General features: G+C 73.6%; 107 protein-coding genes, 1 tRNA gene and 1 pseudogene (1 of these 109 cut by a window edge). 59 read left to right on the forward strand and 50 right to left on the reverse strand.

Annotation, left to right across the window (positions count from 1 at the left end; translation table 11 throughout):
* Positions 1–199: 199 nt before the first annotated feature.
* Together ACGFI2_RS21865 and ACGFI2_RS21870 are read left to right on the forward strand one after the other, a co-directional pair.
* Complete coding sequence (locus ACGFI2_RS21865) at positions 200–1117, forward strand: tetratricopeptide repeat protein (protein WP_393520006.1); 918 nt, start codon at positions 200–202, stop codon at positions 1115–1117.
* 65 nt (positions 1118–1182) lie between these two features.
* The gene (locus ACGFI2_RS21870; RefSeq protein WP_393520009.1) at positions 1183–2415 is read left to right on the forward strand and encodes an arginase family protein; all 1233 of its coding nucleotides are present in this window, start codon (positions 1183–1185) and stop codon (positions 2413–2415) included.
* 322 nt (positions 2416–2737) lie between these two features.
* Here ACGFI2_RS21870 and ACGFI2_RS21875 read toward each other — a convergent pair whose 3' ends face one another.
* Both ACGFI2_RS21875 and ACGFI2_RS21880 read right to left on the reverse strand, forming a co-directional pair.
* Positions 2738–3160, reverse strand: coding sequence for a hypothetical protein (locus tag ACGFI2_RS21875; protein WP_393520011.1), 423 nt, complete (start codon positions 3158–3160; stop codon positions 2738–2740).
* A gap of 318 nt (positions 3161–3478) precedes the next feature.
* Positions 3479–5440 carry a penicillin-binding transpeptidase domain-containing protein gene (locus ACGFI2_RS21880; RefSeq protein WP_393520014.1) on the reverse strand — a complete coding sequence of 654 codons (1962 nt, stop codon included), beginning with the start codon at positions 5438–5440 and terminating at the stop codon, positions 3479–3481.
* A gap of 288 nt (positions 5441–5728) precedes the next feature.
* Here ACGFI2_RS21880 and ACGFI2_RS21885 point away from each other — a divergent pair, with 288 nt between their 5' ends.
* On the forward strand, positions 5729–10792 hold the full coding sequence (locus ACGFI2_RS21885; RefSeq protein ID WP_393520017.1) for an NAD-glutamate dehydrogenase: 5064 nt from the start codon (positions 5729–5731) through the stop codon (positions 10790–10792).
* 81 nt (positions 10793–10873) lie between these two features.
* Here ACGFI2_RS21885 and ACGFI2_RS21890 read toward each other — a convergent pair whose 3' ends face one another.
* Both ACGFI2_RS21890 and ACGFI2_RS21895 read right to left on the reverse strand, forming a co-directional pair.
* Positions 10874–11740 (reverse strand): class F sortase, encoded by an 867-nt coding sequence (locus ACGFI2_RS21890; protein WP_393520020.1) that lies wholly within the window; start codon positions 11738–11740, stop codon positions 10874–10876.
* A complete protein-coding gene (locus ACGFI2_RS21895; RefSeq protein WP_393520023.1) occupies positions 11727–12962 on the reverse strand; it encodes a hypothetical protein in 1236 nt (411 codons plus the stop codon). The genes ACGFI2_RS21890 and ACGFI2_RS21895 overlap by 14 nt, the downstream gene beginning before the upstream one ends.
* 502 nt (positions 12963–13464) lie before the next feature.
* Here ACGFI2_RS21895 and ACGFI2_RS21900 point away from each other — a divergent pair.
* Positions 13465–15267 carry a glycoside hydrolase family 6 protein gene (locus ACGFI2_RS21900; protein ID WP_393520026.1) on the forward strand — a complete coding sequence of 601 codons (1803 nt, stop codon included), beginning with the start codon at positions 13465–13467 and terminating at the stop codon, positions 15265–15267.
* A gap of 107 nt (positions 15268–15374) precedes the next feature.
* On the opposite strand, the gene ACGFI2_RS21905 is transcribed toward ACGFI2_RS21900, so the two are convergent.
* The 5 genes from ACGFI2_RS21905 to ACGFI2_RS21925 all read right to left on the reverse strand — a co-directional run bounded on the left by ACGFI2_RS21905 (position 15375) and on the right by ACGFI2_RS21925 (position 19761).
* Positions 15375–15752 carry a hypothetical protein gene (locus ACGFI2_RS21905; protein ID WP_393520029.1) on the reverse strand — a complete coding sequence of 126 codons (378 nt, stop codon included), beginning with the start codon at positions 15750–15752 and terminating at the stop codon, positions 15375–15377.
* Between the two features lie 84 nt (positions 15753–15836).
* Positions 15837–16157 (reverse strand): hypothetical protein, encoded by a 321-nt coding sequence (locus tag ACGFI2_RS21910; RefSeq protein ID WP_393520032.1) that lies wholly within the window; start codon positions 16155–16157, stop codon positions 15837–15839.
* Positions 16158–16173: 16 nt separating this feature from the next.
* Positions 16174–17829 (reverse strand): sodium:solute symporter family protein, encoded by a 1656-nt coding sequence (locus ACGFI2_RS21915; protein WP_393520035.1) that lies wholly within the window; start codon positions 17827–17829, stop codon positions 16174–16176.
* 183 nt (positions 17830–18012) lie between these two features.
* On the reverse strand, positions 18013–19155 hold the full coding sequence (locus ACGFI2_RS21920) for a hypothetical protein (protein ID WP_393520038.1): 1143 nt from the start codon (positions 19153–19155) through the stop codon (positions 18013–18015).
* Between the two features lie 12 nt (positions 19156–19167).
* The gene (locus ACGFI2_RS21925) at positions 19168–19761 is read right to left on the reverse strand and encodes a hypothetical protein (protein WP_393520040.1); all 594 of its coding nucleotides are present in this window, start codon (positions 19759–19761) and stop codon (positions 19168–19170) included.
* A gap of 304 nt (positions 19762–20065) precedes the next feature.
* Here ACGFI2_RS21925 and ACGFI2_RS21930 point away from each other — a divergent pair, with 304 nt between their 5' ends.
* From ACGFI2_RS21930 to ACGFI2_RS21960, 7 genes are all read left to right on the forward strand, one after another.
* Positions 20066–22438, forward strand: a complete 2373-nt coding sequence (locus tag ACGFI2_RS21930) for a nitrate- and nitrite sensing domain-containing protein (RefSeq protein WP_393520346.1) — start codon at positions 20066–20068, stop codon at positions 22436–22438.
* Positions 22438–22860 (forward strand): roadblock/LC7 domain-containing protein, encoded by a 423-nt coding sequence (locus tag ACGFI2_RS21935; protein ID WP_393520043.1) that lies wholly within the window; start codon positions 22438–22440, stop codon positions 22858–22860. The genes ACGFI2_RS21930 and ACGFI2_RS21935 overlap by 1 nt, the downstream gene beginning before the upstream one ends.
* Positions 22850–23239, forward strand: a complete 390-nt coding sequence (locus tag ACGFI2_RS21940; protein WP_393520046.1) for a DUF742 domain-containing protein — start codon at positions 22850–22852, stop codon at positions 23237–23239. The genes ACGFI2_RS21935 and ACGFI2_RS21940 overlap by 11 nt, the downstream gene beginning before the upstream one ends.
* On the forward strand, positions 23220–23822 hold the full coding sequence (locus tag ACGFI2_RS21945) for an ATP/GTP-binding protein (RefSeq protein WP_393520049.1): 603 nt from the start codon (positions 23220–23222) through the stop codon (positions 23820–23822). Before ACGFI2_RS21940 ends, ACGFI2_RS21945 begins: the two co-directional genes overlap by 20 nt.
* 101 nt (positions 23823–23923) lie before the next feature.
* A complete protein-coding gene (locus ACGFI2_RS21950; RefSeq protein ID WP_393520052.1) occupies positions 23924–24958 on the forward strand; it encodes a lactonase family protein in 1035 nt (344 codons plus the stop codon).
* A gap of 177 nt (positions 24959–25135) precedes the next feature.
* The gene (locus ACGFI2_RS21955) at positions 25136–26890 is read left to right on the forward strand and encodes a substrate-binding domain-containing protein (RefSeq protein WP_393520055.1); all 1755 of its coding nucleotides are present in this window, start codon (positions 25136–25138) and stop codon (positions 26888–26890) included.
* Between the two features lie 213 nt (positions 26891–27103).
* Positions 27104–28585 carry a sugar transferase gene (locus tag ACGFI2_RS21960; protein ID WP_393520058.1) on the forward strand — a complete coding sequence of 494 codons (1482 nt, stop codon included), beginning with the start codon at positions 27104–27106 and terminating at the stop codon, positions 28583–28585.
* Here the strand turns inward: ACGFI2_RS21960 and ACGFI2_RS21965 are convergent.
* Positions 28579–29727 (reverse strand): PP2C family protein-serine/threonine phosphatase, encoded by a 1149-nt coding sequence (locus ACGFI2_RS21965; protein ID WP_393520061.1) that lies wholly within the window; start codon positions 29725–29727, stop codon positions 28579–28581. The two genes, ACGFI2_RS21960 and ACGFI2_RS21965, sit on opposite strands and share 7 nt — an antisense overlap.
* A gap of 95 nt (positions 29728–29822) precedes the next feature.
* On the opposite strand from ACGFI2_RS21965, the gene ACGFI2_RS21970 reads away from it, so the two are divergent.
* On the forward strand, positions 29823–30401 hold the full coding sequence (locus ACGFI2_RS21970) for a MarR family winged helix-turn-helix transcriptional regulator (RefSeq protein WP_393520064.1): 579 nt from the start codon (positions 29823–29825) through the stop codon (positions 30399–30401).
* Between the two features lie 72 nt (positions 30402–30473).
* Here the strand turns inward: ACGFI2_RS21970 and ACGFI2_RS21975 are convergent, their stop codons facing one another.
* Together ACGFI2_RS21975 and ACGFI2_RS21980 are read right to left on the reverse strand one after the other, a co-directional pair.
* Positions 30474–32063 carry a SpoIIE family protein phosphatase gene (locus ACGFI2_RS21975; protein ID WP_393520067.1) on the reverse strand — a complete coding sequence of 530 codons (1590 nt, stop codon included), beginning with the start codon at positions 32061–32063 and terminating at the stop codon, positions 30474–30476.
* A 209-nt stretch (positions 32064–32272) separates the two neighbouring features.
* Positions 32273–33532, reverse strand: a complete 1260-nt coding sequence (locus tag ACGFI2_RS21980) for an ROK family protein (RefSeq protein ID WP_393520070.1) — start codon at positions 33530–33532, stop codon at positions 32273–32275.
* A gap of 53 nt (positions 33533–33585) precedes the next feature.
* Between ACGFI2_RS21980 and xylA the strand changes: the two genes are divergently transcribed.
* The 3 genes from xylA to ACGFI2_RS21995 all read left to right on the forward strand — a co-directional run bounded on the left by xylA (position 33586) and on the right by ACGFI2_RS21995 (position 37776).
* The gene (xylA, locus tag ACGFI2_RS21985; protein ID WP_393520073.1) at positions 33586–34773 is read left to right on the forward strand and encodes a xylose isomerase; all 1188 of its coding nucleotides are present in this window, start codon (positions 33586–33588) and stop codon (positions 34771–34773) included.
* An 11-nt stretch (positions 34774–34784) separates the two neighbouring features.
* Positions 34785–36227, forward strand: coding sequence for a xylulokinase (gene xylB, locus ACGFI2_RS21990; protein WP_393520076.1), 1443 nt, complete (start codon positions 34785–34787; stop codon positions 36225–36227).
* Positions 36228–36339: 112 nt separating this feature from the next.
* Positions 36340–37776, forward strand: a complete 1437-nt coding sequence (locus ACGFI2_RS21995; RefSeq protein ID WP_393520079.1) for an MFS transporter — start codon at positions 36340–36342, stop codon at positions 37774–37776.
* Positions 37777–37828: 52 nt separating this feature from the next.
* Here the strand turns inward: ACGFI2_RS21995 and ACGFI2_RS22000 are convergent, their stop codons facing one another.
* From ACGFI2_RS22000 to ACGFI2_RS22020, 5 genes are all read right to left on the reverse strand, one after another.
* Complete coding sequence (locus ACGFI2_RS22000) at positions 37829–39472, reverse strand: glycoside hydrolase family 13 protein (RefSeq protein WP_393520348.1); 1644 nt, start codon at positions 39470–39472, stop codon at positions 37829–37831.
* 40 nt (positions 39473–39512) lie between these two features.
* The gene (locus ACGFI2_RS22005) at positions 39513–40583 is read right to left on the reverse strand and encodes a LacI family DNA-binding transcriptional regulator (protein ID WP_393520082.1); all 1071 of its coding nucleotides are present in this window, start codon (positions 40581–40583) and stop codon (positions 39513–39515) included.
* A 65-nt stretch (positions 40584–40648) separates the two neighbouring features.
* Positions 40649–41608 (reverse strand): carbohydrate ABC transporter permease, encoded by a 960-nt coding sequence (locus ACGFI2_RS22010; RefSeq protein ID WP_393520085.1) that lies wholly within the window; start codon positions 41606–41608, stop codon positions 40649–40651.
* Position 41609: 1 nt separating this feature from the next.
* Positions 41610–42659 carry a carbohydrate ABC transporter permease gene (locus tag ACGFI2_RS22015; protein WP_393520088.1) on the reverse strand — a complete coding sequence of 350 codons (1050 nt, stop codon included), beginning with the start codon at positions 42657–42659 and terminating at the stop codon, positions 41610–41612.
* A 72-nt stretch (positions 42660–42731) separates the two neighbouring features.
* Positions 42732–44063 (reverse strand): ABC transporter substrate-binding protein, encoded by a 1332-nt coding sequence (locus ACGFI2_RS22020; RefSeq protein WP_393520091.1) that lies wholly within the window; start codon positions 44061–44063, stop codon positions 42732–42734.
* Between the two features lie 237 nt (positions 44064–44300).
* Here ACGFI2_RS22020 and ACGFI2_RS22025 point away from each other — a divergent pair, with 237 nt between their 5' ends.
* Entirely contained in the window at positions 44301–45077 is a 777-nt protein-coding gene (locus ACGFI2_RS22025) for a peptidoglycan DD-metalloendopeptidase family protein (RefSeq protein WP_393520093.1), read from the forward strand.
* Positions 45078–45120: 43 nt separating this feature from the next.
* On the opposite strand, the gene ACGFI2_RS22030 is transcribed toward ACGFI2_RS22025, so the two are convergent.
* The 5 genes from ACGFI2_RS22030 to ACGFI2_RS22050 form a co-directional block, all read right to left on the reverse strand.
* The gene (locus ACGFI2_RS22030) at positions 45121–45618 is read right to left on the reverse strand and encodes a TspO/MBR family protein (protein WP_393520096.1); all 498 of its coding nucleotides are present in this window, start codon (positions 45616–45618) and stop codon (positions 45121–45123) included.
* A gap of 152 nt (positions 45619–45770) precedes the next feature.
* The gene (locus tag ACGFI2_RS22035; protein WP_393520099.1) at positions 45771–45917 is read right to left on the reverse strand and encodes a GPGG-motif small membrane protein; all 147 of its coding nucleotides are present in this window, start codon (positions 45915–45917) and stop codon (positions 45771–45773) included.
* 42 nt (positions 45918–45959) lie between these two features.
* Positions 45960–46685 carry a metallophosphoesterase gene (locus tag ACGFI2_RS22040; RefSeq protein WP_393520102.1) on the reverse strand — a complete coding sequence of 242 codons (726 nt, stop codon included), beginning with the start codon at positions 46683–46685 and terminating at the stop codon, positions 45960–45962.
* Between the two features lie 10 nt (positions 46686–46695).
* Positions 46696–46905, reverse strand: a complete 210-nt coding sequence (locus ACGFI2_RS22045; RefSeq protein ID WP_393520350.1) for a hypothetical protein — start codon at positions 46903–46905, stop codon at positions 46696–46698.
* Between the two features lie 56 nt (positions 46906–46961).
* Positions 46962–47747: a nucleotidyltransferase gene (locus ACGFI2_RS22050; RefSeq protein WP_393520104.1), complete on the reverse strand. Its 786-nt coding sequence runs from the start codon at positions 47745–47747 to the stop codon at positions 46962–46964.
* On the opposite strand from ACGFI2_RS22050, the gene ACGFI2_RS22055 reads away from it, so the two are divergent.
* On the forward strand, positions 47683–48411 hold the full coding sequence (locus ACGFI2_RS22055; protein WP_393520107.1) for a dTMP kinase: 729 nt from the start codon (positions 47683–47685) through the stop codon (positions 48409–48411). The two genes, ACGFI2_RS22050 and ACGFI2_RS22055, sit on opposite strands and share 65 nt — an antisense overlap.
* On the opposite strand, the gene ACGFI2_RS22060 is transcribed toward ACGFI2_RS22055, so the two are convergent.
* Positions 48396–49085 (reverse strand): SDR family NAD(P)-dependent oxidoreductase, encoded by a 690-nt coding sequence (locus ACGFI2_RS22060; RefSeq protein WP_393520110.1) that lies wholly within the window; start codon positions 49083–49085, stop codon positions 48396–48398. The two genes, ACGFI2_RS22055 and ACGFI2_RS22060, sit on opposite strands and share 16 nt — an antisense overlap.
* A gap of 226 nt (positions 49086–49311) precedes the next feature.
* Between ACGFI2_RS22060 and ACGFI2_RS22065 the strand changes: the two genes are divergently transcribed.
* The 3 genes from ACGFI2_RS22065 to ACGFI2_RS22075 all read left to right on the forward strand — a co-directional run bounded on the left by ACGFI2_RS22065 (position 49312) and on the right by ACGFI2_RS22075 (position 52615).
* On the forward strand, positions 49312–50226 hold the full coding sequence (locus ACGFI2_RS22065) for a MurR/RpiR family transcriptional regulator (RefSeq protein WP_393520113.1): 915 nt from the start codon (positions 49312–49314) through the stop codon (positions 50224–50226).
* A complete protein-coding gene (gene murQ / locus ACGFI2_RS22070; RefSeq protein WP_393520116.1) occupies positions 50223–51170 on the forward strand; it encodes an N-acetylmuramic acid 6-phosphate etherase in 948 nt (315 codons plus the stop codon). Before ACGFI2_RS22065 ends, murQ begins: the two co-directional genes overlap by 4 nt.
* A gap of 455 nt (positions 51171–51625) precedes the next feature.
* Positions 51626–52615: an RNA polymerase sigma factor RpoD/SigA gene (locus ACGFI2_RS22075; protein ID WP_393520352.1), complete on the forward strand. Its 990-nt coding sequence runs from the start codon at positions 51626–51628 to the stop codon at positions 52613–52615.
* Positions 52616–52682: 67 nt separating this feature from the next.
* Here the strand turns inward: ACGFI2_RS22075 and ACGFI2_RS22080 are convergent, their stop codons facing one another.
* Positions 52683–53648, reverse strand: coding sequence for an NlpC/P60 family protein (locus ACGFI2_RS22080; RefSeq protein ID WP_393520119.1), 966 nt, complete (start codon positions 53646–53648; stop codon positions 52683–52685).
* A 287-nt stretch (positions 53649–53935) separates the two neighbouring features.
* On the opposite strand from ACGFI2_RS22080, the gene ACGFI2_RS22085 reads away from it, so the two are divergent.
* Entirely contained in the window at positions 53936–54454 is a 519-nt protein-coding gene (locus ACGFI2_RS22085; RefSeq protein ID WP_393520122.1) for a DUF6232 family protein, read from the forward strand.
* Positions 54455–54461: 7 nt separating this feature from the next.
* On the opposite strand, the gene ACGFI2_RS22090 is transcribed toward ACGFI2_RS22085, so the two are convergent.
* Both ACGFI2_RS22090 and ACGFI2_RS22095 read right to left on the reverse strand, forming a co-directional pair.
* Positions 54462–54791: a DUF3817 domain-containing protein gene (locus tag ACGFI2_RS22090; RefSeq protein ID WP_393520125.1), complete on the reverse strand. Its 330-nt coding sequence runs from the start codon at positions 54789–54791 to the stop codon at positions 54462–54464.
* A gap of 25 nt (positions 54792–54816) precedes the next feature.
* Positions 54817–55233 (reverse strand): hypothetical protein, encoded by a 417-nt coding sequence (locus ACGFI2_RS22095; protein ID WP_393520128.1) that lies wholly within the window; start codon positions 55231–55233, stop codon positions 54817–54819.
* Between the two features lie 121 nt (positions 55234–55354).
* On the opposite strand from ACGFI2_RS22095, the gene ACGFI2_RS22100 reads away from it, so the two are divergent.
* The 3 genes from ACGFI2_RS22100 to ACGFI2_RS22110 are packed head-to-tail and all read left to right on the forward strand — an operon-like array spanning position 55355 to position 56543.
* Positions 55355–55654, forward strand: coding sequence for a DUF6158 family protein (locus ACGFI2_RS22100; protein WP_393520131.1), 300 nt, complete (start codon positions 55355–55357; stop codon positions 55652–55654).
* On the forward strand, positions 55654–55971 hold the full coding sequence (locus ACGFI2_RS22105) for a hypothetical protein (RefSeq protein ID WP_393520134.1): 318 nt from the start codon (positions 55654–55656) through the stop codon (positions 55969–55971). The genes ACGFI2_RS22100 and ACGFI2_RS22105 overlap by 1 nt, the downstream gene beginning before the upstream one ends.
* 11 nt (positions 55972–55982) lie before the next feature.
* Entirely contained in the window at positions 55983–56543 is a 561-nt protein-coding gene (locus tag ACGFI2_RS22110) for a DUF1360 domain-containing protein (protein WP_393520137.1), read from the forward strand.
* A 59-nt stretch (positions 56544–56602) separates the two neighbouring features.
* On the opposite strand, the gene ACGFI2_RS22115 is transcribed toward ACGFI2_RS22110, so the two are convergent.
* The 3 genes from ACGFI2_RS22115 to ACGFI2_RS22125 are packed head-to-tail and all read right to left on the reverse strand — an operon-like array spanning position 56603 to position 58204.
* Positions 56603–56836, reverse strand: a complete 234-nt coding sequence (locus ACGFI2_RS22115) for a hypothetical protein (RefSeq protein ID WP_393520354.1) — start codon at positions 56834–56836, stop codon at positions 56603–56605.
* Complete coding sequence (locus tag ACGFI2_RS22120; RefSeq protein WP_393520140.1) at positions 56833–57066, reverse strand: hypothetical protein; 234 nt, start codon at positions 57064–57066, stop codon at positions 56833–56835. The genes ACGFI2_RS22115 and ACGFI2_RS22120 overlap by 4 nt, the downstream gene beginning before the upstream one ends.
* A gap of 40 nt (positions 57067–57106) precedes the next feature.
* Positions 57107–58204, reverse strand: coding sequence for a 3-deoxy-7-phosphoheptulonate synthase (locus tag ACGFI2_RS22125; protein ID WP_393520356.1), 1098 nt, complete (start codon positions 58202–58204; stop codon positions 57107–57109).
* Between the two features lie 252 nt (positions 58205–58456).
* Here ACGFI2_RS22125 and ACGFI2_RS22130 point away from each other — a divergent pair, with 252 nt between their 5' ends.
* Positions 58457–58672 carry a hypothetical protein gene (locus ACGFI2_RS22130; protein ID WP_393520142.1) on the forward strand — a complete coding sequence of 72 codons (216 nt, stop codon included), beginning with the start codon at positions 58457–58459 and terminating at the stop codon, positions 58670–58672.
* On the opposite strand, the gene ACGFI2_RS22135 is transcribed toward ACGFI2_RS22130, so the two are convergent.
* Positions 58647–59357, reverse strand: coding sequence for a phosphodiesterase (locus ACGFI2_RS22135; RefSeq protein WP_393520145.1), 711 nt, complete (start codon positions 59355–59357; stop codon positions 58647–58649). The two genes, ACGFI2_RS22130 and ACGFI2_RS22135, sit on opposite strands and share 26 nt — an antisense overlap.
* Before the next feature lie 82 nt (positions 59358–59439).
* Here ACGFI2_RS22135 and ACGFI2_RS22140 point away from each other — a divergent pair, with 82 nt between their 5' ends.
* The 7 genes from ACGFI2_RS22140 to ACGFI2_RS22170 all read left to right on the forward strand — a co-directional run bounded on the left by ACGFI2_RS22140 (position 59440) and on the right by ACGFI2_RS22170 (position 67146).
* Positions 59440–60732 (forward strand): M16 family metallopeptidase, encoded by a 1293-nt coding sequence (locus tag ACGFI2_RS22140; protein WP_393520148.1) that lies wholly within the window; start codon positions 59440–59442, stop codon positions 60730–60732.
* Positions 60729–62072 (forward strand): M16 family metallopeptidase, encoded by a 1344-nt coding sequence (locus ACGFI2_RS22145; protein ID WP_393520151.1) that lies wholly within the window; start codon positions 60729–60731, stop codon positions 62070–62072. Before ACGFI2_RS22140 ends, ACGFI2_RS22145 begins: the two co-directional genes overlap by 4 nt.
* Before the next feature lie 100 nt (positions 62073–62172).
* Positions 62173–63195: an aspartate-semialdehyde dehydrogenase gene (locus ACGFI2_RS22150; protein ID WP_393520154.1), complete on the forward strand. Its 1023-nt coding sequence runs from the start codon at positions 62173–62175 to the stop codon at positions 63193–63195.
* A gap of 80 nt (positions 63196–63275) precedes the next feature.
* Complete coding sequence (locus ACGFI2_RS22155; protein ID WP_393520157.1) at positions 63276–63692, forward strand: CBS domain-containing protein; 417 nt, start codon at positions 63276–63278, stop codon at positions 63690–63692.
* A 160-nt stretch (positions 63693–63852) separates the two neighbouring features.
* Entirely contained in the window at positions 63853–64224 is a 372-nt protein-coding gene (locus tag ACGFI2_RS22160) for an SCP2 sterol-binding domain-containing protein (protein ID WP_393520160.1), read from the forward strand.
* Positions 64224–66281, forward strand: coding sequence for a glycogen debranching N-terminal domain-containing protein (locus tag ACGFI2_RS22165; RefSeq protein ID WP_393520163.1), 2058 nt, complete (start codon positions 64224–64226; stop codon positions 66279–66281). Before ACGFI2_RS22160 ends, ACGFI2_RS22165 begins: the two co-directional genes overlap by 1 nt.
* A 112-nt stretch (positions 66282–66393) precedes the next feature.
* A complete protein-coding gene (locus tag ACGFI2_RS22170) occupies positions 66394–67146 on the forward strand; it encodes a lysophospholipid acyltransferase family protein (protein ID WP_393520165.1) in 753 nt (250 codons plus the stop codon).
* A gap of 19 nt (positions 67147–67165) precedes the next feature.
* Here the strand turns inward: ACGFI2_RS22170 and ACGFI2_RS22175 are convergent, their stop codons facing one another.
* The 4 genes from ACGFI2_RS22175 to ACGFI2_RS22190 all read right to left on the reverse strand — a co-directional run bounded on the left by ACGFI2_RS22175 (position 67166) and on the right by ACGFI2_RS22190 (position 71025).
* The gene (locus ACGFI2_RS22175; RefSeq protein WP_393520168.1) at positions 67166–67909 is read right to left on the reverse strand and encodes a hypothetical protein; all 744 of its coding nucleotides are present in this window, start codon (positions 67907–67909) and stop codon (positions 67166–67168) included.
* A gap of 74 nt (positions 67910–67983) precedes the next feature.
* Positions 67984–68700, reverse strand: a complete 717-nt coding sequence (locus ACGFI2_RS22180; RefSeq protein WP_393520170.1) for a response regulator — start codon at positions 68698–68700, stop codon at positions 67984–67986.
* Positions 68670–69863 carry a hypothetical protein gene (locus tag ACGFI2_RS22185; RefSeq protein ID WP_393520173.1) on the reverse strand — a complete coding sequence of 398 codons (1194 nt, stop codon included), beginning with the start codon at positions 69861–69863 and terminating at the stop codon, positions 68670–68672. Before ACGFI2_RS22185 ends, ACGFI2_RS22180 begins: the two co-directional genes overlap by 31 nt.
* Entirely contained in the window at positions 69853–71025 is a 1173-nt protein-coding gene (locus tag ACGFI2_RS22190) for a sensor histidine kinase (RefSeq protein ID WP_393520176.1), read from the reverse strand. Before ACGFI2_RS22190 ends, ACGFI2_RS22185 begins: the two co-directional genes overlap by 11 nt.
* 486 nt (positions 71026–71511) lie before the next feature.
* On the opposite strand from ACGFI2_RS22190, the gene ACGFI2_RS22195 reads away from it, so the two are divergent.
* Genes ACGFI2_RS22195 through ACGFI2_RS22205 form a run of 3 tightly spaced genes read left to right on the forward strand, consistent with a single transcriptional unit; the run spans position 71512 to position 72668 of the window.
* Entirely contained in the window at positions 71512–71829 is a 318-nt protein-coding gene (locus ACGFI2_RS22195) for a hypothetical protein (protein WP_393520178.1), read from the forward strand.
* Positions 71826–72245 carry a hypothetical protein gene (locus ACGFI2_RS22200; RefSeq protein ID WP_393520180.1) on the forward strand — a complete coding sequence of 140 codons (420 nt, stop codon included), beginning with the start codon at positions 71826–71828 and terminating at the stop codon, positions 72243–72245. The genes ACGFI2_RS22195 and ACGFI2_RS22200 overlap by 4 nt, the downstream gene beginning before the upstream one ends.
* A gap of 12 nt (positions 72246–72257) precedes the next feature.
* Positions 72258–72668: a TIGR03618 family F420-dependent PPOX class oxidoreductase gene (locus ACGFI2_RS22205; protein ID WP_393520183.1), complete on the forward strand. Its 411-nt coding sequence runs from the start codon at positions 72258–72260 to the stop codon at positions 72666–72668.
* A 4-nt stretch (positions 72669–72672) separates the two neighbouring features.
* Here the strand turns inward: ACGFI2_RS22205 and ACGFI2_RS22210 are convergent, their stop codons facing one another.
* Positions 72673–73584 (reverse strand): phytanoyl-CoA dioxygenase family protein, encoded by a 912-nt coding sequence (locus ACGFI2_RS22210; RefSeq protein WP_393520186.1) that lies wholly within the window; start codon positions 73582–73584, stop codon positions 72673–72675.
* A gap of 90 nt (positions 73585–73674) precedes the next feature.
* Between ACGFI2_RS22210 and ACGFI2_RS22215 the strand changes: the two genes are divergently transcribed.
* On the forward strand, positions 73675–74259 hold the full coding sequence (locus ACGFI2_RS22215; RefSeq protein ID WP_393520189.1) for a hypothetical protein: 585 nt from the start codon (positions 73675–73677) through the stop codon (positions 74257–74259).
* On the opposite strand, the gene ACGFI2_RS22220 is transcribed toward ACGFI2_RS22215, so the two are convergent.
* A complete protein-coding gene (locus tag ACGFI2_RS22220) occupies positions 74226–74813 on the reverse strand; it encodes a GNAT family N-acetyltransferase (protein ID WP_393520192.1) in 588 nt (195 codons plus the stop codon). The genes ACGFI2_RS22215 and ACGFI2_RS22220 overlap by 34 nt on opposite strands.
* A 70-nt stretch (positions 74814–74883) precedes the next feature.
* Between ACGFI2_RS22220 and ACGFI2_RS22225 the strand changes: the two genes are divergently transcribed.
* Positions 74884–75135 carry a hypothetical protein gene (locus ACGFI2_RS22225; RefSeq protein WP_393520195.1) on the forward strand — a complete coding sequence of 84 codons (252 nt, stop codon included), beginning with the start codon at positions 74884–74886 and terminating at the stop codon, positions 75133–75135.
* Between the two features lie 5 nt (positions 75136–75140).
* On the opposite strand, the gene ACGFI2_RS22230 is transcribed toward ACGFI2_RS22225, so the two are convergent.
* Positions 75141–75213: transfer RNA gene (locus ACGFI2_RS22230), tRNA-Arg, on the reverse strand.
* A gap of 168 nt (positions 75214–75381) precedes the next feature.
* Here ACGFI2_RS22230 and ACGFI2_RS22235 point away from each other — a divergent pair.
* A complete protein-coding gene (locus ACGFI2_RS22235) occupies positions 75382–76116 on the forward strand; it encodes a hypothetical protein (RefSeq protein WP_393520198.1) in 735 nt (244 codons plus the stop codon).
* A 6-nt stretch (positions 76117–76122) separates the two neighbouring features.
* On the opposite strand, the gene ACGFI2_RS22240 is transcribed toward ACGFI2_RS22235, so the two are convergent.
* Positions 76123–77148, reverse strand: coding sequence for an alpha/beta hydrolase (locus tag ACGFI2_RS22240; protein WP_393520201.1), 1026 nt, complete (start codon positions 77146–77148; stop codon positions 76123–76125).
* A gap of 170 nt (positions 77149–77318) precedes the next feature.
* Positions 77319–77729, reverse strand: a complete 411-nt coding sequence (locus ACGFI2_RS22245) for an HPF/RaiA family ribosome-associated protein (protein ID WP_393520204.1) — start codon at positions 77727–77729, stop codon at positions 77319–77321.
* 285 nt (positions 77730–78014) lie between these two features.
* On the opposite strand from ACGFI2_RS22245, the gene ssb reads away from it, so the two are divergent.
* From ssb to ACGFI2_RS22270, 5 genes are all read left to right on the forward strand, one after another.
* A complete protein-coding gene (ssb, locus tag ACGFI2_RS22250) occupies positions 78015–78905 on the forward strand; it encodes a single-stranded DNA-binding protein (RefSeq protein WP_393520207.1) in 891 nt (296 codons plus the stop codon).
* Positions 78906–79406: 501 nt separating this feature from the next.
* Positions 79407–79748 (forward strand): hypothetical protein, encoded by a 342-nt coding sequence (locus ACGFI2_RS22255; RefSeq protein WP_393520210.1) that lies wholly within the window; start codon positions 79407–79409, stop codon positions 79746–79748.
* Entirely contained in the window at positions 79745–80014 is a 270-nt protein-coding gene (locus tag ACGFI2_RS22260; RefSeq protein WP_393520213.1) for a hypothetical protein, read from the forward strand. The genes ACGFI2_RS22255 and ACGFI2_RS22260 overlap by 4 nt, the downstream gene beginning before the upstream one ends.
* A gap of 51 nt (positions 80015–80065) precedes the next feature.
* Complete coding sequence (locus ACGFI2_RS22265) at positions 80066–81103, forward strand: cobalamin biosynthesis protein (RefSeq protein WP_393520216.1); 1038 nt, start codon at positions 80066–80068, stop codon at positions 81101–81103.
* Complete coding sequence (locus ACGFI2_RS22270) at positions 81100–82638, forward strand: cobyric acid synthase (protein WP_393520219.1); 1539 nt, start codon at positions 81100–81102, stop codon at positions 82636–82638. Before ACGFI2_RS22265 ends, ACGFI2_RS22270 begins: the two co-directional genes overlap by 4 nt.
* 18 nt (positions 82639–82656) lie before the next feature.
* Here ACGFI2_RS22270 and ACGFI2_RS22275 read toward each other — a convergent pair whose 3' ends face one another.
* The gene (locus ACGFI2_RS22275) at positions 82657–83058 is read right to left on the reverse strand and encodes a rhodanese-like domain-containing protein (protein ID WP_393520358.1); all 402 of its coding nucleotides are present in this window, start codon (positions 83056–83058) and stop codon (positions 82657–82659) included.
* 6 nt (positions 83059–83064) lie between these two features.
* Here ACGFI2_RS22275 and ACGFI2_RS22280 point away from each other — a divergent pair.
* From ACGFI2_RS22280 to ACGFI2_RS22295, 4 genes and pseudogenes are all read left to right on the forward strand, one after another.
* Positions 83065–83867: pseudogene (locus ACGFI2_RS22280) on the forward strand (uridine kinase); the annotation flags it as partial.
* Positions 83845–85206 (forward strand): dipeptidase, encoded by a 1362-nt coding sequence (locus ACGFI2_RS22285; protein ID WP_393520222.1) that lies wholly within the window; start codon positions 83845–83847, stop codon positions 85204–85206. The pseudogene ACGFI2_RS22280 and the gene ACGFI2_RS22285, both read left to right, overlap by 23 nt.
* A gap of 139 nt (positions 85207–85345) precedes the next feature.
* Complete coding sequence (locus ACGFI2_RS22290; RefSeq protein WP_091571646.1) at positions 85346–85552, forward strand: hypothetical protein; 207 nt, start codon at positions 85346–85348, stop codon at positions 85550–85552.
* Positions 85553–85709: 157 nt separating this feature from the next.
* The gene (locus ACGFI2_RS22295) at positions 85710–87293 is read left to right on the forward strand and encodes an ATP-dependent DNA ligase (protein WP_393520225.1); all 1584 of its coding nucleotides are present in this window, start codon (positions 85710–85712) and stop codon (positions 87291–87293) included.
* On the opposite strand, the gene ACGFI2_RS22300 is transcribed toward ACGFI2_RS22295, so the two are convergent.
* Entirely contained in the window at positions 87283–88107 is an 825-nt protein-coding gene (locus ACGFI2_RS22300) for an SURF1 family protein (RefSeq protein WP_393520228.1), read from the reverse strand. The genes ACGFI2_RS22295 and ACGFI2_RS22300 overlap by 11 nt on opposite strands.
* A 135-nt stretch (positions 88108–88242) precedes the next feature.
* Between ACGFI2_RS22300 and ACGFI2_RS22305 the strand changes: the two genes are divergently transcribed.
* Both ACGFI2_RS22305 and ACGFI2_RS22310 read left to right on the forward strand, forming a co-directional pair.
* The gene (locus ACGFI2_RS22305) at positions 88243–89613 is read left to right on the forward strand and encodes a cobyrinate a,c-diamide synthase (protein ID WP_393520231.1); all 1371 of its coding nucleotides are present in this window, start codon (positions 88243–88245) and stop codon (positions 89611–89613) included.
* The gene (locus ACGFI2_RS22310; protein WP_393520234.1) at positions 89610–90179 is read left to right on the forward strand and encodes a GNAT family N-acetyltransferase; all 570 of its coding nucleotides are present in this window, start codon (positions 89610–89612) and stop codon (positions 90177–90179) included. Before ACGFI2_RS22305 ends, ACGFI2_RS22310 begins: the two co-directional genes overlap by 4 nt.
* A 117-nt stretch (positions 90180–90296) precedes the next feature.
* Here ACGFI2_RS22310 and ACGFI2_RS22315 read toward each other — a convergent pair whose 3' ends face one another.
* The gene (locus ACGFI2_RS22315) at positions 90297–92429 is read right to left on the reverse strand and encodes a transglycosylase domain-containing protein (RefSeq protein WP_393520237.1); all 2133 of its coding nucleotides are present in this window, start codon (positions 92427–92429) and stop codon (positions 90297–90299) included.
* Positions 92430–92552: 123 nt separating this feature from the next.
* On the opposite strand from ACGFI2_RS22315, the gene cobC reads away from it, so the two are divergent.
* Genes cobC through cobA form a run of 3 tightly spaced genes read left to right on the forward strand, consistent with a single transcriptional unit; the run spans position 92553 to position 96138 of the window.
* Positions 92553–93629 (forward strand): Rv2231c family pyridoxal phosphate-dependent protein CobC, encoded by a 1077-nt coding sequence (cobC, locus tag ACGFI2_RS22320; RefSeq protein WP_393520239.1) that lies wholly within the window; start codon positions 92553–92555, stop codon positions 93627–93629.
* Positions 93629–94849: a nicotinate-nucleotide--dimethylbenzimidazole phosphoribosyltransferase gene (locus tag ACGFI2_RS22325; protein ID WP_393520360.1), complete on the forward strand. Its 1221-nt coding sequence runs from the start codon at positions 93629–93631 to the stop codon at positions 94847–94849. Before cobC ends, ACGFI2_RS22325 begins: the two co-directional genes overlap by 1 nt.
* Entirely contained in the window at positions 94846–96138 is a 1293-nt protein-coding gene (gene cobA, locus ACGFI2_RS22330; protein ID WP_393520241.1) for a uroporphyrinogen-III C-methyltransferase, read from the forward strand. The genes ACGFI2_RS22325 and cobA overlap by 4 nt, the downstream gene beginning before the upstream one ends.
* 149 nt (positions 96139–96287) lie before the next feature.
* Here the strand turns inward: cobA and otsB are convergent, their stop codons facing one another.
* Together otsB and ACGFI2_RS22340 are read right to left on the reverse strand one after the other, a co-directional pair.
* Positions 96288–98888 (reverse strand): trehalose-phosphatase, encoded by a 2601-nt coding sequence (gene otsB, locus ACGFI2_RS22335; protein WP_393520243.1) that lies wholly within the window; start codon positions 98886–98888, stop codon positions 96288–96290.
* On the reverse strand, positions 98885–100285 hold the full coding sequence (locus tag ACGFI2_RS22340) for a trehalose-6-phosphate synthase (RefSeq protein WP_091069502.1): 1401 nt from the start codon (positions 100283–100285) through the stop codon (positions 98885–98887). The genes otsB and ACGFI2_RS22340 overlap by 4 nt, the downstream gene beginning before the upstream one ends.
* A 368-nt stretch (positions 100286–100653) precedes the next feature.
* Between ACGFI2_RS22340 and ettA the strand changes: the two genes are divergently transcribed.
* From ettA to ACGFI2_RS22360, 4 genes are all read left to right on the forward strand, one after another.
* Positions 100654–102330, forward strand: a complete 1677-nt coding sequence (gene ettA / locus ACGFI2_RS22345) for an energy-dependent translational throttle protein EttA (RefSeq protein ID WP_393520245.1) — start codon at positions 100654–100656, stop codon at positions 102328–102330.
* Positions 102331–102343: 13 nt separating this feature from the next.
* The gene (locus tag ACGFI2_RS22350; protein ID WP_393520247.1) at positions 102344–102787 is read left to right on the forward strand and encodes an acyl-CoA thioesterase; all 444 of its coding nucleotides are present in this window, start codon (positions 102344–102346) and stop codon (positions 102785–102787) included.
* On the forward strand, positions 102784–103458 hold the full coding sequence (locus tag ACGFI2_RS22355; RefSeq protein ID WP_393520249.1) for a hypothetical protein: 675 nt from the start codon (positions 102784–102786) through the stop codon (positions 103456–103458). Before ACGFI2_RS22350 ends, ACGFI2_RS22355 begins: the two co-directional genes overlap by 4 nt.
* Before the next feature lie 131 nt (positions 103459–103589).
* Entirely contained in the window at positions 103590–104177 is a 588-nt protein-coding gene (locus ACGFI2_RS22360; protein WP_393520251.1) for a YbjN domain-containing protein, read from the forward strand.
* 16 nt (positions 104178–104193) lie between these two features.
* Here ACGFI2_RS22360 and ACGFI2_RS22365 read toward each other — a convergent pair whose 3' ends face one another.
* The 3 genes from ACGFI2_RS22365 to ACGFI2_RS22375 form a co-directional block, all read right to left on the reverse strand.
* Positions 104194–104580 carry a globin gene (locus ACGFI2_RS22365; protein WP_393520362.1) on the reverse strand — a complete coding sequence of 129 codons (387 nt, stop codon included), beginning with the start codon at positions 104578–104580 and terminating at the stop codon, positions 104194–104196.
* Between the two features lie 78 nt (positions 104581–104658).
* Complete coding sequence (locus tag ACGFI2_RS22370; protein WP_393520253.1) at positions 104659–106026, reverse strand: MFS transporter; 1368 nt, start codon at positions 106024–106026, stop codon at positions 104659–104661.
* Positions 106027–106258: 232 nt separating this feature from the next.
* Positions 106259–107332: a mechanosensitive ion channel family protein gene (locus tag ACGFI2_RS22375; protein WP_393520255.1), complete on the reverse strand. Its 1074-nt coding sequence runs from the start codon at positions 107330–107332 to the stop codon at positions 106259–106261.
* Between the two features lie 267 nt (positions 107333–107599).
* On the opposite strand from ACGFI2_RS22375, the gene ACGFI2_RS22380 reads away from it, so the two are divergent.
* Complete coding sequence (locus ACGFI2_RS22380) at positions 107600–108139, forward strand: HNH endonuclease (protein ID WP_393520257.1); 540 nt, start codon at positions 107600–107602, stop codon at positions 108137–108139.
* 13 nt (positions 108140–108152) lie between these two features.
* Here the strand turns inward: ACGFI2_RS22380 and ACGFI2_RS22385 are convergent, their stop codons facing one another.
* The 3 genes from ACGFI2_RS22385 to ACGFI2_RS22395 form a co-directional block, all read right to left on the reverse strand.
* On the reverse strand, positions 108153–109001 hold the full coding sequence (locus tag ACGFI2_RS22385; RefSeq protein WP_393520259.1) for a class F sortase: 849 nt from the start codon (positions 108999–109001) through the stop codon (positions 108153–108155).
* A 12-nt stretch (positions 109002–109013) separates the two neighbouring features.
* Entirely contained in the window at positions 109014–109526 is a 513-nt protein-coding gene (locus tag ACGFI2_RS22390) for a hypothetical protein (RefSeq protein ID WP_393520261.1), read from the reverse strand.
* A gap of 108 nt (positions 109527–109634) precedes the next feature.
* On the reverse strand, positions 109635–110081 hold the full coding sequence (locus ACGFI2_RS22395; protein WP_393520263.1) for an Lrp/AsnC family transcriptional regulator: 447 nt from the start codon (positions 110079–110081) through the stop codon (positions 109635–109637).
* A gap of 147 nt (positions 110082–110228) precedes the next feature.
* Between ACGFI2_RS22395 and ACGFI2_RS22400 the strand changes: the two genes are divergently transcribed.
* Both ACGFI2_RS22400 and kynU read left to right on the forward strand, forming a co-directional pair.
* Entirely contained in the window at positions 110229–111107 is an 879-nt protein-coding gene (locus ACGFI2_RS22400) for a tryptophan 2,3-dioxygenase (protein ID WP_393520265.1), read from the forward strand.
* A gap of 14 nt (positions 111108–111121) precedes the next feature.
* A protein-coding gene (kynU, locus tag ACGFI2_RS22405; protein WP_393520267.1) for a kynureninase crosses the window boundary here: on the forward strand, positions 111122–111201 show its 5' portion. Its footprint extends 1198 nt past the window's final position; 80 of the gene's 1278 nt are visible here — the first part of the coding sequence; the start codon lies at positions 111122–111124; the stop codon falls past the right edge of the window.

Genomic DNA, 111201 nt, shown 5'->3' on the forward strand with positions numbered 1-111201 from the left:
CGGCTCGGCGCCCCCGCCGCGCCCGCGCGGGGGCCGCGCCCCGCCCCGCCGCCCGCCGGGCGGCCCGCCCCCCCCCCCCCCCCCCCCCCCGCCCCCCCCCCCCCCCCCCCTCCTTGCACCTCTGAGCAGGGGTGAGAGTCGCAACGTCGCCGTTGCGGCTGAGCGGAGTTCGCGGCGGCACGTGCGAGACTAGACAACCATGAGCGACCCACGGATCACCTCGTCGATCTTCACCCGCGGCGCGGTCGACCTCAGCGCGCTGCGCACCCCCGCACCAGCCGACACCCCTCCCGCCACACCGTCCCAGGGCGGCCCGCCCGCCGGGCTGCCGGGCAGCCCCGCCGGCTCGGCCGCCGTGATCGACGTGACCGAGGCGAACATCCAGTCCGAGGTGCTCGAACGCTCGCTCAGCACACCGGTCGTGGTCTTCTTCGGCGCCGCCGGCTACCCGGAGAGCGACCAGTTCGCCCCGGTGCTGGAGCGGCTGGCCGCCGAGGGCGCCGGGGCGTGGCTCCTGGCCCGGGTCGACGTGCAGCAGCAGCCCCGGCTCGCGCAGATGTTCCAGCTCCAGGCGCTTCCCACCACCTACGCCATCGTCGGCGGCCGTCCGGTCGACGCCTTCCCGGGCCCGCTGCCCGAGTCGGAGTTGCGCAAGTGGCTCCAGGGGGTGCTCAAGTCCGCCGGGGTCACCGTGGCCGAGCCGGAGGACCCGCGGCTCGACGCGGCCGACGACGCGCTGATGAGCGGCGACCTCGACGCGGCCGAGGCCGAATATCGGAAGATCCTGGCCGAGTCACCGGCCGACGCGGCGGCCGAGGCCGGCCTGGCGCAGGTCGGGTTGGCCCGCCGGGTGGCCGGCGCGGACCCGCAGGGCGCGCTCGACGCCGCGGCGGCCGCCCCCGACGACGTGGACGCCCAGTTGCTGGCCGCCGACATCGAGGTGCTCAGCGGCCTGGCCGAGCAGGCCTACCAGCGGCTGGTCGGCGTGGTCCGCCGGACCGCCGGCGAGGAGCGGGACAAGGTACGCCAGCACCTGATCGGCCTGTTCACCATCGCCGGCCCGGACGACCCCGCCGTGGCCTCCGCCCGACGCGCACTGGCCAGCGCATTGTTCTGAACTCGACGCACGCCCGCGCGGGCCGGCGCACCGCCGGCCCGCCCGACCTCCGAGGACGGGAGCCCATGATGCGCCGGATCGCCGTCCTCGACGCGCCGACGAACCTCGGACTGCGCCCGCCCACGACCAGCTCCGTCCCCGGCTGCGGCAAGGCGCCCGGCGCGCTGCGCGACCACGGGCTGCTGGCCCGGCTGCGGGCCCGCGACGCCGGCTGCCTCACCGCACCTCGGTACGACCCGGGCGACTGGCGGCCGGGTGACGGCGTCTGCCACGCGCCGGAGATCTCCGCGTACTCGGTGGCGTTGGCCGACCGGATCGGCGCGGTCATCGACCGCGGCGAGTTCCCGCTGGTGCTCGGCGGGGACTGCTCGGTGCTGCTCGGCTCGGCGCTGGCCATGCACCGCCTCGGCGAGGCGGTCGGCGGGCGGATCGGGTTGGTCTTCGTTGACGGGCACTCCGACTTCCGGCACCCCGGCAACGCCTCGTACGTCGGAGCGGCGGCGGGGGAGGACCTGGCCCTGGTCACCGGGCGGGGGCAGCCCGACCTGGCCGCCATCGAGGGGCGGCGCCCCTACTTCCGGGACGTCGACGTGGTGGTGCTCGGCATCCGCGCGCAGGACGAGTACCGGCTCGACCTGCAGGCGGCCGGCATCGTCACCCGACCGGTGCCGGCGCTGCGCGCCGAGGGCGCCGCCCGGACCGCGCAGTGGGCGCACGAGCAGCTCGTGGACTGCGCCGGCTACTGGGTGCACATCGACGTCGACGTGCTCGACCCGGCGGTGATGCCCGCCGTCGACGCGCCCGACGCCGGTGGCATCGCCTTCGCCGAGCTGGAGATCCTGCTCGCCGGGCTGGTGGACACCCCGCACTGCCTCGGCGTCGAGCTGACCGTCTTCGACCCCGACTACGACCCGGACGGTGCGTACGCGGCGGAGATCGTGAACACGGTGGTGGCCGGGCTCGCTCCGGTCGTCGCCCCGGGCGCCCTGCCGCCCCGGTTGCTGGCGGCCGGCCCGGCCGCCCCGGCGCCCCGCACGGGCGACAACCGCCCGGATCGAGGATCGGTGACGGTTCCCGCGCCCGCTGTCGCGATCGATCCGATCGGCGCGCCAACCGCCCTTGACGAGGCCGTCGACGGTTCCCGGGTGCTGAAGCCGGCCCTGCCGTGGCCGTCGGAGCCCGACGCGGAGGAACCCATGGCGGCCGTCGGCCCCGGGCCGCTCCGCCGCGTCGCGGTGCCGGACGCGGACACCCCGCCAACCGGGGAGGAGCCACCGCCCGCCGGCGGCCCGGCCTGAGCGGCCCCGCGGAGAAGAGCGGGGACCGTTTCAGCACGTCCTGGTCCAGCAGCCGGTGGTACGGCACCGGGCCGACGCTCAGGCAGGTGAGCACCCGCAACAGATTGGCGGCCTGGGTGAGGCCACGCCGGGCGAGCAGTTCCAGTGAGATGTCGAAGACCTGCGCGGTGACGGTGTGGACGGACTTGAATGCGCGAGTCGTACTCGAAGAAGTGGGTCCGTACCGGGGGCAGGACGGGATCGTCGACCAGCAGGCGAGCCATCTGCTCCCAGGCGCGCCGGGAGGAGAAGGGGCCGTGCACGAGGACCACGTCCACGGTGTTCACCGCGCCTCGTCCCGAGAACGCGGCGCCGGTGGAGCGGGCAACGGTTCAACGGCTGGCGCGGCCTCGTCGGGGGGCTCCGGCCCGGTCGCCGCCACGACGTCCACCACCACCCGCGTGAGCAGGGTCGCCAGCGCCAGGAGCACGCAGATCGTCACCGTCACCCGCAGCGCGGGCCCCGCCGGCAGTGCCTCGGCCAGCGCCAGCAGGGCCAGACCGGTGCCGATCACGATGGTGGCCACGATGAAAAGGGAATACGCCCGTACGCGGGGTCGGGTCCAGAACAGCACTCCGCCCGGGTCGTCGCGCCGGAGCCGCCGGTTCTGCTCGCGCAGGCGGTCCAGAAAACGTGACTCCCAGATCAGCGCGAGCAGCAGGACCGGGAGCACCTGGGCGGCGGTCGCGTAGAAGTCGGGGAACACTGTTGCCCCTTCCCGCTGCGATGGAAGCCGTGTCGTCCAGCGATTCCACATTGGCAAGGATCGCACGAATGGGCAAACCCGCCGGGCACGCGGGTGAGGATGGATCGCGGATAAGTCGGCCGTGGCGACACTTACCGTGGCGGTATTGCCGGCGCAATTACCGCCGATTTCTCCGGAGAGTCACCGGAGGCGTCGACGGTCGGGCCGGCCCCGCCGGTGGGACCGAGTGGCCGGCCATTCCGCGGTGTGACGGTGCGTCAGGATCGCGCGTCCGGTCGGCCCTCGCCCTGACTACTGTCCGTGATGCTTCGCTGCCCTTCAGCGGGTGAGGCCGCGCAGGAAGCGCTCGGCGATCGGCACCGCGCTGGTCGTGCTGGAGCCGCCCTGCTCGACGAAGACGGCGAAGGCCACGTCGCCCTGCCAGCCCACGAACCACGCGTGGGTGTGCGCGGGGTTGTTGTCGTACTCGGCGGTGCCGGTCTTGCCGTGCACCGGATCGCCGGGCACGTCCGCCAGCGCGGCGCCGGTGCCGCCGGTGACCACCTGGCGCATCAGCGTCTTCAGTGCCGCCACGGACTCCGGCTTGAGCTCCGGGCCGGCCGGGGCGGGCTTGGCCGGCGCCGGATCGAGCAGCAGCTTGGGCTGCTCGAAACGACCCCGGGCCACCGCGGCGGTGGCACCGGCCATCGCCAGCGGGCTGACCACGGTGGTGCCCTGGCCGATCGCGGCGGCCGCCTGCTCGGTGGGCCCGCCGTTCGCGGAGACCTTGCCGGTGAACACGTCCACGCCGAGATCCCAGCCGGCCTCCAGGCCGAGCGCCCGGCCGGCCTGGGCGAGGCCGTCCGCGCCGAGCTTCGGTGCCAGCACCGTGAAGGCGGTGTTGCAGGACTTGGCGAAGTCGGTGGCGAACGGCACCGGGCCCAGCTCGAAGTCGTCCGAGTTCTTGAAGATCCGGCCGTCGACCTCGGAGGTCTTCGGACAGGCCACCGTGGTCTGCGGCGTCACCGCGCCCTGGTCCAGCAGGCTGAGCGCGCTGACCATCTTGAACGTGGAGCCCGGCGGCACCTGGGCGGTGAAGGCGAGGTTCTCGCCGGCCGCGCCGGGGCCGTTCGCGGCCGCCAGCACCGCGCCGTCGCCGACCCGCACGGCGACCAGGGCGGAGCGTCGGCTCTGGCCCCGCAACGCGGCGTCGGCGGCGTTCTGGGTGGCCACGTCCAGAGTGGTCTTCACCGGTTGCCCGGGCTTCGGGTCACTGCGGAACACCTCGGTGCCGGTGGGCTCGGTGGCGCCCTCGGCGGCGGGCCGCTCGGTGATCACGGTGACGCCGGGGGCGCCGCGCAGCCGTTCGTCGTACCGGCCCTGGAGGCCGCCGTGGCCGACCAGATCGCCACGGGCGTAGCGGTCGGGGTGGGCCTGGAGGTCGTCGGCCTGTGCCGGGTCGACCGAGCCGAGCAGCGCCCGGGCGAACTCCCGGGTGGGGGCGAGCATGAGCTTGTCGGTGGGGAACCGGGTGCCGGGCAGGTCGTAGATGCGGGGCTTGATCTGCCGGTAGGCCTCGTCGCGCAGGGTCACCACCTCAACGAGCGCGCCCCGGTCCGCCTCCTTGAGGCGTCTGGGCAGGTCGCTGAGGTCGACCGGCGGGTTGAGCGCGGGCCGGATCGCCTTGAACGCGGCGTCGAGCCGCCGCACCAGGCCCGGCGCGTCGCTGACCTCGCCCGCCGCGATCTGCACCCGGACCACCGGGCGGGGCGCGACGATCGGGTTGCCGGCGCCGTCCAGCACCCCGGCTCGTGCCGCCACCTCCCGGCGCAGGGCGAGGTGGTCGTCGGCCTCCAGCTTCTCGTGCACCAGGCGGGGCTCCCAGATCACCTGCCACTCGTCGCCGCCGCCCCGGAGACGGACCGGGTTCTCGTAGGCCCAGCGGGCGCCGCCCGGCAGCGGCCAGGTGACCCGGACGCGGGCGGTGGCGATGTCACCGGCGACCTCGATCTCGCCGGTGCGCTCCAGCGCGGGTGGGGTGGCGGCCAACTCGCCGGAGAGCGCCCGGAGCCGTTTCGTCACCTCGGTGGCCGGCACCCGCCCGCCGGTCGGCTCGATGAAGCCGACCGCCTGCAGGTCGCCGGAGCGCCAACCGCTCAGGAAGGCGTCGACGGTGCGCTCCGGCCCGTCGGCACCCGAGCACCCGGTCACCGCGCCGGCGGCCAGCAGGGCGGCGGCCAGCGCCGCGACCAGCCGGCGGCGGGATTGGCGGCGGTGGCGAAGGGGGTACGAGACGGGCATGAAGGGTCCCTCCGGTGCGTATTTGACCTGCACGCTAGTACGGCACGTGGCTCCCCACCGCCCCGCCACCGCCCGCGGCGAGGTGAGAAGTGCTCGTGTGGCAGTGTGATGAACATCGCCAGCCGGGGTACTCCGCGACCGGCCGACCACGCACCCGCAACAGGTGAAAGGGCAGAGTCCCGATCCGGACGTCCGGCCAGTGGTCCGCCGACCGAGGGGCACAACGGTAGGGCCTAGGCTGGGCGGCAGAGTGACCCACAACGCGGTGGGTCGAGGGGAGTGGCACCGATGGACCGGCGTCCGGCGATCAAACCGGGACCCGACCTCCGGCAGGCTGACACCAGCCGGGACGATGACAGCTTCGATTCGGCGACCGACGGGGACGGTTTCGGCCGTCTCGACACAGGCGTGACCGGGATGACCGGTTCCAGCATCGACACCCTCTACGACCTCGGTCTGCCGGCGCAGGCGCTGGCCGACGAGTCCGAGGACGCCGAGCTGGACGAGCCCGTACCCAACGCGGAGCGGCTGGTCGCCCAGGCGGTCGCGCTGGCCGGCGAGGACCACGACGCGGCCACGCTGGTGGACCGCTTCTGGCGGTTCGCGCCGGACGAGGAGCTGATCGGCTTCACCGCCGAGGAGATGCTGGAGGCGGCCCGGGCGCACCGCGACCTGGCCCAGCAGCGGGTGCCGGGCGAGTTGAAGCTGCGGATCCACGAGCCGGACGCCGAGCAGCACCACACCGTCGTCGAGATCGTCACCGACGACATGCCGTTCCTGGTCGACTCGGTCACCGCGCTGCTGAACTCCCGTCACCTCGACGTGCACCTGCTGGTGCACCCGCTGGTCGTGGTCCGGCGCGAGCCGCTGGGCCGGCTCACCGAGGTCTCCGCCGACGTGGAGCCGGACGACGCGATCGCCGGCGACCTGGTCGAGAGCTGGATGCGGATCGAGATCGACCCGGTCCGCGACCCGTCCGAGCGGGAGACGGTGCGTCGCGAGCTGCAGCGGGTGCTCACCGACGTGCGGGAGGCGGTCGAGGACTGGCCCAAGATGCGGCAGCGGGCACTGGCGCTCGCCGACGAGCTGGCCGCCGCGCGCACCTCGGACAACCGCCCACCGGTGCCGGAGAAGGACATCACGGACTCGGTGGAGCTGCTGCGCTGGCTGGCGCACGACCACTTCACCTTCCTCGGCTACCGCGAGTACCGCCTGGTCGACACGGACGGGGCGGCCGGCGGTCAGGCTCTCGAGGCGGTCCTCGGCACCGGGCTGGGCATCCTGCGGTCCGACTCGCCGGAGGCCCGGTCGCTGAACTCGATGACGCCCGAGGCGCACGAGCGGGTGCTGGAGAAGCGCCTGCTCATCATCACCAAGGCCAACTCCCGGGCCACCGTGCACCGGTCGGCCTACCTCGACTACATCGGCTTCAAGATCTTCAACGAGGCCGGCGAGGTGGTCGGGGAGCGGCGCTTCCTGGGCCTGTTCTCCACCGCCGCCTACCGGACCAGCGTGCAGGAGCTGCCGGTGGTGCGCCGCAAGGTGGCCGAGGTGCTGGACCGCTCCGGCCTGAGCCTGCGCAGCCACTCCGGCAAGGACCTGCTGCAGATCCTGGAGACCTACCCGCGCGACGAGCTGTTCCAGATCAAGACCGACGACCTCTACCACGCGGTGATCGGCGTGCTGCGGATGGCCGGCCGCCGGCAGCTGCGGGTCTTCCTGCGCCGGGACGCGTACGGGCGGTTCATCTCCTGTCTGATCTACCTGCCCCGGGACCGGTTCACCACCCAGAACCGGCTGCGCATGCAGGACATCCTGCTGCGCGAGCTGAACGGCGTCGGGGTCGACTACACCACCCGCGTCACCGAGTCGATGCTGGCCCGGGTGCACTTCATCGTCCGCACCGACCCGACCAACCCGCCCGGCGAGATCGACGCCGACCTGCTCGCCGAGGAGCTGGCCGACGCCACCCGCCTCTGGGACGACGACTACCGGCTGGTGCTGGAGCGCAAGCTCGGCGACGAGCAGGCCAAGCACCTGTTCAGCCGCTACGCCGACGCGTTCCCGGAGGGCTACAAGGACGGGCACACGCCGTACGAGGCGATGAAGGACCTGGCCAAGCTGGAGCTGCTGGAGGAGGCCGGCCAGCTGGAGATGCACCTGTTCCGCAAGCAGGCGCCGCCGCGTCCGTACGCGGGCCGCGCCGCCGACGCCGACGAGTCGATTGACGTGCGGTTCAAGGTCTACCGGTACGGCGAGCCGATGATGCTCTCCGCCGTGCTGCCGGTGCTGCACTCGCTCGGCGTGAAGGTGGTCGACGAGCACCCGTACGAGGTCGAGCGCGTCGACGGCCGGATCTGGCTCTACGACTTCGGGCTGGAGCTGCCGGAGCGGCACCAGGACCTGGCCGAGGTGCGCCCGCACGTGGAGAACGCCTTCGCCGCCGCCTGGCGGGGCGAGGCCGAGGTCGACGGCTTCAACGAGCTGGTGCTGCGCACCGGGCTCACCTGGCGTCAGGTGGTGGTGCTGCGGGCGTACGCGAAGTACCTGCGGCAGGCCGGCACCGTGTTCTCCCAGGAGTACATGGAGCAGACCTTCATCGCCTACCCGCGCATCGCCGGGCTGCTGGTGCAGCTCTTCGAGACCCGGTTCGCGCCCGGTGCGACCACGCTGGACGAGCGCCGGCAGCGCAGCGGTGAGCTGGTCGACGCGATCGGCGAGGCGCTGGAGGAGGTGGCGAGCCTCGACCAGGACCGCATCCTGCGCGCCTACCTGACGCTGATCCAGGCCACCCTGCGCACCAGCTTCTACCAGCGGCCGGTGGGCGGGCGGCCCAAGCCGTACGTGGCGCTCAAGCTGGACCCGCAGGCGATCCCGGACCTGCCGGCCCCGCGGCCGAAGTTCGAGATCTTCGTCTACTCGCCGCGGTTCGAGGGCGTGCACCTGCGGTTCGGGCCGGTGGCCCGGGGCGGGCTGCGCTGGTCCGACCGGCGCGAGGACTTCCGTACCGAGGTACTGGGCCTGGTCAAGGCGCAGATGGTGAAGAACGCCGTGATCGTGCCGGTCGGCGCCAAGGGCGGCTTCGTGCTGAAGCAGAAGCCGGGCGACCGGGACGAGGCGGTGGTCTGCTACAAGGAGTTCATCTCCGCGCTGCTCGACGTCACGGACAACATCGTCAGCGGCGAGATCGTGCCGCCCGACGACGTGGTCCGGCACGACGCCGACGACCCCTACCTGGTGGTGGCGGCGGACAAGGGCACCGCGACGTTCTCCGACATCGCCAACGAGATCTCCACCGCGCACCGCTTCTGGCTGGGCGACGCGTTCGCCTCCGGCGGCTCGGCCGGCTACGACCACAAGAAGATGGGCATCACCGCCCGTGGCGCCTGGGAGTCGGTGAAGCGGCACTTCCGGGAGCTGGGGCACGACACCCAGACCCAGGACTTCACCGTGGTCGGCGTCGGCGACATGTCCGGTGACGTGTTCGGCAACGGCATGCTCCTGTCGGAGCACATCCGGCTGGTGGCCGCCTTCGACCACCGGCACATCTTCCTGGACCCGGACCCGGACGCGGCCACCTCGTTCCGGGAGCGCAAGCGCCTGTTCGACCTGCCCCGGTCCTCGTGGGAGGACTACGACCCGGAGCTGATCTCGGCCGGCGGCGGCATCTTCCCGCGTACCGCGAAGTCGGTGCCGGTCACGCCGCAGGTGCGCGCGGTGCTCGGCCTCGACGACGACGTCACGCAGCTCAGCCCGCAGGAGCTGATGAAGGCGATCCTCACCGCGCCGGTGGACCTGTTCTGGAACGGCGGCATCGGCACCTACGTCAAGGCGTCGACGCAGACCAACGCCGAGGTCGGGGACAAGTCCAACGACGCCATCCGGGTGGACGGCAGGAGCCTGCGCTGCCGGGTGGTCGGCGAGGGCGGCAACCTGGGCTTCACCCAGCAGGGCCGGATCGAGTACGCCGCGACCGGCGGCCGCATCTACACCGACTTCATCGACAACGCGGCCGGGGTGGACTGCTCCGACCACGAGGTGAACATCAAGATCCTGCTCAACACGGCGGTCGCCGACGGCGAGCTGGACCGGCCCGAGCGCGACGAGCTGCTGGCCCAGATGACCGACGAGGTCGGCGAGCTGGTGCTGCGGGACAACTACGACCAGGCCCGGGCGCTCAACAACGCCCAGGCCCAGGCCGCCTCGCTGCTCCCGGTGCACCGGCGGATGCTCAACGAGCTGGAGCGGTCCGGCGCGCTGGACCGCGCGCTGGAGGCGCTGCCGCCGGACGAGGAACTGGCGGTCCGCGCCGAGACCGGGCTGACCGCGCCGGAGTTCGCGGTGCTGCTCGCGTACGTGAAGATCGTGCTGGAGCGGGAGATCGTCAGCGAGGGGCTGGCGGACGAGAAGTGGACGACCGACGTCCTGGTCAACTACTTCCCGACGCCGCTGCGGCAGCGCTTCGCCGACCGGATGGGCCGGCACCGGCTGCGCCGGGACATCGTCACCACGGTGCTGGTCAACGAGGCGATCAACCGGGGTGGCATCTCGTTCGTGTTCCGGGTGGTCGAGGAGACGGCCGCCTCGGCGGCGGACGTGCTGCGGGCCTACGTGGTGGTCCGCGAGGTGTTCGGTCTGGGCGACCTCTGGGACGCGGTCGAGGCGCTGGACAACAAGGTCTCGCCCGAGCTGCAGACCGCCGTCTACCTGGACACCCGGCGGCTGCTCGACCGCGCGGTGCGCTGGCTGGTCAGCAACCGGCGCTCGCCGATCGACGTGCCGGCGGAGATCGCCCGGCTCCGCGACGGCGTGGCCCGGCTCATGCCGGACCTGGAGCACCTCTTCTGGGGCACCGAGCGGGAGGGGATCGCGGCGCACATCGAGTCGCTGGTCGGCCGAGGGCTGCCGCGGGAGCTGGCCGTGCAGGCGACCCGCCTGATGTACAGCTTCGGCCTGCTCGACATCGTGGAGACGGCGCAGACGACCGGGCGGGAGGTGAGCGAGGTGGCCTCGGTCTACTTCGTGCTCTCCGACCGGTTCCGGGTGGACGCCCTGCTGTCGAAGATCTCCCTGCTGCCGAGGGAGGACCGCTGGCAGACGCTGGCCCGGATGGCGCTGCGCTACGACCTGTACGCCGCGCTGGCCGCGCTCACCGCGGAGGTGCTCACCTCCACCTCGGACAGCCAGCCGCCGGTGGAGCGGGTGCAGGAGTGGGAGCAGGCCAACGCGACCTCGATCCACCGGGCGCACCGCGCGATGGGGGAGTTCGACGAGTCGCGTGCCGACCTCTCCGCGCTGTCCGTCCTGCTGCGCCAGATCCGCACCCTGGTCCGCACGTCGGCGGCGGCCTGACCCGTCCCACCTCCCGCTGATTCGGGGAAAGAGTGCCCATCTCGCCTTCGATGGGCACTCTTTCCCCGAATGAGGACCGGGTCACGAGGTCAGCCGGGCGTAGACGATGATGTTGTCGAGGTAGCTTCCGGCGGTTCGGTCGAACACGCCGCCGCAGGTGACCACGCGCAGGCCGGGCACGGCGGACGGGCCGTAGACCTGTTCCGCCGGGAAGGCGGTCTTCGGGTACGACCGGACCTCCTCCACGGTGAACGTGGTGGTCGAGCCGTCCTGCCGGGAGACGGCGATGGTGTCGCCGGGCACCATCGCGCCCAGGTTGAAGAAGACCGCCGGGCCGAGCTTGGCGGAGTCGACGTGCCCGACCACGACGGCGTTGCCGACCTCGCCGGGGCTGGCGCCGGGGGAGTACCACCCGGCCTTCATGGCCTGGTCCAGCGGGGGCACCTGCACCGTGCCGTCCGGGTTGGTGCCGAGCGTCATGATCTCGGCGCGTACCCCGATCCGGGGGATCGCGATGGTGGTGGGCACCGATCGGGGCAGCCCCGCCGGGACGGCCCCGCGCGGCGCCGCCGGCACGGATCCGGCCGGTGCCGGCGGGGTGGGTCCGACCGGCGGCGCCGTCGGCGTCGGTCCGGTCGGAGCCCCGGGTCCGATCGAACCGGCCGCTGGTGCGGGAGTCGTCGGGGCCGGAGCGGTCGAGGGGGTCTGGTACCACGGCGTGGTGTCCTCGACGTCCGCGTCGGGAGCGCCGGCCGGGTCGGTGGTGTCCGTCGGGTATGCCTGCGCGATCGGCTGTGGCGGGGTGGGCGGCGGGACGGTGCGCACGGACGCGCCGATCAGGCCGGAGCCCACCATGGCGAGCAGGACGACGAGCGCCGCGCCGGCGGCACGCCACGGTTTCCCGCGACGGCCGCCGGCCCGGTTCGTCGTCCGGTCAGGCCAGGTCACCGGCCCGCCGCCGGCGCAGCAGCACCAGCCCGCCCAGTGCCGCGGCGCCGATCATGCCGGCGCCCCCGGTGGCGAGATCGCGGTCCAGACCGGTGGTGGCCATGCCGCCGTCACCGCCGTCGACCCCGCCACGGGGGAGGACCACCAGCTCGCCCTCGCCGCAGGAGCCCCGCAGCTCGTACCGGCCCGGGTGGGCGTCCTCGGAGACGCGGGCCTCGCCGTAGTAGACGAAGTCCTTCCCGTGCTCCCAGCCGGCCTCGTCGCCGCCGGGGCCGTACTCGTCCCCGCCCTGCCACTCGTCGCTGCCCTGCCAGGCGTCGCCGCCCTGCCACTCGTTCCCGTGTTCGTCCTTGCCGTCCTTGCCGTGTTCGTCCTTGCTGCCCTGCCAGGCGTCGCCGCCCTGCCACTCGTTCCCGTGTTCGTCCTTGCCGTCCTTGCCGTGTTCGTCCTTGCCGCCCTGCCAGGCGTCGCCGCCCTGCCACTCGTTCCCGTGTTCGTCCTTGCCGTCCTTGCCGTGTTCGTCCTTGCCGTCCTTGCCGTGCTCGTCGCCGGCCCAGTCGGAGGCGTCCCAGCCCGGCTCGGCGGCCTGGCCGTACTCCTCCGGGACCTGCCGGTCCGGGCCCTGGGCGGCGGGGTCGGCGGGCGCGCCGGCGCCCATGCCGCCCGGCTGCGGCGCGTCGGCCGGCGGCTGCGGCATCCCCGCCTCGCCGGGTCCGTGCCCGTCCTTACCCTGGTCGTCCTTGCCGTCCGGGCCCTTGCCCTGGTCGCCCTTGCCGTCCGGGCCCTTGCCGTGTTCGTCCCTGCCCTGGTCGTCCTTGCTCTCCGGGCCCTTGCCGTGGTCGTCCTTGCCCTCCGGGCCCTTGCCGTGGTCGTCGCCGTGTGCGTCCTTGCCGTCGGGGCCCTGGTCCGCGTCCTGCGCCCAGTCGCCACCACGGTCGGCCCAGCCGGCGCCGTCGGCCCGGTCGCCGTGCTCGCCGTCGCGGGCCGGGTGCAGGTCGACCTTGCCGGTCACCTTCGACCAGACGTATGCGTGCTCCTGAGGTTCGGAGCAGATCTGGAGCAGTTCGACGGTGTCGCCCGCCTTGACCACGTGCGGCTTGGCGATGACCTTGCCCTCGTCGTCGTGCCCGCCCGCGTAGGCCGTCCCCGGGGTGAACGCGAGAAGGCCCGCACCGCCGAGAGCGGCACCCGCGACGACCTTCCCGAGCATCTTGTTAGCCATGAGCAGCGTCACTCCATCCCTGTTCGTCCTGAGCCCGACGTCAGTCGAGCTACCTCCGACGTTAGACCTTTTCGCGACTTATTCGGGGAAAGATTCGTTTTTAGGAGTTTGCCGATGATGTGGCTTTCGCGCGTGCGGAGCGCGCCGCGCCCCATCTGTGCCCCGTCGGACCCGCTGTGGCGAGGACGGGTGAGATGGGAGGTAGGGTCGGGGTGGGCGCATCGAGGCATTGCCATGGAAGCGCTCCCATGCAAGAATCGCTGCACGCGGTTCGGGGAGCCACACCGCGAGCTCAGACGTCGAGGGCAACCGGTTCACCGGACGACGTCCGGCTCCCCACGACCGGTCCTGCGGACCGGTCGGCACCACCACCCTCACGCCCGTCCGGGTCGGGCGTCCCCCAAGCAACCCGTGGCGCGCACGGTCGCTCCCGCAGGGCGACCGCCGCCGCCATTCCGCCGGGCCGTACGCGGATCCGGTCTCGCCCAAGGAGATCAGTGGTATGAATCTGTGGAGAAGGCTGTCCGGCCGGAGCCGGACGCTCGCGCTCACCGGCGCCGGCGTCCTCGTGGCCGGTGGGCTCGTGACCCTTCCGGTCACCGCGGCGCAGGCCGCGACCCAGTGCAGCGTGGACTACACCACCAACGACTGGGCCGGTGGCTTCACCGCCAACGTGGTCATCAAGAACCTGGGTGACCCGGTCAGCTCGTGGAACCTCGGCTTCACCTTTGGAAACAGCAGCCAGCGCGTGCAGCAGGGCTGGTCGGCGAAGTGGACCCAGAGCGGCCAGAACGTCACCGCGCAGAACGAGTCCTACAACGGCTCGCTGGGCACGGGCGCCAGCACCAGCATCGGGTTCAACGGCGCGTGGAGCGGCAGCAACCCGAAGCCGACGCGGTTCACGCTGAACGGCACGGTCTGCAACGGCGGCACGCCGCCCACCTCGACCCCGCCGACGAGCACGCCGCCGACGAGCACCCCGCCGACGAGCACGCCGCCGACCAGCACCCCGCCGACGAGCACGCCGCCGACCAGCACCCCGCCCGGGCAGAAGGTGGACAACCCGTTCGTCGGGGCCAAGGGCTACGTGAACCCGGAGTGGAAGGCCAAGGCCGAGACGGTGGCCGGCGGCAGCCGGGTGTCGAACAACCCGACCGCGGTCTGGATCGACCGGATCGCCGCCATCAACGGCACCCCGGACAGCAGCTCCAACGGCGCGATGGGGGTCCGGGCGCACCTGGACGCCGCGCTCGCCCAGGGGGCCGGCTACATCCAGTTCGTCATCTACAACCTGCCCGGCCGGGACTGCTCCGCGCTCGCCTCGAACGGTGAGCTGGGCCCGAACGAGCTGCCCCGCTACAAGGCCGAGTACATCGACCCGATCGCCGCGATCCAGGCCGACGCGAAGTACAAGAACATCCGGATCGTCAACATCATCGAGATCGACTCGCTGCCCAACCTGGTGACCAACACCTCGGGCAACCCGGGCGGCACCGCGATGTGCGACACGGTCAAGGCCAACGGCGCGTACGTCAACGGCGTGGGCTACGCCCTGGCCAAGCTCGGCGCGATCGGCAACGTCTACAACTACATCGACGCCGGCCACCACGGCTGGCTCGGCTGGGACAGCAACTTCGGCCCGGTAGCCGACCAGCTCAAGGCCGCCGCCGTCGCGTCCGGCAGCACCGTGCACAACGTGCAGGGCTTCATCACCAACACGGCGAACTACTCCGCGCTGAAGGAGCCGTACGTCAAGATCACCGACTCGGTGAACGGCACGTCGGTGCGGCAGTCCAAGTGGGTCGACTGGAACATGTACGTCGACGAGCTCTCGTTCGCCCAGGCGTTCCGGCAGAAGCTGGTCTCGATCGGCTTCGACAGCAACATCGGCATGCTGATCGACACCTCCCGCAACGGTTGGGGCGGCTCCGCCCGGCCCACCGGCCCCGGCCCGTCGACCTCGGTGGACGCCTACGTCGACGGCGGTCGGATCGACCGTCGCTTCCACGCCGGCAACTGGTGCAACCAGGCCGGTGCGGGCCTCGGCGAGCGGCCGAAGGCGGCTCCGGAGTCGGGCATCGACGCCTACGTCTGGGTGAAGCCCCCGGGTGAGTCGGACGGCTCCAGCAAGGAGATCCCGAACAACGAAGGCAAGGGCTTCGACCGGATGTGCGACCCGACGTACACCGGCAACGCCCGCAACGGGAACAGCATGTCCGGCGCCCTGCCGGACGCGCCGATCTCCGGTGCGTTCTTCCCGGCCCAGTTCGCGCAGCTGATGCAGAACGCCTACCCGGCGCTCTGAGCCGCGGCCGGACCACCCGCCGCGGCGGGAGTGAGGCACCGCCGCGCGGGTTCCCCGGGCCCCTGGTCGACGCCCACGTCGACCAGGGGCCCCCGGCCGTCCAGGGGTCAGGGAACCGTCTTCTCGATCGCCGCCCGGCCCAGCTCGTCCAGGTCGCGGCGGGCCCGCTCCAGGTTCTCCGGGGTCACGTCCTGCCCCCGGGCCCGCACCAGGTCCTCCGGCTCCCACGGCTGTTCGGCGCCGGTACGGATGTTGTCCCCGCCCGCGCCGGTGCCGGTGCCGGTCGCGCCGGTCCCGGCCGCGTACGGGTCGCCGAGGATGTCCGGCGAGCCGGTGTCGGCCACCGCGCCGTCCGGGTCGGTGAAGGTGGGGTTGTCCGGATCGGCGCCGCCGGTGTGCAGCTGCGGCACCGTGCTGTCGTCGTCCACCGCCGCGGCCACCTCGGGGGTCTCCTCCAGCGGTCGTCCGGGGTCACGATCGGTCATGCTGCCGCCTCCTGTCCCAGTCGGTGATCCCCCAGGCGTACCCCGTGCGGGACCGGCCATGCCGGCCGCCACGGCACCGGCGGCTCAGGACTCGTCGGAGCGCGTGTTCGGCGCCTCCGTCGGGCTCACCTTCTGCCAGAGCAGCATGAGCAGCCCGAAGACCAGCATCACCGCGCCGGCCCACAGGTTGATCCGCAGGCCCTGCGCCTTGTCGATCTCGGCCGACGAGTCGAAGAGCCCCATCAGCCCGACGATCAGCCCGTACGCCACGAACAGTCCACCGATGACCCGGCGGATGTCGAACAGCCGGGCCGCGGCCGAGTTCTCCTCCCGGGCGTCCTCGGTCTCGTCGACCAGCGGGTCGTGGGCCTCGCCGTCCTGGTAGCGGTCCTCGTTGTCTGCCATGACGTGGGTCCCTTCCTCAGAAGACCGGGATGTAGAAGAGGGCGGCGAGCACCACGGCGACGACGCCGAGCAGCACCGGGGAGCGGTACCAGGCCGCGTCGCCGGCCAGCGAGTCGTCCTTGAGCGTGGTGTCGCTCATGCCGTACACCAGGCCGGTCAGCTCGTCGTCGGTCTTCGGCCGGGTCAGCGGCGTGACGATCGCGGCCACCACCGCGACGGTCACGAAGGCCAGGCCCGCGCCCCAGAAGCTCTCCTCCAGGTCGGAGTTGAAGCTGATCACCCCGACCTTGTAGAGCAGGTAGGTGGCCATCGCCACCACGGTGCCGGAGAACAGCGACCAGAAACCGGCCAGCGCGCTCATCCGCCGCCAGAACATGCCGATGATGAAGGTGCCGAAGAGCGGGGCGTTGAAGACCGAGAAGAGGGCCTGGATGTAATTCATGATGTTGCTGAAGCCGGCCGCGATGAACGCGGTGCCGATGCCGACCACGACGGCCAGGACCGTGGCGATCCGGCCCACCTTCACGTAGTGCTCGTCCGGGCGGTCCCGCCGGAAGTACGCCTGCCAGATGTCGTAGGTGAACACGGTGTTGAAGCCGCTGACGTTGGCCGCCATGCCGGCCATGAACGACGCCACCAGCCCGGTCACCGCGATGCCGAGCACGCCGTTGGGCAGCAGGTCGCGCATGAGCAGCGGGATCGCGTTGTTGTAGACCAGGTCGCCCTGGTCGGCGCCCAGCCCCTTGACCGTGATCAGGGCGATCAGGCCGGGGATCACGGTCACCGCCGGGATGAGCAGCTTCGGGTACGCCCCGATGATCGGGGTGCGCCGGGCGGCGCTCATGTTCCGTGCCGACAGCGCGCGCTGCACCTCGGCGAAGTTGGTGGTCCAGTAGCCGAAGGAGAGCACGAAGCCGAGGCCGAAGACGATGCCCAGCCAGTGCGCGCCGAGCGGGTTGTCGGTGCTGCCGGTGCCCTGCCAGGCGTGCAGGCCGGCCTCGCCGAGCTTGGACTCCCGTACCGCGTCCATCAGTCCGTTCACGCCGCCGACCTTGACCAGGCCGATCACCGTGATCGGCACCAGGCCCGCGATGATCACGAAGAACTGCAGCACCTCGTTGTAGATCGCGCCGGAGAGCCCGCCGATCGTGATGTACGCCAGCACGATCGCCGCGCCGATCACGATCGCGACCCAGAGCGGCCAGCCCAGCAGCGCCTGCATGATCAGCGCCAGCGCGTAGAGGTTCACGCCCGCGATCAGCACCTGGGCGACCGCGAAGCTGATCGCGTTGAGCAGGTGGGTGGGGCGGTTGAAGCGCAGCCGCAGGTATTCCGGCACGCTGCGGACCTTGGAGCCGTAGTAGAACGGCATCATCACGATGCCGAGGAAGACCATCGCCGGTACCGCGCCGATCCAGTAGTAGTGCACCGTCATGATGCCGTACTGGGCGCCGTTGGCGGCCATTCCGATGATCTCCAGCGCGCCCAGGTTCGCCGAGACGAACGCCAGGCCGGTGACCCAGGCGGGTAGCGATCGCCCGGAGAGGAAGAAGTCGACGCTGGTCTTGATGGCACGTCGGGCGGCGAAACCGACCCCGAGCACCGTGACGAAGTAGAGCGCCAGGATCAGGTAGTCCAGGGCGTTCATGTTCAACCGTAGGCCGCTGCCCATGCCTGTTGCTCCCCTCGTGTGGGTGGGTGCTGCGCCGGCAGTTACCCCGATCGCGAAGTTTCATGCCCGCTGCGCGGTCCGCCCCTCTCTGAGACGCAAGGAGGGGCCCCTTCTTGGACGCCTGGCGTCGAGAAGGGGCCCCTCCTCACACGGTCGGCCGTGTGAGGTCGCGGGTCGGGGGTGTCAGCGTCCCAGCACGCGGTCCAGGAAGTCGCGGTAGCCGCGTACGGCCATCCGGAGCTGCTCGGTGTCGGACGAGCCGGACTCCTGCCAGGCGCCGAGCCGGGTGCGCTGCTCCCGCAGCGCCGTGGACAGCGCCTCGATCGCCTCCTCGACCAGCGACTCCGCCTCGCCGACCGCGGCCTTCGGGTCGTCCACGAAGCGCAGCTGGACGTCGCGCCAGCGGTCCCGGAAGCCCTGCGCCGCCTCGGGCGCGAACAGCGTCGCCGCGTCGCCCGGCACGGCGCCGGGCGTGGGCCGGTCCGCGCCGGCCAGCGCCGCGCCGGCCGCGCCACCGGCCACCGTGCCCGCCGCCGCGGTGGCGGTCTCCGGGGCGACGGTGTCGTGGTGCCGCCCGTCGGCGTCGGCGTCGGGGTCGACCAGGCCCGGCTCGGGGCTGCCGTAGCCGACCGCGCCGGCGGCCACCGCGTCGTCCCGGTCGGGGTCCGAGCCCGGCACGCCGTCGCGGTCCGCGTGGTCGGCCACGGTGTCGTCGCGGTCCGCGTGGTCGGCCACGGTGTCGTCGCGGTCCGCGTGGTCGGCCACGGTGTCGTCCCGGTCCGTGTCGCCGACGAGGGTGTCGTCGCGGTCCGCGTCGGGGTGCTCGGCCGCCCAGCGGTCCCGGTCGTGCAGCCGGTCACCGGCGGTGGGGTCGGCCCGCTCGTCGTCCAGCGGGTCGGTCCGGCCCGGCGCGCCGTCGCCCGGGACGGCGGTGTCCTCGCCGCGCGCGTCCCGCTCGTCCTGCGGACGGCCGCCGGCCAGCGCCGAGGCGGCGACGGCGTCGCCCACCGTGGCCGCGCCGAACGCCGTCGGCAGCGGCGCCGGCTCGTGGAACGCGGGCCGCCCGTCGTCGTCGCGCCCCTCGTCGTCGTCCGACCGGCCGGCCTCGTCCCGCAGCTCAGCGGCGTCGTACGCCCGAGTCTCGTCGAGCCCCGCGGCCCGCTCGTCGCCCACGGCCGGGTCGTCGAACGTGCCCCGGTCGTGCAGCGCGTCCTCGGGCACCTCGGCCCGGCCGTCGCGGTCGGCGTCCGGCGGCGGGACCGGTACCGGCGCGGACCGTACGGCCTCGGGGTGGTCCTGCGTGACCTGCTGCTCTTCCTGGCGCATGGCGGCGGCTCCTCAGCGGCTCGTGGCGTCGTGCTCGGAATCGGGGTGGCGCTGCTCCGGCGCCCGCTGGCCGACCGGGTCCTCACCGAGCAGATCGGCGAAGAGGGCCCGGTAGTGCACCAGCGCCTGCCGGAGGTCCTCGGTGCCGGCCTCACCGCGCTCGTTGCGCTGCCGGATCTCGTGGGCGTCTCGGTAGTGGGTAAGCGTGCGGGCGTGCTCGACGGAGAGGTGGGCGATCTGGTCGGTGAAGTCCCCGGTGGGGTATCCGCGCTCGGCGATCAACCGGCTGACCAGTTCGTCGGCGTCGCCGACGGTTTCCGCCGGCGAGTCGACGAAGCGCACCTGGAGTTCCTCCCAGGCGGCGGCGTAGCGGGCCCGCGACTCCGGGCTGAGCGGGGTCAGCTCCAGCTCGGCGTGCCGACGCTCGCGTTCCCGCAGCTCGCGCTCGGCGGCGCCCCGGCTGTCCTGCTCCTGGACGGCCCGGTCGTACTCCGGGCCGAAACGCTGCCGCAGCGCCCGCCGGCGGTTCGCGACCACGGCGAACGCGACCAGAGCGGCGACCACGACGACGACGATGACTATGACGACTACCTGGGTGGGCGACATGGCTCCTCCTTCGGAGCTGGTATTCCCTGGTGGGGGTGATCGCCAATCCCGTTCCGGAGCACTTTCCCGAGCGAAACGCGAAAGCTGAGCCGTTCCAGGAAAGGCCCGTCCGGGTGCCGGTCGGGCTCCAACGGCGTCCCGCGGGGCCATCTCGGACCGTAGTGAGCGTCGAGACGGCCGGTAGTGCATCCGCCGGGGATTACGTATCCTGCCCAAGGCGTCCGGGTCGGGGCCCGGCGTCGTGGCCGGCGACCTGACGGCCGCTGCCGGCGCCACCCAGCGAATCTTCCCGGGCGAGGTCTTATTGAACATCCGCGACTGGCCGATCCGCGCCAAGCTGACCGCGCTGGTCGTCGGTCCGGTGACCGGGCTGCTGGCATTGTGGATCTTCGCCACCACGCTGACCTTCGGGCCGGCGCTGGATCTGCTCGCCGCCCGCACCCTCCTCTACGACCTGGGCCGGCCGGGCGAGAACGTGGTCGCCGAGCTGCAGCGGGAACGGCGGCTCTCGGTGATCCAGCTGGCCGGCGACGGCATCCTGCCGGAGCTGGCCGGGCAACGCGACCGCACCGACCAGGCCGTCGCCGAGCTGCGCCGGCGGATCGACGGCGAGGACCTGCGCGACGCGGCCGACGACCAGCTCGACGCGCGGCTCGACCAGCTGGGCGCGGCGCTCGAGGCGCTGCCCGCGGGGCGGGTCTTCATCGACGACCGGAAGGTGGACCGGGCCGGCGCGGTCGGGCTCTACAGCGGGATGATCGGCTCCGCGTTCCAGGCGTTCTCCGCCATGGCCACGCTGCCCGACGTCCACCTCAACCGGGAGGCGTCGGCGCTCACCGCGCTGGGCCGCTCCCGCGAGCTGCTCGGCCAGGTCGACGCGCTGCTGGCCGGCGCGGTCACCGCCGGCCGGTACGCCGAGGGCGAGCACGAGCAGCTGGTGCGGACCGTGGAGAACCAGCGGTTCCTGGCCGAGAACGCGGTCGCCGACCTGCCGCCCGACGAGCGGACCGGCTACCAGCGACTCATCGAGGGCGCCGCCTTCCTACGGCTGCGCGCCCTGCAGGACGCGCTGATCCGCGCCGACGACCTGCCCGCCGGGTTCGACGTGCGGGCCTGGGAGAGCAGCCACGCCGAGGTCTGGCAGGGCCTGCGGGACTTCGAGCTGCGCGGCGCGGACAGCCTCACCGAACGGTCGGTGCCGATGGCGGTGCGCATCCTGGTCCAGCTCGCCGCCGCCGGGGTGCTCGGCCTGGCCGCGATCGTCGTCTGCGTGCTGGTGGCACTGCGGGTGGGTCGGTCGCTGGCGCACCGGCTCACCGGCGTGCGGTCGGCCGCGACCGAGATGGCCGAGGAGCGGCTGCCCGACGTGGTCGCCCGGCTGCGCCGGGGCGAGGAGGTCGACGTCGCCCGCGAGGCACCCGAGATGGACCACGGCGGGGACGAGATCGGCCAGGTGGCGCGCGCCTTCAACGAGGTGCGCCGCACCGCCGTGCAGGCCGCCGTCGACGAGGTCACCCTGCGCCGCGGCTTCAACGAGGTCATCCTCAACCTCGCCCGGCGCAGCCAGGGTCTGGTCCACCGCCAACTGGCGCTGCTGGACCGGCTGGAACGGCGTACCGAGGACCCGGACGAGCTGGCCGGGCTGTTCCAGGTCGACCACCTCGCCACCCGACTCCGCCGGCACGCCGAGGACCTGGTCATCCTGGCCGGCGCCGCACCCGGGCGGGGCTGGCGCCGGCCGGTCGCCGCGGTGGACGTGATGCGCGGGGCGATCTCCGAGGTCGAGGCGTACCACCGGGTCGACGTGGGCGAGGTGCAGCCGGCCGGGGTGCTCGGCCGGGCCGTCGGCGACGTGATCCACCTGCTCGCCGAGCTGATCGAGAACGCGACCGCCTTCTCCCCGCCCGGCACCCGGGTGGACGTGACCGGCCGGACCGTGCCGGGCGGCTACGCCATCGAGATCGCCGACCGAGGGCTGGGCATGTCGCCGCCGACGATGGCGGCGGCCAACCGCAAGCTGGCCGCCCCGCCGGAGTTCGACCCGGCCGACAGCGCCCGGCTGGGCCTGTTCGTGGTGGCCCGGCTGGCCGCGCGGCACGGCGTACGGGTGGAGCTCAGGCCGGGCCGACCGACCGGGACGACCGCCGCGGTGTTCGTACCGTCCGACCTGATCACCGGCGAGCCGCCGGTCGGTCCGGACGCCGCCTCCGTCGGGCCGGAGCGGCGGCGGATGGCCAAGGTGAGCCGGCTGACCACGGTGCCGCGTGGCCGGGCGGGCCGGCCGGGGCGGGAACGCTCGGAATCCACCGTGATCCCGCTGCCGACCACCCGGGCCTCGACCGTGGAGCCGCCCGCCGACGGGGACGGCCTGCCCCGCCGGGTGCGGCGGCGCGGGCCGGCGGCGCGTCCCCGCGCGGTCGTCGCCGACACGCCGGCCCACCGCCCGCCGGAGGAGGCGCGCCGGGCCATGTCCGCGTTGCAGGCGGGCACCGCGCGCGGGCGCCGGGACGGCACCCGGGCCGGCGGCCCGGCGGTCACCCGGATCCGGGGCGCCGGCCCGGACACGCCCACCGACGTGCCGGGCGACACCGGTACGCCGCCCACCGCGCCGGAGCCGGCCACGGAGCCCTCCCCGCCGGCGCCGGACCGATCAACCGCGACTGAGAGGGACGCCTAGTGGTGCACACGACGCGGCAGAACGCCGATCTCGACTGGCTGCTCGACGACCTGGTGGAGCGGGTGCCGGCCGCCCGCCGGGCGGTGGTCCTCTCGGCGGACGGGCTCCTGCTCGGCGCGTCCGCCGACCAGGACCGCACCGACGCGGAGCACCTCTGCGCGCTGGCGTCCGGCTTCTCCGGCCTGGCCAAGGGCGCAACCCGGCACCTGGACGGCGGCGCGGTCCGCCAGACGGTGGTGGAGATGGAATCGGCGTACCTGTTCGTCACGGCCGCCGGGCAGGGCGCCTGCCTGGCCGTGGCGAGCGACGCCGACGCGGACATCGGCCTGGTGGCGTACGAGATGGCCATGCTGGTCATCCGCGTCGGTGAGAACCTGGCCGCGCCGGCCCGGACGGTGGGAGCGCCGACCGATGCGCGCTGAGTCGCCGGGGCCCCAGCACGAGTGGCTGGACGCCGACGCCGGCCCGGTGGTCCGCCCGTACACGCTCACCGGTGGGCGGGTGCGCCCGCCGGTCGACGGCTTCGACCTGCTGGCCTTCGTGCTCACCACGTCGGCGGCCGCGTCGGCAGGTGTTCCCGGTCTCCAACCGGAGCACCGCCGCCTGGTCGAGCTGGCCCGGCGGCCGAAGGCCGTCGCCGACCTCGCCGCCGACCTGGACCTCGCCGTCGGCGTGGTCCGGGTGCTGCTCGGCGACCTCCTCGCCCATGGGTTCGTCGCGGTGCACCGGCCCTCGGCCACCGCGTACCTGCCCGACGACAACATCCTCAAGGCGGTGGTCAGTGGACTCCGTGCGCTTTGACCAGGAGCCGGCCGCGTCGCGGGTGCCGCTGGCCCTGAAGATCCTCATCGCGGGTGGCTTCGGCGCCGGCAAGACGACGCTGGTCAGCGCGTTGAGCGAGGTCCGGCCCCTGCAGACCGAGGAGGTGCTGACCGGGGCCGGTCTCGGCACCGACGACGTCTCCGGGGTGGAGCAGAAGTCGACCACCACGGTGGCGATGGACTTCGGCCGGATCACCATCAACGACGACCTGCAGGTCTACCTGTTCGGCACGCCGGGCCAGGACCGCTTCTGGTTCCTCTGGGACGAGCTGGCCTTCGGCGCGCTCGGCGCGGTGGTGCTCGCGGACACCCGCCGGCTGGCCGACTGCTTCCCCTCGATCGACTACTTCGAGCAGCGGGGCGTCCCCTTCGTGGTCGGGGTGAACTGTTTCGAGGGTTCCCGGCGGTTCGGCCTGGAGGCGGTCCGCGATGCGCTGGACCTCGACCCGGACGTGCCGCTGGTGCTCTGCGACGCCCGGGACCGGCAGTCCGGCAAGCTGGTGCTGATCTCGCTGGTCGAGCATGTGGCCCGGCAGCGGGGTGAGCCGGTGCCGGTGGGCTGAGCCGCCCGTCTGCGGATTCCTCCGCGGCGTTCGACGACTGACCGGGCGGTTCGCCGGGAAGCCTGGTTGGATCGCAGCAGGATCGGCGGAGGGTGGGAGCGTTGACCGGGCAGCACGAGGTCGTCCACATCGGTGGCTACACGGCGGAGTCGGACGGGCGGGCGGACGGGATCGTCGCGGCCCGGCGGGACCCGACGACCGGGGCGTTGACCCCGCTCGGGACCGTGGCGGTGACTCCGTCGCCGTCGTTCCTCGCCCGGCACCCGGCCCGGCCGGTGCTGTACGCCGTCAACGAGCTTCCCGACGGGCTGCTGAGCGCCTTCCGGGTGGCGCCGGACGGCGACCTGACGCCGCTGGGCGTGCGTCCGACCGGTGGGGCCGAGCCGTGCCATCTGGCGGTCGCGCCGGACGGGCGGCACCTGTTCGTGGCGAACTACGGCGGCGGCAGCCTGGCGGTGTTCCCGCTGGACGCCGACGGCGTGCCGGGGGAGCGCACCGACCTGGTCCGGCACGAGGGGCACGGCGCCGATCCCGATCGGCAGGAGCGGGCGCACTGCCACATGGTCTCGCCCGGCCCGGGTGGTGGACCGTTGCTCGCCGTCGACCTGGGCACCGACTCGGTCTACCGCTACGACCTGGAGGCCGACTCCGGGCGGCTGGTGCCCCGGGCGCCCCGGCTGCGGACGCCGGCCGGCACCGGGCCCCGGCATCTGGCCCGGCACCCGGACGGGCGACGCTGCTGGCTGGTCGGTGAGCTGGACGCCACGGTCACCGCGTACGACCTGACGCCGGACGGGCTGCACCAGCGGGTCCGGGTGGACGCCAGCGGCCGGGCCGGGCACGTGCAGCCCTCCGAGGTGACGGTCGGCCCGGACGGACGCTTCCTCTACGTGGGCAACCGCGGCGTGGGCACGGTGGCCGTCTTCGCGCTGGACGGCGCGGCGCCGGAGCTGGTGGCCGAGGTGGACACCGGCGGCGGGTGGCCGCGGCACTTCGCGCTGACCGGCGCGCACCTGTACGTCGCCGACGAACGGGCCGACCTGATCAGGATCTTCCAGGTGGACGCGGGGAGCGGGGTGCCGGAGCCGGTCGGGGAGCCGGTCCAGGTGGCCAGCCCGACGTGTGTGCTGCTGTGACGGGGTGGTGACCGAGCGCCCGGTTCGTAGTGGATCATGATCATCTGCGTCACTGAGCCGTAACTCAACGTATTGATTATGCGATCAACTGTTTCTCCTGCGTAACTTTCGTCCGAACGGTTGTGGCAGTAACCCCACGAGATACGCAAGATGGTCATCGTGTCTGGCCGCCATCGCATGCGTTCCAATCTCCGTGGGGCAGGTGCCGCCGCGGCGGCGACCGCCCTGGTCGCCGTCGTAGCCGGGTCCTGGTTCGGCTACCAGCAGCTGGCCGGCCCGAACTGCTCGGGCCGGATCGAGCTGTCGGTGTCGGCCGCCCCGGAGATCGCCCCCGCGGTCCGCGGCGCCGCCGACGAGTGGGTAGCCAACGGCGCGGCCGTCGGCGGCACCTGCATCGCGGTGAACGTCGTCTCCGCCGAGTCGGTCGACGTGGCCGCCGCCGTGGCGAGCAAGCACGGCGCCACGCTCGCCGGGGTCGGGCAGGCCAGTGGCACCGCGGTCACCCCCGACGTCTGGGTGCCCGACTCGTCGACCTGGCTGGTGCGGCTCAAGGCCGGCGGCGCCAGCGCCTTCGCGCCGGCCAACGGCGCGTCGATCGCGCGCAGCCCGGTGGTGGTCGCGCTGCCCGAGCCGGTGGCCGCGCGGATCGGCTGGCCGGACAAGGAACTGCGCTGGTCCGACATGCTCAAGCAGGTGACCGCCAGCAAGCCGCTGCGGGCCGGCATCGTCGAGCCGACCCAGGACGCGGCCGGCCTCTCCGGCCTGCTCTCGTTGACCGCGGCGGCCAGCTCCACCGGCGAGGCCGGCTCCCCGAAGGCTCAGGAGGCGATGGTCGGGGCGCTGCGCGCGCTCGCCACCAACCGCTCCTCGCTGCGGCAGGACCTGCTCGCGCGGTTCCCGCGTTCGACCGACCCGACGGCCATCGCCAACGGGTTGGGCGCGGCGGCGCTGTCCGAGGAGGACGTGATCGCCTACAACAACACGAAGCCGCCGATCAAGCTGGCCGCGCTCTACCTGGATCCGGCGCCGATCCCGCTCGACTTCCCGTTCGCGGTGCTGCCCGGCATCGAGCCGAGCAAGGCCTCGGCCGCGCGGGTGCTGTTCGAGGCGTTGCGCTCGACCGACTTCAAGGACCGGCTCGCGGCGCAGGCGCTGCGTGCCCCGGACGGCAACTGGGGCAACGGTTTCCAGGCGCCGACCGGCGCGCCGAGCCCGGCCAACGGCGGGGAGAAGCAGGTCCCGCCGTCCGGTCAGGGTGGCGCGGCCGACCTCGACCCGGTCGCCATCTCGACCGCGACCACCACCTGGTCGGTGGCCACCCAGTCCGGCCGGATGCTCTGCGTCGTCGACGTGTCCGGTTCGATGAAGAAGCCGGTGGCCACCGCCAACGGGGCCAGCCGGGAGCAGGTCACCGTCGCGGCCGCGGGCCAGGGTCTGGGGCTCTTCGACGACTCCTGGTCGATCGGCCTGTGGACCTTCTCCACCAACCTCCAGGGCTCGCAGGACTGGAAGGAGCTGGTCGGGATCCGGCCGCTGTCGAGCAACCGGGGCGAACTGCAACGCGGCCTCGCCTCCATCCGGCCCTCGAACGGCAACACCGGCCTCTACGACACCATGCTCGCGGCGTACAAGAAGGTCCAGCAGGACTGGGAGCCCGGCAAGGTCAACTCGATCGTGCTCTTCACCGACGGCAAGAACGAGGACGACAACGGCATCTCGCAGAAGGAGCTGCTGGCGCAGATCAAGAAGATCCGCGACGACGAGCAGCCGGTGCAGGTGATCATCATCGGTATCGGCACCGAGGTGAACCGTGCCGAGCTCAAGTCGATCACGGACGCCGCCGGCGGCGGCGCCTTCGTGACCACCGACCCGAGCAAGATCGGTGAGATCTTCCTCCAGGCGATCGCGCTGCGGCCACCCGCACCGCGCTGACCTGCGGGTCAGTGACAGCCTTCCGCCGTACCGGAAATCCGGTACGGCGGAAGGCTTCCAGGGTCAAGGTACGAGAAGTGAACTGACGGTAATGTGTCCGAATCAATCGGTAACCATAATTGTCCTGGCATGATGTCCGAGTGCCTCGACCGCAGGTCCGACGACTAGGACCGGGCGGGGACGGGGCGGTCCTTAGTTGAGTGGGGAGGGCCGGTGACCTCGGCGACGCTGTTGACTCCTGCCAGGACGTCGCGACCGGGGGGCGAGCGACCCGGTGGAACGACGCGAGCCGCGGAGCGGGCCTACATCCGGCTCCTGGTGGTGCTCGACACCGCCGTGCTGGCCGTGGCCATCCTGGTCGGCTACCTGGCCCGGTTCGGTGACGAGCAACCCAGCGGCTCCGAGATCCCCTACGTGGCGGTCGCACCGGCGCTGCTGCTGGCCTGGCTCGTGTCGCTCAAGGCCATGCGCTGCTACGACGACCAGGTGCTCGGCTACGGCGCGGACGAATACCGCCGGGTCAGCGCGGCGAGCCTGCGGCTCGCCGGCGGCATCGCCATCGCCGGCTACATCGCCGACGTCGGGGTCTCCCGGGGTTTCCTGGCCATCTCCTTCGCGGTCGGCACGATCGGGCTGGAGGTGGCGCGGTTCGCCGCGCGCAAGCGGTTGCACCGGGCCCGTGACCGGGGCGCCGGCTGGTCCCGCAAGGTGCTGGTGGTCGGCGACACCGCGCACGTGCTGGAGCTGGTGCACACCCTGCGCCGGGAGCCGTACGCCGGCTACCAGGTGGTCGGCGCCTGCATCCCGGACGCGCTGCTCGCCCCGGTGCCGCAGCGGCTGGGCGACGTGCCGGTGGTCGGGTCGTTCCGTGGCATCCCGGACGCGGCGACCGCGATCGGCGCGGACACGGTGGCGGTCACCGCCTCCGGTGAGCTGACCGCGACCCGGCTGCGCCGCCTCGGTTGGCAGCTGGAGGGCACCGGGGTCGACCTGGTGGTGGCCCCGGCGCTGACCGACGTGGCCGGTCCGCGCATCCACACCCGCCCGGTCGCCGGCCTGCCGCTGATCCACGTCGAGGCGCCCGAGTTCCGCGGCGCCCGCAAGCTGGTCAAGGGGTTCGTCGACCGGTCGCTCTCGCTGATCGCCCTGCTCCTGCTGTCGCCGCTGCTGGCGGTGCTCGCGCTCGCCATCAAGCTGGACAGCCGCGGCCCGGTGCTGTTCCGGCAGACCCGGGTCGGTCAGGGCGGCGAGGAGTTCGGCGTCTTCAAGTTCCGCACCATGGTGGTCAACGCCGACGCCCTGCTCGCCGAGCTGGCCGCGCGCAACGAGACCGACGGCCTGATGTTCAAGATGCGCGACGACCCCCGGGTGACCCGGACCGGCCGACTGCTGCGCAGGTGGTCGCTGGACGAGCTGCCCCAGCTCGCCAATGTGCTGCTCGGTCAGATGAGCCTGGTCGGCCCGCGCCCGCCGCTGCCCTCCGAGGTGGCCCGCTACGACGGCGACGTGGCGCGCCGGCTGCTGGTCAAGCCCGGCATGACCGGCCTCTGGCAGGTCAGCGGCCGGTCCGATCTGAGCTGGGAGGACGGCATCCGGCTCGACCTCTACTACGTGGAGAACTGGTCGCTCGCGGCCGACCTGACCATCCTCTGGAAGACGTTCGGCGCGGTCCTCGGCAGCCGCGGCGCCTACTGAGCCGGGCCGGTCTCCGGCTGCGGGCCCAGCCAGTCCAGGCAGACCACCACCGCGTCGTCCACCAGGTCGCCGGCGACGAAGGCCCGCAGGTCGCCGATCAGCGACCGGACCGCGTCCAGCGGCTCCAGCGGGCCGGTGCGGCGTAGGAACCGGTCCAGGGCCGACTCGCCGTACCGGACCTGGTCGGCGGTGGCGTCGATCACCCCGTCGCTGACCACGAAGAGCCGGTCCCCGCGGTCCAGCTGGAACCGTTGCGCCCGGTAGTCGGTGCCGTCGAACATGCCGAGCGGGAACTGCTTGTCCAGCACCTGCTGGGCCACCTCTCCGCCGCGCAGCCGGATCAGGTGGGGCGAGCCGGCGTCGACCGCGGTCAGCGCCCCGGTGGCCAGGTCCAGCTCCATCAGGAGCACGGAGAGGTGCTGCCCGCCCCGGTGCTGCGCGTAGATCGCCTGGTCGGCCAGGGCGGCCTGGTCGGCCAGGCTGAGCCCGGCCCGCCGCGCGTTGCGCAGCGCGTAGGTCGCCAGCGAGGTGAGCAGCGCCGCGGCCACCCCCTCGCCGAAGCCGTTGAGCACCGCCAGCCAGAGCCGGTGGCCGTCGTCGGACCAGTCGAAGCTGTCCCCGTGCACCGCGTACGCCGGCTCCAGCTGGCCGGCCAGGCTGAACGACGGGCGGATCCGGCTGCGCCCGGGCAGCAGTTCCCACTGCATCTCGGCGGCCAGGGTGAGCCGCCGACTGCGCCGCTTGGTCAGGTAGAGGTCGGTGGTGGACGTCACGGCGGCCAGCTCGTGCCCGAGCACGGAGGCGAGGGTGTCCAGCTCGCGGCGGGCGGCCGGGTCGGCCGGCATCGGCGAGACCCGGAGCACGCCGCGTCGTTCGCCCCGCATGCCCACCGGGAACCAGCCGGTGCCGTCGACGACCATCGGCTCCTGGTGGTCGAAGGCGTGCCAGGCCGGGTGGCCGGGGCCGGTGACCGCCTCCCCGCCGCCCAGCGGCAGCAGTTCGGCGAGCCGGTAGTCGACCTGGTAGACCTCGGCCTCGGTGATCCCGTACGTGCGCAGCAGCTCGGCGGCGAGCCGGTCCACGATGAGATCGGTCGGCGCGTCCGTCACGACCTGGCGCGCGCGGGCCTCCGCTTCGCTCATCTTTGCTCCTTTGCACAGGTCGCCGGGCTGGTCCGGGGAGTAGTGTCGGGCCCACCATGACCGAAGAGCCCGGTCCCGTGGGACCTGAAGTGAGTATGTCCGCCGCTCTGGACGAGGCAGTGGGCACCCTGCTCGCCGTCTGGGAGGCGGCCCGGGAGCAGACCACCAACCGACTCTCCGGGGCGCAGTTACGCGCGGTCATGGTCGTCGAGCAGTATGACGGGATCAACCTCCGCCGGCTCGCCACCCTGACCGACATGCTGCTCTCTTCCGCCAGCCGGCTCTGCGACCGCCTGGTGGCCGCCGGCATGCTGGAGCGGGAGCCGGGTCGCCACGACCGTCGGGAGATCTCGCTGCACCTCACCCCGGAGGCCGACCGGCTCCTCGCCGAGCTGCGCGCCGACCGGCGGCGCCGGCTGGCGCGGATCCTGGACGCGATGAGCCCGGACGGGCGGGCGGCGTTGCTGCGCGGGATGCGCGAGTTCGACGAGATCGGCCGCCGCGGGGCGGCGGCCGTGGCCGGAAGCTGGCCGGTGTTGCAGCCGTCGGGGGAGCGGATCGCCGATCCTCTGGCCGACCTGACCGCGCCGTCCCGGCCCGGCCGGCCCGCGGTGACGCGCCGGCCCGGCGAGCCGCTCCCGCCCGACGAACCCCCGGTGGTCCGCACCGCCTGAGGCCACCGGCAGCCGCCGAGTTCAGCCCACGTACGCGTCGTCCGCCGGCGGCGGTGGGCCGGTGGCCCGGACTCACGAGGCCGCCACGGCCAGCATGGCGATGTCGTCGTGCGGCTGCCCGTCGAGCCACTCGTCGACGAGCTGGAGCACCCGGTCGACCAGTGCGGCCGGCGGCAGCCCGGCCCCGGAGGCGAGCGCCTGCCGCAGCCGGTCGTCGCCGAACATGACCAGCTCGGTGGGGCCGCCCCGGGCCTCGGTCACCCCGTCGGTGTACGCCAGCAGCAGGTCGCCCGGGGCCAGCCGCACCTCGGCCTCGGCGAACCTCGCCGCGGGCAGCGCGCCCACCGGCATGCCGCCCACCCGGACCACGTCGATCCCGCCGCCGGCGCGTACGACAAGCGGCGCGGGATGCCCGCCGCCGGCCATCCGAACCAGCAGACCGCCGTCGGGTTCCCGGCTCAGCATGCCGAGCAGGAGCGTGGTGAACTGGGCCTGCGCGGCCGCGCCCGGCGCGTCCAGCAGCGCCCGGTTGAGCAGCTCCAGCAGCTCCCGGGGGCGCCGCTCGACCAGGCGCAGGGTCTGCAACGACTGGCGGACCCGCCCGGTCAGCACCGCCGCGCCCACGCCCTTGCCGCAGACGTCACCGAGCGCGAAGAGGCCGCCGGCCGGGGTGGGGAACAGGTCGTAGAAGTCGCCGCCGATGCGCAGGCTGTCCCCGGCGGCCCGGTAACCGCCGGCCAGGGTCATCCCCGGCAGGTGCGGCAGCTTCGGCGGGAGCAGGCTGTTCTGCAGGACCCGGGCCAGGTGGGTCTGCTCGCCGTACAGCTCGGCCGCGGCGAGCGCGGCGCCGGCCCGCCCGGCGAACTGCCGGGCCAGCGCGATCTCCCGCTGGTCGAAACCGGCGCGGCCGGGCCGGCGGGCCAGGATCAGCGCCCCGGCCGGCCCGCCGGCGCCGGGCATCGGGCTGATCAGCACGGTGCCCGGCCGGCCGAAGTCGGCCGGGAGCACCTCGGCCAGGTCGGCCAGCTCGGCGTCGAGCCAGGGACTGGGCTCGGTGAGGGCGCCCTCGAGCGCCTCGACCAGGCCGGGAACCGATTCCGCCGTCCGCCGGCCGGCCACGCCGGTGACCGGGGCGGGGTCGGTGGCGGCGCACCGGATCCAGTGCGGCTCGTCCTCGGCCGGTGGCGGCGGGCGGTGCACCACCACGGCGACGTCGGCCAGGTAGGGCACCGGGAGGGTCACGGCGGTGCGCAGGGTCTGCTCCCGGTGCAGGGAGAGCCCGAGCCGGCTGCCGGCCTGGGCCAGGAAGGCGGTGCGGGACCGTTCGGCGAGCAGCGCGTCGGTGCGTGCCTGCTCCTCGCTGACGTCCCGCACGTACCAGGCACAGCGGTCACCGGCCAGCTCGCGGCGCAGGCCGCGCAGTCGCCGGCCGTGGTGCTCGGTCTCGAACGTGTCGGCGCCGTCGCGGGCCGCCTCGGCCAGCGCGGGCACCCGGGAACCGGCCAGGCCGACGCCGGGCGCCAGCTCGGGGAGCAGCTCCGCCGCCATGGCGTTGACCAGGGTCACCACACCGGCCGGGTCGATCGTCACGACCGCCTCGGCCAGCCCGTCCAGCAGCTCGCGGGCGAGCCGGTCGTCGGCCGGCAGCGCGGCCCCGGCCACCCGCGGGGGTCGTTTCCGGGGGGCGGGTCCACCGCCGCTGACCGGCCCGGCGACACCGCCCCGGCGGGCGGCGGTCACCGCCGGTGGCCGGGCGCTTCGGTCGGTCGACCCGTGTGCATGCTGTCGGTGCGCTCCTCGCTCGGCGGACAGGTTGCCTCCTGGCAAGCGCACCGAGCGGGGGGCCGGACGCCCATGGGGAACGGCTCCGATCAGGGCGTGCGGGAGAGCCAGCCGACCGGCCGGTCGACGATCCGGCGGACCACCGAGGTGGCGCCGCCGACCGCGGCGGACTGGGCTCCGAGCGCGGCGGGCCGCACCGTGACCGGCGACCACGCGGCGGTGAGCACCCGCCGGGATATCTCCGCCACCACCGGCGGGCGCAACCAGGGCGCGAGCGGCGCGTATCCGCCCCCGAGCACCACGGTGTCCAGGTCGAGCAGGTTGACCACGCCCGCCACCGCCACCCCGAGCGCGGTGCCGGCGTCGGCCAGCGCGGCCAGCGTGGTCGGGTCGCCGCCCCCGGCCAGGTCGGCGAGGCGGGTGGCGGCGGTGTCGGCGGGCAGTTCCGCGCCGGGCAGCCCGGCGGCGGCCAGGATCGCCTCCTGGCCGGCGTACCGCTCCAGGCAGCCCTGACCGCCGCAGCGGCACGGCTGTCCCTGCGGTTGGACCGGAAAGTGACCGATCTCTCCGCTCCAGCCGCGGGCGCCCCGGTAGAGCGCCCCGTCGAGCACGATGCCGGCGCCGATGCCGATCTCGCCGGTGACGTGCAGGAAACTGCGGGACCCGGGCGCTCCGGCGTACAGCTCGCCGAGCGCGGCCAGGTTGGCCTCGTTGTCGACCACCAGCGGCGGGACGCCGTCGACCGGCTCGGCGAGCAGGCGCCCGGCCAGCAGCGCCGGCACGTCCACATCGCGCCAGCCGAGGTTCGGCGCGAGCCGGACCAGGCCGCCGTCGCCCACCAGGCCGGGCACCGCCAGCGCCGCGCCGGCCAGGGTCAATCCGTCGCGTACGGCGGCGGCGCGCGCCTCGGCGGCGAGCGCGGCCAGTCGGGCGAGCGCGTCGGCGGGGGAGACCGGGCGCAGGTCGGCGCGGCGGACCAGGTGGTGTCGGACGGCGCCGGTCAGGTCGACGACGCAGGCCGCCAGGTAGTCGACGTTCACCTCCAGACCCAGCCCGGCCGGCCCGTCGGCGGCCAGCACCAGGCCCCGGGCCGGTCGTCCGGCCCCGGTGCGCGGGGCCGGTTCCGCCTCGGCGACCAGCCGTCCGGCGATCAGGTCGTCGACGACGGCGGAGACGGTGGCCCGGGTCAGCCCGGTACCGGCGGCGAGCCCGGCCCGCGACGGTGGGCGGTCGGCGGCGGCGATCCGCCGGAGCACGACCGCGAGGTTCAACTCGCGCAGGCTGCCCTGCCGGACCGCTCCGGCGGTGCTGGCGCTGGTCACCACTTGACAATGCCACATCCCCGCCATTTAATTCAACCGCTGAACAAATCGCGGACGACACCACCACCTGGAGGTCTGCCATGGCACCCCGTCCCACCCCCGCGGACAAGTTCTCCTTCGGTCTCTGGACCGTGGGCTGGCCGGCCCGCGACCCGTTCGGCGACGCCACCCGGCCCGAGCTGGACGCCGTCGAGGCGGTGCATCGGCTCGCCGAACTCGGCGCGTACGGGATCACCTTCCACGACGACGACGTGGTCCCGTTCGGCGCGGACGCCGCCACCCGCGACGCCCGGCTGAGCCGGTTCCGCAAGGCCCTCGACGAGACCGGCCTGGTCGTGCCGATGGTCACCACCAACCTGTTCAACCACCCGGTGTTCAAGGACGGCGGGTTCACCAGCAACGACCGCGACGTGCGCCGCTACGCGCTGCGCAAGGTGCTGCGCAACGTCGACCTCGCCGCCGAGATGGGCGCGAAGACGTTCGTCATGTGGGGCGGCCGGGAGGGCGCCGAGTACGACGTGGCCAAGAACGTCCAGGCCGCGCTGGACCGCTACCGCGAGGCCGTCGACCTGCTCTGCCAGTACGTCGTCGACAACGGCTACGACCTGCGTTTCGCCCTGGAGCCGAAGCCGAACGAGCCCCGTGGCGACATCCTGCTGCCCACCGTCGGCCACGCGCTCGGCTTCATCTCCACCCTGGCCCGCCCGGAGATGGTCGGGCTCAACCCGGAGGTCGGTCACGAGCAGATGGCCGGGCTGAACTTCGCCCACGGCATCGCCCAGGCGCTCTGGCAGGGCAAGCTGTTCCACATCGACCTCAACGGCCAGCGCGGCATCAAGTACGACCAGGACCTGGTCTTCGGCCACGGCGACCTGCTCAACGCGTTCGCGCTGGTCGACCTGCTGGAGCACGGCGGCCCGGACGGCGGCCAGGCCTACGACGGCCCGCGCCACTTCGACTACAAGCCCTCCCGCACCGAGGACATCGACGGCGTGTGGGCCTCGGCGGCCGCGAACATGAGCACCTACCTGCTGCTCAAGGAGCGGGCCGCGGCGTTCCGCGCCGACCCGGAGGTGGCCGAGGCGCTCGCCGTCGCCCGGGTGGCCGAGCTGTCCACCCCGACGCTCCACCCCGGTGAGGGCTACGCCGAGCTGCTCGCCGACCGGACCGCGTTCGAGGAGTTCGACCCGGAGGCCGCCGGGGCGAAGGGCTTCGGCTTCGTCCGACTCAACCAGCTCGCCGTCGAGCACCTGCTCGGCGCGCGCTGAGGCGGGCCGCCATGCCGCTCGTCGCCGGGGTCGACTCGTCGACCCAGTCCTGCAAGGTGGTCGTCCGGGACGCGGAGACCGGCGCGCTGGTCCGGCAGGGCCGCGCGCCGCACCCGGCCGGCACCGAGGTCGACCCGTACGCCTGGTGGGAGGCCCTGCGGGCGGCGGTCGCCGAGGCCGGCGGGCTGGCCGACGTGGCCGCCGTCTCGGTCGGCGGCCAGCAGCACGGCATGGTCTGCCTGGACGAGGCGGGCGAGGTGGTCCGCCCGGCGCTGCTGTGGAACGACACCCGGTCCGCCGACGCGGCCCGGGACCTGGTCGAGGAGGCCGGCGGCGGGGAGACCGGCCGCCGGTTCTGGGCCGACGCGACCGGCGCGGTGCCGGTGGCCAGCTTCACCGCCACCAAGCTGCGCTGGCTGGCCCGGCACGAGCCGGACAACGCCGCCCGGGTCGCCGCCGTCTGCCTGCCGCACGACTGGCTGACCTGGAAGCTCGCCGGCGCGCCCGGCCTGGCCGCGCTGCGCACCGACCGGGGCGACGCCAGCGGCACCGGCTACTGGTCGCCGCGTACCGGTGAATACCGGCCGGACCTGCTGGAGCGGGCGTTCGGCCGGCGGATCCGGGTGCCGGCCGTGCTCGGCCCGGCGGAGGTGGCCGGGCAGCTCGACCCGGCGGTGCTCGACGACGGGCCGGACGCCGGCGGTCCGGCTGGCGGCGCCGGCCGGATCCTCCTCGGCCCGGGCACCGGGGACAACGCCGCGGCGGCGCTCGGCGTCGGCGCCGGCCCGGGCGACGTGGTCGTCTCGATCGGCACCTCCGGCACCGTCTTCGCGGTCGCCGACACCCCGGCCGCGGACGAGACCGGCGCGGTGGCCGGCTTCGCCGACGCCAGCGGCCGGTTCCTGCCGCTGGTCGCCACGCTGAACGCGGCCCGGGTGCTGGACGCCGCCGCGACGCTGCTCGGCGTCGACCTGGACACGCTCGGCGAGCTGGCCCTGTCCGCCCCGGCGGGCGCGGACGGGCTGGTGCTGGTGCCGTACCTGGAGGGGGAGCGGACGCCGAACCGGCCGCACGCCACCGGCACGCTGCACGGCCTCACGCTCGGCACCTCGACGCCGGCCCACCTGGCCCGGGCCGCCGTCGAGGGCATGCTCTGCGGGCTGGCGGACGGCCTCGACGCGCTGCTCGCCCAGGGCGCCCGCGCGGACCGGATCATCCTGGTCGGCGGCGGCGCCCGGTCCGCCGCGGTACGGCGGATCGCCCCGCAGGTCTTCGGCCGCCCGGTGGTGGTCCCGCCGCCCGGGGAGTACGTCGCGGACGGCGCGGCCCGGCAGGCGGCCTGGGTGGCGCTGGGCGGCGACGCCCCGCCCACCTGGTCCATCGGCGACACCGAGGAGTACACCGCCGACGCCGTCCCCGCCATCCGCGAGCGCTACGCCCACGCCCGGGGGTAAGGAGGGGCCCCTGTCAACGCTTCCTGCATAGGAGGGGGCCCCGCTCAACACCGGACGCGGCGCGCCGGGGGGTCGTCGTGCACGCCGGGCGCGAGCCTGGTTGGCTGCCGGCATGAGCGGCACGACGGTCTTCCGACGCGGGAACGCGGCACACCGGTTCTACAGCGTCGTGGTCTTCGTCGTGCTCGCCTCGCTGGACAACGTGGCGATCGGTCTGGTGCCACCGCTGTACGGGCCGATCTCCGGCGCGCTCGGCGTACCCCAGCGGTTGCTCGGTCTGGTCACCGCCGTCAGCTTCCTGGTCAGCGCGGTGGCGGCGGTGGGCTGGGCGTACGTCGGCGACCGCACCAACCGCAAGCCGCTGCTCATGGTCGGCACGCTGATCTGGGCGGCCGGCACCGGCGGCAGCGCGCTGGCCGAGCGGTACCCGACGTTCCTGGCCGCCCAGCTCGCCGCCGCGATCGGGCTGGGCGCGGTGGGTTCGGTGGGTTTCTCCGTGGTCACCGACCTGATCTCGCCGCGCCGCCGGGGCCTGGTGATGAGCTTCTGGGGCCTGTCCCAGGGCGTCGGCACGCTGGCCGGCACGCTGGCCGGCGGCCTGCTCGGCGCGACCGACTGGCGGCGGCCGTTCCTGCTGCTGACCGGCGTGGGTCTGGCGGCCACCGTGGCGTACCTGTTCACGTACGACATCGCGCGCGGGCAGAGCGAGCCGGAGCTGGCCGGGGCGCTGGACGCCGGCGGCGAGTACGACTACCGGATCAGTCGCGCCGACCTGCCCCGGATCCTGGCCCGGCGGACCAACCGCTGGCTGATCCTGCAAGGGCTGACCGCCCAGGCCGCCTTCGGCTCGCTGGTCTGGCTGCCGGTGCTGTTCAGCCAGCGGGCCGAGGCGCAGGGCTACTCGGCGGCCACCGCCGTGGTGGTGGGCAGCGTGTTCGCCACCCTGTTCCAGCTCGGCGGTGTGCTGTCCATCGTGGGCGGCCTGGTCGGCGACGCGCTGCAACGGCGTACGCCCAGCGGCCGGGCCCTGGTCGCGGCCGTGGGCATTCTCGCGGCCGTGCCGTTCTACCTGGTCCTGTTCTTCGTGCCGATCCGCATCGACGTGCCCGACGGCGGTGGCTCCGGCGCGGTGGTGTCGGCCGTGCTGTCCAGCGTGCTGACCGAGCCGACGGTCGGGCTGAGCCTGCTCACCGCCGTGGTCGCGTTGGCGCTCACCTCGGCCAACTCGCCGAACTGGTTCGCGCTGATCGCCGACGTGAACCCGCCCGAGCACCGGGGCACGGTCTACAGCCTCGGCAACCTGGTCAACGGCGTGGGGCGGGCGGCCGGCAACGGGCTGGTCGGGGTGGCGTTCGCGGCGCTGCGGGTGGCCTTCCCGCCGCCGCTGAACTATGCCGTCGGGCTGGCCGCGTTCCAGTTGTTCTTCGTGCCGACCGGGATCATGTACTGGCTGGCGGCCCGCACCTCACCCCGCGACATCGCGCAGGTGCACACGCTCCTGCACACCCGCGCCGACCGGCTGGAAGGAGGGGCCCCTTTCAACAGGTGAGTGTGGAGAGGGGGCCCCTCCTATGCGGGAGGCGTCAACAGGGGGCCCCGCCTTACGCCCGGAACCACACGGTGACGTCGGTGGGGACGGCGGAGCCGTCGAGTGGGGCGCTGGACACCAGCACCGACGCCCCGGCCGGCAGCGGCGCCGGCGCCGCGCCGAAGTTGGTCAGCACGGTGAGGTCGCCGTTGGTGAACGTGAGCACCTCGTCGCCGGAGGAGAGGAAGCGCATCGGGCCCCGGGCCAGCGCGTGCTCGCGGCGCAGCCGCAACGCGGTGCGGTACAGCTCGTACGTCGAGCCGGGCACCCCGCGCTGCCGGTCCAGCGCGTACTCGGCCCACACCGGCGGCTGGGGCAGCCAGCTCGCGTCGGTCGGACCGAAGCCGTACGACGGGGCGTCGGCCTCCCACGGGATCGGCACCCGGCAGCCGTCCCGACCGCGTTGGGTGTGCCCGCTGCGGGCCCAGGTCGGGTCCTGCCGGGCCTCGTCGGGCAGCGTGGTGTGCTCCGGGAGCCCCAGCTCCTCGCCCTGGTAGAGGTAGGCCGAGCCGGGCAGCGCGAGCATCAGCAGGCTGGCCGCCCGGGCCCGGCGCAGACCGAGCGCGGCGTCCGGCTGCGGGTCGTCCACGCCGATGCCGTTCATCCGCCCGCCGCCGGTGGTCAGCCCGAGCCGGGAGGCGTGCCGGACCACGTCGTGGTTGGACAGCACCCAGGTGGTGGGCGCGCCGACCGCGTCGGTGGCCTCCAGCGAGCGGGTGATCACCGCGTACTGGGCGGGGGCGGTCCAGGCGGCCATCAGGTATTCGAAGTTGAACGCCTGGTGCATCTCGTCCGGCCGGACGTAACGGGCCAGCCGCTCGGCCGGCTCCACCCACGCCTCGGCGACCAGGACCCGCTCCCCGGCGTACGAGTCGAGCAGCCGGCGCCACTCCCGGTAGATCTCGTGCACGCCGTCCTGGTCCCACATCGGCGGGCGCGGCTTGTCCGCCTCGTTGCCGGAGAGGATCTCCTGCGGTTCCTGCCAGTCGGCCAGGTCGGCCTGCTTGATCAGGCCGTGCGCCACGTCCACCCGGAACCCGTCGACGCCCCGGTCCAGCCAGAAGCGCAGCACGCCGAGGAACTCCTCGCGTACCTCCGGGTCGTCCCAGTTGAGGTCGGGCTGGCCGGGGTCGAACAGGTGCAGGTACCACTGCCCGTCGGGCAGCCGGGTCCAGGCGGGGCCGCCGAACACGCTCTCCCAGTCGTTCGGCGGCTCGGCGCCGTCCGGTCCCTTGCCGTCGCGGATGACGTAGCGCCGCCGCTCCGGGCTGCCCGGCGCGGCGGCCAGTGCCGCGGTGAACCAGCGGTGCGCGGACGAGGTGTGGTTGGGCACCAGATCGACGATCACCCGCAGGTCGCGGGCCTTCGCCTCGCTGATCAGCCTGTCGGCGTCGGCGAGCGTGCCGAAGAGCGGGTCGACGTCCCGGTAGTCGGCCACGTCGTAGCCGGCGTCGGCCTGCGGGGACGGATAGAACGGGGACAGCCAGACCGCGTCGACCCCCAGCTCGGCGAGGTGGTCGAGCCGGGCCGTGATGCCCGGCAGGTCGCCGACGCCGTCACCGCCGGAGTCGGCGAACGAGCGGGGGTAGACCTGGTAGATGACCGCCTCGGTCCACCAGCCGGTGGCCGGGGCCTGCTTCGTCGCGTCGGTGTTCAGCGCCTTCTCCCTGTCGTGGGTGCGGGACGAACGGGTCCGTTCAGTGTGCCCGGGGCGGCGCGGTCGAGTCCCGCACGACCAGCCGAGTGGGGAGGATCACCGAGGCCGGCGTCCGCCGGTCGCCGTCGGCGCCGCGCGGCATCGGCACCAGCCCGGGGTACGGGTCGGCGACGCGCGTGCCCAGCGGGTCGAGCAGGATGCGGGCGGCGAGCCGCCCCTGGTCGGCGGCGGGCTGGGCGATGGTGCTCAGCCCGAGCACGCCGGCCAGGTCGTGGTCGTCGATGCCGATCACGCTGACGTCCTGCGGCACCCGCAGTCCGGCGTCGCGCAGCGCGGTGACCGCGCCCATCGCCATCTCGTCGCAGGCGGCGAAGATGGCGGTCGGTGGCTCGCCCCGGGCGAGCAGTTCGGCGGTGGCGTGGGTGCCGCCGTCGATGGTGAACCGGGACTCGACGTCGAGGCTCGGGTCGGGCCGGAGGCCGGCGGCGCGCAGCGCCTCCTGGTAGCCGCGCCGGCGGTCCAGGTGGGTGGTGAAGGCCAGCTCGTCGTCCGGGTCGCCGGAGATGTGCGCGATCCGGGTGTGGCCGAGGTCGAGCAGGTGGCGGGTGGCGGTCCGGGCGGCGGCCACGTCGTCGATCCGGACGCAGGGCCAGCCGGGCACGCCGCTGCCGGAGCTGATGGTCACGCCGGGCAGGTCGAGTTTGGTCAGCGCGTGCACGTCGGCCGCGCGCAGCGGGGTGGCGACCAGGATGACCGCGTCCACCCGCTTGTGCAGGCTGGCCGTGCGCAGCACCCGTTGCCGGGTCTGCTCCCGGCCGCCCAGGTTGTAGAGCAGCAGGTCGTAGCCGTTCTGCTGGAGGAGGTCCTCGACCGCCTCGACGACCGTGCCGAAGAACCACCGGGTGATCCGGGGAACCACCACGGCGACGGTGCCGGTCTTCCCGCCGGCCAGCCGGGAGGCGCTGGGCGAGACCGCGTACTGGAGCTGCTCGGCGGCGGCGAGCACCCGGCGGCGGGTGGCGGCGGAGACCGTCGGCAGGCCGCGCAGCGCCCGGGACACGGTGGCCGTGGAGACCCCGGCCAGGCGGGCGACGTCGTCAATCTTGGTCATCGTGGCTCCCCGCCGCGACCCGTGCCCCGCCGCCGCCGGTGTGCCGGCGGCGGCGGGGCGGCGGATCAACCCTTGACGCTGCCGGCGAGCAGGCCCCGCACGAAGAAGCGCTGGAGGGACAGGAACACGATCAGCGGTACGACGATCGACACGAACGCGCCGGCGGTGAGCCGTTGCCACTCGTTGCCCCGGGTGCCGGCCATCTCGGCGAGGCGGACCGTCAGCGGGGCGGTCTCGTTGCCGCCACCGGCGAAGATCAGCGCGACCAGCAGGTCGTTCCAGACCCAGAGGAACTGGAAGATGCCGATCGCCGCCAGCGCGGGCATGATCAGCGGCAGCACGATGGTGCGGAAGATCTTCGGGTGGGTGGCCCCGTCGACCCGGGCCGCCTCCATCAGGTCGCCCGGGAGCTGCGAGATGAAGTTGTGCAGCAGGTAGACGGCGAACGGGAGCGCGAAGCAGGTGTGCGCGAACCACACCTGCGCGAACTTCTGCTCGTCGACCAGGTCCCACGCGGGGAGGAGCTGGACCCCGCCGAGGGTGACGCCGGTGGAGAAGAACCTCAGCAGCGGCACGAGGGCCATCTGCAGCGGCACGATCTGCAGCGCGAAGATCCCGATGTAGAGCCAGTCCCGGCCGCGGAAGTTGATCCACGCCAGCGCGTACGCGGCCAGCGAGGCGAACGCGATCGGGAACAGCACCGACGGGATGGTGATCGCCAGCGAGTTGATGAAGTAGCTGGCGAGCTGCCCCGACGAGCCGGTGCTGAACAGCACGTCCTGGTAGTTCTTCAAGGTGAACTGGGGGTCGCTGAAGAACGTCCACCAGCCGGTGTTCTTGATCTGGTCCTCGGGCCGGAACGAGGAGACGAACAGGCCGAAGGTGGGGATGGTCCAGAGCAGCGCGAGCACGATCGAGATGAGCGTGGCGGTGCGGCTGTTGAGCCGCTTGCGGACCCGGGCGGCCCGGGTGAGCGGGGCCGGGGGTTGGACGCCTGCTCCGACGGTGGGCGTGGCGGTGGTCATCTCAGCCCTCCCGCTGCTTGCGCAGGTTGCGGATCTGGTAGATCACGAGCGGCAGGACCAGGACGAACAGGAAGACCGCGAGCGCCGAGCCCTGCCCGTTCTCGCCGTACCGGAACGCCTGGTTGTACATCTCGGTCGCGATCACGTTGGTGTCGTAGTTGCCGTTGGTGGCGGTCCGGACGATGTCGAAGACCTTGAGCGTGGCGATGGAGATCGTCACCACCACCACGATCAGCGCCGGCCGGATGGTCGGCATGGTGATCCGCCAGAACATCTGCCACGGGGTGGTGCCGTCGAGCCGGGCCGCCTCGATGATGTCCGCCGGGATGGCCTTGATGGCCGCGGAGAGCACCACCATGGCGAAGCCGGCCTGGATCCAGACCATGATCACGATGAGGAGGAACGTGTTCAGCGGCGAGTCCAGCAGCCACTGCTTCGGTTCGCCGCCGAGGCTGACCACGATCTGGTTGAGCAGACCGATCTGGTCCTGCTCGTCACCCCGGTAGGCGTAGATGAACTTCCAGATGATGGCGGCGCCGACGAACGAGATCGCCATCGGCAGGAAGATCAGCGACTTGGCCACCGACTCGAGCCGGGCCTTGTCCACCAGGATCGCGTAGATCAGGCCGAACGCGCTGGCCACCAGCGGCACCAGGAGCACCCAGATCAGCGTGTTGATCAGGACCCGGAAGATCGAGTCCTCGGCGAACATCCAGCCGTAGTTGTCCAGCCCGACCCAGTTGCTGCTGCCCGAGTCCATGAAGGAGAGCAGCGTGGTGCGGACCGCCGGGACCACCAGCCCGATGGTCAGCAGCAGCAGCGTCGGCAGCAGGAAGAAGAACGCGAACGCGCCCTCGCGCTGCTTGCGCCGGCGGGGCCGCGGGGCGCCGCCCACCGAGGCCGCGACCAGTTGCGCCTCCCGGCGCCGGGCGAACCAGGCCGGCACCACGTCGAGGAGCAGGAGCAGCCCGCCCACCACCGCGACGAAAGCGATCAGCCCGTACATCAGCATGAGGAACTTCGGCTGTTCCGCCGCGAAGTCGAACTCCATCAACCCTCCCTCAAGGGTTCGGATGCGGGCGGGTGGCCCGGCCCGGGACGCGGACCGGGCCACCCACGCGGATCACTTCCAGCTGCCCTCGATGTCGTTCAGGACGGAGGTGGTGTCCTTGCCGTTGATCCAGGCGACCATGCCCTTCCAGAAGGTGCCCGCGCCGACCGCGGCCGGCATCAGGTCCGAGCCGTCGAAACGGAAGACGGTCTTCGGGTCCTGCAGGATCCCCACGGAGAGCTTGTCCACCGGGTTGGGGACGTTGTTGATGTCCAGCTTCTTGTTCGCGGACACCCAGTCACCGATCTTGGCCCGGCTGTTCGCGTACTCGCCGGAGGCCAGGTAGGTCTGCACCGCCTGGACCTCGGGGCGGTCGGCGAAGGCCGCGACGAACTCGCCGCCGCCCAGCACCGGCTTGCCCTTGGCCGGGTCGATGGCCGGGAAGTAGAACGCGAAGACGTCGCCGTCCTCGGCCACCTTGGTGCCCTTGGCCCACTGGTTGGCGTAGAAGGACGCCTGCCGGTGCAGCGCGCACTTGCCGCTGAGGACCGGCGCGCCGGCCTCCTGGAAGGAGGTGGTGGCGATGCTCTTCACGCCGCCGAGGACGTACTTCTCGTTCTTCAGGATGCTGCCGGCCTGGTTGACGGCGGTGGCGACCTGCGGGTCGTTGAACGGGATCTCGTGGGTGGTCCACTTGTCGTAGACCTCCGGCCCGCCGGTGCGGAGCAGGACGTCCTCGATCCAGTCGGTGGCCGGCCAGCCGGTGGCGTCACCGGACTCGATGCCGGCGCACCACGGCTTGGTGCCGCTCGCCGCGATCTTGTCGCTGAGGTCGATCAGCTCCTGCCAGGTGGTCGGGACCGACCAGCCCTTCTCCTTGAAGGTCTTCGGCGAGTACCACACGAAGGACTTCACGTTGGAGCCCAGCGGGGCGCCGTAGAACTGGCCGTTGACGGTGCTGTACTTCAGCCAGTCGGGGGAGTAGTTCTGCTCGGCCATGGCCTTGGTGTCGGCGCCGGCGGGCTTGAGCTTGCCCGAGTCGACGAACCGCTTGAGCAGGCCCGGCTGCGGGATGAAGGCGATGTCGGGGGCGTTGCCGCCGTCGACCCGGACGGGGAGCTGGGCCTCGAACTCGCCCGAGCCCTCGTGGTCGATCTTGATGCCGGTGCAGTCCTCGAACTCCTTCCAGGACTGCTGGAGGCGCTCGTCCTCGATGTCCCGGATCGACGAGTAGATCGAGACCTTCTTACCGTCGTTGCCCTGGTACTTCTCGTATGCCGCGCACTCGGCCGAGCCCGCCTTGTCGCTCTTCTTGTCGTTGCCGGTGCCGCAGGCGGCGACGCCGAGCGCCAGCCCCAGCACGCCGGTGACCGCGAGAGCCTGGCGTGATCTGGCAAACGCCATGCCGATCTCCTTCCTTGCCGGCGCTTGGGGGAATCGAACCCGCGCCGGTCCGATGGTCGTCCCCACATGTAAGCGCTTGCATCCCGCGTGGTCCACCCCTAGAGCGGACACGGCCCGGTAACAATCCCGAAATCCGGACATCGCTGGTGGGGGCGCTCCCACGGATCTTCCCCGGAACGGAACTTTCTGCCACCCTGTCCGTATCGTATTGAAGACTTTCAACATAGGAGGCAGTGGATGCGTAAGCGGTGGCTCAGTCTTGCGGCGGGCGTGGCGGTCCTGACCGCGGTCGTGATCCCGGCGGCGCCGGCGATGGCCGCGCCGACGTTCAAGGTCCCGTTCCCGTGCAACCAGTCCTGGTCCGGGCAGACCCGCTCGGACCACAGCCCGGCCAACGCGATCGACTTCAACCGCACGGACGACCTGGGCGACCCGGTGGTGGCCAGCGCGCCCGGCACCGTCGACGTGGTGACCAACCTCGGCGACACCAGCTACGGCAAGTACGTGCGGGTCAACCACGGCGGCGGCTACACCACCTACTACGCCCACCTGAACGCCTTCAACGTCTCGGTCGGGCAGACCGTCGGGTACGGGCGGGTGATCGGGTACGTCGGGACCACCGGCGGGTCCACCGGGCCGCACCTGCACTACGAGCAGCGGCTCAACGGCAGCTCCGTGAAGATCAAGTTCAACGGCGCGCAGGCCCTCTACTGGGGCACGAAGACCTACACCAGCGACAATGGCTGCGCCGGATCGAACACCGGCGCCGGCACGGTGAACACGGCGGGCTCGCCGCTTACCGTGCGCTCCGGCCCGGGTACCGGCTACAGCGCGGTCGGCACGGTGGCCGACGGGGCCGGTGTCACGCTCCACTGCCAGACCAGCGGCACCACGGTCACCGGCACCTACGGCACCAGCTCGATCTGGGACCGGATCGGCTCCGGCCGGTTCATCGCCGACGCGTACGTCTACACCGGCTACGACGGTTACATCCCGAGCGTGCCCCGCTGCTGACGCCGGCCGGCGCGGGGGCGGCGGCCCCCGCGCCCGCGGTGGGTCAGGCGTTCATCCGCCAGATGGCGAGGTTCAGCGCGGCGGCGAACGTGACCCACGCCCAGTACGGCAGCATCAGCAGCGTCGCCGGACGGGACACCCGCCGGAACAGGACCACGGTCACGCCGATCGCCAGCCACATCAGCACGATCTCGGCGAACGCCAGCCCGTAGCGGCCGGCGCCGAAGAAGAGCGGGGTCCAGATCGCGTTGAGCACCAGTTGCCCGCACCACGCCCAGAGCGCGGGGCCGAAGCCGACCCGGCGCCAGACCAGCCAGCCGGCGATCGCGATCAACGCGTAGAGCACGGTCCAGACCGGGCCGAACAGCCACGACGGCGGCGCCCAGGACGGCTGCTCCAGGCTCTGGTACTCGGCGGAGGTGCCCCGGACACCCAGCCCGCCGATGGCGGCGGCGGCGAATGCGGCCGCGCCGAAGCCGACCAGTGCCCACCACTTCCGGGGACCGGCGGTGCGCCTGGCGGCACGCTGCGACATCTCCATGGTCGAGATATTGCCGCTCTACCACGGGGGTAAACCCGCAACCCTCCCGGACACGAAAGCGCCGGGATCGTCGGGTCCGGACGCTCCGGTCTGGGAGGACAGAGCGCCGGGCCCGACGACCCCGGCGGGTCAGGGGCGGTGCGGTCGGACGGTTACGTGTTGAAGATGCTGACGCCACCCGGGCCGACCAGCAGGCCGACGACGATGAGGACGACGCCCCAGAGGATCTGCCGGCGGAAGAGGGCGAGAATTCCGGCGACCACGAGTACGACTGCGAGAATCCAGAGAATCAGCTCCATGGCGGCTGGATACCCGGCCGTCAGATTCCGGAAACCTCCCGCTCAGTCGGCCTGATCCCCCAGGTGGAACACGCTGTACGCCTGCTTGATCACGGGGTGCGCGACGTTGCGGACCCGTACCCCGCCCGGCGTGGTGCCCCGCTCGGTGCCGTGGTGGGCGTGCCCGTGCAGCGCCAGCGCGGTGGGCGCCGAGTCGATCGCCTGCCCGAGCTGGTAGCAGCCGAGGAACGGGTAGATCTCCAGCGGCTCGCCGGCGAGCGTGTCCGGCACGGGGGCGTAGTGGGTGAGCGCGACCAGCGCGTCGCAGTCCAGCGCGAGCAGCGCGGACGCCAGCGAGTCGGCGCTCTCCCGGGTGGTGCGCACGAACGACTTCATCTCCGGCTCGCCGAAGTCGCTGGCGCACCGTCCGGCGAACCCGCCGCCGAACCCCTTCACCCCGGCCACGCCGAGCCGCCCACCGGCGCACTCCACCACGGTGCCGGTGCCCTCCAGCACGGTGATCCCGGCGTCCTCGAGCACCTTCACCACCTGCGGCACCTGGTCGCACTGGTGGTCGTGGTTGCCGAGCACGGTGATCACCGGCACCCCGAGGCCGCCGAACTCGCGCGCCACGCAGCGCGCCTCCGCCTCGGTCCCGTGCCGGGTCAGGTCCCCGGCGAGCAGCAGCGCGTCCGCGCAGTCCGGCAGCTCCTCCAGCGCCGGGCGGAACCGGCCCACCACGTCCTCGTCCACGTGTACGTCGCCGACGGCGGCGATCCGGATCACCATCGAACCTCCCTCACGGCAGCTCCTCGACCTGGGTGGGCGCCTGCGTACGGATCACTCCGATGTCGCTGGTCACCGGCGTGTCCGGGAAGCGTTCGGCCACCCGCCGCAGGATCTCCTCCCGTCGGTGCGGGCTCTCCACCTCGCCGTAGAGCACCAGTCCGCGCTCGCGGCGCACCACCGTGATGCCCTGTTCGGCCACGGACGGGTCCTCGGTCAGCATGGTCTGGATCTCGGCCTCGACGTACTCGTCGGGGGGCACGTCGCCGGGCTGTCCGGTCACGGGGTATCCCTTCCGCCGGGCGCGCCGTCGGGCAGCACGTCCAGCCGGTCGAGCAGCACCAGGAACGCCTCCGCGTACGGCGAGTGCTGCGTTTCCTTCCGTACCCGTTCCCAGTCGATCTGCTCCCGCAGCGAGCGGGCGAGCGGCAGGGCACGGGCGAAGTCGCAGTAGTGCTGGGAGAAGCTGAGCAGCTTGTGCACCATGAGCTGGCTGGCCGAGAGCACCGGCATGCGGATCGCGTCGACCGGCCGCACGATCGTGTCGGCGAAGGTCTCCTCGGTCACCGGCGTCTCGATCGGCCGGTGGATGAGGTCCACCATCCGCTCCTCGTCGTAGACCTTGACCAGCCAGTCCTCCGGCGGGCGCTCGGCGGTGAAGCCGGCCTCGACCAGCGCCTCAAGCGCCCGGTCGACGTCGCACTCCCGGAGCAGGAAATCGACGTCGTGGTCGCTGGAGTGGCCGCCGTGGGCGTACACCGCGAAGCTGCCGCCCAGCGCGAACGGGATCTCGGACTGCTTGAGCACGGCGGCGACCTTTTTCAGCGTGTGCACCAGGGTCTCGTCCCCGCGCTCGGCCATCTGGGTCTCCCGTCGTCGTCGTGGGCGGTGAGATTGAGTGGCGTACCCGGCGGACGCTCCGGTCACACCTTCCGCATCCACTTGGGGAGGAATGCGACAAAGTGGCAGTCGCGAGCATGGGTCGGATAACCTCGGGGAGGTGGCCAGCTCACTGCGGACGCGGCGGGACAGAGCCCGACTGCGCACCGTCGCCCTGATCGGCATCGACGGCTCGGGCAAGACCACCCAGGCCCACCTGCTCGCCGAGGCGCTCACCGCCGCCGGCCACCCCGCCACCTACCACCGCAACGCCGGCGGCCGCCGCTGGCTCGGCCGGCTCGCCCAGCGGGTCGGCCGGCCGGACGCGCAGCGCCTCGTCGGGCGCGACGGCCTGCTCGCGGTGGAGTCCGTGCTGCGCTGGCTGGCCATCGCGCTCGCGTTGCTCAGTTGCCTGGTCACCGGCCGCACCGCGGTGATGGACCGCTGGTCCGCCTGCCAGTACGCGAGCCTCCGGGCGCACGGCGGGCAGCGCTGGGAGCGGCTGGCCCGGGCCGGCTACCGGGTCTTCCCGCCGCCGCGGGTCACCTTCCTGCTGACCGTCGACCCGGTCGAGGCGTACCGGCGGATCGAGCGGCGCGGGACCGACCACGAGAGCATGCGGTGGCTCACCGCCGCCGACGCCGCGTACCGGTCGCTGCCGGAGTACGCCGGTTTCGTGGTGGTGGACGGCGGCGGCGCGCCGGAGGAGGTGTCCCGCCGGATCCGGGCGCACCTGAGCGAGTGGCTGCCGGACGACCCGTCCACGCTGGCCGGCCCGCCGCCGGACGGCACCCCGCGCCCGTCCGGCGAGGGCCGGGACGGCCCGGTGCCGGCTCAGGCCCGCCCGTAGACCGGGATGCTCGCGCCGCTGGTCGGCGCGGACTCCTCGCCGGCCAGGAAGCGGATCACCGCGGCGATCTCGGCCGGCGGCACCCACCGCCGGTGGTCGGCCTCGGGTTGGGCGGCGCGGTTGGCCGGGGTGTCGATGACGCTCGGCAGCACCGTGTTGCACCGCACCCCACGCTGCCGGTACTCCACCGCGACCGCGTTGGCGAACGCCTGCACCGCGGCCTTGGCGGTGACGTAGCCGGCCGCGCCGGGGAAGGGCGCCACCGCCGCCCGGGCCGAGACGCAGACCACCGCGCCGCCGCCGGCCGCGACCAGGTGCGGCAGCGCCGCGTGGGTGACCAGGTAGGTCGGGCGCAGGTTGAGCCGCAGCAGCCGCTCGAACTCGTCGACCGGGGTCTCGTGCACCAGCCCGCCGCTGGCGTACCCGCCGACGAGGTTGACCACCGCGCGCGGCGGCGCCGCGGGCTCCGCGGTGGCCGCCGCCACGGCCCGCGCGGCCCCCTCGGGGGTGAGCAGGTCCGCCACCACCGGGACCGGACCGGCCGGCCCGGGCGTCGCCGTCCCGCCCTCCCGGCCGGGTACCACCACCCGCCAGCCGTCGGAGAGGAACGCGGCGGTGACCGCGCCGCCGAGTCCCCCCGTGCCTCCGGTCACCAGCACCGTGCGATCCGCCATGGCCACACGCTAGCGGGACGACCCGCGCACGCCACCGCCGGCGCGCAAGATCTGCGCCGCGATCGGGTCCGGCCCGTCCGGCGGGAGCTAGTCGACCGGACCGGATGAGGCGGCCGGGCTGCGGTGATGGGACCCTGGGCGCGGGGACCGGGCGCGGAAGGCGGTAAATTTCCCGATACGCGGCGTCATGGTTGACGCTCACGCCCTCTGAAAGTAAGTTTCATCCGTGGCGAAGAGTCCGAAGATTTCTGCGAGTCACGAGCCCGGTGGACTGATCGTCCACATCAGCGGGCTCCTGCCCTCGCTGTCCCCGGCCGAGCAGCGGGTGGCCCGGCTCGTCGTCGCCGATCCGGCGGACGCGGCCCGGCGCACCATCACCGACCTCGCCACCGTCGCCGAGACATCCGAGGCGACCGTGATCCGGTTCTGCCGCTCGGTCGGCATGGACGGATACCCCCAGCTGCGGATCCGGCTCGCCGCCGAGGCCGCCCGCCGGATCGAGCCGCCGGACGCCCGGGTGGTCGGCGGCGACATTCCGCCCGGCGCCGACCTGGCCCAGATCATCGCCACCATCGCGTTCAACGACGCGCGAGCGGTCGAGGAGACCGCCGAGCAACTCGACCCGGCGGTCTGCGAGCAGGTGGTCGAGGCGATCGGCGCGGCCAACCGGATCGACGTCTACGGCGCCGGCGCGAGCGGCTTCGTCGCCTCCGACTTCCAGCAGAAGCTGCACCGCATCGGCCGCATCGCGTTCTACTTCCCGGACGTGCACACCGCGCTCACCTCCGCCGCCCTGCTGGGCCGGGGCGACGTCGCCGTCGGCATCTCGCACACCGGCACCACGTCCGACGTCATCGAGGTCCTGGAACAGGCCCGGGCGCGCGGGGCCACCACGGTGGCGCTGACCAACTTCCCCCGCTCACCGATCACCGAGGTCGCCGACCACGTGCTCACCACCGCGGCCCGGGAGACGACCTACCGGTCCGGCGCCACGGCGAGCCGGCTGGCCCAGCTCACCGTGGTCGACTGCCTCTTCGTCGGGGTGGCCGCGCGCAGCCGCGCCCGGACCAAGAAGGCGCTCGAGGCCACCGCCGAGGCGGTCAAGTCGCGCCGGGTCGGTCCTGGGCGGAGGCGGGCATGACGGCGGGCCGGGTGGAGCGCGACGAGATCGCACCGATGCGTCCGGTGGTACGCGTCGGCGCGCCGACCGAACGGCGCAACCCGCAGAGCGTCGACCTCGACCTGATGTCGACCCGGGACGTGCTCACCGTCATCAACGAGGCCGACCGGCGGGTGCCGGCCGCGGTCGCCGCCGTCCTCGACGAGATCGCCGAGACCGTCGACCTGGCCGTCGCCGCGCTGCGCGGCGGGCACCGGGTGCACTACTTCGGCGCCGGCACGTCCGGCCGCCTCGGCGTGCTGGACGCGGCCGAGCTGGCGCCCACGTTCAACTCGCCGCGGCACTGGTTCTGCGCGCACCTGGCGGGCGGCCCGGAGGCCATGTGGCGCGCCGTCGAGGACGCCGAGGACGACGAGCGCGGCGGCGCGGCCGAGGCCATCGAGTGCGTACGCCCCGGCGACCTGGTGGTCGGCCTGGCGGCCAGCGGGCGCACCCCGTACGTCCTCGGGGCGCTCGCCGCGTCCCGCACCCAGGGGGCCGGGACGGTGCTGCTCTGCGCCAATCCGGAGGCCGAGGCCGCCCCGTCGGTCGACGTGTTCATTGGGGTGGACACCGGACCCGAGGTGGTCACCGGGTCGACCCGGATGAAGGCCGGCACCGCGCAGAAGCTGGTGCTCAACACGTTCTCCACGGCCGTGATGGTGCGCCTCGGCCGGGTCTACTCGAACCTGATGATCGACATGGTGGCCACCAACGCCAAGCTGCGCGGCCGGATGATCTCGATCCTGATGGAGGCCACCGGGTGCGCCGAGGAGGTCTGCCGGGTCGCTCTCCAGCAGGCCGACGGCGACCTCAAGACCGCACTCGTCGCGCTGGTCTCCGGCGCCGAGGTGCCCGCCGCCCGGGCGGCGCTGGCCCGCTCCGCCGACCAGGTACGCGGCGCCCTGGCCCTGCTCGCCTCCTGAACCCTCGCGTTCCACCCGCCCGGCGCATCCGTCCGGCGGGTGCGACGCGTATCACGTGGCGGGAGGGGACGGCTCTCCCCGTGCGGATTGTTCAACGAGGCGGAGGGTAATCCTTGGCAGTGGCTGAACCGAGCGGTCCACGGGCGCGTATCACGAAGTGACCAGGATCGCAGAGGTGCGGTGACGCGGCTCGCTGTGTTCATGGAAGACGCAATGGTGCCATTCCATGGGCGGACGGCGAATCCGTTGCTCCGGGCCCCCGTTCACCAGGGCGTCCGCGGGCGGCCCGAGCAGGGGTCCTGACAGGAAACGTGGACCGGGCTCTCAGCTACCACTCAGGCATTCGTGACAGTTTCGACTCACGACATGGAATCCCCGACACGTCACATCTGTTGTGTAGGTGTCAGCACCTACGGGCACAGCGGAGGTTACGGGGAGGGCTGATGAACGTGGGGATGGCAAGGAACCGGGCAACCGGCGCGAGCGAGGGGACCGTGGCAATCGTGGACAAGAACATCGGCATGCGTACCGACGAGGTCGCCGAGGAGCGGGACCTGGTCGGCGTCTACCTGCACGAGATCTCCCGGACGCCGCTGCTGGACGCCGCCCGCGAGGTGGAGCTCTCCAAGACGATCGAGGCGGGTCTCTACGCCGAGCACCTCCTCGACACCGAGCGGGTGCCCGACGGGGCCACCCGGGAGGAGCTGGAGCGCGTGGTGGTCGAGGGCGAGCAGGCGAAGGACCTGTTCATCCGCGCCAACCTGCGGCTGGTCGTCTCCATCGCCCGGCGCTACGTGCGCTCCGGCATGCCCATGCTGGACCTGATCCAGGAGGGCAACACCGGCCTGGTCCGGGCGGTCGAGAAGTTCGACTACGAGCGGGGCTTCAAGTTCTCCACCTACGCGACCTGGTGGATCCGTCAGGCCATCAGCCGGGCGATCGCCCAGCAGGAGCGGACCGTGCGGCTGCCCGTGCACCTGGTCGAGGACGTCAACCGGATGCGCAACGTGGCCCGCCAGCTCACCCGTGAGCTGGGCGCCGACCCGGAGCCGGAGCAGATCGCGGCCTCGCTCGGCGTCACCGTCGAGCGGGTCAACGAGCTGCGCCGCTGGTCGCAGGACACGGTCTCGCTGGACACCCCGGTCGGCGACGACGGCGACACCAAACTCGGTGACCTGGTCGCCGACAGCGACGCGCCGTCGCCGGAGGAGATCGTGCTCACCGGCCTGGAGCGGCAGCGGATCGAGGGCCTGCTCAACCACCTCGACGACCGGTCCGCCGGCATCATGCGGGCCCGCTACGGCCTGGATGACGGGCGGGAGCACTCGCTGACCGAGGTCGCGTCCCGGTTCTCGCTCTCCCGGGAGCGGATCCGCCAGCTGGAGATCCAGGCCCTCGGCCGGCTCCGCGAGCTGGCCCGCGCCGAAGGGCTGCAGGCGGCCTGACCTGGTAGTAATTGAACGACGAACGGCCGGCGTCCGATAGGGGAACGCCGGCCGTTCGCCGTCGCGGTCAGACCCGGCCGTAGCCGGCGATCGTCATGATGTTCATGCTCCGCTTGCTCACGTTGCGGCCCGCGCTGGGCGCGTCGATGATCTGGCCGCCACCGACGTAGATCGCCACGTGCCCGAGCCCGGAGTAGAACACCAGGTCACCCGGTTGCAGCGCGTCCCGGCTGATCCGGGTGGTGGCGCTCCACTGGGCTGCCGCGTTGTGCGGCAGCGACTTCCCGGCGGCCCGCCAGGCGGCGAGCGTCAGGCCCGAGCAGTCGTAGCTGCCGGGACCCTCGGAGCCCCACCCGTACGGTTTGCCGACCGCGCCGTAGGCGTACCGCACCGCCACCCCGGCCTTGCCGGAGACGGCCGGCGGCGTGCCCGCCGAGTTCGCCCTGGTGGGCGCCTCGGTGGCCCGCCCGTACGCCTTGCGGCGCATCTCGTAGAGGCGGGACAGGTCCGACTCGATCCGCTTCTTGCCGGCGGTGAGCTGCTTGGCCTGCGCCGCCTCCCGGGCCAGTGTGACGTCGAGCTGGGTCTTCTGGTCGATCAGCCGCCGCTGGTCGGCGGTGAAGCCGGTGATGGTGCGCTGCCGCTGGCGGGTGAGCTGGTCGAGCGTGCCCAGCCGTTCCGGCAGCGCGGCCGTGCCGCCCGGCTCCAGCAGAGCCGCCGCCGTGCGCATGCCACCGGTCTTGTACGCCGTGGCGGCGAGCACGCCGACGTCGGCGCGGCTCCGCTCGGCCTGTTCCTGCAACGGGCCGATCCTGGCCTCCAACGCGGCCGCCTTGGCCTTGTTGGCCTTGATCTCCTCGTTGAGCTTGTTGTAGGACTCGACGATTCGCTCCAGCTCAGTCGAGGACTTCTCGATCTGCTTCGTCAGCTCGGCGGGGGTGGGCTCGGCCCGAGCCACCGACGCCGGGGCGAGCAGCGCGGCCGAGAGGCCGGCCACCGCCAGCGAGCGGAGCAGCATCCGTAAGGACGACAAGAGCGGAAAGCTCCTCTCCATGGTCGGCGGAGCGCGGTTGCGCGACCCGTCGACACCGACCCGGCGCCGTCCGGGTGGACGGCGGTCGACCGGACCGACCTGGACAACCTAACCCGTGATCGGAGTTGTGGGGAGTTCAAGGAGGGGCGAAAGTTGGCAAAGTGTCGGAAAGTGACAATGATGACGTTGATGGTCCATGACTGTTTTCCGGGGTAGCGGACGAGTCACACAATGAACTGCGGGATCCGGGAATCCCACCGCGGGATCCGCGACCCCGGGAGGCCACCGTGCAGACCGATCGCTCCTCCGCCCGCCCGCCCCGCTCGCCGCACGCGACCGCGCCCACCCTGCTCTACGCCCGGCCCGGCATCGTCGTCACCGCCGAACGCTTCACCGTCGGCCGCAACAGCTGGCCGCTCGCCGACATCACCCAGCTCCGGACCGCCCGGGGCCCGCACGACCGGCTCGCCGTCCGGGCGGTCGCCGTCTCCGCCGCGTTGATCGCGTCGGTCGGCCTGCTGCTCGGCTTCACCGGCGGCCTGGAGCGGCTCACCGCCGGGGCGTACCTCACGCTCGGCGCGGTGGGGCTGCTGCCGGTGCTGCTGGTGCTGGCCGGCGACCGCTGGCGGCCCCCGGCGCACGAGCTGTGGGGGCGGATCCGCGGCGCCGAGGTGCTGCTGTTCAGCAGCGACGACGAGCGGCAGTTCGGCCAGGTCACCCGCGCGCTGCTCCGGGCCCGGGAGGGGGCGCGCCTCGGCGGCTGGACCGACCCGCCGGGCGCCGGCCCGTGGCGGCCGGCGCGCTGAACCGCGGTCAGCCGGCGATCGGCTCCGGGGTACGGGGGCGGCGCTCGGCGGCCAGCCAGTGGCTCACCCGCCGCTCGGCGTAGAACGAGACGAACGGCACGGTGCCCGCGAGCATCACCAGCAGCATCCGCTTCAGCGGCCAGTCGGCCCGGCGGGACAGGTCGAACGTGAGCGCCAGATAGAGCATGTAGAGCCAGCCGTGCGCGACGCCCACCACGGCCACCACGCTCGGGTTGTCGAAGCCGTACTTCAGCGGCATGCCGATCAGGACCAGCACCACCAGCGCCACGCCCACGATCCAGGCGATCACGCGGTACCGGGTAAGGGCTCCACCCACCGTCGTCCGTCCTTTCGCACCGGCCTCAGCCGGGATAGTCGCCGGGCCGGGCGCCCGGATTGGCGTTCAACCAGGAAAGATAGCGGTTGTACGCGGCCAGCTCGCCGTCGTCCGCCCCCTCGGCCGGGCCCACCGGCGTCCGGGCGACGCGCACCGGCCGGCGTACCGCCGGGGTGGCGGTGACCGGCTCGTCGCCGACGGCCGCCGGCACCGGGTCGGCCGGCGGCCCGGCCTCGGCCCGCAGGGCCTGCCGCACCTCGCGCCACCACACGAAGACGACGAAGCCGGCGAAGACCGGCCACTCGATCGCGTAGCCGAAGCTCAACGCGTTGCCCCCGGCGGCCCGGGTGACCTGCCACCAGCCCAGCCCGAGGAACCCCACCACCAGCACGACCATGGCCACGTGGCGGACGATCCACGCCGGTGTCCGGAGCCGCTGCATGCCATCGAGGGTACCGGGGTCGCCGGCCGTCTCCGACGCCGCGTCGTAGTGGACGGGGTTTGGTGGCATCCCGGCTGGGCATCCGTCTAGACGCCAGCCCGAACGAGACGAGGGGGCGACGATGACCGAATCGGTACGCCGGGACACCAGCCCGGAGCAGCGCGTCACCGAGTGGGACGGCGACCATGCCCACACCGGGGCCGCCGACGGCGAGATGCCCGGGGTGGACCCCGCCGAGCTGGGCGACGATGACCTGATCCGGGAGATGCGGAGCCTGCACCGGACCCGGCTGGACACGCTGCGGCACGCCACCGACTCCGCGCTCGCCAACCACCTGCGCCGCACCGCCGAGCTGGAGACCGAGTACCTGGCCCGGCACCCCGGCCGTGAGGTCGACCCGCACCGGCTGCGGGACGCCTGATGGCCAGCCACGCCGAGCGCGGCATGTCCGCGCCGCCCGAGGTGGTCTTCAACACCGCCACCGACCCGGACCGGTCCTCCGCCTGGCTGCCCGAGGAGCTGCGCCGCTCCGGAGCCTGCCGGGTGGAGGTGCTCGACGCCGACGACATGCGGGCCCGGTGGAGCAACGACGACTGGTCCGCGGAGATCGACGTGGAACCGGCCGACGCCGGTGGCGCCCGGGTCCGGCTGGACCTGGCCGGGCCCGACCACGGCCTGGCCGAGGAGATCCTGGCCAACCTCGACCGCGAGGTGGCCGACAACCTGACCGCCGGTTGAGCCCGGGCACCATGACGACGAGGGAGGCCGGGTTGACCGGGAGTGGCCTGAAGCAGAAGGTGGCGCGCCTGCGCCAGGCGTACGCGCCGCACGAGCACCGACCGCTGGAGGGCTACCTGAAGGCGATGGGCACCTATGCCGGCGTGACCGCCGCGCTGGTCGGGCTGGTCCGGGCGACCGGCCGGCCGGTGCCCGAGCGGCCCACGACCGGAGACGTGGTGCTGCTCTCGATCGCCACGCACAAGCTGAGCCGGCTGATCTCCAAGGACGCGATCACCAGCCCGCTCCGGGCGCCGTTCACCCGCTACGACCACCCGATCGGCAGCGGCGAGGTGATGGAGCAGGTCCGCGACGAGGGCAGCCCCACCCGGCACGCGCTCGGCGAGCTGGTCAGCTGCCCGTTCTGCCTGGCGGTGTGGGTGGCCACCGGGCTCACCGGCGGGCTGGTGCTGGCGCCCCGGCTGACCCGGCTGGTGGCCACCGCGCTGACCGCGGTCGCCGCCTCCGACTTCCTGCAGATGGGCTACGCGTTGGCCCAGCGGGCGGCCGAGGGCGACCAGCACGAGGAGTGAGCCGACGAACGACGGGGCCGGCGCGTCGCGCCGGCCCCGTTCTCGCGTCACCGTCCGGGTCAGGTGGGGGTGGTGCCGTGGTCCTCGCCGGCCCAGCCGCGCGACGTCTCCGACTCCCGGTCGTCCTCCCCGGTGATGATGTCCCGGTCCACCGCGGTGCGGTCGTGCTCGTTGGCGAAGTCGGGCTCCGGCAGCGTGTCCACGCCCTCCGGGGGCTGGCCGAGCGCCGGCAGGTGCTCGTGCTCGGGCTCACGGTCGGTCATCTGCGTCCTCTCGTCGGCGGGGGTGCTCAGGCGACCGTGCCGCCCAGCAGGTCGGCCACCTCGTCCACCGCGTACTCGCCCTGGGGGAGCGCGGCGACCCGGGTGAGCAGCTCCGCGGGGAGTTCCGCGGTCACCGCCCGGCGGTAGATGTCGGTCTGACTGATCCGCTCCTGGCCGTGGTAGAGGTCGTCGAGCAGGTCGTCGAGCGGCCTGGTGTCCGGCTGCTCGGTCACGGGCGCGTCATCGGTCACGGCGACCACCTACCCGGCCCCGAACCGGTCAAACTCTCCCCAACCCCGCTCAGGCCGGCGCGGGGAGCGTGGCCCGCCGGGCGCGGACGGCCTGGGCCAGGTGGTCGAGCACCTCGGCGGTGGTGTCCCAGCCGAGGCAGGCGTCGGTGATCGACCGGCCGTACTCCAGCTCCCGGGTCGGGTCCAGGTCCTGCCGACCGGAACGCAGGAAGCTCTCCAGCATGATCCCGACGATGCCCCGCCGGCCGGCGGCGAGCTGCCCGGCCACGTCCGCGGCGACCAGTGGCTGGTTGCGGTGGTCCTTGCCGCTGTTGGCGTGACTGGCGTCGATCACCACCCGCTCCGGCAGGCCCGCGGCGCGCAGCAGGTCCAGCGCCCCGGCCACCGACTCCGCGTCGTAGTTGGTCCGGCCGCCCCCGCCGCGCAGCACCAGGTGACCGTCGGCGTTGCCCCGGGTGTGCATGATCGCCGGGATGCCGGAGACGCCGATGCCGGGGAAGACGTGCGGCACGCCGGCCGCCCGGATCGCGTCCACGGCGGTCGCGATGCTGCCGTCCGGGCGGTTCTTCATCCCGATCGGCATGGACAGGCCGGAGGCGAGCTGCCGGTGCACCTGGCTCTCCACCGTCCGGGCCCCGATCGCGCCCCAGGCCACCGTGTCCGCGATGTACTGCGGGGTGATCGGGTCGAGGAACTCGCAGCCCACCGGCAGGCCCAGCCGCAGCACGTCGAGCAGGAGCGCCCGCGCGGTCCGCAGGCCGGTGTTCACGTCGCCCGAGCCGTCCAGCGCCGGGTCGTTGATCAGGCCCTTCCAGCCCACGGTCGAGCGTGGCTTCTCGAAGTAGACCCGCATCACCACCAGCAGGTCGTCGGCGACCCGGTCGGCGGCCTCGCGCAGCCGTCCCGCGTACTCCAGGGCGGCCGCCGGGTCGTGCACCGAGCACGGTCCGACCACCACCAGCAGTCGGTCGTCGGCGCGGTCCAGCACCCGGCCGACCGCGCGCCGGCCGGCCACGACGGCCTCGGCCAGGGACGCGTCGAGCGGCAGGTGGTGGTGCAGCAGGGCCGGGGTGGTCAACGGCACGACGCGGTCGATCCGCTGGTCGATGACCCGGCGGGCATCCGGGGACGTGGTCACGGTGGGGATCCTTCCGCCGACCGCGCCCCGGGGCCGGCGCCCGGGGGTCGAGCCGGCTGCTCGCATGGGAAAGGGCAGGGAACCATCCCTGCCCGGCCGGCTCGAAGAGGAAGTGACGTCAGCTCACGGTCGAGTCACCGGCTCCTCCAGCCGGCTGCCTAAACCATCGATACGAACGCGTCACGCCAGCCAGCCTACCCGACGCGCCCGGGAATACCCGCTGTCGTTCCGCGAAGCGGGACGCGGGGTATGAGGACACCCATGAGCCACGACCAGAGCGACCAGGACCGGATCGAGTCCCGCGCCCACCTGCTGCCCGAGGAGGCGGCGGTGGGCAGCGACGACGCGCAGGCCCAGGCCGACGCGATCCTCGCCGAATCGGATCTGCGGGAGGAGGACCAGAACGTCGCCCCGGACACCGTGCTGGAGCACCGCACCTCCGCCGAGACCGTCAACCCCGTCGAGCCGCCCGACTGACCGCGACGCCCCGGCCCCGACGCGACCCCCGGTAACCGGCGTCCCGCAGCCGGGCCAGCGGTCCGGCCAGCCGCAGTCCCGGCGGCACGTTGCCGATCGGGTCGAAGGCCAGCGCGGCGTCCTCCCGGGCGTCGCGCCGGCCACCCAGGCGCACCTCACCGAACGGCCGCCACGGCCCCACCGCCGAGGCCACCGCGAGCACCAGCCGGGGCTCGTCGCCGGCCACCGCCGCGTCGGCCTCGGCCAGGCTGCGACCCAGGTCGGGTGAGTCCGGGTCGGCCAGCGCGGCCAGGAACAGCCGCCGCGCACCGGCCCGGAAGGACATGATCGAGGTGTACGTCCCGGTGAAGCGCCGCCGGGGCAGCGGCAGGTTCCGCAGCACCGGCGCGGCGCCGCTGGAACTCACCAGCAGGTCCACCGGCGACTCCGGGTCCCGGTGTAGCCGGAGCGCCACGCCCAGCACGTCCGGCCAGCCGGCCGGCGTCGGCGTCCCCTTGGAGAGGCGGACCGTGGCCGGCCAGCGACCGGGCCGGTCCAGCAGCGGCACCCCGGTCGGCGGTCCCGGCGTACCCCAGATCAGCACGTCGGCGGCGAAGACGCGGCCGGCGGGATGCAGCAGGCGGGCGTGCCGGAGCCGGGCCAGCGCGGCGGCGGCACGTTCGACGGCGGACGGTGCGGGGATCATGCCGAGCTGGATACCCCGTCGCGCGGCGACGACGCGGGGCGCGCGTCCCCTTTCCGCCCACCGGATCGGATAGCGTCGTGCCATGCCCGACAGCGGTTTCCCCTGGCCGATCGAGACGACCCGACTGGACAACGGCCTGCGTGTGGTGGTGAGCGAGGACCGCACCGCACCGGCCGTGGCGGTCAACCTCTGGTACGACGTGGGTTCCCGCCACGAACCGGCGGGCCAGACCGGCTTCGCCCACCTCTTCGAGCACCTGATGTTCGAGGGCTCGGTGAACGTGGCGAAGACCGAGCACATGAAGCTGATCCAGGGCGCGGGCGGCTCGCTCAACGCGACCACCAACCCGGACCGGACCAACTACTTCGAGACCGTCCCGGCCGAGCACCTGGAGTTGGCGCTCTGGCTGGAGGCCGACCGGATGGGCGGCCTGGTGCCGGCGCTGACCCAGGAGACGCTGGACAACCAGCGCGACGTGGTGAAGAACGAGCGGCGGCAGCGCTACGAGAACGTGCCCTACGGGGACGCCTGGCTGCGGCTGCTGCCGCTGCTCTACCCGCCCGGCCACCCCTATCACCACGCCACGATCGGGTCGATGGCCGACCTGAACGCGGCCGACCTGGCCACGTTCCAGGCGTTCCACACCACCTACTACGCGCCGAACAACGCGGTCCTCACCGTGGTCGGCGACACCACCGCCGCCGAGGTGTTCGCGCTGGCCGACAAATACTTCGGCGGCCTGCCGCCGCGCCCGGACATCCCGGCCGCCCCGGACGGGCGCACGGTGCCGGCGACCGGCCGGCCCGCGGTGGAGACGGTCACCGCCGACGTGCCCGCCGCCCGCGTCTACCTCGCGCACCGCACCCACCCGTTCGGCGCCCCCGGGTACGACGTGACCACGGTCCTCGCCACCGTGCTCGGCAGTGGCCGGGGCAGCCGGCTCTACCAGCGGCTCGCCGACGGTGAGCGGATCGCCCAGCCGGACCTGGTCGGCGCGTACGGCGTCGACCTGGCGCACGCGCCGGCCCCGCTGATCGCCACCGCCACCGCCCGCCCCGGCGTGACCGCCGACCGGCTGCGCGACGGGCTGGCCGAGGTGGTCGACGAGCTGGCCACCGTGCCGGTGACCGCCGCCGAGCTGGACCGGGCCAAGGCGCTGCTGAGCACCATGTGGTGGCGGCAGATGTCCACCGTGGACGGCCGCGCCGACACGCTCGGCCGGTACGCCACCCAGTTCGGCGACCCGGCCCGGGCCGCCGACCGGCTGCCCGGCTGGCTCGCCGTCACCGCCGAGCAGATCGCCGAGCAGGCCGCCGAGCTGTTCGGCGCCGACGACCGGGTGATCCTGACCTACCTGCCCGAGGAGACCTCATGACGCTGATCGCCACCCGTCCCGGTCCCGGCGCCGCCCGTGCCTACCGGTTCCCCCAGGTGGTCCGGCGGACGGTCGCCGGCGGGCAGGTCGTCGCCGCGCACCTGCCCGGGCAGAACCTCGCCGTCGCGCTGCTGCTGCTCGACGGCGGCGCGGGCCGGGAGCCGGTCGGCAAGGAAGGGCTCGGCGCGGTGCTGGCCAAGGCGCTGGAGGAGGGCACCGCGCAGCGGGACGCCACCGCGTACGCGCTGGCCATCGAGGCGCTCGGCACCGAGCTGGTGAGCGGGCTCGACTGGGACTCGTTCCAGGTCAGCGTGCAGGTCCCGGTGGGCCGGCTGAGCGCCGCGGTGGAGCTGATGGCCGAGGCGGTCCGCACGCCGCGCCTCGACCCGGCCGACGTGCTGCGGGTCCGCGACGACGAGGCGACCGCGCTGCGGATGGACTGGGCCAATCCGGGCCCCCGCGCCGACGCCGTGCTGCGTGCCGACCTGTTCGGCGCCGAGCACCGGTGGGGGCGCCCGCTCTACGGCGACCCGGAGAGCGTGGCCGCGCTGGAGGTGGACGACGTCACGGTCTTCCACTCGGAGTGGTTCATCCGCCCCGGCACCCTCGTCGTCGCCGGTGACCTGGACCGGATCGACCTGGACGCGCTCGGCGCGGCGGCGTTCGCCGGCACCGGCGGCGGGCCGGTGGACCGGGGCGGCCCGATCGAGGCGCCGCTCGCCGACCGGCGGCGGATCATCCTGGTGGACCGGCCCGGCTCGGTGCAGTCCACGCTGCGGCTCGGCCACCCGTCGCCGCACCGCGCACACCCCGACCACGTGCCGATGACGCTCGCCGGCACGGTGCTCGGCGGGGCGTTCACCTCCCGCCTCAACCACCTGATCCGCGAGGTGCGCGGCTACACGTACGGGATCCGCGGCGACTTCGCCTCGTCCCGGCGGTTCGGCCGGTTCGCGGTCAGCTCCGGCGTGCAGACCGCGGTGACCGCGCCGGCGCTCGTCGAGTCGGTGGGCGAGGTCTCGCGTACCCGGCTGACCGGGGTGACCGAGGAGGAGTTGGAGGTGGCCCGCTCGTGGCGGGCCGGCCAGCTCTCGGTCGAGCTGCAGAGCCCACGGGCGATCGCGTCCGCGCTGACCACGCTTGTGGTGCACGACCTGCCGGACGACTACCACGCCCGGCTGCGCGAGGCGCTGCTCGCGGCCACCGTCGAGGAGGTCTCCGCGGCGGCCGCGGCGCACCTGCACCCGGAGGCGCTGACGCTCGTCGTCGAGGGGGACGCGGCGGTGATCCGGGACGAGCTGGTGGCCGCCGGCCTCGGCGAGGTGGTCGACCACGCGTGACCGGGCGGGGGCGGCGGGACCGGTGTGATTCCCGTCGCCCCGGCCCGCGCGCTGGGAAAGACTTCCCGCCCGCGCGGCTCGGCTGGGTAGCCTCGCGGACATGAGGATCGGCATTGTGGGTGCCACCGGCCAGGTCGGTGGCGTGATGCGGCAGGTGCTGGCGGAGCGCGACTTCCCGGCGGATCAGGTGCGGTTGTTCGCCTCGGCCCGCTCGGCCGGGCGCGCCCTGTCCTGGCGCGACGGCGAGGTGACCGTCGAGGACGCGGCCACCGCGGACTACCGCGGTCTGGACATCGTGCTCTTCTCGGCCGGCAGGGGCACCGCGAAGGAGTTGGCGCCCCGGGTCGCCGAGGCCGGCGCCGTGGTGATCGACAACTCGTCGGCGTACCGGATGGACCCCGAGGTGCCGCTGGTGGTCGCCGAGGTCAACCCGCACGCGATCGCCGACCGGCCCAAGGGCATCGTGGCCAACCCGAACTGCACCACGATGGCCGCCATGCCGGTGCTGCGTCCGCTGCACGCCGAGGCCGAGCTGGTCAGCCTGGTGGTCGCCACCTACCAGGCGGTGTCCGGCGCCGGCCTGGCCGGCGTGGCCGAGCTGGACGAGCAGGTCCGCAAGGTGGCCGAGGACGCGAGCGCGCTCGCCTTCGACGGCTCGGCGGTCCAGTTCCCGGCCCCCCGCTCGTTCGCCCGCCCGATCGCCTTCAACGTGCTCCCGCTGGCCGGTTCCATCGTCGACGACGGCTCCGACGAGACCGACGAGGAACAGAAGCTGCGCAACGAGACCCGCAAGATCCTCCAGATTCCCGGGCTGAAGGTCTCCGGCACCTGCGTGCGGGTGCCGGTCTTCACCGGCCACTCGTTGCAGATCAACGCCCGGTTCGCCCGGCCGATCGACCCGGCCCGGGCCCGCGAGCTGCTCGACGGCGCGCCGGGGGTGGCGCTCAGCGACGTGCCCACCCCGCTGGAGGCGGCCGGCCAGGACCCGACGTACGTGGGGCGGATCCGGGTCGACGAGACGGTCGAGCACGGGCTGGCGCTGTTCTGCGCAAACGACAACCTGCGCAAGGGCGCGGCGCTCAACGCCGTACAGCTCGCCGAGCTGGTCGCCGCCGAGCGCTGACCCGCCCGGCGGCCGGGCCCGGCGTTACCCCGCCTCGGACGGCGGGTAGACCGCGGTGCCGACACCGAGAGGGGAGCACCATGACAACGGTCGGAGAGTTCATGACGACCCGGTTGGTGACGATGGACGGCAACGACACGCTCACCGCCGCGGCCCAGGAGATGCGCGACAGCGCCATCGGCGACGTGGTGGTCACCGACGGTGACGACGTGGTCGGCATCGTCACGGACCGGGACATCACGGTCCGTGGCGTGGCCGAGGACCGGAACCCCGCCACCACCCGGCTCAACGAGATCACCAGCAAGGACGTGGTGACGGTGAGCCAGAACGACGACGTCGTGGCCGCCGCCGACCTGATGCGCACGTACGCCGTCCGTCGGCTTCCGGTGATCGAGGACGGGCACCTGATCGGCCTGATCTCGATGGGTGACCTGGCGGTGGAGCGGGAACCCCAGTCGGTGCTCGCGGACATCAGCGCCGACGACCCCAACAACTGACCGTCCGCCGCGGTGACGCCGGCCCCCGGTTCGGGGGCCGGCGTCTCGCGTATGCCGGCCCGCCGCGGCCTCACCCGATCCGGGCGAGGTTGACCCGGGACCCGGCGGGGACCCGTTGTCGACGGGGAGGCCGGCGGTATCGCGGGAGGAGTGGCCTTCGATGGTGGACATGACCACGAGATTCTTCGAGGACCTGGATCGGCGCGGGTTCGAGCCGCTGCTGGTCAAGACGTCCGGAACCCTCCGGTTCGACCTGCACGAGGGCGCGCAGACCACGCACTGGCTGCTGGAGATCGACCGGGGCAACCTGCGGGTCCGGCAGGAGGACGGCGAGGCGGACACCGTGGTCGGCACCGGCCCCCGGCTCTTCGGCGCGCTCGTCGACGGCGAGGAGAACGCCATCGCGGCGCTGCTGCGCGGCGACATGACCGTCGTCGGTGACCTGCGGCTCGTCCTCGAGATCGAACGGCTCTTCCCCGGTCCGCCGGGCTCCCGCGGACCGCACCACGCCTTTGCCAGGAGGGTCGCCTGATGGCCGCCAACAACACCGTCCGGATCCTGGACGGCAACACGTTCGTGGTCTCCGAGGAAACCGGTGACATCGAGGCCACGCCGAGTGAGCCGACCGGTCTCTTCTCGCTCGACACCCGGTACCTGTCGAAGTGGGTGCTCACGGTGAACGGCGAGCGGCTCAACGCGCTCTCCTACGACGACCTGCAGTACTTCGAGGCCCGCTTCTTCCTGGTGCCGGGCATGGCCACGCACTACGTCGACGCGAAACTGTCGATCATCCGGGAGCGGGCGGTCGGGGGCAGCTTCCGGGAGACGCTGACCATTCTGAACCACGACGAGAAGGCGGTCGACCTGGACGTCCGGATGGACGCCGGGGCCGACTTCGCCGACCTCTTCCAGGTCAAGGACGAGATTCTCAACAAGAAGGGCGAGCTGTACGCCGAGGCGGAACCGGACCGGCTGCGGCTGGGCTACCGGCGGGGGAACTTCAAGCGGGAGACGGTCGTCTCCGCGAACCAGCCGGCCCGCTACGACAACCGTGGCTTCGGCTGGAGCATCCACCTGGAGCCCAACGAGCAGTGGGACGTCGTCATCGACGTGCAGACCTTCGCCATCGGGCCCGGCGGCCGGGACCTGCGGATCGGGTTGCGGGCGCACGGCACCGAACGGCTCGCGCTCCAGCACGACCTGGAGGAGTGGATCGACCGGGCGCCCAAGGTGAACAGCGAGCACGAACGTCTCGCCGCGACCTACCGGCGGAGCCTGGTCGACCTCGCCGCGCTGCGCTTCTCGCCGCTGTCGCTCGGTGGGCAGACGTTGCCCGCGGCCGGCCTGCCCTGGTTCATGACCATGTTCGGCCGGGACAGCATCCTCACCTGCCTGCAGGTGCTGCCGTTCGCGCCCGGGATGTCGAGGACCACGCTGCGCATCCTCGCCGCCCTCCAGGGCACCCGGTTCGACGACTTCCGGGACGAGGACCCGGGCCGGATCCTGCACGAGATGCGGTACGGCGAGACCGCCGCGTTCGAGGAACAACCGCACTCGCCCTACTACGGCTCGGTGGACGCGACCCCGCTGTTCGTGGTGCTGCTCGACGAGTACGAGCGGTGGAGCGGCGACGTGGCGCTGGTCAAGGAGCTGGAACGGGAGTGCCGCGCCGCGCTGAAGTGGATCGACGACTACGCCGACCTGATCGGCAACGGCTACATCTGGTACGAGCGGCGCAACACCGACACCGGCCTGGAGAACCAGTGCTGGAAGGACTCCTGGGACTCCGTCTCGTACGCCGACGGCTCGCTGCCGCCGTTCCCGCGGGCCAGCTGCGAGGTGCAGGGGTACGCGTACGACGCGAAGATGCGCGCCGCCCGGTTGGCCCGGGAGTTCTGGGGCGATCCCGCGTACGCCGACCAGCTGGAACGCGAGGCGGCGGAGCTGAAGGCGCGGTTCAACCGCGACTGGTGGGTGAAGGACGGCGGCTTCTACGCGCTGGCGCTGGACCCGCAGGGGCGGCAGTGCGACGTGCTCAGCTCCAACATCGGCCACCTGCTGTGGAGCGGCATCGTCGACGAGGAACGGGCGCCGCGGATCGCCGAGCACCTGGTGGGGCCGCGGCTCTGGTCCGGCTGGGGGGTGCGGACGCTGGCCGAGGGCGAGGTCCGCTACAACCCGATCGGCTACCACAACGGCGCGATCTGGCCGTTCGACAACTCGTTCATCGCCTGGGGGCTGCGCCGCTACGGCTTCGCCGAGGAGGCGGCCACCGTGGCCAACGGCATCCTGGACGCGGCGACCTACTTCGACGGCCGGCTGCCGGAGGCGTTCGGCGGCTACCAGCGGGAGCTCACCAAGTTCCCGGTGGAGTATCCGACCGCCTGCACCCCGCAGGCCTGGTCGACCGGGGCCCCGCTGCTGCTGATCCGGACCATGCTGGGGCTGGAGCCGCACGAGGGGCACCTGGCGGTGGACCCGCGGCTGCCGGTGGGGATGGGGCGGATCGAGGTGCTGGACATCCCGGGCCGGTGGGGCCGGGTGGACGCGTTCGCCCGTGGCCGGCTGGACCTGCACAACCACGGCTGACCCGTTCGGTCATCGACCCATCGTGGCCGCGGCCGGGCCGGTACGCGACCCCGGTCTGCCCAGGGCAGAGCGGCCCTACGGACGCGTGACCTACCCGGGGTAAAGTTGCCGGATGCCGGAGCTCGTGTACCCGCCCGTGATCACCGCCGCCAAGACGATGTTCCGCGCCCTCGACCTGCGCCTGGACGTGCGGGGCAGCGAGCACGTGCCCGCCACCGGCGGGGCGGTGCTCGCGTCCAACCACGTCAGCTACCTCGACTTCATCTTCTGCGGCTACGGGGCGCACGAGTCCCGCCGGCTGGTCCGGTTCATGGCCAAGGAGAGCGTCTTCCGGCACCGGGTCTCCGGCCCGCTGATGCGCGGCATGAAGCACATCCCGGTCAACCGCGCCGCCGGCGCCGGTTCGTACGCCGCCGCGGTCGGCGCGCTGCGCCGGGGCGAGGTGGTCGGCGTCTTCCCGGAGGCGACGATCAGCCGCTCCTTCACGGTCAAGGACCTCAAGAACGGCGCGGCCCGGATGGCGCAGGAGGCCGCCGTGCCACTGCTGCCGGTGGCGCTCTGGGGCACCCAGCGGCTGTGGACCAAGGGGCGTCCGCGCACCCTGACCCGCCGGCACACCCCGATCACCATCCTGGTGGGCGAGACGATCGACCCGGCCGCCCATGCGGACGCCACCGCTCTGACCGCCGAGCTGCGCACCCGGCTGTCGGCGCTCGTCGACCGCGCCCAGCGGGAATACCCGGAGCAGCCGGCCGGCCCGGACGACGCCTGGTGGCAGCCGGCCCACCTGGGCGGCGGCGCGCCGACCCCGGAGCAGGCCGTCGAACTGGACCGGTCCGACCGCCGCTCCCGCACCACCTCCTGACCGCTGCCCGACAGGCGGGTCAGCAGGCGGAGCCGGGCAGGTCCCGGGCCGGGAAGTCGAGTCGCGGCCAGTCCGACGCCTCCGCCACCGGCTGGCGGTAGTAGTCGTCCCGGGACAGGAACTCCACCGGGAGCGAGCCGGGCAGCGTCACCGTGCCGAGCGTCGGGCCGGGGGAGGCGGCGACCCGGGTGGCGAGGGCGTCCCGCTCCGGCGGGGACAGGTCCACCATGTCGGGGTGGGCCAGCCGGAACCCGGCCACCGAGCGGCGTACCTGCCGGGCCAGCGCGGTGACCAGGGCGACCGGGCCGGTGAGGGCGAGCGCCGGCTGCCGGATCGTGCGCAGCGCGTCGCAGACCACCCGCAGCTCCGCCGTGTCGTCGCCGACCTCGGCCAGCTCCAGCCGGGACGGCCACTGCCAGCGGATCTGACCGCTGACCAGGCGGGACAGCCGGACCAGGCGCCGGTGCCGGGCGCCGGTCGGGCCGTCCCGCCCGGAGACCAGGGACAACTCGGGCCCGGTGCAGACGTAGGCCAGCCGCCGGTCGGTCACGGTGACCGACGCCGGGTCGGGCAGCGCCCAGCAGCGTACGTCCTCGGTGGGGCCGAGCAGGTGGCCGGCGACCGGCAGCCGGTGCTGGCCGAGCAGCCGTTCGCCCGGCTCGGGCACCAGCGCGTAGCGCCGGTCGAGCAGGGGACGGGTGGGGTCGTCGTCGGCATCGAAGCGGTGTGGCCCGATGAAGAAAGGTGCGGCGTCCTCCGGCACGGTACGACCTCCCGGTGACGGTTGGCGGTACCGGTGAGCCTGACCGATTCCTGGGGTGATTGTCATGACACCCGTTAGGGGGTCGGCCGGTCGGCCGACGCCTGCGACCGGTAGATGCCGATATCTTCCGGTCGGACGAGGCCGTCCTCGATCGCCCGGGCGAGGAGAGCCGCCTTGGTGGCCGCCGGACGACCCGCTCGGGTGTACTTGATCCGCGCCCGGTCCACGTACTGCTTGACGGTGTGCTCGCTGATCTGCATCCGGCGCGCCACCGACGCCTTCGACATCGACTGGAACCAGAGCAGCAGCGCCTCACGCTCCTTGTCCGACAGGGCCGGGCGGTCCGGGCGGGCGTCCCCGACCATCGCCCCGGCCAGCGCCGGCGGCACGTACGGGCGGTCTTTCGCCGCCGCGAGCACGGTGCCCACGCAGTGCTCCCGCCCCTCGTGCTTGGCCAGGAACGCCACCGCGCCCGCGTCCAACGCGGCCAGCATGATCTGCGGGTCGGTGTGCTCGGAGTAGACCACCACCCGCCGCCCGGCCGCGCTCAGCTCGGCCAGCTTGTCGAGCACCATCCGCCCGTGCAGTCGCAGGTCGAGCAGCACCACCTCGGCCTCCGGCGCGGCCCGCAGCACCACGTCCGGGTCGTCGCCGGTCGCCAGCACCCGCAGCCGCGGCTCGGTCGCCAGCCAGGCGCGCACCCCGTCGATCACCACGGGGTGGTCGTCGACGATCGCCACCCCGATCGGGTGCCCGGCGTTCACGTCCGCCGCCAGCGGGTCTGCGTCCATCTGATCTCCCCGTCCCGCTCGTGCAGGCGCTCCACCGGGCCGTCGCCGCCGGCCGGCGCCACGGAGTCGTCCGGGCCGTCGTGGTCCGGTGTCACCAGGCTGACCACCACCTCGTCCGAGCCGGCGACCACGGTCAGCCGGGCCCAGCCGCGGGCGCCGGCGAGCGCGGCCGTGAGCGGGTCGGCCAACCCCCGGCGCACGTCGACCGGCAGCTCCGACGGCGTGCCGACCGCGACCAGCTCGATCGGCAGGCCGTTCCGTTCGGCCAGGTCGGCGGCGGCGCGCAGCTCGTGCAGCAGCGGGTCGGGCACGTCGTCGGACTCGGCGATCAGCCGGCGCAGCCGGGCGGCGGCCAGCACCGCGCGGCGGCGTACCGCCGGGTCGGCCGGGTCGGCGTCGCCGGCCGCCAGCGCCGTCAGCACCTCCTCGGCGGTGCCGCTGACCAGGGCGAGGCGCGCCTGCCGCTCGCCCTGGGCGCGTTCGGCCGCCTCCCGCTCGGCGGCCACCGCCAGCACCGCCGCGGCGGTGCCGGCCCGGTCCCGGGCCAGCGCGGTCAGCGCCGCCGCGCCGGCGAAGACCGCCACCGGCAGCGTGGAGGTGCCGTAGACGTACATGGCGTAGCGGCTCAGGTCGGCCGGCGCGGTCGCGCCGTGCAGCACCACCGCCACCAGCGCGATCGCCGCGTGCGCCGCGAGCAGGATCAGCAGCCAGCGCACCGGCCGCTGCCAGAGCACCAGCAGGAAGAACCAGGCCAGCCCGCCCCACACCCAGTTCGCGGTGGTGAACAGGAACCGCTCGCCGGCCGCCGCGAAGACCGCCGCGTCGACCACCAGCAGCGCCGCGGCCAACCAGACGGCCGGGGGCAGCCCGCCGCGCAGCAGGCGTACCCCGGTGGCGACGCCGACCAGCGCGGTCACCAGCCAGCCGGCCGTCACCACCACCGGGGCGGCCATCCCGGACCCGGCCGCCAGCACCGCCGGCAGCCCGATCACCAGATGCCAGGCCAGCGCGATGACGACGGCGACGAGCCGGGCCCCCCGGTCCGACGCGTCCGCCACGGCGTGCGCCTCCGGCGCCACGGCCACCCCCGCCGGCGCGGCCACCCTGGGCCGGGGGCGCAGCGCCGGGCGCCGGGTGGCCGCCGTGGGGGACTCAGTCGCCATCCGGCCACTCCAGCCGAACCCGGGTGCCGGCGCCGGGGGCGGAGGCCACCACCGCCCGACCGTCCACCGTGGCCATCCGGCCGTGGATCGACTCGCGCAGCCCGTACCGGTGGGCCGGGACCGTCGCCGGGTCGAAGCCGGGACCGTCGTCGGCCACCTCGACCACGACGGCGTCGCCCTCGCGGGTCAGGCGCAGCGCGGTGGTCGCGCCCGGCGCGTGCCGAGCCACGTTGGCCAGCGCGGCGGCGGCGCTGTCGGCGAGCGCCGCGGCGACCTCCGCCGGCACCCGGCACGGCGGCAGCGTCGCGGTCACCGGCAACTCCGGCAGCCCGGCGAGGACCGTGCGCAGCCGTTCGTCCAGGTCCGCCTCACCGGTCGCGGTCCGCGCGCCGGCCAGGGCGCTGAGGGTACGCAGGTCAGCCGCGCACCGCTCGCGCAGCGCCGTCGAGCCGCGGGGGACCGCGCCGAGCCCGACCATGGTCAGCGTGCCGAGGACCGTGTCGTGCAGGTCCCGGTTGTGCCGCCGTTCCGCCTCGCGCGCGGTGCGCGCCACCACCGCCTCGTGGGACAACCGTCGGTAGTCGGCGAACGCGGCGTCGCCCCGGCCGATCCAGCGACGCATCACCGCGGTCATCACGGCCGTGCAGCCGGTCTGCACCAGCAGGGTGCCGGTGTGCGCCCGTGCCTCGACCGGGTTCCCGGCCAGCGTGACGCCGGTCGCGTAGGCGGCGGTGACCAGCAGGCCGGCCGGCACCGACCAGCGGGCCGGAGCGGTGGCCTGGGCGTTGATCACCGTGGTGCTGGCCAGCACCGCGACCCAGCTCCCCTCGCCGGGCAGCACCTCCGGCGCGACCAGCCATCCGGCGGCCAGCGCGGTGGCGGTGGTGAGTGCCACGTCACCGGCCACCAGCGCCACGCCGATGCCGTGCCGGAACGCGCGGACGGCGTACCAGCCGGACCAGACGGTGAGCGCGACGACGGCCGGGACCAGCAGCGCCACCCGCACCGGCGGCGTCCGCACCGACAGGGCGACCACTGCGCCGACCAGGCCGCAGGTGAGCCGGAGCAGCGCCGGCAGGGTGGTGAAGATCAGCGTGAACGCGCCGCCCGCGGGGCGGTCCAGTGGGGACCGTGGCAGAGTCGTGGCGGCAGCCACCGGCATCGGGGAGGTGTCCTTCCGGCAGCGACCCGGCCGGGTCCGCACGGCATAGATTGACGCCGGAGAATAACATAATTTGTCGGAACCGGTCACCCTCGGTGCGCGGCGCGTCGCTTACCCGACTGCGGGAAAGCGGAGCGTCGCCGTCTGCTTTGCGGATCTGCGACTGAGCCACGCCAGGGCCGGCTCGGCGTGCCGGAGCACGGAGATGTGCCCGTCCTCGGGAAAGCGGCGCAACTCGGCGGACGGACAACGACCGGCCAGCCACTCCGCGTGCGCCACCGGCGCGATGCCGTCTCGGTCACCATGGGCGGAGACTAGCGGCGACCGGTGACACTCCCGCCGGCCACGGCCCGGGCAGGTCCGCCCGGCCGCCCGCTCGACGTCGCGGGCCGCCGTGGTTCGCGGCTCGCGCCTCTCGAACTGACGGCGGGGACGACTCGACGCGAGGGGCGGCGGGAGCGGCGTCGCCGGCGGATACTCGGCGGCATGACGCTGCGGTCACCCGGCGCCCGGGACCGGTCGAGGAAAGCTTTCCTGGTGATGCTCGGCTGGCACGGGGCGGTCGTCGTGGCGTACGGCCTGCTCGTGGTCGCGACGCCGGCCGGCGGCGATTCCCCGCGGCCGGCGATGCTGCGGTTCGGGCTCGCCGCGGTGCTGCCGGCGCTCCTCGTCGCTCTGCTGGTCAGCCTGCTCGCGCTGAGGCTGCTCCGCGACCGCGTCCGGTCGGCGGCGCTGGCCGGCACCGTGGCCGCGACGCCCGCGCTGCTCCTGGGCGCGGTGCTGGCCGCCATGGTCGCCCGATGACGACGGAGTCCATCGAGGACCGGACGCAGCGCCTGTTGCGGAGGGGTCCGTTCCTGGTCGCGCTGCTCGGCACGGTCGTGGTCGGGTTCCGGCTGCTCCTGCCGATCCGGATCGGGCCCGGCGACCACGAGAAGAACACCAGCTGCGGAAACGCCGTGGCGATGGATCTCGGGCCGTGGCAGCGCTTCCCGGGCCAGCCGGACTCGACGCACTATCTGGATCTGGCGTACCGGGCGTGCACCGCCGAACGCGTCGACCGGATCGCCCAGTCGGTCGCGGCGCTGACGGTGACGCTGCTCGTCGTGGTCGGACTGAGGTGGTGGCACACCTCGCGGCAGGAGTGGTCCAGCCTGCCGGGGGAGTCGGCCCGTTCGACTCCGGCTTCAGGCTGCGGGACCCTCGATGCGGAGATGTGATGCACTCTGCGGATGGCTGGACCGCCCTCGGCACCTCTGCCACCCGACGTCGAAGCGCGACTCGCCCACGAGCGGAACGTCTGGCTGTGCACCCTGCGCCCCGACGGCTCCCCGCACCTGACGCCGGTCTGGTTCGTCCACGCCGACGGCGTCTGGTGGGCCAGCTGCGAGGCCGGCAGCGTCAAGGCCCGCAACGTGGCGGCGGACCCACGGGTCTCCCTGGCCCTGGAGGACGGCGTCAACCCGGTCGTCGCCGAGGGCGTCGCCCGACTGCACCGTGGCGACTTCCCACCCGCCGTCGTGGCGGCCTTCGCCGCCAAGTACGAGGGCTGGGACATCCGGCGGTCCGTCACGTCGGAGGGTGATCGGGTCCTGCTGGAGATCCCGGTCCGGCGGTGGCTGCTCGCCGGCACGGCCCGGTAGCGACTCAGACCTGCCAGGGCGTCATGTCCAGGTGCGGGTAACGCTCGGCCACGCCGGCGACGGTCTCGGCGGTCCAGTAGGGATGGCCGGGCGGCGGGAAGCCGAACAGCGCGAGCTGTGCCGGGGTGGCCCGACTCACGAAGCGGTACCACCCGGGCTCGTGGCTCCGGTCGGCCCAGGCGTGACGGTTGCCCCAGTCCACGGCGGCCGGCCGGTAGCTGAGGTGCATGGTGTAGCGCGCGCCCCTTGGCGTGCTCATGCCGGTGCCCCGATGGAACGTGCCGGGTTGGAACGCGACGACCGTGCCGGCCGGACCGGCGCCGGACACCTCCGCCTCGTAGAGGTGCGGGCTGCCGGCCGGCGCGACGAACTCGCCGAACCTCTCGCCCACGTCGGTACGGGGGTACCAGTTCGGCCTCGCCGGAAGGCCCCGGGTGTGCCGCGTGGACAGCAGGTGCGGCGGGCCGAGGCCCTCGGGCACGTCGACGAGGTAGACGAACATCTCCAACTGCCGGTGGTCGGGCGCGTCCGTCGGCACCAGCAGGGTGTGGTTGAGGTAGTCGCGGTGCAGTGCCTGGTCGTAGTCGGCCGCTCCGGTGAACTTCGCCCAGGCCTCGGCCGAGTAGACCCGGAGATCGTCGGTGGCGAGCAACGCGCGCGCCAGACGCACCAGGCGGTCACCCACCGCCAGCAGGCTGAGTTCGACGCTGTCGAAGGGGAAGCCCTGAATGCCGGCGAACTCGTCGCCGAGGTAGCGGCCCCGCCGCGGATCCGTCTCGTCGTGGAACCCTTCGGGCGACGGAAACACGGTGCCCAGCTCGTCGAGCGCGGGCGCCAGGTCCGCTGCCGGGAGAAAGCCGGGCAGGACGACGAACCCTTCGGTCTCCCACTCGTTTCGGGCGACGTCCTCATTCATCCGGACAGTATTCCGGCGGATCCACGGACGTGCATCCGATTTGCGCGCCGGTCGTGATAGACCGGTACGAGGCTTCGGACGGGGGAGGACATGATGGAACCGCGCGCGTTCTGGCTCGACGAGAACTTCGATCGTGAGCGCGGCGCCGACGGACGCGGCCGCTACGAGGCCGAGGTGCTCGGACGTACCGATGAGTTCGCCGCCACGTGGGGCGACATCGCGCCGGTCGCCTTCGCCGCGACGGCGTGGCGGATGGCGACCGAGCTGTCACCCGGCTACGTGCGCTGGCACCGGCGGATCGTCTCCGCGACGTGCGCGGCGAGCCCGTGGGACGGCAGCCTGATCTGCGCCGTCACGGTGATCTCCCGGTGGCCGGCCGAACTCACCTGGACCCGGCAGTGGCAGCGCGACCGGGGTTGGCGGGACTGGCCCCAGTTGTTCGGCCAGTACACGACGCCGACCGAGCAGGACCTGACGCGTAGCCCGCACCTGCGCGCCATGCTCCAGGTGGAGGCGCCCGTCCCGCTCGGGGACCTGCCGCCGGCCCCGGAGGGGCCCGACGATTCCGTGGCCGCCACGGCGCGGCGCGCGGTCGTGGTGCTGACCCGGGAACTCAACGACCTGCTCGATCCGGTGATCGGTCAACTGGAAGCGGGCGTGCCGGCGGACTCGTGATCGTCCGACGGCCGCCAGTCCCGCCTGAGCAGCCCGAAGACCCACGAGTCGGAAACCTCGCCGGCCACGACGCAGTCCTCCCGCAACGTGCCCTCCCGCACGAAGCCGAGCTTCTCCAGCACGCGGGCGGACGCCAGGTTGCGGGTGTCGGTTTCCGCCTGGACGCGATTGAGGTCCAGCGTGTCGAACGCCCACCGCAGCAGGACGCGCGCGGCCTCCGTCGCGTACCCCTGGCCCCACGCCGCCTCGTCGAAGCAGTAGCCCAGCGACGCGCTGCGGTATTCGGGATTCCAGCGGACCAGGCCGCACCAGCCGATGAACGCCCCGTCGGAGACCCGGTCCACGGCCAGCCGGGCTCCGCTGCCCTCCTCGGCCATCCGCCGGCACGCCGCGACGAACCGCTCGGCGCGCACGGGTTCGCGCCACGGCGGCGAGTCCCAGTAACGCAGGATGTGGGCGTTGCTGTGCAGGGCGAAGAGGTCGTCCGCATCGGCGTTCTGGAAGGGACGCAGGCGGAGGCGAGCGGTGCGCAGCGTGGGGGTGGGCAGCGACATGCGCCCGATGATCCCGCTCGTCACGGGTGGTCGGTCAACCGGATATCCGGTGGTGGGCTAGCTTGGGGTGGTGGGCGAGCTTCTGGCGGTCGTGCTGGTCGTCGGCTGCCTGGCCGGCATCCTGGGGCTTCTCGCCTGGCTGGCGGCCCGGGTTCGTCGCCGAGGGGTCGGCGACAATGTGATGGGCCCGTTCGAGGAGATCTGGCATCCGGCCGCCCATCGATACCGCGCCGAGGTCAAGGTGCACGAGGAACGCATGGTGCCGTTGCCGTCCACCGGTGATCCGAGGCGGCGGAGGCGCGGTGGCAGCATCTCCGGGTAGGGGAGTGCGCCCGGCAGGATTCGAACCTGCGGCCTTGGGATTAGAAGTCCCCTGCTCTATCCGCTGAGCTACGGGCGCGCGCCGACGATCGTCGCGCCAAGAGGGTACCGCCGGCTCCAGCCCGGCCGGGGGTACGGGTCGGCACGTCCACGTCGCCGCCAGCGTCCCACGCCCGGGCCTCATCCGGCAGCTGACTTCCGGCGGGTCCCGGGCCGGCGGTGGTGCCCCGGTCCGTACCCTCGGCGGATGCTGCTCGACCAGGAAACCGAGAACGAGATCGTCTTCGAGTTGTGCAAGCACCTCGGGCGGTCGATCCTGCCCGTCGCCGGGTCGGAGCGCCCCGGTGCGCCATCCGGCACGGTCGGCACCGCCTTCTTCTACAGCGAGCTGGTCGGCGCCACCGACGACGGGGAGATCGCGCACGAGTGGCTGCTCACCGCCGAGGCGCTCACCGACCGGCCGTACGGGGAGATCGGGCTTCGACCCAGCGTCACCGACCCGGCCGAGGGGGCGGAGGAACCGATCGAGCTGCCCGGTTTCGCCGACCACTGGCTGCGCCTGCCGGAGCTGGGGGTGGCCGCGATGCCCACCGGCGGGCTGCACGGCCACGCCGACGACCGGGGCTGGCGCTGGCGTACCCAGCAGGTCACCGAGGCGGCGGCCGCGCCGGCCGACGCGGTCGCCCGGATCGGCGCGGCGCCCGGCGCGGCGTTCGTGCTGGCCCTGGGCGTCGGCGAGGACGGGTCACGGCCGCTGGAGGCGGTGGTCCAGCGGGTCGCGCGGGACGGGGACGAGGTGCGGGTCACCGTCGAGCTGCCCGCCGGGTACGTGGGCGCGCCGGTGTTCACGGTCGAGGCCGGGCCGGAGGGCGAGCCGGTCCCGCGTTGCCTGGGCGTGCTGCTGCCGTCGCACGCCGGCGGGCATCCGGTCGCCACCTTCGACCGGATCCGGTCGGCGCTCGCCGGGATCGTCGAGGGCTGACCGGCCTCAGCCCTCGGCGGTGGCGCCGGCCGGTTCGTCCGCCGGCCGGCGGGGGGACGGCGGCGTGGGTTGCGGCTCGGTCGGGCCGGCACGGAGGAAACCCTCCGCCCACCGCCCGACCTCCGCGAAGACCTTCTCGCGTACGCCGGGGCTGGACAGCGTGAGGTCGTGCAGCCCGCCGTCGAAGCGGGCCAGGGTGACGTGCCGGCCGAGCCGGGGCGCCCAGCGCACCATGTGTTCCACGTCGAGCACCGCGTCGGCCCCGGTGGCGCTCTCGTGCCACTTCGCGCCCCGGAAACTGCGGGTGGAGCAGGCCAGCAGCACCGGCACCGGGATGTCCAGCCCGGCCCGCAGCCGGCGCTGACCGGTGCGGATCGCGTTCAGCCAGCCGGCCCGGACCGGGAACCCGGCGAGCGGCTTCCACGCCAGGTCGTAGCGCCACTCGCCGCGGTGGTCGGCGTGCAGGCTCTCGCCGTACACGGTGCCGAGCCCGAACGGCAGGATGCGCTGCGGCGCCCGGCGGCCCAGGCGGGAGACGGCGGCCGCGAGGGGTCGACGGACCACCCAGGGGGCGTTGATGTCGAAGAAGGGGCTGTTCAGCACGATGCCGTCGACCAGGCCGGTGTCGCGGCGGGCGTCCGCCCAGAGCGAGATGATCAGACCGCCGGTCGAGTGGCCCATGGCGAGCAGCGTCTCGTGCCCCTCCTCGGCGCGGATGATCTCCGCGGCGGCGTCCAGCTCGGGGAAGTAGTCGCTGAGGTCGCGGCAGAAGTTCGGGGTCTGGTGCGGAAGCAGGCTGCGGCCGTACTTGCGCAGGTCGAGAGCGTAGAAGTCCCAGCCGCGCTCGGCGAAGAAGTCGGCCACGTGGGTCTGGAAGAAGTAGTCGACGAAGCCGTGCACGTAGAGCACGGCCCGGCCGGTCGGGCGGTCGGCGCGGCGCCGGACCAGGGTCGCGACGACCGGTCCCTCGTCGTCGGTGCCCAGCTCGATCGTCCGCCGCTCGTAGGGCGCTCCCAGCACGTCCGGTTCCACGCCCGCGACGGTACGCCGCCGAGCTACCCGGCGGTAGGGGTGTAAGGCGGGGGCCCTTGTTAACGCATTCGGTAGAGGCGGGGCCCCCTCTTAACATCCGGCTCTCAACATCCGGCGGTCGAGCGGGGCCCCCGCCCGCCGGCACCGTGCGGGCGGGGGCGTACCGGAACTCAGGCGGTCTCGGCGTCCTGGCGCAGCACGTCCTCCAGCGGGACGGGGTCGGGCTGCTCCGTCGGGCGCAGGTGCTTGTTGCTGCGCGGCTCCTGCCGGGTCTTCGCGTCGTTGAGCTTCCGGCGCAGGTCGTCCCGGACGTCGTTGAGCGCGGCGTGCAGGTCCTCCTCGGTCGAGGTGGTGACGATCTTCTGCCGGCCGGCCACCCAGCACTCCAGGGTCACCTTCTGGCCCCGGGCCTCGCGGTCCTTGACCGACACCTCCAGTTCGGTGGCGTCGGCGTGGAAGCCGGCGAGCCGGGCGTCAAGCGTCGCGAACTGCTCGGCGATCCAGTTGCGGTCGCCCTGGGAGAACCCGGCACCGACCCGCAGGCACTCGCCCACGGTCGCGGGGTTCGCCACGGCGCTCATCGCCCTGCCTCGCGGACGTCTCGGAGAAGCATCGGCGCTCCCTTTCTCTCGGTTGATCAAGTACTTACCCAACCGGCGCGATTCCGGAACGCCTCTCGCCGGTCACGTTCCGATCATGTGTCTTCGCAGTTCGGCGCCGTAGGGCCCATGGGCCTAGCAGATGGGGACCTTGATCAGGCGGTCGTCCACAAGCCGGCCGTCGTCCACAGGCGCGGGCCGGCGGGGTGTCCGGGCGACGCGGTTCGGCCCACGCTCACCGGAGACAACCGATCCCTGGGAGGGGCGATGTTCGATACCTACGTCACGATCGTCGGCAACGTGCTGACCGCGCCGGAGTGGCGCCGGACCACGCAGAGCGGCACGCTGGTGGCCAATTTCAAGGTCGCCTCGACCGCTCGCCGGCTCGACCGGGACAGCGGCCGCTGGGTCGACGGCAACAGCCTGCGGGTGCGGGTGAACTGCTGGCGACGGCTGGCCGAGGGGGTGGCGGCCTCGGTGGCCCTGGGCGACCCGGTGATCGTCGCCGGCCGCCTCTACACCCGCGACTGGACCGACGAGGCCGGCAACCACCGCACGCTCTACGAGCTGGAGGCGGTCGCGGTCGGCCACGACCTGTCCCGGGGGCGGTCCCGCTTCCTGCGCAACCAGCCGCGCGCGGCCACCAGCTCGGTCGAGGACGCCGAGGCGGAGCAGCGGGTGCACGGTGAGGCGACCGAGCCGGTGCCCGACGAGCAGGCCCCGACCACCTTCGACGACCGGCCGTTCGACGACGACTTCCCGCCGCCGGAGTTCGGGCCGTCGCGGGTCGGCCTCACCGCGACCTCCGAGCGGGCGGTCGAGCCGGACCCGTTCGACGACCAGTCCGGCGCTTTGCGGTTCGGCGACGGCAGGCGGCCCGGTGGCGGAGGGCTTCCACTCGGTGGACCTGCTCTCGGTCGGGACGCCGGGCTCGGCGGTTCGGGTGCGGAGGAGGACGGCGAGTTGGCCGCCGAGGAGGGCGACGAGCCGGTCGGGGCTGAGGAGGACGAGTTGGCCGAGGTGGCGCTGCCGGCCGTCGACGGCTCGGCGGGTGCGGGGTCGGGATCCGGTGCTGCGGGGTCGGGTAGCTCGGGGTCGGGTGGCAGCGGGGCTGCCTCGGGACGCCGCGGCCGTCGGCGTACCTCGGTGCCCGCCTGAGCATCCGGGCCGTGCGACGGGGGTGCGGGGTGGCGACACCGCCACCCCGCGGCACGGCGAGGCTTGACCGGCTCGGTGGAACGCAGATCCACTCCAGCTCGGCGAATGGTGGCATCGGCGCGGCCATGACCCCGCCACTTCGGCGGAATGGAGTGGATCTTCCCGCCGCTGTGCGCCATCCGGCCGCCGTGTCGGCGGGACGTGTGCCAGGGCTGGTGCTAGCTCGGCTCTTCGTCGGCGAGGCGCTGACCGCGTCGCTGGGCGTAGGCCCGCACCTCGGCCGCGTCCCAGATCCGGCCCACGCTCAACGTGTCGATGGGAGGAGGAAAGTCCGGGCGGTCGACCAGTATTGCGGCGCGTTGGCGCGATACGCCCAGGTCGTGAGCGACCTCCGACAGCGCTACAACTCGCACGCCGTGCATCATTCGGCGGCAAGGGGTAGGCAACCTGTCGCCAGGGCCATTGACTACCTGCCCCACCGGGGGCGGGTTGCGTGGCGGCATGGCCACCAGACGCATACCCGAACCCGACGCGAGTCCTGAGAGCCGCTGGCAGGCGCGTGCTCGGCTGGTACCCCTGGCTCCGCACCGTGGCCGCGGCCCGGACTGGGCCTGCGAGCGATGCGGGGAGCCGTGGCCCTGCCCGACGCTGCGGGCCGCGCCGACCGACGCCGCCCGGCGGGCGACGCTGATCCCCGAGTTCTCCCGGCTCACCCGGCAGGCCATCCGCGACCTGCGCGGGCAGCCCGGCGGCCCGGACCCGGTCGCCATCGTGCGGCGCTTCCTGTGGTTCCTGCCGCTGAGCGACGAGGAGGCCCGCGCGGTCGCGCTGAGGCTGCGGTGAGCGCCGTCGACCACGACCACCGGCAGATGCGCCCGACCTGGCGCTGCCGGGTGGACGCGGATCCGTGGCCGTGCCCGGCGGCGCGGGACGCGCTGCTGCGTGAGTACGACGGCGACATGGTCGGGCTGGCCGTCTTCATGGCGGTCCTGCTGCACGACGCGGTCCGTGACCTCTCCACGCTGAACCCGGACGAGGTGCCGGAGCCGGCCGTCCTGTGGGACCGCTTCCTGGCGTGGCTGGACCGCCGCCGCCGGACGTCGTGGTAGCGCGGCCGGGGACCCGGTGCGGCTAGGCTGGCCGGCCGGAGGTGGTGACGGGTGCGGCAGGCGACCGCCATGGCGAACGCGACCGGGCTGGTGGCGGGCTACGCGCTCGACGCCCTGCTCGGCGACCCGCGCAGGTGGCATCCGGTGGCCGGATTCGGCCGCGCGGCCGGTGCCCTGGAGCGGCGGATCTACCGCCCGGAGCGGTCGGCCGGTGCGGCGTTCACCGCGTTGGCGGTCGGCGCGCCGGTGCTGCTCGGCGCCGCCGCCGCGCTCGCCACCCGGCGGCACCCGACGGCCCGGGCCGCGCTGGTGGCCGCCGGCACCTGGACGGTGCTGGGCGGGCGCACCCTGCGGCACGAGTCGCGGGTGATGGGGCGGGCGCTGCGTCGCGCCGACCTGCCCGGCGCCCGGGCCCGCCTCGGCCACCTGTGCGGGCGGGACCCCTCCGCCCTGGACGAGTCGGAGCTGGCCCGCGCCACCGTCGAGTCGGTCGCCGAGAACACCTCCGACGCGGTGGTCGCGCCGCTGGTGTGGGGCGCGGTCGCCGGGCTGCCGGGCCTGCTCGGCTACCGGGCGGCGAACACGCTCGACGCCATGGTCGGCCACCGCTCGCCCCGGTACGCCCGCTTCGGCACCCCGGCCGCGCGGCTGGACGACCTGCTCAACCTGGTGCCGTCCCGGTTGACCGGGCTGCTCACGGTGGCCGTCGCGCCGGTGGCGCACGGGGACCGCGCCGCGGCGTGGCACGTCTGGCGGCGGGACCGGGACGACCACCCGAGCCCTAACGCCGGGCAGTGCGAGGCGGCGATGGCGGGCGTGCTCGGCGTACGGCTGGGCGGGCGCAACGTCTACTTCGGCCGCTCCGAGACGCGGCCGTTCCTCGGCGACGGGCCCCGGCCGGAGGCGCGGCACCTGAAGCGGGCGGCCCGGATCTCCGGCGCGGTGGGCCTGGCCGCGCTCGGCCTGGCCGCGCTCTACCCGGTGACCGTGGGCCGGCTCGCCGGCGCCACCGGACGCGCCGTGCTGCGGGCGCTCGCCGGCACCGCCCGGCGCCCGACCCCCGGCACCGGCCAGGGGACCGGGCGGTGAGCGGCGGGTTGCTGGTCGCCGGCACCACCTCCGACGCCGGCAAGAGCGTGCTCACCGCCGGCATCTGCCGCTGGCTGCGCCGCCAGGGGGTCCGGGTCGCCCCGTTCAAGGCGCAGAACATGTCCAACAACTCGGCCGTGGTGGTCGGCCCGGACGGCCGGGGCGGGGAACTCGGCCGGGCCCAGGCCATGCAGGCCGCCGCCGCCGGGCTCGCGCCGGACCTGCGCTTCAACCCGGTGCTGCTGAAGCCGGGCAGCGACCACGCCAGCCAGGTGGTGCTGCTCGGCGAGGCGGTCGACACGGTCACCGCCGGCAACTACCACGCGCTGCGGCCCCGGCTCGCCGCCACCGCGTACGCGGCGCTGGCCGAGCTGCGGACCGAGTACGACGTGGTGATCTGCGAGGGCGCGGGCAGCCCGGCGGAGATCAACCTGCGGGCCGGTGACTACGTCAACATGGGGCTGGCCCGGCAGGCCGGCCTGCCCGCGATCGTGGTCGGCGACATCGACCGGGGTGGCGTGTTCGCCTCGATGTTCGGCACCGTGGCCCTGCTCGACGCGGCCGACCAGGCGCTGGTCGCCGGCTTCGTGATCAACAAGTTCCGGGGTGACCTCGGGCTGCTCCGGCCGGGGCTGGACATGCTGCGCCAGGTCACCGGCCGCCCCACCCTCGGGGTGCTGCCCTGGGCGCTGGACCTGTGGCTGGACGCGGAGGACTCACTCGCGTACGGGCGGGTGCTCGGCCGGCCGGCGGCGCCGCGCGGCACGGACTGGCTCGACGTGGCGGTGGTCCGGCTGCCCCGGATCAGCAACGCCACCGACGTCGAGGCGCTCGCCACCGAGCCCGGGGTGCGGGTGCGGCTGACCGTCGAGCCGGCCGAACTGGCCGCCGCCGACCTGGTGGTGCTGCCCGGCTCCAAGTCGACCGTCGCCGACCTGGCCTGGCTGCGGGAGACCGGGTTGGCCGACGCGGTGGGGGCGCACGCCGCCGCCGGCCGTCCGTTGCTCGGAATCTGCGGCGGGTTCCAGATGCTCGGCCGGGCGATCCACGATTCGGTGGAGAGCCGCCGGGGCAGCGTGCCCGGCCTCGGGCTGCTGCCCGTCGAGATCACGTTCGACCCGCGCAAGACGGTTCGCCGGGCCGAGGGCGTCGCGGCCGGGGGCGTGCCGGTGCACGGGTACGAGATCCACCACGGCCGGGTCTCCGCCGCCGACCCGGGGCTGCCGCCGCTGCTGCGGTACGCCGACGGCGCCGGCGAGGGCGCCCGGCTCGGCGCGGTGTACGGGACCCACTGGCACGGCGCGTTCGAATCCGACGCGTTCCGCCGCCGGTTCCTCGGCGAGGTCGCCGAGTCGGCCGGACGCAGCGGTTTCAAGGTCGCGCCGGACACGTCGTTCGCGGCGGCCCGGGAACGGACCCTGGACCTGCTCGGCGATCTGGTGGAGGAGCACCTCGACACCGGCGCGCTGTGGCGGCTGATCGAGAACGGCCCGCCGTCGGGCCTGCCGTTCGTGCCGCCGGGCGCGCCCGGCTGACGAGCCGCGCCGGGTGCGTCAGTGGCGCACGTCCGCCGGGCGGTCGGACATCGGCAGCCCGGCCTCCTGCCAGCCCTGCACGCCACCGATCATGTCCGTGGCGTGACGCAGGCCGAGCGTCTGGAGGCTGGCGGCGGCCAGACTCGAGCTGTAGCCCTGCCGGCACACCACCACGACCTCGCGGTCGTAGCCGATCGCCTCCGGGATGCGCCACTCGCTGGCCGGGTCGAGCCGCCACTCCAGCACGGTGCGGTCGATGACGATCGCGCCGGGCAGCTCACCCTCCTCGCGGCGCTGCGCCTCGGTGCGCGTGTCGATCAGCAGCGCGCCGTTGCGGACCGCCTCGACGGTCTCGTGCGGGGTGAGCCGGCGGAGACCGGCGCGGGCCTGTTCCAGGAGGGCGTCGACGCCCGGACACATCACATCATGGAGCACCCCCAGATCATGCCCGCGGCCCGGCGGGGCCGCCGGGTGAAACGGCCCGCCCGGGTCGCAGGATCCAGCGGACGGGGGAACGTTAGCGTCGGTCGGGTGAACGTTGCGGTGGTCGAGGCGTACGCCGGGTTGGCCCGGCGGGTGCTGGCCGGGCCGCCACGGTTGGGGCGTACCCGACTGGTCGCGGTCGACGGGCCGAGCGGCGCGGGCAAGAGCGTGTTCGCGGCGCGCCTCGCGGACGCGTTCGCGGCGGCGCCGGGCGGCGACCGGCCGCCGCTGGTCCGCACCGACGACCTGCTCGACGGCTGGGACGACCAGCTCACGTTCTGGGCGCGCCTGGAGGACCTGGTGCTCGGGCCGGTGCGGGCCGGCCGGCCGGGCGGCTACCGCCGGTACAGCTGGGTCCGCAGGCGTTTCCTGGGTCCGGTGGTGCCGGTGCCGGCCGCGCCGGTGCTGATCGTCGAGGGGGTGAGCGCGGCCCGCGCCGCCGTGCGCCCCGAGTTGACGCTGGCCGTGCTGGTCACCGCGCCGGCCGAGCTGCGGCTGTCCCGGGCACTGGCCCGCGACGGCGCGCAGGTCCTGCCCGAGCTGCGCCGCTGGCACGCCGGGGAGCGCGCGCACTTCGCCGCCGACGGCACCCCGGCGGCGGTGGACCTGGTCGTCGACGGCGCCCCCGACCTGCCGCACGATCCGGACCGCTACTACGTGCGGCACGGGCGGCCGCCGGGCTTGGACGGCGTGGCCGGGTAAGGGCAGCATACGATTCCGGTCATGACCAATCCGATCATCTCCGAGTCCGAGGTGCGGGCCGCCGTCGAGCGGGAACTGCCCGGTGTCCGTGCCGACCTCGAACGACTCGTCCGCATCCCGGGCATCGCCTTCGAGGGCTTCGACCACTCGCACGTGGAGCGTTCCGCCGAGGCGGTCGCGAAGCTGCTGCGCGGGTGCGGCCTGGACACCCGGATCGTCCGTTCCGGCGGTCAGCCGGCGGTGATCGGGACGAAGGCGGCGCCGGCCGGCGCGCCCACCGTGCTGCTCTACGCCCACCACGACGTGCAGCCGGTCGGCGACCGGTCGCTGTGGGAGTCGGACCCGTTCGAGCCGGTGGAGCGCGACGGCCGCCTCTACGGCCGGGGCGCGGCCGACGACAAGGCCGGCATCATGGCGCACGTCGCGGCGTTGCGCGCGTTCGGCGACCGGCTCCCGGTCGGCGTGGTGCTGTTCATCGAGGGCGAGGAGGAGTACGGCTCGGACTCACTTGAGCGGCTGCTCGCCGAGCACCGCGACGAGCTGGCCTCGGATGTCATCGTGATCGCCGACTCGACCAACTGGGACATCGGCGTGCCGGCGCTGACCACCTCGCTGCGCGGCATCGTGAACTGCTTCGTGGAGGTGCGCACGCTCGACCACGCGGTGCACAGCGGCATGTTCGGCGGCGCCGTGCCGGACGCGCTCACCGCGCTGGTGAAGCTGCTCGGCACGCTGCACGACGACGCCGGTGACGTCGTGGTGGAGGGGTTGGCCGGGCACGAGGGCGCGAGCGTCGACTACCCGGAGGACCGGTTCCGCGCGGAGGCCGGCCTGGTCGACGGCGCACGGCTGTTCGGCACCGGCCGGATCACCGACCGGCTCTGGACCAAGCCGGCGCTGGCGATCCTCGGCGTCGACGCGCCGGCCACCGGGGAGGCGCCCAACGCGCTGGTCCCGGCCGCGAAGGCGAAGCTGAGCGTACGGCTGGCGCCGGGTGACGACCCGAAGAAGGCGTACGCCGCGCTGACCGCGCACCTGGAGCGGCACGCGCCGTGGGGCGCGCAGGTGACGGTGACGTTCGAGCACGACGGCTCGCCCTGCGTGATCGACGCGAGCGGCCCGATGTTCGACGCGGCGCGGGCGGCGTTCCGGGGCGCCTGGGACGGCACCGACCCGGTCGACATCGGGGTGGGCGGCTCGATCCCGTTCATCGCCACGTTCCAGGAGATGTTCCCGGCGGCGGCGATCCTGGTGACCGGCGTGGAGGACCCGCACGCCCGGGCGCACGGGCCGAACGAGAGCCTGCACCTGGGCGAGTTCGCCCGGGTCTGCCTGGCTGAGGCGCTGCTGCTGGCCAAGGTGGCCGAGGTGGGCCGCGCCTGACCGGGGCGGGCGCTGGGCGTCGGCGTGCCGGGCGGCCTCGCTGTCCGACCGCGACACGCTCGGTGTCGAAACCGTAACTTCGGGATGGATGTCGGAGTTTGCGGCGTGTCGGCCCGGCGGTTGTTATAGCCTTTCGAACATGCGTACGAACGACGAGATGGCGCGGCTTCAGGCCGCCGTCCGTGCTCTGGGGGACGTCGACGTCTCCGCGTGGCCCGAGGCCACGCTCAAGGAACAGCTCGGTGAGCTCTCGGCCACGCTGGTCACGCTCGACGCGCTGCTCACCCGGGTCGCCGACGGGGTGCGCGGGCGCGGTCTGCGGGTCGAGGAGCCGGTCTCGGCCTGATCTCCGGGCACCGGGAAGCGGCCCGGCGCGAACGGCCCGGCGACCGGCAACGACGGGCTTTTCTGCGTCCGGGCGTCCGGCGGGGCGGCGCACCCGAAACGGTGCGCCGGCCCGCCGGAACCGCCCCGGTGTCACCGCCGGCTGGCAGGATGTGGGCGTGCGTTTCGCGGAGCTGGCGGCCACCTCGGCCGCGGTGGGCGCCACCGGTGGCCGTCGGGCCAAGGTGGAGCTGCTGGCCGCCGCGCTGCGCGCGCTCGATCCGGACGAGATCCCGGCCGGCGCCGGCTACCTCGCCGGTGAGCTGCGGCAGCGGCAGACCGGCGTCGGCTGGGCGGGTCTGCGCGACCTGCCGCCACCGGCGGCCGAGCCGACCCTGACCGTGGCCGCCGTCGACGCGGGGATCGAGGAGATCTCCCGGGTCGGCGGCGTCGGCTCACAGGCCCGGCGGCGGGAGTTGGTCGGCCGGCTCTTCGCCGCGGCGACCGCCGACGAGCAGCGCCTGCTGGTCGGCCTGTTCCGCGGCGAGCTGCGACAGGGCGCACAGGCCGGCCTGCTGGCCGAGGCGGTGGCCCGGGCCGCCGAGGTGCCGGCCCCCGCCGTTCGGCGGGCCCTGCTGCTCGCCGGTGACCTGCGGGCGGTGGCGGTCGCGGCGCTCACCGGCGGGGCCGCCGCGCTGGCCGGGTTCGGGCTCCAGGTGGGCCGTCCGCTCGCGCCGATGCTGGCCCAGAGCGCGCCCACGGTCGACGAGGCGCTCACCGCCACCGGCGTGCCGGCCGTGGTCGACGTCAAGCTCGACGGCATCCGCATCCAGGTGCACCGCTCCGGGGCGGACGTCGCGGTCTTCACCCGCAGCCTCGACGAGATCACCGGCCGGCTGCCCGAGGTGGTGGCCGCCGTCCGCGCGCTGCCCGCCCGTGAGCTGGTGCTCGACGGCGAGGCGATCGGGCTGGACGCCGCCGGCCGGCCGCTGCCGTTCCAGCAGACGTCGAGCCACGCGGCCCGGCGCACCACGCCCAGCACCACCGGCCGCACCCCGGTCGCGCCCGCCGTGCTGGCCGCCGCCGAGCGTGCCGGCGAGCCGGTGCTCACCCCGTACTTCTTCGACCTGCTGCACCTCGACGGCGCCGACCTGATCGACCTGCCCGGGCGGGAGCGGTGGGCGACGCTGGCCCGCGCGGTCGACCCGGCGCTGCTGGTCGGCCGGGTGGAGGTGGACGACGCGGCGCAGGCCGGCGCGGCGTTCGCCGCGGCGGTCGACGCCGGGCAGGAGGGCGTGGTGGTCAAGGACCCGGCCGCGCCCTACGACGCGGGGCGGCGCGGGGCCGCCTGGGTCAAGGTCAAGCCCCGGCACACGCTCGACCTGGTGGTTCTCGCGGTCGAGTGGGGCAGCGGCCGGCGTCAGGGTTGGCTGTCCAATCTGCACCTCGGGGCCCGCGACCCGGGCGGCGGCGAGTTCGTCATGCTCGGCAAGACGTTCAAGGGGCTCACCGACGAGATGCTGCGCTGGCAGACCGAGCGCTTCCTGTCGCTGGCCGTGGAGAAGGGCGACTGGGTGGTGCGGGTCCGCCCGGAGCAGGTGGTCGAGATCGCCTTCGACGGGGTGCAGACGAGCAGCCGCTACCCGGGCGGGATGGCGCTGCGTTTCGCCCGGGTGGTGCGCTACCGCGACGACAAGACGGCCGCCGAGGCGGACACGATCGACGCGGTCCGGGCGATCCACGCCGGCCGGGTCACCGGCTGAGTCCCTCCACCGGCTCGGCGGCCCGGTCCACCGGCCGGCCCGGGGCATCCAGGCCGGCCCGCCGGCGGGCCTCCCGGCGCGCCACCCAGCCGTAGCCGACCAGGCTCATCACCGCGAAGATCCACCACTGCCACACGTAGCCGAAGTTCTGCCAGTTGTTGGTGTGCCCGATCGGCACCGCCCGGAAGGCCGGGTCGGCGGCCGGCGTCTGCCCGTCGAGCAGCACGTAACCGCCGGTCACCGGATAGGGCAGCTGCTTCGCCAGGCGGGAGATGTCGATCCGGCGGGCCTCCAGCTTGCCGTCGCGCCGGGCGACCCCGCCGCCACCGCTCTCGCTGCCGACCACCCGGCCGGTGACGGTCACCTCGCCGGTCGGCGCCGCCGGCACCGCAGGCTGGACGGTGGCGCCGGCGCCCGGGACCGGCGGGATCCAGCCGCGGTCGACCAGCACCGCGCTGCCGTCGGCCAGCACCAGCGGGGTGAGCACCTCGAAGCCGACCGTGCTGTCGACGGTCCGGCCGCGGATCAGGACGTCGTTCGCGCTGTCGTAGCGGCCGGTGGCGGTGACCCGGCTCCAGGTGACCCGCTCGGCCGGGGCCGGGCCGACGCTGCCCGCGGCGCCGGTCGGCGCGGGCAGGGCGTCCCGCAGCGGCGCGGGGGTCATCGTGGCGCCGGCGTCGATCCGTTCGTTGATCGCCGTCCGGCCGTGGTAGCGGTCCAGCTGCCAGTTGCCCAGGAACACCATCACCGCGGCGGCCACCAGGGTCAGCGCCAGGTAGCCGAGCCAGCGCGGGGTCAGCAGGAACCGGTACACGTTGGCAAAGGCTACCCGTATGAGTGGGGCCACTCGTGGCGGCCGGTGGAATCCCGGTGCCCGGGCGGACGTCGCGCGTCGGGCGGGACGGGTATGGTCACGCGGGCGGAATACCCCCGGACCCAGGAGTCGATGATGACCGACGTGCCCCGCGTCGTGCTGAGCGCGCCCTCCTCGGGGCACGGCACCGGTGCCCTCTCCCTCGGCCTGCTCGCGGCCCTGGCCGACCGGGAGCTGGCGGTGGCCGGGTTCAAGGTCGGGCCGGACCAGGTGGACGCGGCATACCTCGGGTTGGCCGCCGGCCGGCCGGGGCGCACGCTGGACCCGCGTCTGGTCGGCGCGGAGCGGATCGCCCCGCTCTTCGCGCACGGCGCGGCCGGGGCCGGGTTCGCGTTGGTCCAGGGCACCATGGGGCTCTACGACTCGGTCGCCGGCCGGCCGGAGAGCGAGTCCACGGCCGCCGTCGCCACCGCGCTGCGCAGCCCGGTGGTGCTGGTGGTGGACGTGGCCGCGATGGGCCAGTCGGTGGCCGCGCTGGTGCACGGCTTCCGGGCCTACGACGAGCAGCTCTGGCTGGGCGGCGTGATCCTCAACCGGGTGGCCTCGCCCCGGCACGAGGCGCTGCTGCGCGAGGCGCTGGACGACGTGGGGGTGCCGGTCTACGGCGCGCTGCGCCGGCACGAACTGCCTCCGGTGCTGCCCGCCCGTCGACACGGCGCCGCGCCCGTGGTGCGCGGCGACGCCGAGGCCGAGCGGGGGGTGCGCCGGCTCGGTGAGGCGGTGGCCGCCACCGTCGACCTCGACCGGCTGCTGGCGCTGGCCCGGTCCGCGCCCGCGCTGACCGTCGAGCCCTGGTCGGCCGAGCCGGCGGACGGGCCGCCCGGGTCCGGCCAGCGGCCGGTGGTCGCGCTGGCCGGCGGCCCGGCCGGCAGCTACAGCCACCCGGAGACCGCCGAGCTGCTGCGCGCGGCCGGCGCCGAGGTGGTCACGCTCGATCCGCTGCGCGACGAGGCGCTGCCCGCCGGGGCCCGCGCGCTGGTCGTCGGCGGCGGGCTTCCCGAGACGTACGCGGAGCAGCTCTCCGCCAACCGCCGGCTCTGCATCGCGGTGGCCGAGCTGGCCCGCTCCGGCCGTCCGGTGGTCGCCGAGGGCGCCGGCCTGCTCTGGCTGGCCCGCGAGCTGGACGGCCTGCCGATGTGCGGGGTGCTCGACGCGGTCGGCACGGTCCGGGACGGCCTGGTGGTGGGCTACCGGGAGGCCACGTCGGTCACCGACAGCGTGCTGGCGCCGGCCGGCGTCACGGTGACCGGGCACAAGCAGCACGCGGCGGTGCTGACCCCGCGCGCCGGCGACCGGCCGGCCTGGCAGTGGGGCGGCGGCACCCCGGAGGGCTTCGTCCTGCACGGCGTGCACGCCTCGCAGCTCGTGCCGCACTGGGCCGCGCTCCCGGGAACGGCCGACCGCCTGGTCGCCGCCGCCCGGGTGCCCGCGGCGGCGCCCGCGTGATCGGTCAGGTGGCGGTACGCCGCTTCCCGGCGCTGACCGTCTCGACCCCGCGCACGGAGGTGCGGCGGCTCGTCGCGGCGGACGCGGAGGCGGTGGACGAGGTGTTCGCCGACCGGCAGACGCAGCGCTGGTTGCCGCTGGCCGAGGCGGCCGGGCAGATCGACGGGCGGGCCTGGTGCACCGAGCTGGCCCGGCAGCGGCGGGACAGCGGCGACGGCGACCACTGGGCGGTGGTCCGCCGGGAGGATCAGCGGGTGGTCGGCTGCCTCTGGACCCGTCGCACCGACTGGGGCGCCCGGCTCACCGAGGTGTCGTACGCGCTCGCCCCGCAGGCGCGTGGCTACGGCCTGGCCGCGGAGGCGGTGGACGGGGTGGCGATCGCGCTGATCCTGGAGCACGGTTTCCACCGGGTGGAGCTGCGGGTGGCGCCGGGCAACGTGGCCTCGCGGCGGGTCGCCGAGAAGGCCGGCTTCAGCTACGAGGGCCTGCTGCGCAACGCCGGTTTCGTCCGTGGCGCCCGGGTCGACCTGGAGCTGTGGTCCTTCGTGGCGGCCGACCTCCGCTGACGCCCCGGCGGTCGCAGAGTCGATCAAGGAGTTCGCGTCCGGGGATCACGCGATCCCGGGCACGAACTCCTTGATCAACCGACCCGGGCGCACCCCCGGGACAGGCAGCGGGGACGGTCAGCCGACGATCTGGTCGGACGGTGGGGTGAACTGGCGGGTGGGCTGGCCCTTCAGCGCGTCCCGCAGGGTCTGCGCCACCGCGTTCACCGGGATCTGCGACTGCCCGTCGCCCACCGCGTTGAACGGGTTGTCCGGATCGGCGATGAAGCTCGCCGCGGCCAGTTCCGGCGTGTAGCCGACGAACCACGCCGACCGGGTGCTGTCCGTGGTGCCGGTCTTGCCGGCCACCGGGCGGCCCACCGTGCCCCGGACGCTGTCCGCCGTCGACCAGCCGCCGCAGCTCCCCTTGGCCGGGGTGTCGCCGGTCGGGCAGCGCGCCGCGTCGGTGGCGGCCCGGGCCGCGTCCGCGTTGACCACCTGCCGGCACCTCGGCTTGGCCACCTCCCGCTGCACGCCGCCCGGGGTGGACCAGGTGGCCGGCGTGCCGTCCCGGTTCATGATCGCGTTGACCGGGATCGCCTCGCAGTAGCGCCCGTCGGCGGCGACGGTCGCGTACGCGTTCGCCATCTCCAGCGGGGTGGCGTCGGAGACGCCGAGCGTGAACGCGCCCCACTTCCTCGCCTTGGTCGGTGACGCCTGGTCCTTGTCGACGTCGGTGCGCCAGCGCAGCCCCAGCTGCTCGGCCAGGCGTACCCCGGCGTCCGCGCCGACCTTCTCCTCCAGCTGGACGAAGTAGGTGTTCACCGACTTGCCGAAGCCGGACCACATGGTCTGCCGGCCGGTCATCGCGGCGCTGGCGTTGGACGGCGCCCAACCGTCGTAGATCGCGGACTGGTACTTGTACGGCGAGTCGTAGGCGGTGGACAGCGGCATCCCGGCGTTGAGCGCGGCGAGCATCGGGAACATCTTGAACGTCGACCCGGCCTGGTAGCCGGGGAGCGTCCCGCCGCCGAGCAGCGGCGCCACCGTGTTCGGGTAGTTCGCCTTGACCTTGGGACCGGCCTCCGGGTTCGAGCTGTTCGGGTTCTCGGCCAGGTCGAGCGAGTAGTTCCGGTTCACCGCCATCGCCTTGATCCGCCCGGTGCCGGGCTCGGCGACCACGATGCCGTTGGCGAACGGGCTGCCGGTGTTGTCCTCGGCGCCGACGTTCTTCTCGGCCGCCCCCTGGATCTTCGGGTCGAGGGCGAGCACGATCCGGTAGCCGCCGCGGCGCAGCTTGTCCATCCGTTCCAGGCGGTTCTCGCCGAACGCCGGCTGCGCGCTCCACCAGTTCTTGAGGTAGTCGCAGTAGAAGCCCCAGCTGCGGTGCGCGCCGTCGATCGCGGCGCAGTCGTTCGGCGGGTCGGTCAGCTTCAGCTTGATCGGCTGTGACTTGGCCGACGCGGCGGCGTCCGGCGACAGGTAGCCGAGGCGGGCCATGTTGTCCAGCACGTAGTTGCGCCGGCCGGTGGCGTCCTTCTGGTCGGAGGTGATCGGGTCGTACTCCGAGGGGGACTTGACCAGCCCGGCCAGCGTGGCCGCCTCGACGGGGCTGAGCGTGGCCGGGGTCTTCGAGAAGAAGATCTGCGCGGCGGCGTAGATCCCGTACGCCCGGTGGCCGAAGTAGGCCGAGTTGAGGTAGCGCTCGAGGATCTGCTCCTTGGTCAGGTGCTTCTCGATGTCGAGCGCCATGCGCATCTCCTTGACCTTGCGCAGGCTGGTCTGCTGGGTGGCCTCCTGGACCTCCTTGGGCGTGCCCGCGCTGTCCCGCAGGGCCATCCGCACGTACTGCATGGTGAGCGTGGACGCGCCCTGCGAGACGCCGCCGGATCGGGCGTTGGAGACGAACGCCCGCGCCACGCCCTTCGGGTCGACGCCATGGTGCTGGTAGAAGCGGTTGTCCTCGGCGGCGACGATCGCCTGCTGGACGTTCGGCGACATGTCCTCGATCTTGGTGTACTGCCGGTACTCCTCGTAGAACATGGTCAGCACGGTGCGACCGTCGGGCGCGTAGAGGTACGAGGTCTCGGCCGGCAGCGCGGTCTTGAGGATGTTCGTCTTCTGCTGCACGGCGTGCGCGGTGGCCTTCGCGCCGATGCCGGTGACGGCGGCCATCGGATAGAGCGCGGCGGCGACGACGATGCCGGCGATCAGCCCGGCGCGGAGAAGGGGCACGGCACGACCGGCAGAGGCAAGGGGTCGATTGCTCACGGGGTCAAGCTATGACATTTCCGATTCGGAAATGAGAAGAATTCATAAACGGGCGGGAGTCGTGACGCGCCCCACGCCGGGATGCGCTGTCCCGGACGGCGGCTTCCCGGCAGGATCGCGGTCATGCCCGCAGCACCGACCGCCGCCGCGCCCGCCGAGCCCGATCTCGGACACCACGGGGACGCCGAGGCCACGCCCGGCCTGGTCGACCTCGCGGTCAACGTGCGCCGCGCCGCGATGCCCGACTGGCTGGCCGACCCGATCACCGCCGCGCTGGGCGACCTGGCGGCGTACCCGGACCCGGCGCCCGCCCGCGCCGCCGTCGGTCACCGGCACGGGCGACCCCCGGACGAGGTACTCCTCACCGCCGGCGCCGCCGAGGGCTTCGTGCTGATCGCCCGCGCGCTGCGCGACGCCCGCCACCCGGTGGTGGTGCACCCGCAGTTCACCGAGCCGGAGGCCGCTCTGCGCGCGGCCGGCCACCGGGTGGACCGGGTGCTGCTCGACCCGGCCGACGGGTTCCGGCTCGATCCGGCCCGGATCCCCGCCGACGCCGACCTGGTCATCATCGGCAACCCCACCAACCCGACCTCGGTGCTGCACCCGGCCGACACCATCGCCGCGCTGGCCCGCCCCGGCCGGGTGCTGGTGGTCGACGAGGCGTTCGCCGACACCACGATCGCCGCCGGCGTCGACGGCGAGCCCGAGTCCCTCGCCGCCCGCCGCGACCTGCCCGGACTGGTGGTGGTCCGCAGCCTCACCAAGACCTGGGGGCTGGCCGGGCTCCGGATCGGCTACCTGCTCGGCGACGCCGGGCTGCTGGCCCGCCTCGCCGCCGCCCAGCCGCTCTGGGCGGTCTCCACCCCGGCGCTCGCCGCCGCCACCGCCTGCGCCGAGCCGGTCGCCGTCGCCGCCGAACGCGCGATCGCCGCCGAACTCGCCGCCGACCGCGACCACCTGGTGACCCGCCTGTCCGGCCTGCCCGGCGTACGCGTGGCGGGACAGCCGGCCAGCGCCTTCGTCCTGATCCACCGGCCCGGCGCGGCCGAGGTGCGGGAACGGCTGCGTGCGCAGGGCTGGGCGGTACGCCGGGGCGACACGTTCCCCGGGCTCGGCCCGGACTGGCTCCGGATCGCGGTGCGCGACCCGGCCACCACCGACGCGTTCATCGAGACGCTCGCGAGGATCCTGGAGGCATGATGCTGGAGTCCACCGTCGCGGCGATCCGGCCGCTGGACGAGGCCGCCATGGCGGCGGCCCACGAACTCCAGGGCCGGCTGACCAAGCCCGCCGGCTCGCTCGGCGCCCTGGAGCCGCTCTCGGTACGCCTGGCCGGGCTGGCCGGGACCTGCCCGCCGCCGCTGCCCGACCCGGCCGCGGTGGCGATCTTCGCGGGCGACCACGGCGTCCACGCCCAGGGCGTCAGCCCGTGGCCGCAGGAGGTCACCGCCCAGATGATCGGCAACTTCCTGGCCGGCGGCGCGGTGGTCAACGCGTTCGCCCGCCAGGCCGGCGCCTCGGTCACCGTGGTCGACGTCGGTGTCGCCACCCCGCTCGCGGCCACCCCGCCCGACGCGGCGGCACCCGCCGACGACCCGGCCGGCACGCCCGCGCTCGCCGGCGACCCGGCCGGCCCGGCGGACCCGGCTGCGCCTTCCGCCGGCCTGGTCGGCCCGCCCACCGGCCCCGCCGCGCGCTCCGCCGACATCGTCGCGACGCCCGCCGACCCGGACGGCCCGCGCCTGGTGGTCGCGAACGTGCGCGCCGGCACCCGGGACATGACGGTCACCGCCGCGCTCACCCGGGACGAGGCCCGGGCGGCGGTGGAGACCGGCATCCGGGTCGCCGGCGAGCTGATCGACGGCGGCGCCGGCATCCTGCTCACCGGCGACATGGGCATCGGCAACACCACCCCGGCCGCCGCGCTCGTCGCCGCGTTCACCGGGGTGGACGCGGCGGCGGCGACCGGCCGGGGCACCGGGGTGGACGACGGGACGTACGCCCGCAAGGTCGACGTGGTCCGGGCCGCGCTGGGCCGGCACGCGCCCGACCCGGCGGACCCGCTGGGCGTGCTCGCGGCGGTCGGCGGCCTGGAGCACGCCGCGCTGGCCGGGCTGATCCTCGGCGCCGCCGCGCGCCGGGTGCCGGTGCTGCTCGACGGCGTGATCGCGGTCAGCGCCGCGCTGGCCGCCGCCGCGTTCGCGCCGGACGCCGTGGGCGCCATGGTCGCCGGGCACCGCAGCGCCGAGCCGGGCGCCACGGCGGCGCTGCGGCACCTCGGGCTCGACCCGCTGATCGACCTGGGGCTGCGGCTCGGCGAGGGCACCGGGGCGCTGCTCGCCCTGCCGGTCGTCACCGGCGCGGTCCGGGTGCTGCACGAGGTGGCCACGTTCGACGCGGCCGGGGTGTCCGAGAAGTGAGCGAGCCGGCCCGAGAGGCGTCGCCCAGCCCGTACCCGCTGGGGTTGCGGCTGGCCGGCCGGCGCGTGGTCGTGGTGGGTGGGGGAGCGGTGGCCACCCGGCGGGTGCCGGCGCTGCTCGACGCCGGCGCGGACGTCCTGCTGGTGTCGCCCGAGCTGACCCCGGCGCTGCGTGCGCACGCCGACGCCGGTCGGCTGCGTTGGGAGCCGCGCCGGTTCGTCGCCGGTGACCTGGACGGCGCCTGGCTGGCCCAGGTGGCGGTGGACGACCGGGCGGCCGCCGCGGCGGTCAGTGCCGCCGCGGCCGAACGGCGGATCTTCTGCGTCCGGGCCGACGACCGGGTGGCCGCCAGCGCGTGGACGCCCGCGGTGACCCGCCACGGCCCGGTGACGGTGGCGGTCCTCGGCGGTGGCGACCCGCACCGGGCGATGGCCGTCCGCGACGCCGTCCGCACCCTCCTGAGCGCAAGGAAGGGCCCCCTGTTGACGCCTTCGGTAGAGGAGGGGGCCCCGCTTAACACCGCCGCCGCCACCGCCACCGCCGGCGGGCGCGTCGCGCTTGTGGGCGCCGGACCGGGTGACCCGGAGCTGATCACGGTGAAGGGGTGGCGGCTGCTCACCGAGGCCGAGGTGGTGGTCGCCGACCGGCTCGTCCCCGGCCTGCTCCTGGACGAGTTGCGGTCGGACGTCGAGCTGGTCGACGCGTCGAAGATCCCGTACGGGCCGTCGCGCACCCAGGAGGAGATCAACCGGATCCTGGTGGAGCGTGCCCTGGCCGGCAAGGTCGTGGTCCGGCTCAAGGGCGGCGACCCGTACGTCTTCGGCCGCGGCGGCGAGGAACTCCTGGCCTGCGCCGAGGCGGGGGTGCCGGTGACCGTGGTGCCGGGGGTGACCAGCGCGGTCGCGGTGCCCGGGGTGGCCGGGGTGCCGGTGACGCACCGGGCGGTGGCGCACGAGTTCACCGTGGTCTCCGGGCACGTCGCGCCGGACGCGCCGGCCTCGCTGGTGCGCTGGGAGTCGCTGGCCGGGCTGCGCGGCACGCTGGTGATCCTGATGGGCCTGAAGAATCTGGCCGCGATCAGCGCCACGCTGATCGCGCACGGCAAGCCGCCGCACACGCCGGCCGCGGTGATCCAGGAGGGCACCACCGCCGCCCAGCGCACCCTCCGCTCCACCCTCGACGCGGTCGCCGCCGAGGTGACCGCTGCCGCCCTCCGCCCACCCGCCATCGTCGTCATCGGCGACGTGGTCGACGCCCTGACCCCCGGGTCCTCCGCCACCCCCCGATGACGCCGATCGTGCACTTGATGCCCGCGATCTGACCCACCCTGCCCCCTTTTGTCGGGGCGGTAAGTGCAAGATCGACGAGGTGGAGGGGTGGGCGGGGAGACGCGAGCGGCCCGGGACCGAGAAGGTCCCGGGCCGCTCGGGTGCTCAGGTCACTGCTTGAGCATGTTGTCCAGCAGCAGCGCGCACCGGATCAGGCCGAGGTGGCTGTACGCCTGCGGGTGGTTGCCCAGGCCCCGCTCGGCGAGCGGGTCGTACTGCTCGGGGAGCAGGCCGGTGGGGCCGGCCGTGTCGACCATCTGGGCGAACAGCTCCTCGGCGTCGGTGCGGCGGCCGGTGCGCAGGTACGCCTCGATCAGCCACGCCGTGCAGATGTGGAAGCCGCCCTCCCGGCCGGGCAGGCCGTCGTCCCAGTGGTAGCGGTAGACCACCGGGCCGCTGCGCAGGTCCGCCTCGATCTTGAGCACGGTGGAGAGGAAGCGCGGGTCGTCGCCGGGGAGCAGGCCGGACAGGCCGATCCAGAGCGACGAGGCGTCCATCTCGTCGTGCCCGTACGCGACGCTGTAGGCCTCGGCGTCCGGGTGCCAGCCGTACTCCAGCACGTTGGCGCCGATCCGGTCGCGCAGGTCGACCCACTCCGGCCGGTCCTCCCCGCCGTGCTGCCGCACCACGTGCAGCGCCCGGTCGACGGTCATCCAGAGCATGACCTTGGAGAAGACGTGGTGCCGGGGTGGGAGACGAGCCTCCCAGATGCCGTGGTCGGGCTCGTGCCAGCGGCGGCGTACCGCCTCGACCATGTTCTCCAGCACCCGCCACTCGTCGTCGCGGACCGAGCCCCGGGCGTCGGCCACCGCGGCGATCAGGTCGGCCACCGGGCCGAAGACGTCGAGCTGGAGCTGGTGGTTGGCGAGGTTGCCGACCCGGACCGGTCGGGAGCCGGCGTAGCCGGGCAGCGTGTCGATGACCGCCTCGGCGCCCAGCTCGAAACCGTCGACCGTGTAGAGCGGGTGCAGCCGCTCCGGGTGCCCGCCGGTGCGCTCCACCACGCCGTCGATCCAGCGCAGCAGCCCCTCGGCCTCCTCGGTGGAGCCCAGGTCGACGAGCGACCGCGCGGTCATCGCGGCGTCCCGCAGCCAGCAGTAGCGGTAGTCCCAGTTGCGGACGCCGCCCAGCTCCTCGGGGAGCGAGGTGGTCGCCGCGGCGAGGATCGAGCCGGTCGGCTCGTGACAGAGGCCGCGCAGGGTCAGCGCGCTGCGGGCGACCATGTCCTTGGCGGTGGCGGGCAGCCGCAGCGAGGCCACCCAGTCCTTCCAGGGCTGCTCGGCGGCGGCCTGCCGCTCGTGCACCGGCACCTGGTGCGGCTCCAGGCTCTGCGTGCCGAAGCGCAGCTCCAGCACCACCTGCCCGCCGAGGGCGGACAGGTCCACCACCGCCTTCGCGGTCTCGTACCCGGCGTCGCTGGTGACCTCCCACTCGAGGCCGGGGGAGTGCAGCGCGACCGGCTCGTTGGAGCCGAGCACGAGCAGCCCGTCGTCGAGCGGCTGGAGCTGCACCGCCACCTGGCCGAACTCGGGGCGCGGCGCGAACTCGACGCGGGCCCGCCCGGTGCCGCTGAGCACCCGGACCAGGGTCGAGTCGCCGCTGACCACGGCCGGGTCGTCCGGCGTGGTCTGCCGGGCGGGCAGGTCCAGCCAGTCGGTGACGGTGAGACCGGACCAGCGGGTCTCCACCGTCATGGTGTTGCTGCGGTAGCGCTGGCCGAGCGGGATGCCGCCGCGCTCCGGGCCGACGGTGAAGTGCCCGGCCGGGCTGCCGCCGACCAGGTCGGCGAAGATCGCCGCCGAGTCCGGCTTCGGGTGGCACAGCCAGGTGATCTTGGCTTCCGGCGTGACCAGCGCGACCGTACGGCCGTTGGCGAGCATCGAGTGCCGCTCGATCGGCACCGCCCGCTCGCCGAAGAGCCAGTGCCGCCGGGTCTCCAGCAGCAGGCCCAGCGCCCGGGCCGCCTCGATCGGCTCGGCCACCCGGTAGTCGGCCTGGGTCTCCCCGGGGCCGATCTTGATGCCGACGTCCGGCCCCTGCAGGTTGCCGAACGCGTTCTCGTCGGTGACGTCGTCGCCGATGAAGAGCACCGCGCCGGCCGCGAGCTGGGTGCGGAGCTGGTCGACCGCGGTGCCCTTGTGGGTGGCGACCACCGACAGCTCGATGACCTCCTTGCCCTGGGTGACGGTGACGTCGTCCCAGGTGGCGGGCCCGCTGCGGACCGCGTCCACGGCCGCGGCGGCGACCTGCGGGTCGACCCCGCGGGTGTGCACGGCCACGCTGGCCGGCTTGCGCTCCAGCCGGATCCCCGGGTGCGCGGCGGCGATGTCCCGCAGCTCCTGGCGGAGCCGGTGCCGGACCGCGATCAGCTCCGGGCTGAGCCGTTCGACGAAGCCGATGTCGAACTCCGAGCCGTGGCTGCCGACCAGGTGCACCTCGCTCGGCAGCCGGGAGAGCGTGGCCAGGTCGCGCAGCGCGCGGCCGGAGACCACCGCGACGCTCGTCTGCGGCAGCGAGGCCAGCGCGCGGATCGCGGCCACCGACTCGGGCAGCGGCACGGCCTTGGTCGGGTCCTCGACGATCGGCGCCAGTGTGCCGTCGTAGTCGCAGGCGACGAGGAGTTGGGGGATCCGGGCGATGCGGCCGATCGCGGCGCGCAGTTCCGGGTCGAGCACACCACCGTGTGAGGTGGTGGCGGCGGGCGAGGTCACGCAGCCTCCGTATCGGGGACGCCGAGCTCGCTGAGGAACGACTTGGCCCAGTGGCCCACGTCGTGGCTGCGCAGATGGCGCTGCATGACGCGCATCCGGCGGCGGGCTTCGGGCTTCTCGACGTGCACGGCCCGCAGCAACGCGTCCTTCACCGCGTCCGGGTCGTGCGGATTACACAGGAACGCCTGGCGCAGCTCGGTGGCGGCGCCGGCGAACTCACTGAGCACGAGCGCGCCGCCCTGGTCGGCGCGCGATGCGACGTACTCCTTGGCCACCAGATTCATTCCGTCTCGCAGCGGGGTCACCATCATCACGTCGGCCGCGACGTACATCGCGGCCAGTTCGGAGCGACTGTACGACTGATGCAGATAATGCACGGCCGGCACGCCGACCCGGCCGAATTCACCATTGATCCGGCCAACCTCGCGTTCCACCTTCACCCGAAGTGCCTGGTAGTGCTCCACCCGCTCGCGGCTGGGCGTGGCGACCTGCACCATAACCGCGTCGGGAACTGTCAACTTTCCGTCAGCGAGGAGTTCCCGGAAGGCCTTGAGGCGGAGTTCGATGCCCTTGGTGTAGTCGAGCCGGTCGACGCCCAGGATGATCGTCTTCGGGTTGCCCAGCTCCTCGCGGATCTGCTTGGCCCGGGCCTGGATCGCCGGGTCCTCGGCCAGCCGCTCCATCTCCCGGGTCTCGATCGAGATGGGGAACGCGCCGGCCTTCACCTGCCGGCCGTCGACCTGGATCATCTGCCCCTCGTAACGCAGGCCGAGCAGGTGCCGGGCCAGCCGGACGAAGTTCTGCGCCGCCAGCCGCTGCTGGAAACCGACCAGGTCCGCCCCGAGCAGGCCGCGCAGGATCTCGGCCCGGAACGGCATCTGCATGAACAGCTCGATCGGCGGGAACGGGATGTGCAGGAAGAACCCGATCTTGAGGTCGGGGCGCAGCTCGCGCAGCATCGCCGGGACGAGCTGGAGCTGGTAGTCCTGCACCCAGACCGTGGCGCCCTCGGCCGCCACGTCCGCCGCGGCCTCCGCGAACCGGGCGTTGACCAGGCGGTACGCCTCGCGCCAGCGCCGCTTGTAGGCGGGTGTCTCCACCGCGTCGTGGTAGAGCGGCCAGATCGTCGCGTTGGACTGGCCCTCGTAGTAGCGCTCCAACTCCTCGGCGCTCAACGGCACCGGGTGCAGCCGGATCCCCTCCAGGTCGAACGGCTCCGGCGCGGCGCCGGTGCCACCCGCCCAGCCGACCCAGGTGCCCTGGTGTTCGGCGAGCACCGGGTGCAGCGCGGTCACCAGGCCGCCCGGGCTGCGCCGCCACTGCCGCCCCTCGGGTGTGCTCACCTCGTCGACCGGCAGTCGGTTGGCCACTACGACAAAGGAGCTGCGGACGGTCACGATCGGCCACCTCCGGGTACTGACGGGTCCACCGCGATGAGCGTACTGAGCGTAGCTGCGGCGTCTGATCCCCCGTGCCGGACTCCTCTACCCGCCCGGAAAGCGCCGAACCATCTGCGTGATCTTGTCGACACCGGCGCCTCGGACGACGATGATCGGCCACCCCTCGGGGAGCACCTCACCGAGCAGTTCCCGCCGGTCCGTACCGGTGCTGGGGTGGGGTGATGTGGGCGTGGCGGCCCGTACCTGTCAGGATTGACGACGGCGTGCGCGCGGCCGGCTCCCGGCCCGCGGCGGCGGGCGGAGGTCGAAGCCCGCGCCCCGCACCCGCAAGCCCGCGATCGCAACCGACGGAGGTAGCCCGCACCGTGGCCCAGTACATCTACGTCCTGGAAAAGGCGCGCAAGGCGCACGGCGACAAGGTCGTGCTCGACAACGTGACGCTGAGCTTCCTGCCGGGGGCCAAGATCGGTGTGGTCGGCCCGAACGGCGCCGGCAAGTCCAGCCTCCTCAAGATCATGGCAGGGCTGGACCGGCCGAGCAACGGCGAGGCCCGGCTGATGCCCGGCTACACCGTCGGGATGCTCGCCCAGGAGCCGCCGCTCAACGACGCCAAGACCGTCCTCGGCAACGTCGAGGAGGCGGTCGCGGAGACCAAGGCCAAGCTGGAGCGGTTCAACAAGATCGCCGAGCAGATGGCGACGGACTACTCCGACGAGCTGATGGAGGAGATGGGCCGGCTCCAGGAGGAGCTCGACCACCTCGACGCCTGGGACATCGACTCCAAGCTCGAACTGGCCATGGACGCGCTGCGCTGCCCGCCGCCGGAGGCCGACGTCACCCAGCTCTCCGGTGGTGAGCGCCGCCGCGTGGCGCTCTGCAAGCTGTTGCTGGAGGCGCCGGACCTGCTGCTGCTCGACGAGCCCACCAACCACCTGGACGCGGAGAGCGTCTCCTGGCTGGAGCAGCACCTGGCCAAGTACGCCGGCACCGTCATGGCGATCACCCACGACCGGTACTTCCTCGACAAGGTGGCCGGCTGGATCCTGGAGCTGGACCGCGGCCGGGCCATCGGATACGAGGGCAACTACTCCACCTACCTGGAGAAGAAGGCCGCCCGGCTCGCCGTCGAGGGTCGCCGCGACGCCAAGATGAAGAAGCGGCTCACCGAGGAACTGGAGTGGGTCCGCTCCAACGCCAAGGCGCGGCAGACCAAGTCCAAGGCCCGCCTCGACCGGTACGACGAGATGGCCACCGAGGCGGAGAAGACCCGGAAGCTGGACTTCGAGGAGATCCAGATCCCGCCGGGCCCGCGTCTGGGCAGCACCGTGATCGAGGCCCAGGGCCTGACCAAGGGCTTCGGCGACCGGGTGCTGATCGACAACCTGTCGTTCTCGCTGCCACGCAACGGCATCGTCGGCATCATCGGCCCGAACGGCGTCGGCAAGACCACGCTGTTCAAGACCATCGTCGGGCTGGAGCAGCCGACCGGCGGCGAGGTCAAGGTCGGACCCACCGTCTCGCTGTCGTACGTCGACCAGAACCGGCAGGGCCTCGACGGCGACAAGACCGTCTGGGAGGTCGTCTCGGACGGTCTGGACCACCTCATGGTGGGCAAGGTCGAGATGCCGTCCCGGGCGTACATCGCCGCGTTCGGCTTCAAGGGGCCGGACCAGCAGAAACCGACCAAGGTGCTCTCCGGCGGCGAGCGGAACCGGCTCAACCTGGCGCTGACGCTGAAGATCGGCGGCAACGTCATCCTGCTCGACGAGCCGACCAACGACCTGGACGTGGAGACGCTCTCCAGCCTGGAGAACGCGCTGCTGGAGTTCCCCGGCTGCGCTGTGGTCATCTCCCACGACCGGATGTTCCTGGACCGGGTCTCCACGCACATCCTGGCCTGGGAGGGCGACGACCAGAACCCGGCGAAGTGGTTCTGGTTCGAGGGGAACTTCGAGGCGTACGAGAAGAACAAGATCGACCGGCTCGGCGCCGAGGCGGCCCGCCCGCACCGGGTGACCTACCGCAAGCTCACCCGTGACTGACCGGTGCTGACCCTTGTCTGACCGGTTCGTCTACCACTGTGCGCTGCGCTGGTCCGACCTGGACGCGTACGGCCACGTCAACAACGCCCGCTTCCTCACGCTCTACGAGGAGGCCCGGGTGGCGATGATGTTCGCCGGCGGCCGGGCGTGGGGAGTGGGCTCGTTCGTCGACGGGGTGGTCATCCGCCGGCACGAGGTCGACTACCTGCGCCCGGTCGACTACGCGCTCGGCCGGTCCAGCGCGGAGGCGGCGCCGACCGTGCGGATCGAGCTCTGGGTCGACGAGATCCGGGCCGCGTCCTTCTCGGTCGCCTACGAGCTGTACGACGGCGACGCGCTGGCCGGCACCGCCCGTTCGGTGCTGGTGCCGTTCGACCTGTCCGTCCAGCGGCCGCGCCGGATCTCGGCCGACGAGCGGGCGTTCCTGCTGCGTTACGCCCCGGGGCTGGCCGGATGACCGGGCCGGCGGCCGGGCACGGGCTGACCGGGGTGGCGGACGTCGGCGCGTTCCTCGCCCGGTTGGTCCGGCTCGACCCGGCCGCCCTGGTCCGGCTCCGGCCGGTGCCCGGCGCCGGCCGTACCGCCCTCTGGGCCCGCCTGCCCTGGGGGGTGCTCGTGGTGCGCACCGTGCCCGGCACGGCGCCCGGCGACGTCACGGTCGCCGCGGGGGACCTGCTGGCCGAACTCGCCGCCGACGGCGCCACGCTGCCCCGGCGACGCGACGACGGCTGGCGCTGGCCGCTGCCGCCACCGGCCAGCCGGCCGGTCGAGGTGCTCCCCGGCGCGGAGCTGCGCCGGATCGCGGACGCGGCGGCCGGCACGCTGCGCGAGGCGGCCACGCACGGGGTGGCGGGCCGGGCGGTCGGCCAGCGGGTGCTGCGGGACGCGTTGCTGGACCACGTGGCGGTGGTGGTGACCCCCGACGACGCGCCGACGGCGCCGGTGGAGGTGTCGCAGCGGCTGGTGCAGGGCGTGGTCCGGATGGGCTTCGTCGGCGCGGACGCCGACGACGTTCAGGTGCGGGTGGCCGGCCGTTGGGTCGGCCTGGTCGGGCCGTACGGGGCGGCATGGTTGCGTACCGTCGCGGACCTTGCACTCACGCCTACCCGCGTTCATCCGAACGGATGACCCGGCATCATTCTTCTGGGCTGGGGCGGTCGTTGGGGGGGTGCCTCATGCCGGCTGTCCGGGTACCGTCCATCCTCGGATCCAACGCACCGTAGGCGGCTGGATCCGCTGGGGAGTGAGGTGCGCGAGCGATGCCGTGGTGGTCATGGCGCCCCGGTCCCGCCGGTGGCGGCGATCCGGAGACTCGAAGCGGGACCACAGTGGACGACAGCGTCCGGGTCGGACCACCGACCCCGCGCCAGCCGGGTGACGACGCCGCGTCGGCGCCCGAACGGCCGGTCGTCGCGGACATGCCGGCCACGGTCGCCCCGGTCACCCTGCGCCGGGTCTGCGACGCGCTCGACCTGCTCGACGTGCGCTACCTGGCCGACGGCGACGGCAACCTGCTGGCCATGTGGGAGCGGCACGCCGTGCTGGTCGCGCTGGAAGGTCCGGAGGACGAGATCCTGGTGATGCGGGCCCGTCCGCACGCGACCGTGCCGCCGGACTGGGCCGACCGGGCCTACCGGGTGGTCAACGAGTGGAACCACACCCGGCGGTTCTGCAAGGCCTACATCGGCGACCCGACCGAACGCGGCCAACTGCCGATCTACGCCGAGCTGCAGGTGCCGCTCGGCGCCGGCACCCACGACGCGCTCCTGGTCGAGATGCTCGACTGCGGCGCCGCGGTGGCCACCACGTTCGTCGACTGGCTGCACGACGAGGGCGCCCTGCTCTGAGCCCTCGCCGGGGCGATCAGCCCGCGGCCGGGTCGTCCTCCGCGTTCACCATGAAGTAGGCGGCCCGCTCCAGGTAGTCCCAGAGCGCGACGGCGAGCTGCGGCGGCAGGTCCAGCGCGTCCACCGCCTGCCGCATGTGGCGCAGCCAGGCGTCCCGCTCGGCGGCGCCGATCCGGAACGGGGCGTGCCGCATCCGCAGGCGCGGGTGCCCGCGCTGCTCCGAGTAGGTCCGCGGGCCGCCCCAGTACTGGATCAGGAAGAGGGTCAGCCGGTCCGCCGCCGGGCCCAGGTCCTCCTCCGGATACATCGGCCGCAGCAGCGGGTCGTCGGCGACGCCGGCGTAGAACTCGTCCACCAGCTTGCGGAAGGCGGGCTCACCGCCGATCGCCTCGAACAGCGTCATCGACTCGCCTGGGGAAGTCACGTATCCATCCTGCCAGGTACGCCCCGGCACCCGCGCCCGCCCGGCGGGCGGCGCGCGTCACGTCACCGCGTGCCGGTGCCGGTTGTGCTCCCGCCCCCGGTCGCCCGGAGCCGGCCCTCGCTGCGGCGGGTGCGCGCTCCCGGCGGCCGATTCGGCCCGGGCGGTCTCGACGGCCGCCTCGATCGTCGACGGGCGGGGCCAGGTGACCGCCGTGACGAGCATGAGGAGCACCCCGGCCGCGCTCCAGAGCCCGACCACCGTCGGGATGCCGAACCGCTCGGCCAGCGCGCCGGTGGCCAGCACCGAGGCGCCCTGGATGATCTGGGTGCCGCTCGCCATCACCCCGAACGCCCGCGCCCGGAAGCCGTCCGGCAGCGCCTGCACGAAGAGGCCGTTGGCGACCGGGACGAGCCCGCCGACCGCGAAGCCGCACGCGCCGGCCAGCAGGGCCACCACGGCCGGCGGTGGATCGAGGAGCGAGGGCACGAGCACCGCCGGCGCGAGGACCGCCAGCACCGGCATCAGGGCCAGCCGGCGGGCCGGGCTGGTCAGCCGGGCGATCAGCAGGCCGCCGAGGACGTAACCCACCGGGTTGGCGGCCATGATGACCGCCTGGGCGGTGCCGGCGTCCATGCCGCCGCCGGTCCGGTCGGCGGCCCAGCCGGCGGCGAGCCCTTCGGGGACGATCGAGAAGAGCATGGCGCTGAACACCAGCACCGCGATGGCCCGCAGCACCGGCCGCTCGAAGACGATCCGGAAACCCTCGGCGGTCTCCCGCAGCAGGTGACTGCGGTGCGCCTCGGTCATCGCCGGGGGGCGGTCCCGCAGGCCGAACCGGACCAGCGCGGCCGACAGGGCGAACGTGCCCGCGTTGATCAGCAGGGCGCTGCTCGGGTTCAGCACCGCGATGGCCGCGCCGGCCAGGTAGCCGACCACCTGGGCGGTCTGCACCGCGCTGGTGGAGACCGTGAGGCCCACCACCAGCCGGTCGCCGGGGAGGATGTGCGGCAGCAGCGCGGACCGCGCCGCCTGGCTCGGCGGGTTGGCGAGTGTCGCCACGAAGATCAGGGCGAGGATCGACCAGGCCGGCATGAAGGGCATGGCGACCAGCACCATCAGCGCCATCCGGATCAGGTCGCAGAGCACCATCACCCGGCGGTAGCGGTGCCGCTCGGCGAGCGCCGAGAGCAGCGGGCCACCGATCAGCCAGGGCAGGTAGCTGGCCGCGAAGGCGGCGGCGGAGAGCGCGACCGACCGGGTCTCGTGCAGCACCAGCACGGTGACCGCGGCCTTGGCGAGATAGTCGCCGACCCAGGACAGGACGTTCGCCGCGAAGAGCGCGCGGAACTCGGACTGACCGAAGACGTCGCGGAAGGTGGCCGGGCTCTCCTGGGCGGGCCGCTGGTCGGACACCGTCGCCTCCATCGTTCCGGGCCGGCCACTTGTGATGGCCCGACCGGGAACCGTCGTCAGATCAACCGATCGGCGAGGACACGAACACACTCCGCGGTGGAGGGTGTTCACCGGATTCTGCCCGATCGTCTGACAACTGACTAGGGCGAACGGATAGATCGTCGCATCTCCGACTGAACGAACGGACGATACCCGAGGGGCCGTGCGACGCGCGACCCCCGAAATCGTCCGGCCGGAGCTGGCCTCAGGTGGCCCCGCCGGTGCCCGTTCCCTCGCTCCTGGACGGCGGTGACGGCTGCGGTGGCAGCCCGGGATAGAGCCGGGCCGCGGCGATCTGGGCGGTGATCCCGGAGTTCTCCAGCGCCTCCGCGAGCCGGCGCCGCAGCTCGCGGGCGACCGCGAACTGTCCGTCGGCGGTGGTCTTGACCACGGTACGGATCACCGAGCCGTCGACCGTCACCTGCTCGACGCCGAGCACCTCCGGCTGCTCCACGATCTTCGGCGCCAGCTCCGGGTCCACCGCCACCGACGCCGCCGCGGTCCGCAGCACCGCGGTGGCCTCCTCGGTGCCGGCGAAGCCGATCGGCAGGTCCACCACGACCAGCGCCCAGCCCTGGCTCTTGTTGCCGACCCGGACGATCTCGCCGTTGCGGATGTACCAGAGCACCCCCCGGCTGTCGCGCACCGTGGTCACCCGCAGGCCCACCGCCTCCACCACGCCTGTCGCCTCGCCGAGGTCGACCGTGTCACCCACGCCGTACTGGTCCTCGATCAGCATGAACAGGCCGGCGATCAGGTCCTTGACCAGGCTCTGCGCGCCGAAGCCGAGCGCCACGCCGGCGATGCCCGCGCTGGCCAGCAGCGGCGCCAGGTCGAAGCTGAACTCCTTGAGCACCATCAGCAGCGCGATGCCGAAGACGAACGCGGTCACCAGGCTGCGCAGCACCGACCCGATCGCCTCGGCCCGCTGCCGCCGCCGCTCCGGCACGAACTGCTCCGGTTCGAGCGTGGCGCTGGGGATCCGCTCACGCAGCGGGCGGAGCATGGTCGGCACCGCGCCCTGGGTGGTGGTGCGCACCAGCCGGTTGATGGTCCGGTGCAGCGCCCACCGGGCGGCCACCGCGATCAGCAGGATCAGGGCCACCCGCAGCGGCTTGAGCAGGACCCAGTAGCTGCTCTCGGCGAACCAGGCGGAGCCGGTGAGCCGGTAGAGGAACTCACAGGAGCTGCTGCCCTGGCAGTCCGGGCGTCGGTCGGAGACCGCGGCCAACAGCGCGGTGATCAGGTCGGAGACGTTCACCGTGCTTTCGTACCGCACCGGGGGCGGACGGCCCGCACGGACCCGCCCCGGCGGTGGTGGCCGGGTCCGACGATCATCCCGGGCGGAACCGGCCATCTTGGCACGCCGGGGTCAGTCTCGAAGAGGGTACCCCGGATTAGTGCGTGCAATCCGGAGCGCGATCAGGGACCATTGGCCCAACGGACGTCGGTGATCCCGGCCGGCGCCAGGGCCGTTCCCGCGCTGTGTGCGGGCGGTCCCGGCACCTGCGGCGGCGGGAGCGGCTGGACCGGGAGGGTGAGCGCGATGCCTGACATACGACCCACGGCGGGCTCCGGTGCGCTCGTTCTCAACGCCACCTACGAGCCCCTGTGCGTCGTGTCGGTGCGTCGTGCCGCCATCCTCGTGCTCTCCGCCAAGGCGGTCTGCGTGGCCGACGGCGAGGGCATCCTGCACAGCGCGCGCAACGCGCTCCCGATCCCCTCGGTGGTGCGGCTGACCCGCTACGTCCGGGTGCCCTACCGCACCCACGTGGGGCTCTCCCGCCGGGCGATCTTCGCCCGGGACGGATGGCGGTGCGCCTACTGCCGGGGGCCGGCGGAGACCATCGACCACGTCTTCCCACGCAGCCGGGGCGGCCGGCACGCCTGGGAGAACGTGGTCGCCGCCTGCGCCCGCTGCAACCACACCAAGGGCGACAAGACCCCGGCCGAGCTGGGCTGGCGGCTGCACCACCCGCCGGTGGCGCCGAAAGGCAACGCCTGGCGGGTGCTGGGCCACCGCGCCCCCGACCCACGCTGGGCGGACTGGCTCGACCTGCGCGAACCCGAGCCCGAGGCGGCCTGACCGGCCGAGGCGCTCAGCGCGCCTTCACCAGCGAGGCGTAGACGACCAGGTTGTCGGCGTAGCCGGTCCCGCCGCCCACCCAACGCCCGCCACAGGTGATCAGCCGCAGGTTGGGGCGGCTGAAGTCCCCGTAGACCTCCTGCACCGGCAGCTTCTCCTTGCCGTACCGCTCGATCGACGTCACCTCGAAGACCGCCACCGAGCGGTCCTGCCGGGTCACCTCGATCCGGTCGCCGTCGTCCAGCTCCCGCAGCCCGTGGAAGACCGCCGGTCCGGTGGTGGTGTCGACGTGCCCGACGAGCACCGCCGGGCCGTACTGGCCGGGGGTGGGGCCCTGGTCGTACCAGCCGACCTCGCCGGCGCGGCTGACGTCCGGCACCGCGATGCTGCCGTCCGGCGCGATCCCCACCCGGTGCACCGGCGCCCGCAGGTCCAGCTTGCCGATGGTCAGGTCGGTCGGCGGGCTCGCGGGCAGCACCGGGAACTTCTTCGGCGGCGGGCGCAGGCCCGCGACGATCCGGTCCGGCAGCACGCTGACGCCGGTCACCCGCTCCACCCCGAGCATGGCCACGATCATCGCCATCAGGGCCGCCACCACCAGCACCGGGACGCCGGGACCGCGCTTCGGGGCGTACCGGCGGGTGGTGGCCGTGGCGGGGCGGGCCGCGACCGGGCGGGCCTGCGGGTCAGCGGTGGCGACGCTGGCCGAGAACGCGTGCCCGGCGGCGTGGCCGAACCGGCGCGCGGCCCCCGAGGCCAGCCGGAGCGCGGCCCGGAGCCGCCCGGCCCGGTCCGGTGGCGGATGGCCGGGATGCTCCCGGCCACGACGGCCGGCGCCGTGGCGGCGCGGTGAGCGGGCCATGGCCGCACCCCGTCAGACGCGGCTACCGGTCTTGCGGCGGGCGCCCACCCCGGCCACCACGGCCACGGCCACCAGGCCGCCGACCAGCAGCAGCGAGCCGGCGCCCCGGCCGCCACCCGCGGTGCCCCCGCCGCCGGTCGCCGGGCCCTTGCTCGGCTGCGACATGTTCAGCACGGTGAGCATGGTCGAGGCGGTGCGGCCGTTGGCGCAGTCCAGGTTCACCGGATAGTCGCCGGGCGCCTTGTTGTTCGGCACGGTGACCGAGCCGGTGAGGAAGCCGTTGTTCGAGCGCAGTGTCACCCGGCCGAACGCGTCCGAGGTGACCTGCGCCTGACGGTCGTTGTTGTTGTCGCAGCCGGCCCGCAGGTTCACCCGGGAGCCGGCCTGGACGCTGTTCGGCGTCACCTCGATGAACACGTTCTCCCCGGCCCGGGCCGGTACGGCCGTGGTCAGGACGAACGCCGCGACCAGGCCGAGCAGGCCCAGTACGGACGACAGCGCGCGATGTGACAGGAGCCCTCGCATGGTTCCCCCCTCCCGGTGCGACGGCGCACCGGACCTGCTGACGGGCAGCGGAGCTGCCTTCCCGGTCAGCGGGGCTGTTAACAGGGGCCCCCTCCGCTACCGGAGGCGTTAGGCGGGGGCCCCTCCTTTCTCCACCGGGTGCCAGGCCAGCGGCGTGGAGAGGACCATCGTGCTGGCGGGCTGGCCGTACGGGGCGAGCCGGTCGATGACCGCCTCGAACTCGCTCATCGACGCGGCGGCGACCTTGAGCATGCTGCACGCGTCGCCGGTGATCCGGTGGATCTCCATGATCTGCGGCCACCCCGCCACGTCCGGGTCGTTGAGGATGCAGCGGGAGCCGTAACAGGACATCCGGATCAGCGCGAGCACGGTCCGCCCGGCCCGGGTCAGGTCCACGTGCGCGTGGTACCCGGTGATCACCCCCGACTCCTCCAGCCGCCGCACCCGTTCCGCGACCGCCGGCGGCGACAGGTGCACCCGGCGGGACAGCTCGCTGTAGGAGAGCCGGGCGTCGGCCTGGAGTTCGCGCAGCAGCGCCCAGTCCATGTCGTCCACGCGGCGACCTTTCTTCCGTGAAGTCGATGAGCCGAGATGCTTTCAGTTTGTGAGGTCAGTCCACCCTACCGCCGTTGAACAGGCATTCCATCCGCGCGTCTAGCGGCGGGATCATGGCGTCTACCCCGCGTACGGACGGAGAAGACGGTGGAACACACGACGGCGGTGCGCCCGGTCACCGGTCAGCAGCGGGCGGCCCGGGCGGCGCGCAACGGCGGCGAGCCGACGCTTGAGTTCGCCGAGCGCGTGCCCTACGACGCGTACGTCCACGCCAGCACGCTGCACCGGCTCCAGCAGCCGCTCAGCGAGGACCCGGGCGAGATGTCCTTCCTGATGGTCAGCCAGATCATGGAGCTGTACTTCAAGCTCACCTGCCACGAGCTGCGGCACGCCCAGCGCGAGCTGCGGGCCAACCGGATCTGGGAGGCGCTGCCGCCGCTGCGCCGCGCCGCTTTGCACCTGGAGGGGCTCAACGCGGCCTGGCAGGGGTTGCGGTGGATGACCCCGGCCGACTTCAACCGCTTCCGCGACCGCCTCGGCGAGGGCTCCGGCTTCCAGTCGGCGATGTACCGGCAGCTGGAGTTCCTGCTCGGGCTCCGGGACCCGGCGCTGATCCGCCCGTTCCGCCGGCAGACCGACGTGCACGCCGAGCTGACCGCCGCGCTGGCCACGCCGAGCCTCTGGGACGACGTGGTCGCGCTGCTCGCCCGCCGCGGTTTCGCCCTGCCGGCCGAGCTGCTGGAGCGCGACGTGACGGTGGAGCACGAGTCGCACCCGGGGGTCGAGGCGGCCTGGGTGCGCGTCTACGGCGACGGCGCGCCGGACAACCACCTGCGGATGCTCGGCGACGCGCTGACCGAGGTGGCCGAGCGGTTCGGCGACTGGCGCTGGAACCACGTCAAGGCGGTGCAGCGCACCATGGGCGCGAAGGTCGGCAGCGGCGGCTCGGCCGGCCTGGCATGGTTGCAGCGCAGCATGGCCCGGGTGGTCTTCCCGGAGCTGTGGTCGGCCCGTACCGCGATGTGACCGGAGAACAATCGATGATCACCCCCGAGAGCGAAGCCCACCGGCTCGACGCCGCCGACCCCGGCCACCGGCAGCTGTTCCACGTGCCGCCGGC

The sequence above is a fragment of the Micromonospora sp. NPDC049282 genome, from assembly GCF_043197045.1.
Classification (GTDB): Bacteria; Actinomycetota; Actinomycetes; order Mycobacteriales; family Micromonosporaceae; genus Micromonospora.

What these genes read in the sequence shown, in the direction of transcription:
- ACGFI2_RS21970 (WP_393520064.1), top strand. Translation starts at nt 29,823, where the DNA reads ATGTCCGCCGCTCTGGACGAGGCAGTGGGCACCCTGCTCGCCGTCTGG.
- ACGFI2_RS22060 (WP_393520110.1), bottom strand. Translation starts at nt 49,085, where the DNA reads ATGGCGGATCGCACGGTGCTGGTGACCGGAGGCACGGGGGGACTCGGC.
- ACGFI2_RS22135 (WP_393520145.1), bottom strand. Translation starts at nt 59,357, where the DNA reads ATGATCCCCGCACCGTCCGCCGTCGAACGTGCCGCCGCCGCGCTGGCC.
- ACGFI2_RS22045 (WP_393520350.1), bottom strand. Translation starts at nt 46,905, where the DNA reads ATGCTGACCGAGGACCCGTCCGTGGCCGAACAGGGCATCACGGTGGTG.
- ACGFI2_RS21925 (WP_393520040.1), bottom strand. Translation starts at nt 19,761, where the DNA reads ATGTCGCCCACCCAGGTAGTCGTCATAGTCATCGTCGTCGTCGTGGTC.
- ACGFI2_RS22195 (WP_393520178.1), top strand. Translation starts at nt 71,512, where the DNA reads ATGACGCTGCGGTCACCCGGCGCCCGGGACCGGTCGAGGAAAGCTTTC.
- ACGFI2_RS22040 (WP_393520102.1), bottom strand. Translation starts at nt 46,685, where the DNA reads ATGGTGATCCGGATCGCCGCCGTCGGCGACGTACACGTGGACGAGGAC.
- ACGFI2_RS22145 (WP_393520151.1), top strand. Translation starts at nt 60,729, where the DNA reads ATGACGCTGATCGCCACCCGTCCCGGTCCCGGCGCCGCCCGTGCCTAC.
- ACGFI2_RS21900 (WP_393520026.1), top strand. Translation starts at nt 13,465, where the DNA reads ATGAATCTGTGGAGAAGGCTGTCCGGCCGGAGCCGGACGCTCGCGCTC.
- ACGFI2_RS21910 (WP_393520032.1), bottom strand. Translation starts at nt 16,157, where the DNA reads ATGGCAGACAACGAGGACCGCTACCAGGACGGCGAGGCCCACGACCCG.
- ACGFI2_RS22360 (WP_393520251.1), top strand. Translation starts at nt 103,590, where the DNA reads ATGCCGTGGTGGTCATGGCGCCCCGGTCCCGCCGGTGGCGGCGATCCG.
- ACGFI2_RS22150 (WP_393520154.1), top strand. Translation starts at nt 62,173, where the DNA reads ATGAGGATCGGCATTGTGGGTGCCACCGGCCAGGTCGGTGGCGTGATG.
- ACGFI2_RS22365 (WP_393520362.1), bottom strand. Translation starts at nt 104,580, where the DNA reads ATGACGCTGTTCGAGGCGATCGGCGGTGAGCCCGCCTTCCGCAAGCTG.
- ACGFI2_RS21940 (WP_393520046.1), top strand. Translation starts at nt 22,850, where the DNA reads ATGCGCGCTGAGTCGCCGGGGCCCCAGCACGAGTGGCTGGACGCCGAC.
- ACGFI2_RS22380 (WP_393520257.1), top strand. Translation starts at nt 107,600, where the DNA reads ATGCCTGACATACGACCCACGGCGGGCTCCGGTGCGCTCGTTCTCAAC.
- ACGFI2_RS21915 (WP_393520035.1), bottom strand. Translation starts at nt 17,829, where the DNA reads ATGGGCAGCGGCCTACGGTTGAACATGAACGCCCTGGACTACCTGATC.
- murQ (WP_393520116.1), top strand. Translation starts at nt 50,223, where the DNA reads ATGACGGCGGGCCGGGTGGAGCGCGACGAGATCGCACCGATGCGTCCG.
- ACGFI2_RS22305 (WP_393520231.1), top strand. Translation starts at nt 88,243, where the DNA reads ATGACCGACGTGCCCCGCGTCGTGCTGAGCGCGCCCTCCTCGGGGCAC.
- ACGFI2_RS22140 (WP_393520148.1), top strand. Translation starts at nt 59,440, where the DNA reads ATGCCCGACAGCGGTTTCCCCTGGCCGATCGAGACGACCCGACTGGAC.
- ACGFI2_RS22385 (WP_393520259.1), bottom strand. Translation starts at nt 109,001, where the DNA reads ATGGCCCGCTCACCGCGCCGCCACGGCGCCGGCCGTCGTGGCCGGGAG.
- ACGFI2_RS22005 (WP_393520082.1), bottom strand. Translation starts at nt 40,583, where the DNA reads ATGACCAAGATTGACGACGTCGCCCGCCTGGCCGGGGTCTCCACGGCC.
- ACGFI2_RS22100 (WP_393520131.1), top strand. Translation starts at nt 55,355, where the DNA reads ATGACCGAATCGGTACGCCGGGACACCAGCCCGGAGCAGCGCGTCACC.
- ACGFI2_RS22390 (WP_393520261.1), bottom strand. Translation starts at nt 109,526, where the DNA reads ATGCGAGGGCTCCTGTCACATCGCGCGCTGTCGTCCGTACTGGGCCTG.
- ACGFI2_RS22095 (WP_393520128.1), bottom strand. Translation starts at nt 55,233, where the DNA reads ATGCAGCGGCTCCGGACACCGGCGTGGATCGTCCGCCACGTGGCCATG.
- ACGFI2_RS21870 (WP_393520009.1), top strand. Translation starts at nt 1,183, where the DNA reads ATGATGCGCCGGATCGCCGTCCTCGACGCGCCGACGAACCTCGGACTG.
- ACGFI2_RS22075 (WP_393520352.1), top strand. Translation starts at nt 51,626, where the DNA reads ATGGCAAGGAACCGGGCAACCGGCGCGAGCGAGGGGACCGTGGCAATC.
- ACGFI2_RS22160 (WP_393520160.1), top strand. Translation starts at nt 63,853, where the DNA reads ATGGTGGACATGACCACGAGATTCTTCGAGGACCTGGATCGGCGCGGG.
- ACGFI2_RS22190 (WP_393520176.1), bottom strand. Translation starts at nt 71,025, where the DNA reads ATGCCGGTGGCTGCCGCCACGACTCTGCCACGGTCCCCACTGGACCGC.
- ACGFI2_RS22245 (WP_393520204.1), bottom strand. Translation starts at nt 77,729, where the DNA reads ATGAGCGCCGTGGCGAACCCCGCGACCGTGGGCGAGTGCCTGCGGGTC.
- ACGFI2_RS21885 (WP_393520017.1), top strand. Translation starts at nt 5,729, where the DNA reads ATGGACCGGCGTCCGGCGATCAAACCGGGACCCGACCTCCGGCAGGCT.
- ACGFI2_RS22155 (WP_393520157.1), top strand. Translation starts at nt 63,276, where the DNA reads ATGACAACGGTCGGAGAGTTCATGACGACCCGGTTGGTGACGATGGAC.
- ACGFI2_RS22220 (WP_393520192.1), bottom strand. Translation starts at nt 74,813, where the DNA reads ATGTCGCTGCCCACCCCCACGCTGCGCACCGCTCGCCTCCGCCTGCGT.
- ACGFI2_RS22210 (WP_393520186.1), bottom strand. Translation starts at nt 73,584, where the DNA reads ATGAATGAGGACGTCGCCCGAAACGAGTGGGAGACCGAAGGGTTCGTC.
- ACGFI2_RS22325 (WP_393520360.1), top strand. Translation starts at nt 93,629, where the DNA reads ATGCTGGAGTCCACCGTCGCGGCGATCCGGCCGCTGGACGAGGCCGCC.
- ACGFI2_RS22010 (WP_393520085.1), bottom strand. Translation starts at nt 41,608, where the DNA reads ATGACCACCGCCACGCCCACCGTCGGAGCAGGCGTCCAACCCCCGGCC.
- ACGFI2_RS22165 (WP_393520163.1), top strand. Translation starts at nt 64,224, where the DNA reads ATGGCCGCCAACAACACCGTCCGGATCCTGGACGGCAACACGTTCGTG.
- ACGFI2_RS21980 (WP_393520070.1), bottom strand. Translation starts at nt 33,532, where the DNA reads ATGGCGGGGATGTGGCATTGTCAAGTGGTGACCAGCGCCAGCACCGCC.
- ACGFI2_RS22355 (WP_393520249.1), top strand. Translation starts at nt 102,784, where the DNA reads ATGACCGGGCCGGCGGCCGGGCACGGGCTGACCGGGGTGGCGGACGTC.
- xylA (WP_393520073.1), top strand. Translation starts at nt 33,586, where the DNA reads ATGGCACCCCGTCCCACCCCCGCGGACAAGTTCTCCTTCGGTCTCTGG.
- ACGFI2_RS22030 (WP_393520096.1), bottom strand. Translation starts at nt 45,618, where the DNA reads ATGGAGATGTCGCAGCGTGCCGCCAGGCGCACCGCCGGTCCCCGGAAG.
- ACGFI2_RS22200 (WP_393520180.1), top strand. Translation starts at nt 71,826, where the DNA reads ATGACGACGGAGTCCATCGAGGACCGGACGCAGCGCCTGTTGCGGAGG.
- ACGFI2_RS22235 (WP_393520198.1), top strand. Translation starts at nt 75,382, where the DNA reads ATGCTGCTCGACCAGGAAACCGAGAACGAGATCGTCTTCGAGTTGTGC.
- ssb (WP_393520207.1), top strand. Translation starts at nt 78,015, where the DNA reads ATGTTCGATACCTACGTCACGATCGTCGGCAACGTGCTGACCGCGCCG.
- ACGFI2_RS22025 (WP_393520093.1), top strand. Translation starts at nt 44,301, where the DNA reads ATGCGTAAGCGGTGGCTCAGTCTTGCGGCGGGCGTGGCGGTCCTGACC.
- ACGFI2_RS22130 (WP_393520142.1), top strand. Translation starts at nt 58,457, where the DNA reads ATGAGCCACGACCAGAGCGACCAGGACCGGATCGAGTCCCGCGCCCAC.
- ACGFI2_RS21905 (WP_393520029.1), bottom strand. Translation starts at nt 15,752, where the DNA reads ATGACCGATCGTGACCCCGGACGACCGCTGGAGGAGACCCCCGAGGTG.
- ACGFI2_RS22185 (WP_393520173.1), bottom strand. Translation starts at nt 69,863, where the DNA reads ATGGCGACTGAGTCCCCCACGGCGGCCACCCGGCGCCCGGCGCTGCGC.
- ACGFI2_RS22015 (WP_393520088.1), bottom strand. Translation starts at nt 42,659, where the DNA reads ATGGAGTTCGACTTCGCGGCGGAACAGCCGAAGTTCCTCATGCTGATG.
- ACGFI2_RS22180 (WP_393520170.1), bottom strand. Translation starts at nt 68,700, where the DNA reads ATGGACGCAGACCCGCTGGCGGCGGACGTGAACGCCGGGCACCCGATC.
- ACGFI2_RS21920 (WP_393520038.1), bottom strand. Translation starts at nt 19,155, where the DNA reads ATGCGCCAGGAAGAGCAGCAGGTCACGCAGGACCACCCCGAGGCCGTA.
- ACGFI2_RS22205 (WP_393520183.1), top strand. Translation starts at nt 72,258, where the DNA reads ATGGCTGGACCGCCCTCGGCACCTCTGCCACCCGACGTCGAAGCGCGA.
- ACGFI2_RS22035 (WP_393520099.1), bottom strand. Translation starts at nt 45,917, where the DNA reads ATGGAGCTGATTCTCTGGATTCTCGCAGTCGTACTCGTGGTCGCCGGA.
- ACGFI2_RS22020 (WP_393520091.1), bottom strand. Translation starts at nt 44,063, where the DNA reads ATGGCGTTTGCCAGATCACGCCAGGCTCTCGCGGTCACCGGCGTGCTG.
- ACGFI2_RS22290 (WP_091571646.1), top strand. Translation starts at nt 85,346, where the DNA reads ATGCGTACGAACGACGAGATGGCGCGGCTTCAGGCCGCCGTCCGTGCT.
- ACGFI2_RS21880 (WP_393520014.1), bottom strand. Translation starts at nt 5,440, where the DNA reads ATGCCCGTCTCGTACCCCCTTCGCCACCGCCGCCAATCCCGCCGCCGG.
- ACGFI2_RS22285 (WP_393520222.1), top strand. Translation starts at nt 83,845, where the DNA reads ATGACCAATCCGATCATCTCCGAGTCCGAGGTGCGGGCCGCCGTCGAG.
- ACGFI2_RS21955 (WP_393520055.1), top strand. Translation starts at nt 25,136, where the DNA reads ATGCGTTCCAATCTCCGTGGGGCAGGTGCCGCCGCGGCGGCGACCGCC.
- ACGFI2_RS22110 (WP_393520137.1), top strand. Translation starts at nt 55,983, where the DNA reads ATGACGACGAGGGAGGCCGGGTTGACCGGGAGTGGCCTGAAGCAGAAG.
- ACGFI2_RS22255 (WP_393520210.1), top strand. Translation starts at nt 79,407, where the DNA reads ATGGCCACCAGACGCATACCCGAACCCGACGCGAGTCCTGAGAGCCGC.
- ACGFI2_RS22275 (WP_393520358.1), bottom strand. Translation starts at nt 83,058, where the DNA reads ATGTGTCCGGGCGTCGACGCCCTCCTGGAACAGGCCCGCGCCGGTCTC.
- ACGFI2_RS22105 (WP_393520134.1), top strand. Translation starts at nt 55,654, where the DNA reads ATGGCCAGCCACGCCGAGCGCGGCATGTCCGCGCCGCCCGAGGTGGTC.
- ACGFI2_RS21865 (WP_393520006.1), top strand. Translation starts at nt 200, where the DNA reads ATGAGCGACCCACGGATCACCTCGTCGATCTTCACCCGCGGCGCGGTC.
- ACGFI2_RS21995 (WP_393520079.1), top strand. Translation starts at nt 36,340, where the DNA reads ATGAGCGGCACGACGGTCTTCCGACGCGGGAACGCGGCACACCGGTTC.
- ACGFI2_RS21965 (WP_393520061.1), bottom strand. Translation starts at nt 29,727, where the DNA reads ATGAGCGAAGCGGAGGCCCGCGCGCGCCAGGTCGTGACGGACGCGCCG.
- xylB (WP_393520076.1), top strand. Translation starts at nt 34,785, where the DNA reads ATGCCGCTCGTCGCCGGGGTCGACTCGTCGACCCAGTCCTGCAAGGTG.
- ACGFI2_RS22050 (WP_393520104.1), bottom strand. Translation starts at nt 47,747, where the DNA reads ATGCCGATCAGGGCGACGGTGCGCAGTCGGGCTCTGTCCCGCCGCGTC.
- ACGFI2_RS22370 (WP_393520253.1), bottom strand. Translation starts at nt 106,026, where the DNA reads ATGGAGGCGACGGTGTCCGACCAGCGGCCCGCCCAGGAGAGCCCGGCC.
- ACGFI2_RS22170 (WP_393520165.1), top strand. Translation starts at nt 66,394, where the DNA reads ATGCCGGAGCTCGTGTACCCGCCCGTGATCACCGCCGCCAAGACGATG.
- ACGFI2_RS21895 (WP_393520023.1), bottom strand. Translation starts at nt 12,962, where the DNA reads ATGGCTAACAAGATGCTCGGGAAGGTCGTCGCGGGTGCCGCTCTCGGC.
- cobC (WP_393520239.1), top strand. Translation starts at nt 92,553, where the DNA reads ATGCCCGCAGCACCGACCGCCGCCGCGCCCGCCGAGCCCGATCTCGGA.
- ACGFI2_RS22215 (WP_393520189.1), top strand. Translation starts at nt 73,675, where the DNA reads ATGATGGAACCGCGCGCGTTCTGGCTCGACGAGAACTTCGATCGTGAG.